Below are 115,343 nucleotides of genomic sequence, written 5' to 3'. Positions count from 1 at the left end.
ACCTGGCCAAGCCTGAACCAGCGCCTGTTGCCCTGGGTGCTGCCGCTTAGCCTGTTTGCGCTGTGGTGGCTGGCCGCCCGCAACCAATGGATGAGCGAGCAGATCCTGCCCGCGCCGTCGCTGGTGTGGAACAGCGCTGTCGAGTTGTCGCAAGGCGAGTTGTGGAGCCACTTGTGGATCAGCCTGCAACGCTTGTTCTGGGGCTTGCTTGCGGGGATTTCGGCCGGTGCTTTGCTCGGTGCCGCACTGGGGTTCAGTCAACGCCTGGAACGTCTGGTCTTCCCGACTTTCGCCGGGTTGGCGCAAGTGCCGACGCTGGCGTGGATTCCGTTGTTCATGGTGTTTTTCGGCATCGGCGAAGTGTTGAAACTGGTGGTGCTGATCAAAGCCGTCGTGGTGCCGGTGACCCTGCACACGCTGGTCGGCGTGCGTGACGCTCAACCGAAATTACGCGAGGCTGCCGCTGTTTTGCGTCTGCCGCCGCATCTGCTGATTCGTCGCCTGGTGCTGCCCGCCGCTCTTCCCGCGTTCATGGCCGGCGTGCGTCTAGCGTTGGCTGCTGGCTGGACTTCGTTGCTGGCGGTCGAGCTGCTGGCCTCCAGTGAAGGCATCGGTTACCTGATGGTCTGGGCGCGGCAGTTGTTCATGCTCGACATCGTTTTCGTGTGCATCGTGGTGATCGGTTTGATCGGTGTGGCGATGGATCGCGGCATCGGCCTGCTGGACAAAAAACTGGTGCACTGGCCGCATCCGGCCACCGCCGAAATTCGTCGTGGTCCGCGCTATGCAGGCTGGCAGCGTCTGCAACCATGGCTGCTGCCGCTGGGCTTGTTGGCATTGTGGCAATTGGCGAATGACCAGCAGTGGGTCGACGCCAATATTCTGGTCAGCCCGGTAGCCGTTTTGAGCACCGCGTGGGATGGCGTGCTCGACGGCACGTTGATCAGCGGTATGGCCCTCAGCCTCGGCCGTACACTCGGTGGCCTGTTGCTCGGCGGTGGACTCGGATTTGCCTTGGGCCTGCTGCTGGGTTTATCGAACATCAGCGAACGCCTACTCGGCCCGACCCTCGCCGCCATTCGCCAAATTGCCATTTTCGCCTGGGTGCCGCTGCTCACCGCGTGGTTCGGTCTCGGCGAATTGGCGAAGTGGGTATTCGTCGCCCTCGCCGCGTTCTTTCCGCTGTTTATCGCTACGCAACGCAGCGTCGCCAACCTCTCGCCACAACTCAACGAAGCCGCACAAGTGCTGCGCCTGAGCCTCGGCCAGCGCTTGCGCAGGTTGGTGCTGCCGGGCGCCGCGCCGGGGATTTTCGCCGGCCTGCGCCTGAGCCTGATCTATGCCTGGCTCGGCACCATCGGCGCCGAATATTTCATGCCGTCCAACGGCGGCATCGGCAGCCAGATGATCGGCGCACAACAACTGCTGCGCATGGACCTGATCATGGCCGGCATGCTTTTCGTCGGCCTTACCGGCGCCCTGCTCAACCTCATTGGCCAACGCCTGGAAATTCGCGCGACCCGCTGGAGACACGCATGAACGCACCGATTGTCAGCTTCAACCATGTAGGCAAATCCTTCGACGTCGACGGTTTCGAACTGGAGGCGATTCGCGAATTCAACCTCGACATTGCCGAGGGCGAATTCGTCGCCATTGTCGGTTCCAGCGGCTGCGGTAAATCGACGTTGCTGCGCTTATTGGTCGGCCTCGACACGCAGTTTCGCGGGCAGATTACCGTGGACGGCAAAGCCGTCAGCGGCATTGGTGGCGAGCGCGGGATTGTCTTTCAGGAACACCGTTTATTCCCGTGGCTGACCGTCGCCGACAACATCGGTCTGGGACTGGTCAACGAGCCACTGAGCGCTACGCAAAAGCATCAGCGGATCAACGATTTTATCGATCTGGTCGGCCTGCGCGACTTCACTCGCGCCTATCCGCACCAACTCTCCGGCGGCATGGCGCAGCGGGTGGCGATAGCTCGCGGTCTGGTCGCCAGCCCGCGCATTCTGCTACTCGACGAACCCTTCGGCGCGCTTGATGCGCTGACCCGCCAGCAAATGCAGGACGAGCTGCTGGCGATCCGCGACCGCGCAAAAATCACCACGATCCTCGTCACCCACGACGTCGAAGAAGCGATCTTCCTCGCCGACCGCGTGGTGGTGATGGAGCCACGTCCAGGGCGGATCAAACAAGTGGTCGACATCGCCCTGCCGCACCCGCGCCAGCGCAGCAGTTTCGACTTCCATCAGTTGCGTGAAGAACTGCTCCACGAGCTGACCAGTGACGACCATTACCAACCGAGCGTACCGGTGCAGATCCGTGATTTGCCGCTGACATTCATTGCCTGCTGAACAGGAGTTTTGCGATGCCGCAACGTCCCAATTTTCTGGTGATTCTGGCCGATGATCTCGGCTTCTCCGACATCGGTGCGTTCGGCGGCGAAATCGCCACGCCGCACCTTGATGCCCTGGCCAACAATGGCCTGCGCCTCACCGATTTTCATACCGCACCGACCTGCTCGCCGACCCGTTCGATGTTGCTGACCGGTACCGACCACCACATCGCCGGCATCGGCACCATGGCAGAAACGCTGACGCCGGAACTGATCGGTAAACCCGGTTACGAGGGTTACCTCAACGACCGTGTCGTCGCCCTGCCCGAGCTACTGCGCGAGGCCGGTTATCAAACGTTGATGAGCGGTAAATGGCACCTCGGCTTGAAGGCTGAACTAGCACCTCACGCGCGGGGTTTCGAGCGCTCGTTTTCGCTGCTGCCCGGCGCGGCCAACCACTACGGTTTCGAGCCGACCTACGACGAGCAAACCCCCGGCCTGCTGAAGTCCACCCCGGCGTTGTACATCGAAGACGATACATTTCTCGACGAATTGCCCAAGGATTTCTATTCCTCCGATGCCTTTGGCGACAAGTTGCTGCAGTACCTCAAGGAGCGTGACCAGACCCGGCCGTTCTTCGCTTACCTGCCATTCTCCGCACCGCACTGGCCGTTGCAGGCGCCCGCCGAGATCGTCGAGAAATACCGTGGTCGCTATGACGCCGGCCCTGAAGTGCTGCGCCTGGAACGCCTGGAAAAACTCAAAGCCCTCGGCCTGATCGAGCCAGACGTTGAACCGCATCCTTTGATTCAGTTGACCCAGCAGTGGGACGCGTTGAGCGAGGAACAAAAACAGATTTCCGCCCGGGCGATGGAGGTCTACGCGGCGATGGTCGAGCGCATGGACTGGAACATCGGCCGAGTGGTCGATTATCTGCGCCAGCAAGGGCAGCTCGACAATACGTTCATCCTGTTCATGTCCGACAACGGTGCCGAAGGCGCGCTGCTCGAAGCGTTCCCAAAATTCGGCCCGGAACTGGTGACGTACCTCAGCCAGCACTACGACAACAGCCTCGACAACATTGGCCGGGCTAACTCTTACGTCTGGTACGGGCCGAACTGGGCGCAAGTGGCGACCGCGCCGTCGCGGCTGTTCAAGGCGTTTACCACTGAGGGCGGGATCCGCGTGCCGGCGTTGCTGCACTACCCACAATTGGCGATCAAAGGTCAGATCAGCCATGGTTTCGGCACGGTGATGGACATCACGCCGACGATTCTTGATCTGGCCGGAGTACGCCATCCGGGCAAGGTCTGGCACGGCAAACCGGTGGCGCCGCTGCGCGGGAAGTCGTGGTTGGGGTTCTTGTCCGGCGAGACGGCGCAGGTGCATGACGAGCACACGGTGACGGGTTGGGAATTGTTCGGGCGTCGGGCGATTCGGCAGGGGTCGTGGAAAGCGGTGTGGATTCCCGGGCCTGTCGGGCCGGCGGCGTGGCAGCTGTATGATTTGAGCAGTGATCCGGGGGAAATTCATGATCTGGCGGTGAGTCGGCCGGAGAAGCTCAGCGCGTTGATTGGGCATTGGCAGCAGTATGTTGAGGAGACGGGGGTGATTTTGAGCGAATCGCCGTTTCAGCCGGATTGAGGGCAAGATCAAAAGCCCCTCACCCCAGCCCTCTCCCAGAGGGAGAGGGGGAAAGGGAGCAGATCTTCATGCTCTTCAAACCTGAGTTCGACTCGCAGTTTCAGGTCGATGTATCAAGCGCAAACAACTCGGTCAGTCCCCTCTCCCTCTGGGAGAGGGCTAGGGTGAGGGCCGCTTGTCAGGCCTCCACCGCCTCACCAGACACCGCAACTTCATCCCGACGAACAAACCGGTTAGCCCGCCCAAACGTCCCGAAATCATTAAACCGCACCCCCATCTCACGCATCACCTTATGCGCCACCGGCACGGTCATCTGGCGAATATAAAACGGCTCCTTCACCACAAAATGATGAATCCCGTGACTGCTTCCAAAGTTGAAGCAAAACGCCTGCAACGGCCACAACCACCAAGGGTTGAGCACCTGACACTGCTGCAACACATTGCCCAGTTCAACATCGCCGTAGTAATGCATGTTCGAACTGATGAAGTGCAGGCAAAACGTACGCAAAACATTCGGGCCGATGATCACCACAGCGGCGATATCGATCACCTGCATCACCGACAACGTCGTCGCTGACCATTCGATCGGTGCGCCCAGCAGGTACGCAATGCCATTGGCCGCATGGAAACCGAGAAACACATACCACGCACCCCAATGCACCAGCGCCAGCGGCGCGTACACCTTCAACGTACGCTTGATGATGCTGAACTTGTGCGCCCAGGTCTTGGCTCGCAGCATGCGGATGAATGCCGACATCACGTTGTCGCCAACCATCAGCAACCGCGCAAAGCCCCAAGGCTCGCCGTTGGTGATCGCGCGTTCTTCCATATCGGTTTCAGTGCCGGAGACCTTGTGGTGATTGAGGTGCAGATGCCGACGAATCCACGGGTTGATCGTGCTCGGCCGCGCCAGCCACACCAGGCCCATCATCAAATTGTGCGGTACGCGTTGCTTGCGGAAATACATGCTGTGGATCAGGTCGTGTTCCAGCTCATGGGTCAGCGAAGCGAAAAACGCATTGAGCAACAGGCACGCCCACCACGCCATATGGCCGGTGATGTACAGCGTCGCCGAGCCGATCATGCCGATCAGGGCAAAGGCCAGAATCCCCGCGCCCAGCGCATCCTGATGCTTGAGAATCGGGTAGCGATCACGCAATTCGACGCCTTTGGCCAGTACCACTTCGCGAATATGCGCTGATCGCTGGGCCGCATTGTGTCGCTGGGGACTTGCAGAAGTACCGTCCATGCTTCCATCCTCGGGTTTATGATGTTCGCATCGTGCCTCGCCAGTGCTTCAATTGCGGTAGCCGAGAACGCCAACCTGTTGACCGGAAGCGCCAATCAGCATGAAGGAACCGACCTCCCTCGCCAGCTGGACCCGTGCCTTGCGCAAGCAACTTGATGCGCTGGGGCTGGACAGCATTGCCCTGTGTCAACAGGCCGGGCTCGATCCGAATTTGATGGACGACCCCAACGCCCGTTATCCACTGTCCGGCACCACGCGCCTGTGGGAAATCGCCGTGCAGGTCAGCGGCGATCCGGCGATTGGTCTGCGCGTGTCACGCTTCGTCAGCCCGACTACGTTCCATGCCCTCGGTTATGCACTGGTTGCCAGTGGCAGCCTGCGTGAAGTGTTCGAGCGTATCGTGCGCTACCACCCGGTGGTCAGCGATGCGCTGGAACTAGAGCTGAGCCGCAACGACGACCGTTATCAATTTCGTCTGAAAATTCCGTCAGGCAATCCGGCGCCAGCCTTCGAAGCCATCGATGCGTTTACCGCGATCTACGTGCGCACCTGCCGTAATCGTCTTGGTCGCGATTACGCGCCGCTGGCGGTTTACCTGCGCCGGCCGGAGCCGAACGATGCGCAGCAATGGCACAAAGTCTTCCGCGCCCCGGTGCATTTCGGCTGTACCGAGGATCGTCTGGAGTTCGCCCTCACCGACTTCGACAGCCACCTCGACGACGCCAACCCGGAACTCGCCGAACACAACGAAGCGGTGCTCAAACGCACGATGGCCCAGCTCCAGCCGCTGACCTGGGAGCGCAAGGTGCGCGACGCCATCGAGGAACAATTGCCGGAAGGCGAACCGAGTGCCGAGCGGATTGCCCAGGCGCTGCACCTGAGTTTGCGCAGCCTGCAACGGCATCTGGCGGATGAGGGTTGTCGTTTTGATACGTTGCTCAACGAGAGCCGCGAGAATCTGGCGTTGCTGCATCTGCGCGATCCGCAGTGCTCGTTGAGTGAGGTGAGTTATTTGCTGGGGTTCGCTGATACCAGCAGTTTCAGCCGCGCGTTCAAGCGCTGGACGGGGATGACGCCGGGGCAGTTTCGCGATGGGTTGCGCTGATCGTCAGCCTTTAGCCAGACTGCGTTCCATACCGGATGACCATTGCTCGATCATGGCAGATCCCATCTCGGCGAACGCTGGATGACTTGCGCTGTACTCCGCCATTTCGCCCATTGCCACCTGCATACCGTTAGCCACTTGCTGCAGTAATTCATTGCAACGCGCCTCGGTCAGATTGCAGGCAGTTCGACCAAAGCGTACCAGCATTTTGTGCTTTGGCCAGGCCTTCGACCCCCCCAACAGCAACGCCATACTGTCGTTCTTTATGTAGACCGATGTGGTGATGATGTCGTATGCGGGTGCGAGTCTGATTGTCGATTCCTCGCCACAGTCTTCGTACAGCACACCGAAGTTTTTAAGATGAGCGTCGCCGTTTTTCAGACCTGCGGACAAAGCCACAATTTTGAAAAATGCTTCGAGCGCATGATTGAGCAACGCGGGTGAAACAAATGCCTTGATCTGCCGAGCCGCACCTTCGTAAGAACCGTCGTATTTGGCTTTCGACGGCCAGCCGTTGAGCACGCAGAAGTCCTCGAAACCCAAGTAGCCCGTGCCACTCAAGTCAAATCGCTCGATAACCAGAAACTTGCCCTGCTCGCTCAACTCAAACTGCGGCACCTCAAGCCCGCTGTGTTGCGCGGCGCGCATGCAGAAGTATTCGTTGGTCGCCAACTGCGGATACTCATTGGCACGAAACGCCTTGACCAGATGGGTCGATCCCCGATGAGTCAGGCGATCAATCGCGGCAGCGCTGTCACGTACCAGCACTTTTGGCTGCACCCCAGACACTCCGGAATACTGGCCGTAGGTTTTCAATAGATCCTCGAACAGGCCCTGCGCACCATCGTGCACGAGCAAATCGGCCAATGACGTTTCGGGTGGTCGATCCACTGTCGATGCTTCGGTAATTGACAACCGACCCAGCTGAAAGGGGCCCACAATGGCCAGCAGTGCGAAGTCATCGAAACCACGAACCGCCTTGCTGAAACGACGAACCAGCTCATCACGAAGCGCACCTTCCGGCAAATTCATTTCGAAAACCGGATGTATGCCACTTTCCCAAACATAACTTTCCAGCCGGGACGGCATTGTCAGTGATACGGCGTTTTCGGCACTGGCTTGTTCGCGGTAATTGAAGACGCTGTCGACTCGATCTTGCCCGCGCGCCAACGTTCCCACCGCTTGCCCGCCGACACAGACATTTAATCGATCTGACGACTCAGTCATGGAAGTTAACCTTTTGCAGCGTATCAAGTGTCGGTCGACGAGACTGACGTGGAACCGCCGTCAGCTCATAGCCAAACCCGTTGAGGATCGCTTCGACTTTGCGCAGGCCGATTTCCGAAATAGTGTTGTTTTCGATCCCCGAAATCGTCGCGCGGCTCATTCCGTATTGCTGAGCCAGTGCCTGCTGAGTCATTTTGTTCGCCTTGCGAAGGGCCTTGATCAATTCACCAAGCTGTTCCATGTTATTTCCTGCATCAAATACGGTGCAAATTTAGATATTTACTTAATTTGCATCGCATTTGATGCAGTCAGTGAGCAAGATTAGCCTAATTCCGAGTGAGCAAGAAGTAATCACCTGTTCACCTCAAAACCCAGCTCAAAAATGGTGCCATCAGCATCACTGCTCACCCGCACCTGCCCGCCATGCAGCTGCATGATCGACTGCACAATCGCCAACCCCAACCCACCGGAATCCCCCGGCTCTGCCCGTGAAGGGTCAACGCGATAGAAGCGGTCGAAGAGTTTACTCAGATGCTCCTGCGCAATCGCCGAGCCTTGGTTGTGCACCTGCAACCAGCACCACCCTGGCTCGTCGCGGCGGAGCAGACTGATTACGGATCCGGGGTCAGCATGACGCACGGCATTGGCCAACAGATTGCCAAGCGCCCGTTGCAGCAGTTGCTGATCAGCGAGCAATTCGCCATGCAGTTGATTGTCCAGCCGCAGATCGCGGTCATCCGCCAACGCTTCAAAATAATCACACAGCTCAACACCAACGCTGTGCAAATCCAGCGCTTGCAGATGGAGCGCTCGCTCGGCCTGCTCGGCACGGGCAAGGAACATCAGGTTTTCCGCCATGCGCTTAAGCCGTTCGAATTCTTCCATGTTCGACGCCAGCACTTCCTGATACTCCTCGGTGCTGCGCGGATGATTCAGCGCCTGACCGTTGCTCGCCAACAAGGTGTGCAACGGCGTGCGAATCTCATGGGCGAGGTCGGCGGAGAACTGCGAGAGACGCTGCACGCTGTCGTCCAGCCGCGCGAGCATGCCGTTGAGCGCCTGCACCGGTTCAAGCAGTTCTGCCGGCGTGCCATGGGCGGGAAGGCGTTGATCGAGGCTGCGCAGATCGATGCCGCGTACCGCTTCGCTCAACCGCCGTAACGGTCGCAAGCCCCGGCGCAGCAACAGCAAGCCCAAGGCAAAGGCGAGCAACGCGCCGAGCCCGACCGCCAGATACAAGCGCATACGGTAACTGGCGAGCATCTGCTCGCGCTCACTCAATACCTTGCCGGCGATGATCGTCAGCGGTTCGCCGTTCGGTCCTTGGGCTTCACCGGATAACAGCGCCAGCTCGGCACCGTCTGGTGCTTGCCAGGTCAGCACGTCGCGTCGCTGTGGCGTTTGCTCGGGGGGGATCGCGTTCAGCGGTGGTAACTCGCGTTGACGCGGGTTAATGGCAATCACACTGGAGCCATCGGCGCGGCGCACCAGTAACAGGCTGTCGAGGTTACCGAGCATGTTCTGATACAGCCGTGGCCGCGCCTGCAAGGCATCAAGGCTGTCGCTGTCGGCGAGCAACGCCCGCACCTGCTCCAGTCGACCGAGCAACGCGAGGTCGTCGCGGTAGGCGATTTCCGAGGCCAGCGAGCGGTAGAGAAATACGCCGATAGCGCTCAGCACCAAGGCGCAGACCAATGCGAACGCCAGCGCCAGACGCCAGGCGATCGACCTAGAGCGCATCGTCGGGCGCTTCCAGTTGATAGCCGACTCCGCGCACGGTGTGGATCAGTTTCGGCATATACGGATCATCAACTTTGGAGCGCAAACGCCGCACGGCGACTTCGACCATGTTGGTGTCGCTGTCGAAATTCAGGTTCCACACCTGCGAGGCGATCAGCGTGCGCGACAGCACTTCGCCCTGACGGCTGGCGAGCAGTTGCAGCAGAGCGAATTCCTTGTTGGTCAGGGCAATGCGCTGGCCACCGCGACTGACGCGGCGGCGCAGCACATCGATTTCCAGATCGGCGATGGTGTACGACTCGGCTTCGCGCATCGGCCCGCGCCGCAGCAACGTGCGTACCCGCGCGAGCAGTTCGGCGAAGGCGAAGGGTTTTAGCAGGTAATCGTCGGCGCCCAGTTCGAGACCGCGCACGCGGTCTTCGATGGCGTCCTTGGCGGTGAGAAACAGCACCGGCGTGGCGCCGCGCTGGCGGATCAATTGCAGCAATTGCCAGCCATTGAGGCCGGGGAGCATCACGTCGAGGATGATCAGGTCATATTCCTGCTGCTCGATAAAGTAGCGCCCATCGAGGCCATTGAGCGCCACGTCCACGGCAAACCCGGACTCGCCCAGGCCTTTGGCGAGGAAATTCGCGGTTTTGGCTTCATCTTCTACGACCAGCAAACGCATGGCACACCTCGATTGTTCAGACACACAGGCTAGGCGCCTTCGGCGGCGTTGCCCATTACAAACTTGTAATCAGACTGACGAGGTTCTGACGAAGACTGGCGATTAAGGTGGCGACCTCAGCTTTTGGAACCTGCCCATGACCGTCAAATACTTCGTTGCAAGCCTGATGATCGGCCTCAGTGGCGTCGCTGCCGCCAGTCCTGAGCTACCGCGTCACGCCGACCTCGACCTGAAAACCGCACGGCTGCTCGCCGACACCGCCATGGCCAACTGCACCGGCACGGTGTCGGTGCTCAACCGGGGCGGCAACTTGTTAGTGACCCTGCGCGGCGACGGTGTCGGCCCACACAACACCGCCGCCAGCCAACGCAAGGCATACACCGCGCTGTCGACCAAGACCGCCACCCGCTTGTTCGCCGAACGCGCCCGCAGCAACCCGGAAACCGTCAACCTCAACACCCTCGACGAGTTGCTGTTACTCGGCGGCGGGATCCCGCTGTTCCTCGGCACTGAACTGGTGGGCGCGATGGGCGTGGCCGGTTCCGGCGGCGGTGAGCAAGACGAAGACTGTGCAATCAAGGCTGCCGAGAAAACCGGTCTGGCCACTACCCGTTCCCAATAAGGAGATGCATCGATGAATACTTTGCGCATGACTTTCGCCGCGCTCGGCCTGAGTGCTTTCTCAAGCTTGGTGCTGGCCGCTGGCAACCCGCTGAGCGTGCACGTGCTCAATCTGGAAAACGGCCTGCCGTCGCCGGGCATCAACGTGACGCTGGAGAAACACGTCGGCCAGAACTGGCAGCCACTGGCTCAGGGCACAACCAATGAACAAGGGCGAATTGCCGAGCTGTTCCCGGCCAAGCAGCCTTTCGAAGCGGGTGAATACCGCGTGGTGTTCAAGACTGGCGAGTATTTCAAGAAGGTCAAACACGACACGTTCTTCCCGGAGATTCCGGTGATCTTCGAGGTCAAGCAGACCGATCAGCACTACCACATCCCGCTGCTACTCAGCCCGTACGGCTTCTCGACCTATCGCGGTTCGTAAAACCAGCACAGATCAAAAATGTGGGAGCGAGCCTGCTCGCGAAGGCGTCGGGTCAGTCGACATCACCGTTGAATGACCCACCGCTTTCGCGAGCAAGCTCGCTCCCACAGGGGATTTCAGGTGCCCATTAGATCGTGGCGAGGGCGCGCAATCGCGCGGCGTCGAGGATTTCGATCTCGCCATACCCGAGCCCGATAATCCCCTGCCCCTGCAAATCCTTGAGGATCTGGTTGGTGGTCTGCCGCGACAGCGACAGCATCGATGCCAACTGCTCCTGCGGCAGTTGCAGCACACGGCGTGGCGCATCGAGTTCGCCGTAGCCTTCGGCAATCATCAGCAAGCGATGGGCCAAGCGCGCCGGGGCTGGCAGCAGGCTCAACTGTTCAAGATTGATGAAAGTCAGTCGCAGTTTATGGCTCATCAGCAGCGCTAGATGCCGCCAGTACACGGGGTTCTCATCGAGCAGTTTCAACAACGTAGCTTGCGGGATATTCAGCAGCGTACACGGCCCGACTGCGTAGGCGTCATGGGTCCGCGGCTGACCATCGAACAGGCAGATTTCGCCGAACCAGTGCGGTGCCTCCACCAGGCTCAATAACGCCTCCTTCCCTTGCTCGCTTACCGCGCCGATACGCACGGCGCCATCGAGCACCGCGTACAAACCGCACGGCGCATCACCGCGCTGGAACAAACGCTGCCCCGCCGTCAGCCGCCGCTCCCGAGCCGCCGCCAGCAAGCTATCCTGAAAGGACGCCGGCAGATGACTGAACCACTGGCCGGTCATCAATCGCGAACGAATTTGCATAAACACTCCTGGACTGTCGCCTGCCTGACAGAGCGAACCCCGATCCCGAGGGATGATGCGATCAACCCTACCGGAGGAACAACAATGAAAAGCCTCGTCGACCATCTCAGTCAATACGCCGCCTACCACCGTGATCCGCGCAATATCGCCAGCCACTTTATCGGCATTCCGCTGATCGTGGTGGCCGTGGCGGTTTTGTTGTCGCGCCCGGAATGGTTACTGGGTGGCTTGTGGATATCTCCAGCCGTTATCGCGGCGCTGGCTTCGGCGTGGTTTTACTTGCGCCTTGAAGTGAAGCTCGGGGTGTTGATGACGGTGCTGATGGGCCTGTCAGTCTGGGCCGGGCATGTGTTGGCGCAGCAGAGCACCATGGTCTGGCTAAGCAGTGGTCTGGCGATGTTTGTGTTGGGCTGGGTGATCCAGTTTGTCGGGCATCACTATGAAGGGCGCAAACCGGCGTTTGTCGATGATGTATCGGGGCTGATCGTCGGGCCGCTGTTTGTGGTGGCCGAGTTGGCGTTCATGCTCGGGATGCGGCATGAATTGAAAGAGCAGATCGAGGCGCGGGCCGGGGTGGTGCGGGTCAATCCGAATCGTGCGGCAATCTAGACTTCAAGTCGCTCGTTCCCACGCTCTGCGTGGGAACGCCGCCATGGACGCTCCGCGTCCACTGTGACGCAGAGCGTCACGGGATGCATTCCCACGCAGAGCGTGGGAACGATCAGTCTTAGAGGCTGGCGACTTTCTGCCAGACCTTGGGTTTGAAGAACAGCGTTTCGCCCTTGGCCAGACCGATCAGGCTGTCGTGATCCTTGACCACTTCGGCCTCGATCAAATCCGTCTGCCCTTCCACCTTCAGCGTCACCCGCGTGGTCGCGCCCAATGGCCGGATATCACGCACCTCAGCCGCATGGTGATCCTCCAGCTCATGCCTGGACAACGACACTTCATGCGGGCGGAACAGCACGTGATTGTCGTCGCTCAACAGCAAGCGGTTCGAATCGCCGAGGAAGTGGTAAACGAAATCGCTGGCCGGGTTTTCGTAGACGTCGCCCGGTGAGCCGATCTGTTCGATCACGCCCTTGTTCATCACCACGATACGGTCGGCGACTTCCATGGCTTCTTCCTGGTCGTGGGTCACGAACACCGACGTCAGGTTGATATCTTCGTGCAGACGCGCCAACCAGCGGCGCAACTCTTTCCGTACCTTGGCATCAAGGGCGCCGAACGGCTCATCGAGCAGCAGCACTTTCGGCTCGACCGCCAAGGCACGGGCCAAAGCGATACGCTGACGCTGGCCGCCAGACAATTGCTCCGGATAACGATCCGACAGCCAATCCAGCTGCACCATGTTCAGCAACTCATGCACCTTGACCGCGATCTGGCTTTCGCTCGGGCGCTGGTTTTTCGGCTTCATGCGCAGGCCGAACGCGACGTTGTCGAACACGGTCATGTGCCGGAACAAGGCGTAGTGCTGGAACACGAAACCGACGTTGCGATCACGCACGTCGTGGCCGGAAACGTCTTCACCGTGGAAAACGATATTGCCCTGATCCGGGGTTTCCAGGCCGGCGATAATCCGCAGCAGCGTGGTCTTGCCGCAGCCCGATGGGCCGAGCAGCGCGACCAGTTCACCGCTGTGGATGTCCAGGCTGATGTTGTCCAGCGCCTTGAACGCGTTGAAATTCTTGCTGACGTTACGCACTTCGATCGACATGAATTATTCCTCCGCGGCGCTGGCGCGCAGGCGGTTGATACGGTTTTCGCTCCACTGCTTGGCCAGCAGGATGAAGAGCGCCAGGATCAGCAACAGGCTCGCCACAGCGAACGCGGCCACGTGGTTGTATTCGTTGTAGAGGATCTCGACGTGCAGCGGCAAGGTGTTGGTCACCCCGCGAATGTGCCCCGACACCACCGACACCGCACCGAATTCACCCATGGCCCGCGCGGTACACAGCACCACGCCATAGATCAGGCCCCACTTGATGTTCGGCACGGTGACATGCCAGAACATCTGCCAGCCATTGGCACCGAGCAGGCGCGCGGCCTCCTCTTCCTGAGTGCCTTGCTCCTGCATCAGCGGAATCAGTTCGCGGGCCACAAACGGCACGGTGACAAAAATCGTCGCCAGCACGATGCCCGGCAAAGCGAAGACGATCTGGATGTCGTGATCCTGCAGCCATGGCCCAAACAGGCCCTGCGCGCCGAACATCAGCACGTAGACCAGACCGGCGATCACCGGCGACACCGAGAACGGCAGGTCGATCAGCGTCACCAGCATGCTCTTGCCGCGGAACGAGTACTTGCTCACGCACCACGCGGCGCTGACGCCGAACACCAGGTTCAGCGGCACCGAAATCAGCACGGCGAACACGGTGAGTTTCAGCGCAGAAAGCGCATCCGGCTCAAAGATCGCGGTGAAAAATGCGCCGAGGCCATTCTTCAAACCCTGCGATACGACGATGAACAACGGCAGCAACAGAAACAGGAAGAAGACCAGCCAGCCAAGGCCGATCAGGACTCTGCGCGAAGTGGCACTGCCACGGCGTGCAGCGTTGGCCGAAGAGGCGGCCGCAATAGACGATTGGGACATTGTTCGCGCCTCCTTATGGGGTTTCGATGCGCCGCTGCAGCAAGTTGATCAGCAGCAGCAGGACGAAGGAAACCACCAGCATCAACACGCCGATAGCGGTGGCGCCGGTGTAATCGTATTGGTCGAGTTTGACCATGATCAGCAGCGGCAGGATCTCGGTTTTCATCGGCATGTTGCCGGCGATGAAAATCACCGAACCGTACTCGCCAACGCCACGCGCGAACGCCAAGGCAAAACCGGTCAGCCAGGCGGGCAGCAGCGCGGGAACGAGGATGTGGCGGAACACCTGCAACGGTTTCGCACCGAGGCACGCGGCGGCTTCTTCGACTTCACGGGGAATGTCGGCCAGCACCGGTTGCACCGTACGCACCACGAACGGTAGCGTGACAAAGGTCAGCGCCAAAGTGATACCGAGCGGGGTGTAAGCGATTTTGAAACCGAGGTCGGCAGCGAATTGCCCGACCAGACCGGCCGGCGCGTAAAGCGCGGTCAATGCGATACCGGCAACGGCGGTTGGCAGCGCGAAGGGCAGATCGATCATCGCGTCGATCACCTTGCGCCCCGGGAACGTATAGCGCACCAGCACCCAGGCCAGCAGCGTACCGATGATGCCGTTGATGATCGCCGCACACAGCGCGGTGCCGAAGCTCAGCTTCAACGCGGCCAGCACGCGCGGTGCGGAGATGATCGCCCAGAACTGATCCCAGGTGAGTTGCGCGGCGTGGACGAACATCGCCGCCAGCGGGATAAGCACAATCAGGCTGAGGTACACCAAGGTGTAGCCCAGCGTCAGCCCGAAGCCGGGTATGACGGGGGAAATACGACGCGACATAAAAGTCCTTGGTTAAAAAGCATTCCGCTGAACGCACCAATGTGGGAGCGAGCTTGCTCGCGAAGAGGGAGTATCAGCCAACTCTACGTCGTCTGACACTCCGCTTTCGCGAGCAAGCTCGCTCCCACATTTTCCGCGCCTCGCTTCAGGCTTGATGTGTGGCTGAAGTCAGATTACTGCGCCTGATAAATCTGGTCGAACACGCCACCGTCGTTGAAGAATTTCGGCTGCGCGGTTTTCCAGCCGCCGAAGTCCTTGTCGATGGTCACCAGTTCCAGTTTTGGGAACTGCTGGGCGTACTTCGCGGCCACGTCCTTGTCACGCGGACGGTAGAAGTTCTTCGCGGCGATTTCCTGGCCGGCCGGGCTGTACAGGTGCTTCAGGTAGGCTTCGGCGATCTGCTCGTTGCCTTTCTTCTCGGCGTTTTTGTCGACCACGGCTACCGGTGGTTCGGCGAGGATCGACAGCGAAGGCACGACGATGTCGAACTTGTCGGCGCCGCCATCTTCTTTCAGCGCCAGGAACGCTTCGTTTTCCCAAGCCAGCAACACGTCACCCTGACCATTGTTGACGAAGGTGATGGTCGAACCGCGCGCACCGGTGTCGAGGATCGGCACGTGCTTGAACAGGGTCTGCACATATTCTTTGGCTTTGGCTTCGTCACCGCCGTTGGCTTTCAGGCCGTAGGCCCACGCGGCGAGGAAGTTCCAGCGCGCACCGCCGGAGGTTTTCGGGTTCGGCGTGATCACCGAGACATCGTTCTTGACCAGATCGCCCCAGTCCTTGATGCCTTTCGGGTTGCCCTTGCGCACTAGGAAGACGATGGTCGAGGTATACGGCGTGCTCGCTTCCGGCAGACGCTTCTGCCAGTCGGCGGGCAGGGTCTTGCCGAGTTTGGCGATTTCGTCGATGTCACCGGCCAGGGCCAGAGTCACCACGTCAGCGCGCAGACCGTCGATCACCGCACGACCCTGCTTGCCCGAACCGCCATGGGATTGCTGGATTTTCACCGTGTCGCCGGCGTGATCTTTCTGCCAGAACTTGATGAATTCAGCGTTGTAGTCCTGATACAGCTCGCGCGTCGGGTCATACGACACGTTGAGCAGCTCGTAATCCTTGGCAACCGCAGAACCGGCAAACACAGCACTGGCCAGCGCGGCCAAAGCGTAACGGCGAATCGACGACATGGTGAAAGCTCCTGGAATTCTTGGTGGTGGCTTTTTCTTATGTATTGCGGAAATCATGTTGCCGGTTCAAAGATCGCAGCCTTCGGCAGCTCCTGCCCAAAACTCCCCGCAGAAGCTGGCGCAGGCTGCGATCTTTTAACCCGGTTGTTTGCCCGGTTGCTGCAAACGGAATTTCTCTTTGCGTTCGATCTGTACGACTTGCGCGTTGTGCACAGTGATCTCCACCGCGCCGAAACGCAGATCGCGCAGGGCGCTCTGGATTTCACGCAAGATGGTGCTTTCGTCCTGACCGTCAACGCTGCGAAGGGATGCGCTCATGGTGCTGCTCCTTTGAATGGGATATGCCTGGCAGTGGGCGGCACTGCGTTCGGCGTGGGAGCAATATAAGAGAGGCGCGGATATTCTTAAAAAGACTATTTAAGAATGTTTATATAACCAGAAAACTCATCCCTCTCACGCTCTGCGTGGGAATGCAGCCGGCGGCGCTCTGCGGCGCGATTTTGCAGCGGACAGGAAGCGTCCCGGGGCAACATCCCCACGCGAAATGTGCGAACAGGTTCAGCCGATCACTGGTGCTCTCGCCCAATCTATCTCCTGCGCCGGACTCGGTCGCCCAAACCAATACCCCTGCCCCAGATCGCATTCCTGCTCGAGCAAAAACGCCGCCTGTTCTACCTGTTCGATCCCCTCGGCGTGCACCTGCATGCCCATGCTCCGCGCCAGCGCGATGATCACCCGGACGATCGCCGCGTCGTCCTCATCCCACGGCAAACCTGCCACAAATCCTTGGTCGATCTTCAGTTTCTGCACCGGCAAACGCTTGAGCCTCAGCAGCGACGAATAGCCAGTACCGAAATCATCAATGGCCAGGCGAATCCCCAGCTCACGCAAACGGTGCATCTGCTCCAGCGCCACTTCCGGATCATCCATCACCGCGCTCTCGGTGACTTCCAGCTCCAGGTAGGCCGGATCCAGCCCAGTATCGCGCAGCACCTGCGCCACCTGTTGATACAGCTCACGACGCGCAAACAATCGCGAAGAAACATTCACCGCAACAAACGACAACACCATGCCGGCCCGCTGCCACTCACACATCTGCCGACACGCCTGCTGCATCACCCAGGCGTCGATCTCGGCGATCAATCCGGTGCGTTCAGCGATCGGAATGAACTCCGCCGGCGACACCAGACCGCGCTGCGGATGCTGCCAGCGCACCAAGGCTTCAACACCGATCAGGCGACTGGTCTTCAAGTCATGCACCGGTTGGTAGAAAACCCGCAGTTCCTGTTGCTCCAGTGCGCGGCGCAGTTCGAAAGCGATTTCCACCCGTTGCTGGGCGTGGGCGGTGAGTTCTTCGGTGTACAAGGCGTAACCGTTGCGGCCGCTGCTCTTGGCCTTGAACAACGCCGCGTCGGCATTGCGCAACAGTTGCTCGGCGCTCAATGCATCACTGGGGAAGAGGCTGATGCCGATGCTGGCGTTGATGAACAGTTCATGGCCATCGATGCAGAACGGCTGCTTGAGCGCATCGAGAATGCGTTGCGCCAGCGCCGCAGCCTGCACCAGTTGTGGGCAACTCTCCGCCAGCACTGCGAACTCGTCGCCACCGAGCCGCGCCAAGGTAATGCCCGGGCCGAACAGCGCCTGCAAACGGGCCGCCACTGCCTTGAGCAAGCGATCGCCGATGTTATGGCCGAGGCTATCGTTGATCATTTTGAAGTGATCGAGATCGAGCATCAGCAGTGCACAGCCGCGCTTATGGTTTTGCGCCGAGGCCAGCGCCTGTTCGGCGCGGTCGCTGAACAGCAGGCGATTGGGCAGATCGGTCAGTGGATCGTGGTGCGCGAGGTGTTTGAGCTCATGTTCGGAATTCTTGATCGCGCTGATGTCGGAGAACACCGCGACGTAATGGCTGAGCCGGCCCTGATCATCGTGAATGACCCGGATGGTTTGCCATTGTGGATAAATCTCGCCGCTTTTCCGGCGGTTCCAGATCTCGCCGCTCCATTCGCCGTGTGATTCCAGGGTGGCAAACATCGCCTGATAAAACCCCGGCGGATGATGCCCGGACTTGAACAGGCTTGGCTGCTGCCCGAGGACTTCTTCGCGCTGATAACCGGTGATCTCGATGAACGCGCGATTGACGTGCACGATCAGCCCTTGGTGGTTGGTGACCAGCACGCCTTCGCGGGTGCAATCGAATACGGCCGCCGCTTGACGCAGGCGTTCGCGATCGGCGTGGCGCCCGCGCAAACGCGCACCAATCCCGAGGAACTCACACAAGCGCGCTCGCGCCAGAAAGATCAGCCCGGCGCTGAGCGCGGCAAAGACGTAACCGTTGATCAGTTGCCATCGGGCCAGATCGACGGAGTTATCGAAGAAATTGTTTAATAAATGATCAGTACCTTGCAGCCAGACAGCGGCAAGCACGAGATAGAGCAGCGCTGCACGCAAAGCGTCGCGGTAAGTGGCAGGCATTCGACTGTCCATGTCCCTACAAAAAGGTTGGAATTATAGGTCAAGAAACATCCAGCGACTCTTATCTGAAAGGGCGACTGGTTTTATCTGTGTGCTTGGTGATAATGCAACGGCTGTTTTTATCTTTATCGAGGGCCCTATAGCCTATGTGGTACGAAGGTTTTCTTGGCTTGTCGGCCTGGTCTCTGGTCGCAGTCACCCTGCTGATGACCCACGTGACGATTGTTGCCGTCACGGTCTATCTGCACCGCTACTCGGCCCATCGCTCCCTGGAGCTGAATGCCGGCCTGAAGCACTTTTTCCGTTTCTGGCTGTGGCTGACCACGGCGCAGAACACCCGCGAGTGGACGGCCATCCACCGTAAACACCACGCCAAGTGCGAAACCGAAGACGACCCGCACAGCCCGGTCATCAAAGGTCTTTCCACGGTACTGCGTACCGGCGCCGAGCTGTACCGCGCCGAAGCGCAGAACCCGGAAACCCTGCGCATCTACGGCAAGAACTGCCCCGAAGACTGGATCGAACGCAACGTCTACAGCCGCTATCCGCTGCTGGGCGTGGCGATCATGGGCGTCATCGACCTGCTGCTGTTCGGCACCATCGGCATCACCATCTGGGCGATCCAGATGATGTGGATCCCGGTTTGGGCTGCCGGCGTCATCAACGGCCTGGGCCATGCGGTTGGCTATCGCAACTTCGAATGCCGCGATGCGGCGACCAATCTGGTGCCATGGGGCATCCTGATCGGCGGCGAAGAACTGCATAACAACCATCACACCTACCCTAACTCGGCCAAGCTCTCGGTGAAAAAGTGGGAGTTCGACCTCGGCTGGGCGTGGATCAAAGTCTTCAGCTTCCTGCGTCTGGCCAAGGTTCAGCGTGTGGCGCCGATCGCCCACCGCGTCGAAGGCAAGGGCAATCTGGACATGGACACCGCCATGGCCATCCTCAACAACCGCTTCCAGATCATGGCCCAGTACCGCAAATTGGTGATCGGACCACTGGTCAAGCAAGAGCTTGCCAAGGTCGATCATTCGGTGCGCCACCAGTTCCACCGCGCCAAACGTCTGCTCTCGCGGGAAACCAGCCTGCTGGAAGACCGTCATCACCTGCGCATCCAGACCATGCTCGAGCACAGTCAGGCGTTGAAGGTAATTTACGAAAAACGCCTGGCCCTGCAGCAGATCTGGGTCAAGACCAGCGCAAATGGCCACGACATGCTCGCGGCCATCAAAGAGTGGATTCACGAAGCAGAAGCCAGCGGCATCCAGTCCCTGCGCGAATTTGCGGATCAGTTGAAAACCTACTCGCTGCGTCCTGCAGCAGTCTGAGACCGTTGATCGGTGCACCCGGCTCCCGGGTGCACCCTTCGGAACTTCGCCAAAAAACGCCTATCTCAAAGACACTTCGCCATCCCGGCGGGCTGTACTGTGGCCGTTGTCGAATTGCGGCACGTCCTTTGAGATCTGTGCCGATGGTCAACAACAATCAAAAAGACTCATCCTTCCCGCAGTGGCCCGAGGCCGCGCAAACCCTCATGGCGTTGATGCACGCCCAAGGCGAAGTCGCCCGTCTGAGCGAACGCGAACAGTTGTTCAGTTCATTGTTGGTCAGCGTCAACGCGGTGCTCTGGGCCTTCAACTGGGAAACCCGGCAGGTGCTGTACGTCAGCCCCGCTTACGAACGGATTTTCGGCCGCTCCGCCGGCCTGCTGCTCGCCGACTACCACCAGTGGCGCGACAGCATCTACCCCGACGACCTCGACTACGCCGAACGCAGCCTCGCTGAAGTGCTGCACAAAGGCGCGGTGGAGGATCGCGAGTACCGCATCATCGCCGCCGATGGCCAGGTGCGCTGGCTCAGCGACAAATGCTTCATCAATCGTCAGGACGAACCGGGACAACCGGTGATCATCGTCGGTATCGCCGAAGACATTACTGACAAGAAGCAGATGGAAACCGAGCTGCATCGTTTGGCGACCACCGACGTGCTGACGCAAAGCAGCAATCGCCGGCATTTTTTCGAATGTGCCAACCGCGAGTTCGAAGAAGCGCGTGTACAGGGTGCGCCAATGGCCTTTCTGCTGCTGGATATCGATGACTTCAAAGTGATCAACGACACCTACGGCCATCCGGAGGGCGACAACGTCCTGCAACGGATTGCCGAATGCGGACGCGGGTCGTTGCGCCGGGGGGATCTGTTCGGGCGGATTGGCGGGGAAGAGTTCGCCGCAGTATTTCCCGGCTGCGCACCGGACATGGCCATGCAGGTGGCTGAACGGCTGCAACAGGAGATTCAGCGTTTGAGTTTCAGCCATGACGGGCAGACGTTCGGCATCACCGTCAGCCAGGGGCTGACCAGCCTTACCGAGGCAGACGAAAGCCTCGACAGCCTGTTCGCCCGTGCGGATGCGGCAATGTATGAGGCCAAGCGACAGGGCAAGAACCGCATCATTTCTGCCTGAGCCCATACCTCAACCCAACACATAACTACTGTGGGAGCGAGCTTGCTCGCGAAGGCGGCTTGTCAGTCAACATAGCGCTGTATGACACACCGCTTTCGCGAGCAAGCTCGCTCCCACAGAGTCAGTGGTGATGCAGATTATTTGCGCATCCGCATCAATTCCGGCAAGCCGATCTTGAGCAACCGCGCCGTGCGGCTCTTCGCCAACTCTTCGATGCCTTCATGCTCGGTCAGATGCGCCATCTGCGCCGCCATGTTCATCACCAGCGCCTCACGGGAATACACCCCGCCGCCGAGTTGGTAGACCGACGCGATCAGCTCTCGCAGCTCCAGCGGCAACCGCCAGCGGGTGCGCAAGGCCGAACCATAAGCCGCACCAAACTCGGCCAGCGCCTCGCCGACTTCCTCCAGCTCATCCAGCTCACCACCGGCCTGCTGCCACTCCTGCAAACAACGCAACAACGCCAGATCCCCCAGACGATGGAGCATGCCCGCGCAATAACAGCGCTCCTGATCGAGATCGAGCAAACGCGCCAAGGTGCGCGCGTATTCAGCGGTGTGCAGCGACAGGCCCCAGTAACGCTCGGCGTAGTCCGCCAGACACGGATCACTGAGTTTGGCGCTGCGCTTGAGCGCCAACCCCAGAATCAGGTTCATGCTCTGCCCGGTGCCCAACCGATGCAGCGCCTGAGCCAATGTCTGCACTGGCGCGCCATGGTGCTGCGCCGCACTGTTGGCCGCCGCGATCAGCACCGCCGTGATCTGCGGGTCGGTTTTGATCTCATCTTCCAACAGTTTCAGATCGAGGCCATTGGGATTGAGGCTGCGCTTCACCGCCACTTGCACATCAGTCATCAGCGGCGCGCCATCGGCCTGCTCTCGGCGGCGCTCAAGGAATACCGACAGAGTCATGCCCGGCGCCAGCGCCGGCACTTCGCAAAACACTTCTTCCCCGGCATTGAGCAGCAACCCTTGCAACCGCTCGGTCAGGCTTTCCATGTTCAACGGTTTGGTCAGATACGCCGTCGGCGCGAGTGGAATCGCTTCGCGCACACTGGCGCTGTCGTTGCGGCTGCTCATCAGAATGAACGGCAGCGGCGGATTGCGTTTGCGCTGGCGCACGCTGCGCAGCACATTCAGACCATCGACACCCGGCAGCTCCCAATCAACGATAGCGAGGTCATACGGCACCTCACTGAGCATCGACATGGCTTGCTGGCCATCGGCACACAGATCCAGACGCGCATCGCAACGCACGTTCAGCAGCACTTGTTTGAGCAGGTCGCGGGACCACGGGTCAGCCTCGGCAATCAGCACTCGCGGTACGGCGGGTAATTCAACGGCAGTCATGCGCGCTCTCCCTTGCAATGCCTGAACCTTAGCCAATGCTGGCCATTCGATACAGCGCTAATGCGTCGATGTGTTTCAAGGGGCGTAAAAAAACCCGCCGAAGCGGGTTTTTTGTCGATCAGGTCACACTGGGTGATCAGAGCTCGGAGAAGCACTCTTCGATGATCGCCAGACCTTTATCCAGTTGCTCGTCCGGCGAGGTCAGCGGTACCAGTACACGCAGAACGTTGCCGTAGGTGCCGCAGGACAGCAGGATCAGCCCCTTGTCGCGCGCCTTGGCCACAACCGACGCTACAGCAGCAGCGTTCGGCTTGTGGCTGTCGCCGTTTTCGAACAGCTCGACCGCGATCATCGCGCCCAGGGCACGGACTTCGCCGATCACCGGGTACTTGGCCTGGATAGCTTTCAGGCCAGTGACCAGACGCTCGCCAACAGCCTTGCAGCGATCCAGCAGTTGCTCTTCTTCAAATACTTCCATCACTGCCAGTGCAGCGGCGCAAGCGATCGGGCTACCGGCGTAGGTGCCACCGAGGCCCCCTGGAGCGATGGCGTCCATGTATTCGGCCTTGCCGCATACACCGGCCAGCGGGAAGCCGCCAGCGATGGATTTGGCGAACGTGGTCAAGTCGGCAGCAACGCCCATCTGTTCCATGGCGAAGAACGTACCGGTACGGCCAGCGCCAGTCTGTACTTCGTCAGCGATCAGCAGGATGCCGTGCTGGTCGCACAGCGCGCGCAGGCGCTTCATGAATTCCTTCGGCGCAACGTAGAAACCACCTTCGCCCTGAACCGGCTCGATGATGATCGCGGCGATGTCTTTCGGCTCGGCGTCGTTCTTGAAAATGCGTTCGATGGAAGCGATCGAGTCGTCGATGCTCACGCCGTGCAGTTCGTTCGGGTACAGCGCACGGAAGATACCGCCTGGCATCAGGCCCATGCCGGCCGAGTAAGGCACGACTTTACCGGTCAGGCCCAGAGTCATCATGGTGCGACCGTGGTAAGCGCCGGTGAAGGCGATCACGCCAGCACGGCCAGTGGCGGCACGGGCGATTTTCACGGCGTTTTCCACAGCTTCGGAACCGGTGGTGACCAGCAGGGTTTTCTTGGCGAAATCACCTGGTACCTTGGCGTTGATCTTTTCGCACAGCTCAACGTACGGCTCGTAAGCCAGAACCTGGAAGCAGGTGTGAGTCAGCTTGTTCAGCTGTTCGGTCACGGCAGCGATGATTTTCGGGTGCACGTGGCCGGTGTTCAGAACAGCGATGCCGCCGGCGAAGTCGATGAACTCACGACCTTCAACGTCAGTAACGGTAGCGTTTTTTGCCGACTCAGCGAAGATCGGGTGAATCTGGCCAACACCACGTGGAACAGCTGCGGTACGACGGGCCATCAGTTCAGCGTTAGTCTTGCTCATTACAGTCCTCATTCGCCGCTCATCGGGCGGCGTGGTTCAAGGATTAAGCGGGAGAAATCGACAGTGGCAGCATGCGATGATCGACTGCCACGGCGTTCCTGGCCGCAGAGAAAATTCCGGTTTGAAACGACGCAAAGGGACAGCGCTCTCGTGCCCTTTGCGTTTACAGCAATCTCTTGCAGGGCTTAGATGCCCAGGCAGAGGTATTTGATTTCCAGGTAATCTTCGATGCCGTACTTGGAGCCTTCACGACCCAGGCCCGAGGCCTTGATGCCGCCGAACGGCGCGACTTCGTTGGAGATCAGCCCGGTGTTGACGCCGACCATGCCGTATTCCAGCGCTTCAGCGACACGGAACACACGACCGAGGTCACGAGCGTAGAAGTACGAAGCCAGACCGAACTCGGTGTCGTTGGACATCGCGATCACTTCGGCTTCGTCTTTGAAGCGGAACAGCGGCGCCAGTGGACCGAAGGTTTCTTCCTTGGCCACAGCGGCGTTTTTCGGCACGTTGGTCAGGATGGTCGGCTCAAAGAAGTTGCCTTCCATCGCCTTGCCGCCAGCCAGCACGGTTGCGCCTTTGGCTACAGCGTCAGCAATGTGCTCTTGCACCTTGGCTACGGCTTTTTCGTCGATCAGCGGGCCAGTGGTGGTGCCGTCTTCCAGACCGTTGCCGATCTTCAGTTTGGCCACCGCCACTTTCAGCTTCTCGGCAAACGCGTCGTAGACCGAATCCTGAATGTACAGACGGTTGGCGCAGACGCAGGTCTGGCCGTTGTTGCGGTACTTGGAAATGATCGCGCCTTCGACGGCCTTATCCAGATCCGCGTCGTCGAACACGATGAACGGCGCGTTGCCGCCCAGTTCCAGCGAGACTTTCTTGATGTCCTTGGCGCATTCCGACATCAGTTGACGACCAATTTCGGTCGAACCGGTGAAGGACAGCTTGCGCACGATCGGGTTGCTGGTCAGCTCGCTACCGATGTCGCCGGCGCTGCCGGACACCACGCTGAACACGCCAGCAGGAATGCCCGCGCGCTGAGCCAGTTCGGCCAGTGCGAATGCAGAGAATGGAGTTTGCGAAGCAGGCTTGAGCACCATGGTGCAACCGGCGGCCAGTGCCGGGCCGGCTTTGCGGGTGATCATCGCGGCCGGGAAGTTCCACGGGGTGATGGCTGCGGTCACGCCGATTGGCTGCTTGATCACGATCAGACGCTTGTCTGGCTGGTGACCCGGAATCACGTCACCGTAGATGCGCTTGGCTTCTTCGGCGAACCACTCGATGAACGAAGCGGCATAAACAATTTCGCCCTTGGCTTCGGCCAGCGGCTTGCCCTGCTCGAGGGTCATCAGGCGCGCGAGGTCGTCCTGGTTCTCGATCATCAGTTCGAACCAGCGACGCAGCTTGCCGGCACGCTCTTTGGCGGTCAGTGCACGCCAGGCCGGCAGCGCTTTGTCAGCAGCTTCGATGGCACGGCGGGTTTCGGCAGCGCCCATTTTTGGCACGGTACCGAGGATTTCGCCGGTGGCCGGGTTATTGACCTTGATCGTCTGACCGTTATCCGCATCGACCCAAGCGCCATCAATGAAGGCTTGCTGGCGGAACAACAGGGTGTCTTTAAGCTGCATGTCGGCTTTCCTTAACAGCACCGCGGCCTGCGCGGAGCAAATTATGATTGTAGAAAGGCGCCTCGCAAGGCTGCCGTCAGGGAAATCAGTGACCGGGTGTGGTGCATCAACAGTGGACGTTTCCAACCACCGGCGCTTCAACGCCCGGTCAACGAGCGTTTGAAATCTCAAACGGATCGTAGGATCAAAGGGGTTAAAGGACAATAGGTCGTTCGAAAAAAAGAACAAAAACGCCGTGTTTGTGGAATTTTTCAGATCAACGAGCAAAAAAGCCTCAGTTGCAGGAAAACCTTAGATCAACCCCGGCAAAGCGCCAAGCGAGGGTTTTGCAGGACGTTACAGCTTTAAGGAATGCAGCGTTCTCAGCCGACACGCGCACTGACAATCCGCGCCGAAACCCAGCATGGACGCCCCGAGCCGACCTAGGTATGATGTCGCCCGCTGCACCAGTAGCTCAGCTGGATAGAGTACTGCCCTCCGAAGGCAGGGGTCGTGGGTTCGAATCCCGCCTGGTGCACCATTGATTTAAACGAGAAAGCCCCGGACTGTGATGGTCCGGGGCTTTTTTGTGGGCGTTGCAAAGACGCCTGAACGAAGTCACTCCGTCGTCCAGTCAAACTCGTCGTAGTCATCGTCGTCTTCTTCCTCAACCTCCTCAAAAACGTCGTCTTCATCAACGACATCCTCTTCCGACTGGTTAAGCAGAAATTCCTTACGCGCCTCGGTAATCGCGCGCCGCATCTCTTCGCCCTTCTCCGGGCAGTTGAGCAGTTGGGCGATGCGGTCAATTTTTGCTGCCACGTTGTCCTCCAGCGCATTGGCAATAGCCCGATATTGCGCGTTTTTGCGGGGCAATGCCAAATGGCTGAGGGTTCAGGCGGTCATTTTTTCTGCAACTGTTCCAGTCGGGCGTCGAGATCGGCGTTCGGGTAGCGTTTGTGCAGGTTGTTGAACAGGCTGTCAGCTGCTTGCGACTGTCCGGATTGGCGCAGGCGCAGGACTTCGCGCAGTTGCGCGTCGAGGCCATTGGCCGGGGCGGTGGCGCGTTTGCTGAACTTGGCTTCATCGGCGCTGATGGCCTGATTTTGCATCGGCGCGGCCATTTCCATCATCGGCACAGGTGCAGGCATGGCGCCGGCCGGGGCGGACAATCGGTGCAGTTGCGCCGAGTCCGTGTCGGTCATGGGTACGGCAAGTTCGGGGGCTGGCGCGTAGTCGTACTGGCGCAGCGGCTCGGGGGTGCGCTGCACCAGCGACAACATCAATGCCACGCCGACGAGGCTGGCGAACGCGACTTGCCAGCGGGGTTTGCGGCAGGCGTCGAGCCAGCGTTGCCACAGGGTCGGTTTCGGCGCAGGGGTTTGACGCTGCGCAGCGTTGAGGATGAACGCATCGAGATGCGCTGGCGGCTCAGCGTTGTGCTGTTCGCGTACATGCTTGATCAGCGGATCTTCGGGTGTCTGGCGGGCGTCAGTCATGTCAGTACCTCCTCGGCCAGCAGCCGACGCAGTTTTTGCTGGGCGTAGCGCAAGCGGCTTTTGACCGTTTCCAGCGGTGTTTCGGTGAGGCTGGCGATTTGTGCCAGGTCGAGGTCACCGTGGGCGCGCAGCAGGAACACTTCGCGCTGGTCGGCGGGCAGGGTTTGCAGGGCGCTTTCCAGGCGCTGGCTGTCGCGGCTGAGGCTGAGCAGTTGCTCAGGATCGTTCGCCTCGTCACTGACGGCATGCGCCTGCTCGTCATAGCTGTCGTGCAACGGTTGGTGGGCGCCATGCTTGCGCCAGTGGTCGATCAAGCGATTGCGGGCGATCTGGAACAGCCATGTACGAAATGTCGCCCGGCCTTGTGGCTGACTGGCACTGCGGATCAGGCTCAGCCAGGTTTCCTGAAACACCTCGTCAGCCAGTTCCGCTTTGCCGCTCAAGCCGAGCAGAAACCGGTACAACCCCTGCCGATGGCGCGCGTACAAGATCTCGAACGCCGCGCTGTCGCCCTCGCGATAAAGCGCCAGCAGCGATTCGTCGCTGCTGGCGTTTGAGCTGTCTGCCGAGGCAAACAGCTGACTGATGAAGCCTTTCAGACGACTCACTTATTCAATCCGTTGTTCGGTGGCCAACGCGTTCGATGCGGTTGAGCTGCGCAAGCTCTCCGCCAGTTCGACCAGTTGCACGAACTCATTGCGCAGACCGAAGCGATCATCGCCGCGCGCGCCACGGGCCAATGCTTCGGTGTCTTTCAGGCTGAAGTCGCCGGTATAGCGAGCGTCCTTGAGCTGTTGGGAAAACGCGGCGACCGCAGCGGCAAAACGCAGATCTTCACTGGCGGTTGCAACTTGGTTGGCAATCGGCCGCTCGATCAGCAGACTTTTCCCACCTTCAGGCTGTTGATAACGCACACGCAGCATCGCCAATTCTCCGCTCTTCCCGGAAACCACCGGCGCCGATTGACCATAACGCAGCGGCTCCAGCCAGCCCTTTTCACCCGCCGGGACAATTTCGTACAGTGCGGTCACCGTGTGTCCTGCGCCGATTTCGCCGGCATCGACTTTGTCATTGCTGAAATCCTCACGCTTCAACGCGCGGTTCTCGTAGCCGAGCAGGCGATATTCGCTGACCTGTGCCGGGTTGAATTCCACCTGCAATTTGACGTTTTTTGCCACCACGGCGAGGGTCGAACCCAACTGATCCACCAACACTTTGCGCGCCTCCCGCAGGTTGTCGATGTAGGCGTAGTTACCGTCACCGGCATCAGCCAGTTGCTCCATCAGGTGTTCATTGTAGTTATCCACACCGAAACCCAGGGTCGTCAGGGAAATTCCGCTTTGGCGTTTATCCACAGCCATTTGCTTGAGGCTGTCGAAGTCGCTGACGCCGACATTGAAGTCACCATCGGTGGCCAGGAGAATGCGGTTGATGCCTTTGGGAATGAAGGCCTGCTGCGCCATTTGATAGGCCAGTTCGATACCGGAGGCTCCTGCGGTCGAGCCACCCGCGGTCAATTGCTCGATGGCTGTACGAATTTTCGCTTTCTCGCGTCCGGAAGTCGGCTCCAGCACCACTCTCGATTCACCGGCATACACCACCAGCGACACACGATCCTGATCGCGTAACTGATCAACCAGCAATTTCAGCGTGCTCTTGACCATCGGCAGGCCTTCGCGGCGATCCATCGAGCCGGACACGTCGACCAGAAACACCAGATTGGCCGGGGCCAGCTCCGTCACAGCGCGGTCGGACGCCTTGATGCCGATGCGCAGCAAGCGAGTGTGCCGGTTCCACGGTGAAGCAGCCAATTCCGTAGTCACTCCAAACGGTGAACCATCGTTGGGCAGCGCGTAGTCATAGGGGAAGTAATTGACCATTTCCTCCAGCCGCACCGCGCCTTCGGGTGGCAGACGTCCCTGATTGAGCAAACGGCGGACGTTGGCATAAGCGCCGGTGTCGACGTCAGCGCTGAAGGTTGAAACCGGGGTTTCGGCGACGCTGTGGATCGGGTTATCAGCTAACGCCTGATACTGCTCGCGCTGCTCATCGCGATAGTCCTGTGGATAACTTTCACTCAGCGGCATCGGCGCACTGCCGGCATTCGGCATCTTGTACAGCGCGCGTTTGGCCATTGAGCTGTCAGCCATCACGGCTTCCTGTTGAATCATCTGCACGGGCTGAGCGGGTGCCGGCACGGCGGCGACTTCCGGATTGGAGGACAGGCCGCAACCGGCCACCGCCAGCAACACACTGATAGTGACGGGCCGCAAAAAATACACAGGAAGAGACATGGGGGCTGACCTCGGGATGAAATTGATCATTCATCCACTGAGACGGGCAGCCCTTTCAGTTCGGGTTAAACGCCGCTAAAAATATTTTCAGCGGTGATAACGTCGCACCGCACTGCTGTTACGCAGGACATGGCCTTTGATTTTTTCCATCAGCTCGGCGCGGGTCAAACCGGCCGGCAAGGCATCCGGGGCCAGATCCAGTGCGTAGATCTGAATGATGTAGTGGTGCGCGCTGTCGCCCACTGGCGGGCACGGCCCCATGTAATGGGTGTTGCCCTTGCTGTTGGTGCCGCCGACACCTTCGAACGCGGATTTGGCGCCGACGCCCGCCGCGATCTGGTGCGTGGTGGCTTTGATGCCGTAATGAATCCAGTGATCGACGCCCAGGCCTTTCTGGCCGTCCGGGTCGTGCATGACGATCGCGTAACTCTGAGTGCCGGCAGGGCCGGCGTTCCAGCTCAGGGCCGGCGACTGGTTCTTGCCACCGCAACCGGGCGCATCGCTGGCGGCTGCCGAGGTGAACAGGCGGTTATCGGACACACCCGGGATGCTCAGGGTGAAACGCTCTTGGGCCTGCGCCGGAAACTGCACGCAAAGGGTGACGGCGAGGGCCGCCAGCCATGGGTTGAGAGAGGTCAATCGGGTCATTCCGGGAGCACCTTGTGCAGTGGGGCCGTCGTAGGCCTGCAAACTATAGCTGTACCGTTCGTGCCGTGGCAGTGGCAAATGGCTGAACCTCGCACTCCCGCGCAAACTCACAAGAGAAATGCCCGCGAGGAAGCCAATCATGTCCCTGCACAGTGTCGCCCGTATCGCTGATGTCCCTGAAGACCGTGGCCTGCAGGTTGAAATCGGCGACTGCAAGATTGTGCTCTTGCGCGCCGGTGGGCAAATACGCGCCTTTCAGGGCGAATGCCCACATGCCGGCGCGCCATTGGCTGACGGTGCGTTGTGTCACGGACGCCTGATCTGCCCGTGGCACAAGGCTGCGTTTCGCGCAGAGGATGGCGCTTTGTGCGAGCCACCGGCGCTCGACAGCCTAAAGCGCTATCCGCTGGAACTGCGTGGCGACGAGGTTTGGGTCGATGATCAGCCGTTGCCCGACGCGCATACGCCACCGGCCGATGATTCGCGCACGTTCGTGATCGTCGGCGCCGGAGCGGCAGGCACTGCATGTGCGGCGGCGTTGCGAGAAAAGGGTTTTGGTGGCCGGATCGTGATGATCGATCGCGAGGCGGATGCCGGTTACGACCGCACGGTGCTGAGCAAATTTGTCCTTGCCGGGGACATGCCGCCCGAGGAAACACCGCCGCTACGTGAAGATGACTTCTATAAAGAGCAGCGCATTGAACGCCAACCAGGCGAAATCAGCGCAATCGACGCGGCGGCCAAAACCCTTCATTTCCACGACGGCCAGACGCTGCGTTATGACGCAGCGGTGCTCGCCACCGGTGGCGAACCCAACCCGCTGGAACTGCCCGGTGCCGACCTGCCACAGGTATTCGTGCTGCGCTCAAAAGCCCAGGCAGAGCAAATAATGAATGCGGCCACACCGGAGCAACGCGCCGTGATCATCGGCGACAGCTTCATCGCCCTCGAATGCGCTTCGGCCCTGCGTCAGTATGGCCTCGACGTCACAGTGCTGGCTCGACACGCGATTCCTTTCGCCGCTCAATTCGGCGAAGCCGTGGGCAAAGCCATTCGCTCACTGCATGAAGCACAGGGCGTGAAATTCATCGACGATCATGAGGCGACAGAAATCATTGGCGACGGCAAAGTCGAAGCGGTGCTGCTGAACAATGGATTAAGGCTCTCAGCGGATCTGGTACTGGCCGGAGTCGGCGTTCACCCGGCGACCGAGGCTTTCGCGTCATTGCCGAGGGAAAAAGATCAGTCATTGCGCGTCGATGAAGGCATGCGCGTCAGCGAAGGCCTGTGGGCCATCGGCGACATCGTCACGTTCCCGTTGAACGGCCAGTTGCAGCGCATCGAGCACTGGCGCCTGGCTCAACAACATGCGCGAATCGCTGCCGCCAACATGCTGGGCGGCGAAGAGCATTATCTGGATGTGCCGTTTTTCTGGACCTGGCACTTCGGCAAGAATTACGACTACCTCGGCCATGCCGAACATTGGGATGAGGTGGAGTTTTTCGGCGAGCCTGAACAACCGCCATTCATTGGGCTGTTTGGCAGAAATGGTGTGCTGGTCGCCGCTGTGGCTTGCGAGAAGGAACGGGCAATGGCGCTATTGGCCGAACGGATGAAGCAGCCACTAGCAATGGAAGAAGCCTGGGCACTGATCCGCGATTAGTACTGATCTTCTGCACTTGATCGTTCCCACGCTCTGCGTGGGAATGCAGCCCGTGACGCTCCGCGTCACTGGACGCAGAGCGTCCCCAGAGGCATTCCCACGCGGAGCATGGGAACGATCAACCGCTTAGCGCGTCAGGGGTTCGCGATTGTCGTCATCTTCAGCATGCAGAAAAATCACCCGTGGATGCTCCAGTGGTGCCAGCGGCGGTGGCAATTCCTCCTGCTGCACCGGCCAGAAATGCGTCACCACATGGCTGATGTCACCTTCCTGATCGTTGTGAATGGTCATCACCCCGGGCGTGCGCAACTTCTGAAAACGGTCATCGCAGAGCTTGAAGCTCTTGCTCAACCCTTCATCGTCGATCACCGGCGACGGTAGCCGGCGCTGGGCGAAGCTGCGGCTTTTGCGCTGTTGATAACGCGCCCAGGAAATCAGAATCACCGCGTTGACCAATGCCACCCACAAATAAATCTGCAACGTGCCTAGCGCGTCGAACGCCGAGTTGTCGATGCGCGGCCCAGCGGTATGAGTTTCAATCAACGGCCAGAGTCCGCGTATCAGCAAGAACAGCAGCCCCACCCACGCCACCACGGTAAGAATCACATCGACCACGACCAGGAACGGCCGCTGGCGGGTCCGGATGATTTTCATTTGATGACCTCCTCTTCGTCGTCGCCGATCGGTTTGATACCCCGGTCAGGACTGACCCAACGCGCACGTTTCTGATGTTGGCCGAACAAGACTTTCGGGAAGCTGACCAGTGTGGTCAGCAAACTGACAAACCAGAATGCAATCGGGTACCAGACCACCCAAAACATGGTCTTGCCCAACCCCGGCTCGTAGCGCCGGTCGATGATGATGCTGACCGCGAACTGCACCAGACAAACAAACGCCAGCAGCAACCCGGTAAACGCCGGCGGCATCAGGTGATCCACCGCGATGGCCTCAGGCATGACCACAAACTTGCCGACGCCCCAGAAAATCACCGACAGCAGGAACGTGAACGCCCAACCGGTCGACAGGCAGTATTCGAACAGCAGCGGCCACAGGTAACGATGGCGGTACTGCCAGATGCCACGAATGTTCTTGAACAGCACTTCGGCGCCGCCCTGGGCCCAGCGCAGACGCTGCTTCCACAAGCCGCCGAGGGTTTCCGGCATGAGAATCCAGCACAACGCGCGCGGCTCGTAGAAGATGCTCCAGTGATCGAGTTGCAGCTTCCAGCTGATGTCGATGTCTTCGGTGATCATGTCCGGGCTCCAGTAACCGACGCGGTTCAGCGCGGTACGACGGAACGCGACGATCACCCCGGAGACGGTAAAGATCCGCCCGAACACCCGTTGCGTGCGTTTGATCAGGCCGATGATCGAGGAGAACTCACCGACCTGAACCCGCCCGACCAGCGTCGAACGCGTGCGAATCCGTGGGTTGCCGGTCACCGCGCCAAGACGCGCGTTATCCAGCATCGGTGCGACCAGATAGGCCGCCGTGTTCGGTGCCAACAGCGCATCACCGTCGATGCACACCAGATATTCACTGCGCGCCGCGATCGCGCCCATGCGCAGAGCGACGGCTTTGCCCTGGTTTTCCGCCAGATGCAGCACGCGCAGGCGTGGATCTTCTTTGGCCAGCGCATCGAGCACTTCGGCGGTGTTGTCCTTGGAGCCGTCGTTGATCGCAATGACTTCGATGTTCGGATAATGCTGGGCCAGCGCCGCATGGATGGTGTCGGCGGCGTTGTCGCCTTCGTTGTAGCAAGGGATCAGGATCGAGATCAGCGGCTCGCCTTCCAGTGGCGGCGGCAGGGTATCGTCCTGCCACGGCCAGTGGCGCTCCCAGTGCAGCCAGAAATACAGGCCACCGGCAATCCACAACCCGGACATGAACAGCGGGTAGAAGAACACGAAGTCCATCAGGAACTGCCCGGTGACCAGGAAGATCAGGCCCAGCGGCACGCCGAGGACGAGCGCCAGAACAAGCAGGGCTAACAGTCTATCCAGCATGTTATGGATTCCATTTGTTGGAGAGCGCAGGCCTTACGGTTTTCAGGTCCGGCAGGTTGTCGAGGAAGTTGTCCGGGTAGTAACCGAAACTGGTCGCGCCCTGACGCTTGAGACGGCCCATCCAGTCCGCCAGATGCGCACCGTCGATGTTGGCCTGATCTTTTTTCGTCCAGTCGCGTGCCTGCAATTCGAACACCGTGCGATCCAGCGCTCCGGGGCGTTTCTTGACCGTGGCCACCAGCGCTTCCAGCCATGGGCCGGACTCGGCCTGGGTCTGTTTTTCCATCAACGGCATGGCCATCGGCGCGGTCCAGTCGTAGGTCGCGAGGAAATCGTCAAGGTTCTGTGCGTACCATTCTTCGCTGTGTGGATTGAGCATCGGCTCGGCGAAGATGTTGCGCGCGGTCTGCACCTGCGGGCCACGGATGGCGCGGACTTTGGCGATCAGCTCGTTGGTGAAATCGATCAAGTATTTGCTCTTGAAGCGCGTCCAGCGCTGCATGGCGGCCGGATCATCGCGCAGCGCGGCAATCGAACCCGGCAAACCCTGGGCGACGTAAGCTTTCAAGGCATCAGGGCTGGCGTCTTCGAAGTCCGAGAGCAGCGCATCATCATGATAGAGAATGCCGTCGACCGAGGTCAGGCGCGCCACGTCCTCGTAGATTTCACCAATGATCCGCCGCACCTCGGGATCGAAGGGCGACAGGCGCTGGTACTGATTCGGGTCTACCGCAGTAGTGCCGGTTTTCGGGTCCCAGCGGGTAACGCGAGGCAGTTTCGAATCGAGGCCGAAACTCAGCACCGGCATCCATGCATACACCTTTACATGAGCACGGGTGCGCAGTTGCCAGGCAACCCGGTCGAAGATGTCAGCGCGCACCGGCAAGTGGCGGTTGGGGAAGTACAGCGAGTGCACCAGACCATCGCCCTTGGGATCGGCGAAGGCTTGCAGGAACACCGTGTTGGCGCCCATGTCAGCCATGCGCTGCACCAGTTTGCCAAGGTTGATGTCCTGTTGCGCCGGATCCGGGTCGTAGACGTTGTCCAGATCGACATGCACCACGCGCATGGGCAGATCCGACTGCACGCCGACGATGCTGTTGGCGAAATGCTCGCCGTCAGGGTCTGAGGCAACGAGGAAACGCGGGCTGCTCATCAGGTTGTCGAGGGTGTCGAGACCGTCGTCCAGGGTCAGGGCCATTTCATAGCCCTGCTCGCCGACCACGGTCAGCGAAGTGCCGTCCGCCGTGCCGTACGGCCAGACCCAGACACGCGGTTTCTTGCCGGTGACCTTGCGGATTTTTTCCGAGATGTTGTTCACGTCGGTGCGAATCCGCGCCTGGAAATCGGCCTCGGATTCATAGCGTTTGGTCACCGGGTCGTAGCGCCGGGTCGCGGCAGCAGGCTGCATGTTGCCCTGCGGGTTGGCCAGGATGCCTTTGTGATTGGCATCGGTATGCGCGGCGATTTCCACCAGACCGGATTGCGAAATCTCGCGCACTTGATCCCAAGTCAGGAAGTCGGAACGCGCACGCGGCGCGCCGGCGAAATCCACCGGTTGATTCAGCGGCGTGTCGATCCAGCTGCCGACCGGCGCCAGCAGCGCATGCCAGTTATAGGCACGCAGCACCGGCAGCACGCGGGTGTAGAAGCTCGAATAACCGTCGTCGAAACTCAGCAGAATCGCTTTCGCCGGCAGCTCTGGGCCGCCCTTGCGCGCCGCCATGATCTGGTCGACGGTGACCGGTTTGTAACCGTTCTCGCGCAACCAGGCGAGCTGTTCGATCATGCGCTCGGTGCGCACCGCCACCACGGCCTGATCGGGGTCTCGGTCTTCAATGTCGTGATAGGCAATGCCGAGCACGTGATTTTTCGGCCACGGTTTTTCACTGGCCGCCAGTGGTCGCTCGGACGGCGGCGCGAAGGCCGGAGCTTGCTGGGCGCAGGCGCTGACCAGCAGCACTCCCAGCAGAAGGATGAAACGCGAAATCAAAGGCATCTTCAAACTCTTCTAGAAGCGGAAAGTGAGGTCGACGAGCAGACGCAGATCGGTCTCCCGATCACCGTCGTAAGGCCGGTTGATCACACTGAACAAACCGCCCACCTCGAACACGTCGTTCCAGGCATAACGCTGGCCGTAACCGAGCAGGGCCATGCCGCCGGTGCCGTGATCACGCTGGCTGTACGTCCCCGCGCCCGCCTGAAACTGCTGGCTCCAGGAAGTTTCGTAGCGGTGGTAGAGCACGTGATTGACGTTGACCAGCGGCATCACGCTGAAGTCGGATTTGGGGTTGAAGTACGGCACGTCATCGGACTTGGAGTTGTGGCTGGTGCCCACTTCCAGACCGGCATCGACCTGCACGTTCGGCGCGCTGTAAACACCCTCGCGGCCGGTGAGCAAGGCTTCGACGCGGTTGTTGCCGTCGCTGAAATGCGACGGGCTCACCGACAGCCGCCACTCGCGGCTTTCGTTGGCGCGCCAGCGGATGAAACCGCTGCCGCCATTGGCCTTGATGTCGCTGTTGAGCGCGCGCAATGGCGTCTCGGCCGACAGATATTCGAGGCTGCCGCCGTACTGCCAGTGGTCGTTGATGTCGCGGGCGATCGCCAGACGCGCGCCCTGCTTGTCACCAAAACCGTAATCGTGATTGGACACTTCTGCTTCGAGGGTCATGTCACGAGTGCGGCGTTCCAGGCCAACACGCTGAAAGCGGTGGTGCCCGGTACCTTCGGCGAAGTCGCCGGTGGCATACCCGGCCCCGGCGAACACGCGCCAGTCTTCATCGATGGGCGGGCTGTACAGGGTGGTCTGGATACCAAAATCGCGACTGCCGCTGACGGCGCCGGCATCGCCACTGCCGCCGCCATTGGCTTTGCCGCCGTAGGCTTCGACACGCAGCTCGGACATGTCATGCACTTCGCGTTCGCGGGCCAGACGCTGCACCTGGCGGTTATCCGGATAGCGGGCGACGACGTCGTCGGTCAGCGCATCCATTTGCCGCCATTCCTGCAATTCCATGGCCGTGTGCGCCTGGCCAATTTCCAGGCCCATGTCGCGCGGGACCATGCTCTCGGTTTCCTTGAGCTGGTTTTCCGCGCGGCGCGGCCATTGCCGGGCCAGATACAGATCGGCCTGAGCCAAACGCAGACCGATGTTGCCCGGTGCCTGATCGACCAGCGCCTGCAATCGCTCCTCACCATGGGGCAAGTCGGAACCATAGGTGCCGGCCTGTGCCGCCAGTTGCTGGGCGTCCATCCATTCATCGTTGGGGTTGCCGATTGGCAAGCCCTTGAGTTCGATACGCGGGCGCTGCGCCTTGGCGGCGTCTTCAGCGACTTTGCGCGCCTCATCGGCGCGGTCGCTTTCCAGCAATGCGTAATACAGCGCAGTGCTGTCTTCGAGGCGATCACCGGCATCGGCGTCCGGCGCCGACAGCACCTGGCGATACAGGTCCGTGGCGATTTCCGGTTCACGCTGATCCAGATACGACGCGGCCACCCAGCGCAGAGCGTAAGTCGGAATCTTCACACCTTCGGCTTGCAGCTTCTGGTACTCAGTAATGACGTCGGCCGTGCGCGCTCGGGCCTTGAGCGCGCCCATGCGGTCGATGCGCCAGCGGATCACGTCATCGTGAGCGCTGGCGTCCGGCGTCCAGGTGGCGAGGAGTTTGTCGTAGTCGGCCAAGGCGCGATCGGCGATGACGTAGCGTTCTTTTTCGCTGCGGGTGGCGAGTTCGGCGAGGCGCACGCGTTCGGCGGCCAGATCGCCTTCGAGGCGACGCAGGGTCACCGGGTCGAGCAGGCCCGGACGCTGATTGGCCAGACGCAGCGCCGGTTCCGGCAGACGCGCCTTTTGCAGGGCAACCACGTATTCGCGGGCGACTTCCGGTTTAGTGCCGGCGCGCTTGAAGGCTTGATCGTATTCGAACAGGGCATCGTAGGGTTTGTTGTCGCGGGTCAGGGCGTAGCCCAAGGCGAGACGGCGCGACGGATCATCAGGTTTGGCCGCCACCAGCGCTTTGGCGCGGGTCACCGCTTCGTCGGGTTTGCCGGCATCCGCCTGAGTCAGGGCCAGGCCCAATTGCAGGTCGGCGTTATCCGGCTCCAGCGCCAAGGCCTTGTTGTAGACCTGAGTCGCCTGATCCCAGCGCTTGAGATTGCGATAGGCACGCGCAGTGGCGGTCAGCGCCTGCACCGGCAGGACGCGGTCACGGCCTTGGGTTTCATAGACCTGCACCACTTCGGCGTCGAGCCCGGCCCAACTGGCGATTTGCAGGTGATCGCTGATCTGCCCGGTAGTCGACTGGCCGGGTGGCACCTGACGCAAAACCGTCAGCGCCGGCGTGGTTTGCCCGGCGCGGGCGTCGCGCACCATCTGATCGTAGGGTGTGTCGGCAAACGCCAGCGCCGGCCAGAGCAACTGGCTGCACAGCGCGACTCGGAACAAAGGGCGTAAACCACGATGTAATACAGGAACATCAATACGCGGCATTCGTCAGCATCCTTACATGGCCAGCCGGGTCGCAATGCCCTCCTTGCCCTTTCGTAACGGTGGCCGCCCATGCACATGCAACGGCCAAGCTTAGTCAGGCAGTCTTGCACGCAAGCGTAGACCAATCTTCGGAACACAATAATTGTTCAGAATCGTGCTGGCGCCTCAGCCAGCACCGCGAAAACCCGAACGCCAGACAGCAAAACGCCCGGCGTCTGTGCGATACAGAGGCCGGGCGTTGCTATTAAGAACGCAGAATTACTGCACTTGCGTGACGCCTGCGAACTTGCTCATCAGGAAGCCGACGAACTGCTCGACGGTCATCTTCTGGCCGTTGAATTCCACCTGATTGGCGGCGTAATGCAGCTTGGTCACGACGTTGGTGCCGTCGACAACCGCCAGCTGAGAACCGACCGCCATGCCAGCGAACATGTCGGCCGCTTCCTTGGACTGATCGACGATGGCTTTGGCATCGGTCTGACCGTCGAGCTGCGCCTGCACGCTGAGCAGATCGACCAGCATCGGCTTGGACACCTGGATATTCAGGTCAAGCAGCGCGATCAGCTGTTTGCCCAGCTGATCCGGCGGCAGATCCATCGATTGCGGCTTGGTCAGGTCGATCACCAGATTGGCCTTGCTCTCACCGTTGGCGGTATTGAACGAGAGGTTTTCCAGCGCAAACTGTGGGCCGGCGGCCAGCAGTTTTTGCAGATCGGCTTTGACTTGTGCGCTTTCAGCTTCGGTCAGGTTCAGCTCCGGCGCCGGCAAGCCTTGGGCTGCGGCCTCGGCGGCGGCTTTTTCGTAAGGCTGCAATTTGGTCTGGTAGATCTGCATCAGCGACATGGTCGACGGGATGTCGAGGTTTTTCAGGCTCATGGCCATGTTCGCCGAGCCGATTTTCTTGTCGTTGAGGCTGACTTCGCCAACCTTGTAATCCGCACGGCCCGACGCATTGCTGCCGTTTTCTTCGGTGAGGTTCTTCATTTCGAAGCTCTTCACACCGAGCACCGATTGCTTGGTGCCGAAGGTGGTTTTGCTGTTGGTCAGCACCAGGGTGTTTTCCCCGGTGTAGTACCCGTAGCTGCTCTTGGCGAGGTTGCTGGCCAGGGTCAGACCGTTGAGTTCGACCTGTACCGGCGCCTGGTCTTCAGCCACCGTAACCAGTTTCAGGTTGTCCATGTAGCCGTCTGCCTTGACCTTCTGCGCCTGGGCACTGGCAGAGATGTTCATGGTCAGGCCGGAGAATTTCAGGCTCGACTGCTCATCCAGCGCGGTTTCGAACGGCAGCAGGTCGAGGGTGCTGGTGGTGGATTCGTCGTAGCCGATGCTGGTCACGCCTTTGAGCGGCGCGGCGCCCTTGGTCGCGGCGAACCACTTCTCGGTGGCCGGATTCTTTTCCAGCTCATAGTTGCTGGTGGCCATGACCGGCAGCCATTTCAGCGAGACCAGACGCGAGAACGGCAGCGGGCCATGTTCGATGTGATCAACGAACAGCAATTCCACTGGTTTGTCGCCGAACATCTCGCCTTCACCCTTGAGTCGGTAGTGCGCGGTGCTGGTGAAGGTGTGGCGGTCGAGCGACACCAGTTCCAGCGACGCGCTGCCGTTGGAGCCGGCCATGGCGGTCTGCAGCTCTTTGTTGGCATTGCTGACGGCGTTGTTCAGCACGCCTTCGATCTTGGTCCCGGTGTACCAGGCCCCGCCTGCGCTGATCGCGCCGATGGCAACAACAATTCCGAGAAGCACGCCTGCTGATTTATTCATGAATGACCTGATCGATTTCCGTGGCTGTGAGTGTGGTCGTCTTCCCTGAACCCGTGACCGGGTCGCGGCTCGACTGCGCTGAATTCAGCGGTGGAGATTAGCACCGGGCGCGCAAGGTGGCCCAATGTTTAAAGGTGAAAGAGTGTCTACGGGGAGAGTGGACAGTCGACAGGCGGGAAGAGTTTCGGTGTTTTTCAGTCCGCCTTCGCGAGCAAGCTCGCTCCCACAAGGACACCGCTGTACCTGTGGGAGCGAGCCTGCTCGCGAAGGGGCCAGATGATTCAGTAGAGATTCAGGAGTACTGAACCTCGATCTCATCCAGTTGATGATCAAAGCTTTTCAGCCGCGCGGTCCAGGTGTACACCAGCACTTCAAAGTCGCGATCGATCACCGCCCCGCCCGGCCCGTCGGCGCGCGGATCGCAAAAATCCAGTTGATAGCGCTCACGGGCCATGGCCGTGGCGACATCGGACAATTCCCGCGCGTTGTTGAGCCAGTGCCAGCCCTCGCCATCAATCTGCTTGTCGAGTTCCAGACACTGTTTTTTCAGCGCTTCGAGGCTTTTTTCCAGCGGCGTGCCGGTGAGTTCGCCCATGACTTCGGCGAAGGTCCGTCCCGGTTGCCAGTAACTGCCCCAGAAATAGCGGTCGAACACGGTTTCGACCCGACGCAGGGCAACTTTGGTGTCCCAGATCAGAACGAGGGTCTTGCCCTGTTCAAGCTGGCGTTTCTTGACCCGCTGCACCTGAACCGAGGCCCAAGCCACGACCACAATTGCCATGACCGCGATCAGCGCGACGGCGCTGTCGAGGAAAACCATGGCCTTGTCGATCTGGTGGGCCAGCATGATGCCGTAGAAATAAGTGGCCGAGAGCAGCACCAGCGCTGCGAGGGCGCACCAGAAGCCGAGAGCGTAAGGGTTTTTCATTATTGGTTTCCCCTAGACCAGCACTAGCAATGTGCGCTGGAAGGGTGCTTTGCACGGGGCGCCCTTCCAACACTTCAAAGCATAGCAACGGCCTCAGGGTTTGCCGGGGCTTGGAGCGTGCGTTCGTCCGCTTTCCCAGCCGCCGCCCAAGGCGAGGAACAAATCGATCTGGCTCATGGCAACCTGGGTGTTGGCGGCGGCCAGTTGCGCGGTGACATCGGTGTAGGTGCGGGTCGCTTGCAGATCGGCGAGGAACGACTCGCGACCTGCCTGGAAGAAGCGGTGGGTCTGGTCGGCGGCCAGTTTCGCCGACTGCTCGGCGTCGGCCAGCGCATCGCGGCGTTGCAGCAGCGCGCTGTATTGGGCCAGGCCGGTCTGGGTTTCGCGAATGGCGTTGAGCACCACGCCGTCGAAATGCGCCAGCGCGCCTTGGGTGGTCGCTTCGGCTTCACGAATGCGCGCACGGGCGCCGTTGGTCGGCACTTTCCAGCTCAGCGACGGGCCGAAGCCCCAGCGGTTGGTCGACGGATCACCGAGGTCATCGAGAATCCCGACGGTGCCGATGGTCGCGCCGATGCTGATGTCCGGGTACAGCTCGCCGGTGGCGACGCCGATGCCGGCCGTCGCAGCAGCCAGACGCCGTTCGGCCTGTCGGATATCCGGGCGACGTTTGAGCAGTGCGGCGCCGTCACCGACCGGCAACAGTTGAGCGATTTTCGGCAATTCGGCGCAAGTCGCGGTGCCGGCCGGCAATTGATCGACCGGTTTCGCCAGCAGCATCGACAGACGGAACAACCCGGCCTGACGAGCCGCTTCATAGCGCGGCATATCGGCGCGCAGGGATTTGAATTGGGTTTGCGAACGGGTGACCTGGGTTTCATCGCCACGGCCAGCGTCGCGCAGACGCTGGATCAGCGTGGTGCCTTGGGACTGCAGGTCGAGGGAATGCTGGGCGATTTCGCGCTCTTCGTTGGCCGCGCAGACTTGGGTGTAGGCGCGAACCACGTCGGCCACCAAAGTGATGCGCGCAGTATCGGCGGCGGCTTGTGTCGCGTCGGCATTGGCTTTCGCGCCTTCGATGCCACGTTGCAATGTGCCCCACAGGTCGAACTGATACGAAGCGCTGATGCCGATGTCACCGATGTTGGCCACCGGGACTTTTTCCGGCAGCAAGAACGCCTGACCGGACTCCTGCAAACGCTGGGCGCCCATTTTCACGCCGCCGCTCCAGCCACCAGCGGCCTCGGCCTCATCGACCTGAGCACGGGCACGCTGCAAATTGGCAGCCGCAACGCGCAGATCGGTGTTGGAAGCCATGGCCTGCTGAACCAGTTGATCGAGGCGCGGATCTTTATACAGCCGCCACCAGTCCGCCGGCACTGGCGCGGATACGACGGGTTTGCCGGCCACAGCGAGTTCGCCCTGAAAATCCTTGCGTTGCACTGCCGCGTCTTCCGGCACGTGATAGTCCGGGCCGACCATCTGACACGCCGACAACATCACGCCCAACCCGGCGATCATCAGGGCCCTGCTCATTGCGCGGGCTCCTGCTTTTTATGGTCGACTTTTGCGTCATCGATAATGGATACCGTGGCGGTACGCCCGGCGATCATGCGGAAATCTTCCGGCACGTCATCAAAGGCAATCCGCACCGGAATTCGCTGTGCCAGCCGCACCCAGCTGAACGCCGGGTTGACGTTCGGCAACAGATTACTGCCGCTGGTGCGGTCACGGTCTTCGATACCGGCGACGATGCTTTCGACATGCCCGCGCAGTTTCGCACGGTCGCCGATCACACGAATGTCCACCGACTGGCCGACATGAATGCCGTCGAGTTTGGTCTCTTCGAAATAGCCGTCGATGTGGAACGAATTGCTGTCGACCACCGACAACACCGGCCGCCCGGCGGTGACGAATTCCTGCGGACGCGGCGCACGGTCGTTGACGTAGCCGTCGACCGGGCTGCGAATCACCGAACGGTCGAGGTTGAGCTGGGCGCTGTCCACGGTGACCATGGCTTCGGCCAGTGCTGATTGCGCACGGGCGACCTTCGATTGGCTTTCTTCCAACTGCTCGGCTGGAACCAGATTGCCGAGGCCACGGTTACGTTTGGCTTCGCGCTGGGCTTGAGCCAAGGTTTCTTCGCGGTCAGCGACAGCCGCTTTGGCCTGACGCAGGGCCAGTTTGAAGCGATCCTGGTCGATGCTAAACAGCACTTGGCCGCGCTTGATCAACTGGTTGTCTTTCACTTCAACCTGCTGGATCAACCCGGACACGTCCGGGGCGATCTGGATGATGTCGGCGCGAATGTGGCCGTCGCGGGTCCATGGCGCAAACATGTAATACATCACCATGCGCCAGACGAGGACAACGGCAAAAGTCACGATCAGCAGGGTCAGTACCACGCGACCGATGGTCAAAAACGGTTTTTTCATGTCATCAGGTATCGACTGAGTGAGTCCACGCCGTACAGCAGTACCGCGTAGAGGGCCACGTTGAACAATGCCCGGTGCCAGACCAGACGGTAAAAGTGCACGCGCGTGAGCACGGCATGCACCAGCAAAAACAGCACATAAGTGATGCCCATCAACACCAGCAGGGTCGGCAGGAAAATGCCGCTGATGTCCAGATCACCGATCATAGGGGCGCTCCATCGGGCAGCGGTTCTTCGGGCTCAGCGCTGGAAACGAATTCGACGCCGGGCAGCAACGCCAGACGCAAACCGCTCAAGGCGTGCAACAGGTTTAGCCGGGTTTCATCATCGCCGTGGCCATTGAGTGCGCGACGGGTGCGATCCAGGGTCATCAGCAACGGCGCGGGTGCAGGCAAGCGTTCGCCGGCCTTGAGGCAGGCGCGGAAATACTCGCCGACTTCACTGACCACTTGCTGCAGCAACGCGTTCGGCGCGCCGGTCACCCGTGGCGTGTAGGCGAGCAAATCGAGCAAGTTCAGGCCGACGCGCACTTCGCGCATGGCGATGCCGGTGTCCTGACCGGTGAGCGCCAGACGCGGCAAGTGCTGCATCAGCCGATCAAGCAGCTGCACACCCAGTTTCCGATGCTCGGCGAGGTTGGCCGGCTCGGTCATGTGCACGATGTCTTTCCAGCTGAAACGGGTCAGGCGTTTCGCTGCCAATTCCGCACCGAACGGGCGCGCCACCAGCGTCCAGATAAACGCGAACAGCAGACCAATCGGCCCCGCCAGGTTGGAGTTCACGAAGGCGAAAAAGTCCGCGTCGTAAGCGCCCTGAATGCTGATGAACGACGAAGTGTTGACCAGCGTCAGCAGCATGCCGAGGTAGAAACGCGGTTGCACGGTCAGGGTGCCAACGCAGATAAACGGAATGGAAAACGCCAGCACCAGCATCGGGAAATCGTGCAGGTTGGGCAGAATCAAAAACAGATACAGGCTGGCGAATAACACGGACATGCCGGTCCAGAAAAAGAACCGGTAGATCTGCGGCGCCGGGTCGTCCATCGAGGCGAAGAAACTGCACGCCACCGCCGCCAGAATCACCGCGCTGCCGCCGTCCGGCCAGCCGAGCAGAATCCACAGCACCGAGGCGGTGATGATTGCCAGAATCGTCGACGCTACCGAATAGAGCATCAGCCCGCGATCAATGAACGGTGTCAGGCGACCGAGGCGCCAGTGGCGATACACCGCGCGCCAGCTGTCCTGACGTTCGCAGAGAATCGCGTCCTGCAGGCTGCGGCAGTCCTGCCATAGATCGATGAATTCACCGAGGCGATAGATCGAGTTGGAGAACAGCAGTTGCCGGCGATCTTCCAGCGCTTCAGCGCTCGGTTGCAGGGCTTCGAGCTGGTCTTTCAGCGCTTGCCAGCGATCGAGATCGGCGTCTTGGTTACCTAGCCATTCGCGAGTTGCCGCCAGCAACGGTTCGAATTTTTCCACCAGTTCCGGTGTGCGTCGTTCGAGGGCGTAGAGCGAATCTTCCAGCGCATCAATCACCGGTAATAAATGAATCATCCGCCCGCGCAGTTCTTTGGTGTTACGCACCGTTTGCGGTCGCGAGCCTTCGTGGGGCAACTGACCGATCATCAATTCGAGGCTGTTGAAGTTGGCGACCATGGCCATGCGCAGCGCGGTGACTTCTTCAGGTTGCACGTCGCGACTGAGGAATTTCAGGCTGTAGGTCGTCGCGTCAGCGAACCACTTGCTCACCGCGTCGTTGAACACCGGCGCCAGACGACGCGGCCAGAACATCGCACCGACCACCGCAGCCACGGCGATGCCGAGGAAAATCTCTTCCGTGCGCGCTTCCGCCACGTCCCACACAGCCAGCGGGTTATCCACCACCGGCAAGGCAATTAAAGGCAAGGTGTAACCGGCGAGCATCAGTGCGTAGCTGTTGGCCGTGCGCAAATGCAGGGACATGAACAGCAAAATCCCCGTCCACAGCGCGATGACCACCACCAGCACATACGGGCTCTGTACGAACATCGGCACGAAAAAGACTGCCGCCGCCGCACCGAGAAAAGTACCGATGGCGCGGTACAAGGCCTTGGAACTGGTCGGGCCGAGAAAAGGGCTGGAGACGATATACACCGTGGCCATCGCCCAATACGGACGCGGCATTTGCATAAGCAAGGCGATGTACAGCGCGATCATCGACGCTGCAAACGTACGGATCCCGTAGAACCAGTCACGGGCGGGCGGAATGCCGGAGAAAAAACCGTTCAAGAATTGATCACCACAGGCGGATGGGCCGCCTCAAAAGCTCTGAGTACCCGAAGCGTAGCTTCCAGATCGCTTTGATCGATGCCTTCGAGCACCTCATGACGCAAGCGCACCAGTTCGATCTCGACCGCTTGCACCAGTTCACGTCCGGTGTCGGTCAGACTCAGGCACTTGGCGCGGCGATCCTGGGCATCTTCGGTACGGCAGACGTAACCCGAATGACACAACTGATCGAGCAGACGCACCAGCGACGGACTCTCCATCCCGGCCGCCTGCGCCACCTGCACCTGGCGCACGCCCTCGCCCAAACGGCCGATCATCAACAGCGGCACGGCGCAGGCTTCGGAGATTCCATAGTTGACCAGCGTGGTCTGGCAGATCTTCCGCCAATGCCTGGCGGCCACCACCATGGCGCTGCTGATGTTCATCTGGAGAGCGTCGAGTTCGTTCGGCACGGGAAAATGCACACTGTTAGTTTGCTAACTATCAATATCGCATTGGAGGGGAATTTCAGTCAAGTTTTGAAACAAATTGCCTGCTGGGGCGAAGAGAGCCGCCGCTGAGAGTTAAATCAGCGCTTTTTTGCATTCTCATAAACGCTACTGCGCTCACGTTTACCGACCGCTACGACTGAAACGACGACCCTCTCGTCAATTACCTGATAAACCAGACGATAGCCTGAAGCTTTCAATTTGATTTTGTAGCAATCAGGCATTCCATGAAGTGCGTCTGCGGAGACTCTGGGCAGCCTCAATCTCTCACCCAGCTTCTTTTTGAATTGTTCTCGTAGTGTATGACCCAACTTGTTCCACTCTTTGTGAGCGGATGGCAAAAATTCGAGCTTATAGGTCATCCAGGCTTACCGAAATTGGCGTTTCATGGCTGCGGGCGCGAACGATTTCGGCAAGCTCCAGATCATCAAGTCGCTCCATCATTGCTTCGTACACATCCGCTGGCACCATATAGCCCATGACGCGATTGTGGTTAAGAACGGCCACGGCACCGCCATGTGCACCGCTCAGCACTGCGGAAGGGTTTTTCTTTAATTCTGAGACACTGACAGCCATATCGGCCAAAACGCTTTGCATAATAAAAGACCTCAATTGAGGTCGTGATTTTGGTCTATTTTTTGATCATCAACAACCCTTGTGCCAAGTTGAATGATCTGAGGTCAGCTCTTCAGCCCAACCTGCCCTTTCGCAACAACACATCCAACCGATCCACCACCTCGGCCCAATCGGCGTCATCCAGAATCTCGTCGCGCAAGAACTGCGACTGGCTCTTCGTCCAGAAAAACGCATCGGCCAGATGCAGTTCGGGTTTGAGCGGGGAATGGGTGGCGATGAATTTGTCGATGTTGACCGGATCGTCGGGAAGGCCGAGTTGTTTGAACAGGGATGGGAGGCTATGGATTGGTTGCTCCATTGCTGAGTTCCTTCAAAAATGGGTTGTTTGGAAGATTATTCGCGAGCAGGCTCGCTCCCACAGGGGAATGCGATCAACCTGTGGGAGCGAGCCTGCTCGCGAAGGCGCCAGTGCCAGCGCCACAAAGCTTAATCACTCAACTCTCGCACTTCGGCATGCGGCACCATTTTCAGAAACTCCGCCATGCTCATGTGCAGCAGGTAATTGTGGTTGCCCGCCTCCAGATAAATATCCTTCTGCCGCGTCAGCAGCGGGTCGATGACCATGTCCAGCCCGTAGGAGTCACCCAGCGGCGGCACCGCACCACGTTCGCAGTCGTCGAAAATGTGCGCCAGATTGCTTTCGCGAGTCAGTTGCCATTCGCCGCTGGTGCGTACCTTGCTCAGGTCCAGGTGACGACTGGCCGGCAGCACAGCCATCAGGTAATGCCCATGGTGGTCGTCGAGAATGAGTGATTTGGCCACCCGCTCGGCGGGCACCCCGGCGACCCGTGCGGTTTCCAGGCTGCTGGACGAATGTCGATGGGCGACGATGTCGTATTCGCAGTGCGCGCGGTTCAGGCTGCTCTGCACCTTTCTTGCCATACGCATGATGCACCTCGGTGTTGCGCTGAACGGTGGTTGCCGTGTCTTTGAGTCTAGTTCGACGGCGTGGTGACGCCGGTAATTCCGCCCACTGGACACATCCGCGCATTGATCAAATTCAGCCAGTGCAACCCTCAACTAGACTGAAAGAACCAGCCCATGACGCTCGCGGAGGGTCACGTGAACAGCCGATGGTGTGCGCTTGCCTTGCTCCTGCTGATCAGCGGCTCAGCCCTCGCCGCTGACACCCCGTTGCCGCCGATGAGTCCGGCCGGTTTGTGGCTGATTACCTTGGGCATCGTCTTTCTGATCGCCGAAGCGGCGCTGCCCAATTACGGCGTGATCGGGCTGGGCGGCATCATCATGTTCGTCATCGGTGCGCTGATTCTGAGCAACGCCGAGTTGCCGGTGCCGATGATGATCGGCCTCGGTCTGATCAGCGCCCTGCTGTTGATCGCGCTGCTGATTCGCGCCCTGAAAACCCGCCCGCGCCACGCCGTCAGTGGCGACGCCGGCCTGCTCGGCAGTGTCACCGCGATCACCAGCGTGCAACCGGGCGATGCCCGCAACGGCTGGGTGCAACTGCAAGGTGAACGCTGGCAAGTGTTCAGCGCCACCCCGCTGCAAACCGGGCAATCGGTGCGCGTGGTGGGGCGCAAGGGATTGTTGCTGCAAGTGGCCGCGACTGACGCGGCGCCACTCGGAGAGTGATCATGGGTCTGCAAATCGGTTTTGTCGCACTGCTGTTATTGGTCATCGCCTTGGCCGGCTCGACGTTCCGCATCCTCCGTGAATACGAGCGCGGCGTGGTGTTTCAGCTTGGGCGCTTCTGGCAAGTCAAAGGCCCCGGTCTGATCCTGCTGATTCCGGTGGTGCAGCAAATGGTCCGTGTCGACCTGCGCACGGTCGTGCTCGATGTGCCGCCGCAGGACGTGATCACCCGCGACAACGTGTCGGTGAAGGTCAACGCCGTGCTGTACTTCCGCGTGCTCGACCCGCAGAAGGCGATTATTCAAGTTGAAGATTATCTGTCAGCCACCAGCCAATTGGCGCAAACCACCCTGCGCGCCGTGCTCGGCAAGCACGAACTGGATGAACTGCTGGCCGAACGCGAGCAGTTGAATATCGACATTCAACAGGTGCTCGATGCGCAGACTGACGCGTGGGGGATCAAGGTTGCCAACGTCGAGATCAAGCATGTCGACCTCAATGAATCGATGGTGCGGGCCATCGCCAAACAGGCTGAAGCTGAAAGGGAACGGCGAGCCAAGGTGATCCACGCCGAGGGCGAGTTACAAGCGTCGGAGAAACTCATGCAGGCGGCGGAGATGCTTGGCCGCCAGCCCGGGGCGATGCAGTTGCGTTATATGCAGACCTTGAGTTCGATTGCCGGCGACAAGAGTTCGACGATTGTCTTCCCGTTGCCGATCGAGTTGCTCAAGGGCATGGCGGATTTATCCGGCAAGTCATGAAACCAAGCCAGCGGCACTCAGGCGAAGTTTTTCCAGCGCTTCATAAGGCGCGCGGGTGCAAGTGTGCACGCGCATTTGCAACAGTGCCGAGGCCTCGCGGCGTTTGTCTTGACCATCGGCAACGAAGATTTGTGAAGGCTGTTTCGCGTGCTGTGCGGTCGCTGCAGATACTCGCTGGCGCTGTGTTTCGCTCAAGCGGAAAAACCGCGCCAGGCGACCGGCCATTGCCTCGGGCAACTCGCTGTAATTCACCAACAAACCCGCCGAATCCCGGCAATGCACCCACCCCGCTTCAAGCAACCGCCCCAAACGCCGGGCAATGAAATCTTCGCGTCCCTCAAATGGCAAACCATCCTCCAACACGCAATTGCCGAGCATCCCCGGCACCATGTGCATGCCCGGGCGGCGCAGGTGTGAAACGGCAATTTCCAAAGGGTCACGATAGAGAAACAACCACGGCGTTTCGGGAAAGCATTCCTGTAGCAGCGACCACTCCCCAATGTTCCAGGCGTCGAGCTTGACCACCAGCCGTTGCTCGATGCCGCGACGGCGCTGCCCGTACGCAGAGAGCAATCCGCGAATCGCCGCACGCCGTTCGTTCTCGGGTAAATCACTGCGTAATAGCGCATCCAATGGCGGCGGTTCGGACACCACGATGTGATCGTCGAGCCGCGCGAGCATCTGGCTGAGCAATGTCGAACCACAGCGCGAGGCGTGCAGAATGAATGCACCCGGCGCGAGCCCAGGGCTTTGCGCCTGCCAATCGCTGAGTGTCGACAGCGGTGTCTGCCGTCGAAAGGCCTGATTGAACGGCAGCCGTAACGCTTGATCCACCGCTTCGCGGAAAAACGGCTGATGCAACGGCGTGTCACCGAACCAGCACCAATCCACCTGCCACTGGCCATCGACCGGCCAGACACGAATCGGCAACCAGCCGTCGAAGCTCAAGCGCTCCATTGTTCGTTCCACTGTCGCCGTCCGTTGCGCATCGCTGCGCGCAATTCCTCGCGAGAAAATGCCAAACCCTGTTCAGCGGCAAGTGCCAGCGTCCGGCTGATGAATGCTTCTGAGTCGTGCAGCGAACGCAGGGCTAGAGATAGCGCAGCATCTTCGGCGACCCGTGTCTGAAAGCGTTGCAACGCGGTTTCAGCCAAACCCGGCGCCGGTGTGCTCGGCAAGCCTTCCGCGATCATCTGCTCAAGCCAGGCACCGGGCCGGCAGTCGACGACCAGATGAACCCGCGCCGAGGTATCACGGTTATCCACACGGTGCGGGCGCGCCAGATCGAGAAACCAGCATTCGCCTGCCTGCATGGGCATGCGTTGGCCGTCGAGCCAGAAATCGACATGCGCTGGACTGAGCAACGGAATATGCAGGCGTAAATCGGCCTGAGGGCCCTCGAGATCGTAATCGCGATGCTCATGGATCTGCCCGCCCGGCCCCAGGCGCAGCAGCCGGGCACTGACGATATCCAGCGACAGATTGCGCAGCCCCTGCCGCCAGCGCTCATCCCGTAGCCAGGACGCGCGTTGCAGCGGTGCGCCGCGACCGGGCGACAACTCGGTCAATGCATCGGCCGCTGAAATCAGCGCGACGCCGCTCCAGTCGCCGGAGAAATATTCAGCGTTGAAGTGACTTCGCCAGGCGTCGTCGGCAATCGCCTCCAGCGCTTGCAACAGCAGCGGCAAATCCACCGTCACCGGCAGGCGCGCAAACGCCGGCCGGCTCATGGTTGAGCCCTGGCCTCACTGGGCCGGAGCATGCGCCACCACCGGCGCCGAAATATCCCCCGCCGCCCATGCCGATTCACGGTTGGCCAGCGCGGTGGCAATCGATTGCACTTCGGTCGACTGCACTTGATCCGGCAGCGGATCGAGGCCGGCACTGGCGAAGATCTGGCCATAGGCATTGCGCAGATCGGCGTACGACAGATCGCGGCGCAGATCCGCTTGCAGGTTGTTCAGCTCGCCCTGAATCAGGTCCAGCTCACCAATTCCGGCCGCCTGATGACGGTTGCGCAACTGACCGACGATCTGCCCGTCGATGTCCGACAGTTGCTGGTTAGTCTTGAACTGCCGCAGCGCCTCCTGGTAGTTGGCGTTAGCCACGTAGAGCTGCGCCAGCACCGCGATCGACATCGCCTGACGCCGCGCCGTGGCGACTTCTTCGCCAGCCTTGGCAACGTTGATCGCCGCCGGTGCGGAGATCACGTTGAACAGGTTCCAGGTGACTTTGACGCCGTAGTCGGCCCAGCCCTGTTCGACGAGGAACGAGTTGCTGTCGTAATGCCCGCCAGCGGAGAACTCAAGACCGGGCAGCAAACGCAGCATGGCCTTGCGGGTTTCGGCGGCGCTGATCCGCGTCTGGTAATCCTGCTCGCGCAGTTCCGGGCGGCTGGTCAGGGCTTCTTGTTCGAGTTTGGCCAGATCGACCTTGAGCTCGGGAATCTGATAACCGTCATCGGTGGCCAGCGTCAGGTTGGTGCCCAGCGGCAAGTTGATCAGCGTCGCCAGTTCGGTTTTCGCCAGCGACAAGGCGCGGCGCTGCTCCTCCAGCTGCCGGGTCGCTTCGATCAGCGAGCGTTGGTAACCAAGCGACTGCACCGGATCGCCAATGCGTTGATCGCTCAAGGTCTGGCTGTTGTCGCGGGCGGTCTGCACCCGCGCCATCAGACTGTCGATCTGCTTGAGCAAACGTTCAGCGGCCATCGCTCGCCAATAGGCCGAACGCACATCCTGAACGATGGTATTGATCACCTTGCGGCGACGTTCCTGAACAATCAGACGCTGGTCGCCCTGCTGCTTGGCGCTGATGTAGCTGACGCCGAAGTCGAGGACGTTCCAGACCATGGTCAGGTCGGCGACTTCACGGTCACGATCCTGCGAGGTCGACGGTTCCAGAGACTGGGTGCCGGTGCGTACGCTCTGGCTGCTGGAGGCGTTGACGTTGTTACGCCCGACGTAACCGGCGTCCAGCGCCATGCGCGGCAGCATGTCGAAACTGGCGAGGTCGAGCTGCCGCTTGGCCAGCGCTTCCTCCATGATTTTCAAGCGGCCTTCGAGGTTGTACTTCACGGCGCGGGCCATGGCCTGGTGCAGGGTCAACGGGCCGCGCAGCGGCTCTTGATCCTTGTACATGCTTTGCAGGTCGGTCTTGGCGCGCTGTTCGCTGACGCTGCGTTCAATCGGTTCACTGGTCACCGCACATCCACTGATCGCCAGCGCCAGCAGGCTGGCGCCGAACAACTTCTGACTTTTCTTCATCCCTGGATCGCCCCTAGGTCCCGCACAGTGTTGAGTTATGGTTTTTTCAGGCCGATATTTCGCTGATACCGACCTGTTGCAACGCCGCCGCCAGGTGGTCGACCCGGTGTTGCTCGCTGTCTTTGAGTTGTTGCAGTTGCTGGCCCAGCGTCGGTGCGCCAAACACGCCGCGCAGGCCTTGAGAAATGTCGCCGGTCTTAAGTGAGTGACTGCCAAATGCGTTCAGCGAATCGCGCTCGGCGCTGCTGTTCTGGTGGAACAGGCTCGACAGCGTGCTGCTACCGAAGACGCCACCATCGCCGCCGCCAAAACCGAGGAAGCCATGACCGGAGCCATCACCCGCGTTGTCGCTGCTGCCGAACACCTGAGCAATAAAACTCGGGCTCAAGGCGCCGTGATTCATGAAAATATCGCCCAGCGGGCGAATGCCGTTGCCGATCACCCGTTGCTCGAACAGCGGCGCGAAGGTCAGCGGTGAGCCGAGATCGCCGGTCGGTGGCGAGAAAATGATCGGTTGCAGCGGCACGTTCGCTGGCAGTGGCGGCACCACCGGATCGCTGCTGCGGATCAGCGGATCCGGGATCACCACGCTAGTGGTCGGCAACGTTGGCGGCGTCACCAGCGGCAGCGTGTTGATCGCGTAATTGTTGGAGCTGCTGACCCCGGCCCCGCTGTTGCCGGACGCATCTCTGACCCCTGCGCTGTTGACGCTGATGGCATTGCTGGCGCTGTTGACGTTGGCGTTCGGCGTCAGGGTTGCGGTCCAGGTCTTGCCACCGTCGCTGCTGCTCAGATTGGACAGCGTGCCGTTGCCGACATTGATGTCCGACAGATCAAAGCCGCTGACCGCCTCATTGAAAGTAATGGTCACCGCCGACGTCTGACCGAGGCCGATGTTGGGGTTGGCGATCACCACCGTCGCACTCGGCCGCTCGCTGTCGAGCGCGTAATTGTTCGACACCGCGACGCTGCTGCCGACGTTGCCAGCCACGTCGGTAACGTTGCTGGTGTCGAGCGCAATGAAGTTGCTCGGGTCATTGACGTTGGCGGCCGGCGTGAACGTCGCGGTCCAGGTCTTGCCGCCATCGCTGCTGCTCAGATTGCTCAGGTCGCCATTGGTCACGCTCAGGTCGGACAGGTCGAAATTGCTCACCGCCTCGCTGAAGGTAAAGGTCACCGTGGTGGTCTGGCCGATGCCCAGATGCGAATTGGCGACCACGATGTTCACCGTCGGCCGGGTCGCATCGAGCAGGTAATTGTTGGAAATCGCGATGCTCGCGCCAAGGTTGCCGGCCAGGTCCTGCACCCCGGCAGTGTCGACGATGATCAGGTTGGTCGTGTCGTTGACGTTGGCCGTCGGCGTCAGCGTAGCGGTCCAGGTAATGCCGCCATCACTGCTGGTCAGGTTCGCCAGCGTGCCGTTGGCGACACTGATGTCCGACAGGTCGAAACCGCTCACCGCTTCGCTGAAGGTGAAGACCACTGTGGAGGTCGCACCGATACCCAGATGATCGCTGAGCACACGAATGGTCGCGGTCGGCAGTTGGGTGTCGATGGTTATGTTGCTGGAGGTCGTCGTGCCTACGCCACTGTCGCCATAGAGGTTCTGGATGCCGGCTTTGTCCAGCGTGATGACGTTGGCAGTAGAGGTGATGTCCGCTGTCGGGGTAAACGTAACGGTCCAGGTGACGCCGCCATCAAGCGAGGTCAGATGGTTAAGCGTGCCATTTGTCCCCCCCAAATCATCGAGGGTGAAACCCTGCACTGGCTGACTGAAGGTGATCGTCACTTGCGTGCTTTCACCGGCCTTGAGCGCTGTATCGGCAACCGCGATGGTGGCGGTCGGAACCTCGGTGAACACCCCGAAGTTGGCCGAACTGGCGACGCTGGTTCCGACGTTGCCGGCCAGATCCGTCACATTGGCAGTGTTCAGCGTGACGGCGTTAATGATGTTCATGATGTTGGGTGTTGGCGTAAACGTTGCCGTCCAGGTGATCCCGCCATCGCTGGACGTGACCTCACTGAGCGTACCGTTGGTGACGTTAAGATCTGCGCGGGTGAAATCGGTCACCGCTTCACTGAAGGTAATAGTCACCAGCGACGTTTCGCCGGGATGCAACTCAACGTCGCTCATAACGATGGTGGCGGTGGGTGGCTGCGTGTCGATCACATAATTATTCGAATCGGCGGTGCCGCTGCCGGTATTGCCCGCCGCGTCCTGAACGCCGCTGTTATCCAGTTGAATAATATTGCTGGTGTCGGTGATCCCCGCCGTCGGCGTGAACGTCGCCGTAAAGGTGATGTTGTCCGAAGAGCTCAGCGCGCTGAGTGTGCCATTGTTCACGGTCAAATCGGCGAGGCTGAAGCCACTGACCGCTTCGCTGAAAGTGATGGTGACGGTGGTGCTCTGCCCGCCTTTGAGTGCCGTGTCGGCTACGACGATCGTCGCCGTCGGCAACGCCGTGTCGATCGCGAAATTGTTCGAGTCGGTGACGCCGACACCGCTGTTACCGGAGGCGTTGGTCACACCGCTGTTGTCGAGGCTGATCAGGTTGCTGGTGTCGGTGACGTTGGCCGTCGGCGTGAATGTTGCTGTCCAGGTAATGCCGCCGTCGCTGGAGGCAACGTTGCTCAGGGTGCCGTTGGCGATGGTCAGATCAGCGTTGCTGAAACCGCTGACCGCCTCGCTGAAGGTAATGGTCACCGCCGAGGTTTCGCCGGCCTTGAGCGCGGTGTCTGCAACAACGATGGTCGCGGTCGCCACTTCGGTCTGCACCGCGTAATTGGCCGAATTGGTGATGCCGATGCCCGCATTGCCGGCCAGATCGCCGATGCCAGCGTTATTCAGCACGATCAGGTTAGTCGCATCGCTGACGCCGATGGTCGGGGTGAACGTGGCCGTCCAGGTGATGCCGCCATCGCTCGACGAAACGTTGCTCAGCGTGCCGTTGGCGACGCTCAGGTCGGCGTTGTCGAAACCGTTGACCGCTTCGCTGAAGGTAATGGTGACGAGCCCGGTTTCGCCGGGACGCAGATCGGTATCACTGATGACAATGGTCGCGGTCGGGCGCTGGCTATCGATCACGTAGTTGCCCGAATCGGTGGTGCCGCTGCCGGCGTTGCCCGCCACGTCAGTGATGCCAGTGTTGTCCAGGGTGATGAGGTTGCTGGTGTCGGTGATGCCCGCCGACGGCGTAAACGTCGCCGTGTAGGTGATGTTGTCCGACGTGCTCAAACCGGACAGTGTGCCGTTGGCCACGGTCAGATCAGCCAGAGTCAAACCGCTCACCGCCTCGCTGAAGGTGATGGTCACGGTGGTGGTCTGGCCGACGCCCAATGCTGAATCGGCAAGTGCGATGGTTGCGGTGGGGCGTTGGTTATCGATGGCGTAGTTGTTCGAATTGGTGGTGCCATTGCCAGCGTTGCCGGAAGCGTTCTGTACACCGCTGTTGTCGAGGGTGATCAGGTTGCTCGCGTCCGTGATGTTGCTGGTCGGGGTGAAGGTCGCCGTCCAGGTGATACCGCCATCGCTGCTGCTCACCGCCGTCAGCGTACCGTTTGCAATCGTCAGGTCGGCGTTGTTGAAACCGGTCACGGCTTCGCTGAAGGTGATGGTCACCAGCGATGTTTCGCCGATGGTCAGGCTGTTGTCCGCGACGACGATGGTGGCGGTCGGCGCCACGGTGTTGATGATGAAGTTGCCGGAGTTGGTCGTGCCCGTGCCGGCATTGCCGGCCAGGTCAGCGATCCCGGTGTTGGCCAGGGTGATGATGTTGCTGCTGTCATTGACCCCGACGGTCGGTGTGAACGTCGCCGTCCAGGTGACGCCGCCGTCCGCGCTGCTGACCGCCGTGAGCGTGCCGTTGGGCACGGCCAGATCGGCGTTGGTGAAACCGCTGACCGCTTCGCTGAAGGTAATGGTCACCAGCGAGGTTTCGCCGGCGCTCAAGGCAGGATCGGCCATGACGATGGTCGCGGTCGGCCGCTGGGTGTCGATGCTGTAGTTGTTCGAGTCGGTGGTGCCACTGCCAGCGTTGCCCGCCAGGTCGGCCACGCCGGTGTTGTCCAGCGTCACCAGATTGGTGGAATCAGTGATGTTCGCGCTCGGCGTAAACGTCGCCGTCCAGGTAATCCCGCCGTCCGCACTGCTGACCGCCGTCAGGGTGCCATTGGCGATGGTCAGGTCGGCGTTGGTGAAACCGCTCACCGCTTCGCTGAAAGTGATGGTCACCAGCGAGGTATCGCCGATTTTCAAGGTGCTTTGCGCGAACACCACGGTCGCGGTCGGCCGCACGGTGTCGACCGCGTAATTGTTGGAGTCGGTGGTGCCGCTGCCAGTGTTGCCCGACAGATCGGCGACCCCGCTGTTATTCAGGATGATCAGGTTGGTGGCGTCGCTGATGCTGTTCGGTGTGAAAGTCGCCGTCCAGGTGATGCCGCCATCGGCGCTGCTGACTGGGCTCAACGTACCGTTGGCAATGCTCAGGTCGGCGTTGGTGAAGCCGCTGACGGCCTCGCTGAAGGTAATCGTCACCAGCGAGGTTTCGCCGATTTTCAGCGCGGTATCGGCGACCAAAATGGTGGCCGTCGGCCGTAGCGTATCGATCGCATAGTTGTTGGAATCGGTGGTGCCGGTACCGGTGTTGCCGGCCAGATCCGCGACCCCGGTGTTGTTCAGGGTGATCAGATTGGTCGCGTCATTGATGCTGCTGTTCGGCGTAAACGTTGCCGTCCAGGTAATGCCGCCATCAGCGCTGGAGACATTGGTCAGCGTACCGTTGGCAATCGTCAGGTCGGCGTTGGTGAAACCGCTCACGGCTTCGCTGAAGGTGATGGTCACCAGCGAGGTTTCACCGACTGACAGAATGTTGTCCGCCACCACAATGGTGGCCGTCGGACGCACGGTGTCGATCGCGTAGTTGGACGAATCGGTGGTGCCGCTGCCGGCGTTGCCGGCCAGATCCGCGACACCGCTGTTGTTCAGGGTAATCAGGTTGGTGGCATCGGTGATGCTGCTGGTCGGCGTGAAGGTCGCCGTCCAGGTGATGCCGCCGTCGGCACTGGAGACATTGGTCAGCGTACCGTTGGCAATCGTCAGGTCGGCGTTGGTGAAACCGGACACCGCTTCGCTGAAGGTAATGGTCACCAGTGAGGTATCGCCGATTTTCAGCGCGGTGTCGCCCATCACGATCGTCGCAGTCGGACGTTGAGTATCGATTGCGTAGTTGTTCGAGTTGGTGGTGCCGACACCTGCCACGCTGTCGGACACGGCCGTCACCCCGGTGTTGTCGAGGGTGATGAGGTTGGTGGTGTCGGTGATGTTGTTGGTCGGCGTGAAGGTCGCCGTCCAGGTAATTCCGCCGTCGGCGCTGGAAACACTGGTCAGCGTGCCGTTGGCAATGGTCAGGTCGGCGTTGGTGAAACCGCTGACCGCACGACTGAAGGTGATGGTCACCAGCGAGGTTTCGCCGATTCTCAGCGCGGTATCGGCGACCACGACGGTGGCGGTGGGTGGTTCCACGTAAGCGGTGTTGAGCGTACCGCCGTTGTTGTAGATCCCCACCAGTGCGCTCGGCGTCGTGCCGGTCGAACCACCGTTGGAAAGACCACCGGCACCGCTGGCGGCGCCGTTGCCGCTGATCGCGGCGAAGTTGCTCGCGGTGATCAGCACCACACCGCCGTTGTTCCAGATCGCCCCGACGCCGCGACCGCCGGCACCGCCATCGGCACCATTGCTGCCGACACCACCGCCGCCACCGCCGCCACCACCGGCAGCAATGTTGTTGCTGATGACCGACGTGCCGATGACTTTCAGGGTGCCGCTCGAAGCGTTGTAGATACCGCCGGCGGCGTTGCCGCCGACGCCACCGACTTTGTCCCAGCCGGAACCGCCACCGCCGCCGCCAATGGAAAGGCTGCCATTGGTCGCCGAGCCACCATTGCCGCCATGACTGTAACCGGCACCGGCGCTGCCGCCATTGCCGCCCACGCCACCGGTGCTGGTGCCACCGCGCCCGCCCATGTCGGTCGGGCTGTAACCGCCGCCGTAACCGCCGGCATTGGCACTGCCTGAGCCCCCGGCATAAGTGCCGGTACCCGGGCCGGAGGTACCGCCATGGCCACCGGTCTGGCCGCCGATACCCGCACCACCGCCACCGCCACCGCCGACATAACCGCCGGTCACACCCCCGCCACCACCCCCGCCGGAAGCGGCGTTCGCGGTAACGGTCACGTTGTTCAGGGTAAGTATGCCGGCGTTGAAAATGCCGCCGCCCATGGCGCCCGCCGCCGCCGAGCCGCCGTTACCTCCGTTGCCGGCGACCAGGCCTTTGGTGATTACCAGGCCGTCGAGGGTCACGGTGCTGCCGGAGGTGACTTCCACCACGCGGGTTTTGTATTGGCCATCGAGGGTCACGTCGGCCACGCCGTCGTTGTTCAGGTCGCCATCGACGGTGATGTTCTTGTTGATCAGCAGCTCGGAAGTAAGCTGCACGGTCATGCCGGAACTGAACGTGACGATATCGCCATTCTGCGCCGAGGCCAGCGCCGCGCGCAACGAGCCGACGCCCGAGTTGAGGTTGTTGGTCGCGGTCCAGGTGGCGAGGCCCCACTGGTACTCGCTCATGGCTTTGCTCGACAGCACGTTGGCACCTTCGATGGTGCCGGTGGCGATCTCCAGATCCCAGTCGCCGCCAACACCGGTGCGGTTGTTCGAAGCGGCCACATCACGCCCGGTCAGTTGCGCCAGCGAGTCGACAAAACTCAAGCCACGATCACCTTCGGCGGTGTAGCAGCCGTAAATCAGGATGTCGCCGCCAGCGTTCATGTCCTTGCCGATTTCCGCCAGAACCGCACTGCGCTGGGCGACGTTGTCCGCCGAGAGATAACTGTTGCCCAGCCACAAATCGCCGGCATTGCCATGGGCAATGATCTGCACCGAGCTGACGCCGTGATGTTGATCGAGGAAGTCGGCGATCTGCTGCAAGCCGTCCTTGCTGGCGTCGAGTTTCACCACTTGCGTGCCGGGAGCAATGCCTTGCAACAGGCTGTCGGCATCCTTCACCCGCGAGTCGACGAACACCACACTCTGGCCGGGCACCGCGACCGGGCTGGCTGCAGGCGTGGCATCGGCCTGGCCGTGGGTGTCCTTGCTCGCCACGGGATGGTCAGCCGCCGGCGCCTTGGCCGCCTCGGCTGCGGTGGGTGCATGGCTGTCGGCTTGCGCAGCGGTATCGGCCACGGTGGCCGCCACCGCACCGTCGAACAGCATGCGCGGCTCCAGCGACATGATCATCGGCGCGGCCAGCGAACGCTGACCTGCGGTTGCCCGAGACTTGACCTTTGCACCGCCAAAAATGCTCCACCACATGTTGCTCACCCGAACTCGAACGAAGGTACGTAAGGCATCAATGAAAACACCGCGATCAACTGATCGCGGCGTCGGACTTCATACGAATGACATTGGCGGCGCTGGCTGAGCCATCGAGCCAAAAGGACAAATCAGCGTACTGCTTGAACAGGTCGGGCGGCAGGATGGTGCGCCGTGACTGCAAGGCAACCTTGGGTTTGACCTTGTGCAGGCCGGCCAGGCCTAGGCCCTGGTCGAACTCCGGCGCGTCATAGGCCAGATGCTCGAAATCGTGCTCGAACCAAGGCTCGCCAATGAACTCGTAGACCAGCCGCAGCACGCGCTCCGGCGCCTGGGTCAGCAGGTCGTAATCGATGATCAGCAATGAGTCGGCGTGCTCGCCGTAATAGGCTTCCTTGAGCGCTGCCCAGGCAAAACCCACCAGGCGATTGCGCTGCGCCAGGGTTTCGCAACGGCTGTACACCGTGTTGCGCTCGACGGCATCGCCAAACAATTTGGTGTTTTCAAAGGGATTGGCGCGGTACAGCCGTTCGAGACTGTCCATCACCCAGGCGACATTGCGCACGCAGGCGATGACTTTGGCCTGGGGAAACAGATCGTTGAGCGCCGGCAGACGCGAGCTCCACTGCCGGTTGGTGTCGAACACCACCGGTTTGTCGGCCTTGTCGGCATAGAAGGAGTCAAACAGACCGCGCAGCAGGCGACGGCGCATGTCGGTGTCGATCACAGCGCCGTATTCACTGCCGGCGCTGCATTGCTCCAGGACACTGGCGAACAGCGATCCGACCGGGCTGGTCATGCCGGCATGAAAGCGCGGGTTCTGCAAAAGAATGGCAGAAAGCAGGGTGGAGCCTGAGCGCGGCAAGCCGGAGATAAAGTGGAACTGCTGCAATCCCTTCACCCTGATCAAAAAAAGTCCATTTGTCCGACAGAGCGTAGTCCAACAACCACCCTGCGACTAGTAGTGTTTTGATATCAATCAAGAGCAAAAAGAACTAACCAGTTAATTTTTAATCGCGAATTTGAAGGTGAACCGTTTTAGTCTCCACAACCGCTAGTCGGCTATGGGTTTCGGGTGAGCAAGCGCGCTTGCACACCGCCCGCATGAACCTGCGCGCTGATCTGCCAAGTGGCGGGCAACGGTGCAAACTCTGCCGGGTCATCCTGGGTGCCGACCAGCCAAATGCGGGCATTGCCGGAAACCTCTGCAAGGCTGTCGAGGTAGACATCGTCGCTGACCAGCGTCCCGAAACCATATTGATTCGGCCGCGTCGAGCGGCCATCCGCAGCGGGTGGCGTGTACAGCCGCACCTGTGCGCCGGTGCGATCGTAGTAGACGTAACTCAAGTACCAGAGCATGTCGCTGGTGATGATGCGATCACCGGGCTGGAAATGCTGATTGACGTAATTCACCACGCGATCGAACTGATCACTGCTGTCGACCGTGGCGTTGTTATTCAGGCCAACCATTTCCACCCCGAGCAACGACACCAGCACCGCCAACGCGAGAACTCGCACGCGGCTGTACAAGCGGTCGATGGCCAGCCCCGCCAACAGCGGCAAACCGAGGGCATAAGCGGTCAGATAGCGCTCGATGAACACCGGCGTGATGAACGACACCGCAAACACCAGCAACAGCGGTAAGCCGGTGTACAACGTCAACAGGACACTGCCGCGCGACACGCTGCGATCTCGCAGCACCGCCACCGCCGTCAGCAGCAACAACGCCAGCGGCAACGCGCCGAACACCACTAACGGCAGGTGTTCGCCGTCATCCTGGATCAACCAGGACCAGACCATCGACGGCAACGACGTCAGCGTCACCGGGTCTTCCCAGCCGACATCGCCACCGACCTTGAGTTGTTCCATGTGCTGGGTGAGATCGAGCAGGTTCGGCAGCCACGGCAGGTACAACGCAGCAATGGCCAGATTCGCCAGCCACCAGCCCGGGTGCTGGATATGCCGCAAGCGATAGCCACGCTGAAACCGGATCAGCGCCAGATAAACCCAGTGACACAGCGCCGCCAGCACGGCGAAGTAATGGGTGTAGAGCGCCGCCGTCATCAGCAGCGCATAAACCACCAGATAGCGATGACGCTGCGGCCGGCGGATCCAGTAGGCCAGTGCCAGCGTCGCGGCGATCAACAGCAGGCCGAGCAGCGAATACATGCGCACTTCCTGGCTGTAGCGCACCGCCGTCGGCAACAGTGCCAGCAGCAGACCGGCGAGGATCGCCGCGCGGCGCGTGGCCAGGCGATCCACCAGCCAGACGCCCATCCCGACCGCCGCGAGGCCTGCCAGAGCGCTGAGGCAGCGGATGGCAAAAATGCCATCGCCAAACAACTCGATCCAGCCATGCAACAGCATGAAGTACAGCGGCGGGTGCACATCGAACGCCGCGTGGTGCCAGATATCGGCCAACGAATAGCGCGCCAGCAACAGGCTGGAACCTTCATCGCCCCAGATCGCCGCGGCGGTCAGATCGTAAAAGCGTACGGCAGCGGCCAACAACAGAATCGGCAGCAGCCAGTGTTCTCTGGCCCAGCGGATCAGGCGCAAGCGGGCAAACCACGGACCCGGCGTCGCGTGCGGATCCTGTGTGTCGCCCACTGGTGTCACTCTGTTGACCGCCATTGCTGCCTCTTGCCGTGCCACGACACCACGCCTGTATGAGCCCGAGCCTGCCAGTCACTCTAGGTCAGGCGCAGGAGCACCGTCGATGCCGATTTGCGACTTCACGACATCCGGCAACCTTGCCAATCCGCGTCTACGCTCTGGCGTGGCGTGACCTGGCCACGGAGTGCCAAGGCAATAGCAACCGCCTGAACCCACTAGCGGCCCGCCGACAACCAATCAGAAGGATGAGGACTTTATGGACGTTTACATGGGCACTGTTCTGACGTTTGCTTTCAACTATGCGCCCAGCGGCTGGGCCTTGTGCAACGGTCAGATCATCGGAATCAACCAGAACCAGGCGCTGTTTGCATTGCTCGGTACGGTTTACGGAGGCAACGGCACTGTCACTTTCGGGCTCCCCAACCTGCAAAGCCGCATGCCGATCTGCCAGGGCAACGGCGGCGGCCTGACGCCGAGAGTCATGGGAGAAATCTCCGGCGCCGAACAAGTCACTGCCACCCTCAACAACCTGCCGAACCACACCCACACCCTCGCCGGCCTTACCGCCACCACTACCGTGCAACTGGCCAACCCGGCCAGCAATCCGGCGGGCGCGCCGACGGCGACCAACGCTTACATCGGTGCGTCGGGCACCGGGCCGGGTCTGGCAAATATCTTTTCCGATGCTCAGGGCGCTTCGCCCGTTCCGCTCAAGGGCGCGGCCACCACCATCAGCGGCACGATCTCGCCAACCGGCAACGGCTTGCCGCTGCCGATCATGAACCCGTATCTGGTGCTCAACTTCAGCATCGCGCTGAACGGCATCTTCCCATCGCGTAACTGACTGACCGCCGGGGGAGCCACCTCCCCCGGTTTCCAACCTTGGCGGAGCGAGAACATGCTGCAAACGGTTCAAAGCCAACATTTCCAGGCATTGCTGGGGCGGATCGGCACCCTGCATTTGCCCGATGGCACTGAGTTACAAATCCACATCGACGAACTCGCGGAGAAACCTCTGGCGCAAATGCGTTACAGCGAGCGCATGCCGTTCAGCGTCGAATTGAGCAGTCTGGAAGCGACTGAATTTGTCGACGGGTCATGTGCCCTGGAGTTGCCTGAACTGGGGCGAGTGGACGGCATCTTCGTGTCGCGGGTACCGCCGATGGGGCGGCCGCCGGAGCTGGCTTACTTCCACATCACCTTTAACTGACGGCCCCCTTCCAGCACACGACCTTGTACAACCTGTTGATTTTTTGTAACTGCATTTTGGGAAGCGTCTGACATCAATTCCATGATGACCTTGTTAGCGTGGCACTGAACCCGGCTCCAGAACGTTTTGCTGCGATTCGACCATGGACGGTCTATCGCCAGCGTTGCATCGACGTCGAGGAGCCTGTGCCCCGTCACAGGACAAGGAACAATGGATGTTCGACGCTAGCGCTCGTTTCAGTCTCACGCTCCACAACTTTAAACACGACCTGCAGGTCGCCTCGTTCAGCGGCAGCGAATCGATCAGCCAGCCCTACGCCATCGATGTTGAACTGGTCAGCGAAAGGGCCGACCTGCGCCTCGAAAGCCTTCTGCACCAGCCGGCCTATCTGGCTTTCGATACCGCAGGCCACGGCATGCATGGGGTCATCGACTGTATTGCTCGCGGCGATGCCGGCAAACGTCTGACCCATTACAGCCTGACGTTGGTGCCGCGTCTGGCGCAGCTGGCTCATCGCTTCAATCAACGCATTTTTCAGCAACTGACGGTGCCGCAGATCATCGCGCGCATCCTCCAGGAGCATGGCATTCAGGCCGACGTCTACCAGTTTCACCTCGGCGCCAAATATCCCAAGCGAGAATACTGCGTGCAGACCGCCGAGTCGGATCTGCATTTCGTCCAGCGTCTGTGCCAGGAGGAAGGTATCCATTATCACTTCCGCCACAGCCGCGAAAATCACCTGTTGGTGTTTGGCGACGACCAGACGGTGTTCCCCATCCTCGAGCGGCCCACCCCGTACAAACAGGAGCGCGGCCTGCAAGCCGAGGGCCCAGTGATCAAGCGTTTCAAGGTGCGACTGAAAACCCGCACCAGCCGCACCGCGCGCCGCGACAACGACTTTCGCAAGACCCGCATTGTGCTGGAATCCACGCACAAACCCGCCAGCGCACACCCGCAACCGGACCTCGAAGACTACCGTTACCCGGGGCGTTTCAGCGACGCCGAGCGCGGCAAACTGCTGACCCATCGAGCGCTGGAGCAACACCGCGCCGACTACCTGCAAGCCAAGGGTCGCAGCGATCAGGCGAATCTGGTGTGCGGGCATTTCCTGACGCTGTCCGAACACAGCTGCGTGGAATGGAATGACCTCTGGCTACTGACCAAAGTCACTCACGAAGGGCGCCAGCCACAAGTGCTGGAAGAAACCCTTGGCAGTGAATCAATCAGCAGTACGGATGACTTCGTGCAGGGCTATCGAAACCGTTTTGTTGCCACGCCATGGGCAGTGATTTACCGGCCGCCACTGCACTTTAAAAAACCGCGGATGATGGGCTGCCAGACCGCCGTGGTCACCGGCCCCGCCAGCGAAGAAATCCATTGCGATGCCTTCGGCCGGGTCAAGGTGCAGTTTTATTGGGACCGAGAAGGTGGCCACGACGACAACAGCAGTTGCTGGTTGCGGTTGGCGTCGAACTGGGCCGGCAACGCACACGGCAGCGTCATCCTGCCGCGCGTCGGCATGGAAGTGCTGGTGGATTTTCTCGAAGGCGATCCCGATCAGCCGGTGATCATCGGTTGCCTCGCCAACAGCGCCAACCCGGTGCCGTACGCACTGCCCGAGCACAAGACCCGCAGCGTGTTCCGCTCGCGCAGTTCGCCCGACAGCGGCGGCTTCAACGAGCTGCATGTCGAAGATCGCAGCGGCCGTGAACTGATTTATCTGCGCGCCCAGCGAGATATGCAGCAGCGGGTGGAACGCGACAGCCATCTGCACGTCGGCAACCACCGCCACGAAACCATCAAGGGCAACAGCGTCAGCGTGTTCGAGGCTGAAGAGCAGCGCACCGTCGCTGGCGACCGCAAGACCCGGCTCAATGCCAATGACTATTTGCACATTGCCGGCAACCGTCAGCAGCGCGTCGATCAGGTCATCGCGGTCGACGCCGGCCAGAGCATCCATATCAAGGCCGGTGTCCACGTGATTATTGAAGCCGCTGCCGGCATCAGCCTGAGTTCAGGCGGCCAGCACCTGGTGATCGGCCACGGTGGCATTTTCAGCAGCAGCGCGATCCAGATCGGCGGCGCGCCCGTGCCAGCGCCCGCCCTCGCCTCGGCCATGCCCAGCGGCAACGACGAGCTGTTGCCCCCCGAGCAACTGCCATTGGTGTTGGCGATCAGCCAACGCCGTCTGCTGGCGCAAAGCAAACGCTTGGATGCCGAATTCTGCCCGCTCTGCGAGGCATGCCGCGCGGGACTTTGCCCGACACAAGGAGCCGCCGCATGAGCCCTTCAACCGTGCAGCAGTGGCTGGCCGGGCAACGACGTCTTGGCCACGCGGTGTGTCTGGTGCTCGACTCAGAGGATGAGCGTGAGTTGCGCCAAGCGCTGATCACGCGCTTGAGGTATGACCAATACCTGAGCGTTTATGGAGAAACCGCGGTGGCCGATCTGGCCGATGCCGGGCCCTTCATCTTCACTGTCGAACCGCCGGATGAGCGCCTCCTCGATGCTTTGCTCACGCGACCGCAAAGTCATTGGGGCTGGCTCGCCAGCATCGCCCCCGGTGGGCTGTCGACGCTGGTCAAACATTGGCGCGAGCGCTTGCTTGTCGGCGTTCGTCCGCATCAGGCGCTGTACCGTTTTCACGATAACCGCGTGCTCGCCCGCGCACTGGCGCACTTGCCCACCGAGGCCGTGCCGGGCTATCTCGGCCCGGCCATCAGCGTGTGTTACTGGCAAGGCGCGCACTGGCACAGCCTCGACAACCCGACGCCGGGTACGCACCCGCTACCGCAACAGCCAATGTGGCTGCAACTGCCAGTGTCCGCCGAGCACAGCCGAGACATTCGCCTGGCCAACGCCCATCGCTACCTGTTGGCGGAACACCTCGCGGCCTACGTACAACTCGCCGCCAGGCAGGCGCCGGACGCTTGGCTACGCGAGCAAGTGATGCAGGCCGAAATCTGGGGTTGGAAGCAACCGGCGCAACTGCAGTTCTTGCTGGCCCAGAGCCTGCAAGCCACCGACTACAGCCTCGCGGCCCATTGGCAGACGAAGGCTGAGGAAACCCCGGATGAGCATTTTGAGCGGGTATTTCGACTGTCGGCGTTCTGGCAGGGCGAGGAGCCGCTATGAGTTGGCTATTGCGCGGCATGTTGTTGCTTGGGGGCTTGGGAATGGCGGCGGGTTGCGCCAATCATCCGCCCAACACCTTCACCTTCACCGCCGATCTGCCGCCGGACTTCGCCTACGTCGCAGTGGTGTATTACGGCCCGGAAAAGGGCGAAACCTGCACCGTCGACCGCCGCGAAAACATCGCGCCGGTGTTCAACAGCCAATGGCGCACCGAATACAAGCCAGATGCGGAAATCACCATTCGCCGAACCCGTAAGGGGTGCCCGTTGGTGATCAAGCGGATTGCGCTGCAAATCAATGCGACTTATGGAAAAACCCGAGGTGATTTCAGTCGCGACGAAGCCATGGTCTTCGTTCGCAATGACCTGAGCGAGCTGGATGAGCCGTTCCGGAACACCTTCAACGCGGACGGCGAACACACCTTTTACGGTCAGTGCCAGTGGTGGTTTCGCACCATGGGCAAGCCCCGCATTCTCCGAAAACTCCTTGATTGCAAAGCATCTGACCCGCAGGAAACACGAGGGCTGGGCAAAGCTTTCGGCGCTTATACCCTCGATCAACTGCCGGGCAAAACCGTGCGCATGAGAATCAGATTAGATAAGGAAGAAGAACCATCCATAGGCGACACCTGGGTCAAGGTGCCGAACGGCTGGAAGCGCTGTATGGGCGACAACTTTGAAGATCAATATGCCTTTTGTTACGGAAATCATAAGGACTTCAGCACATTCAAAATGGTCGATGGGCGTACTTGCACCATTTATCCCGGATGCACGGAATAAGGAATTCTCGACATGACGTCATCGAAAAAAGAACCAAGCAAACCTTCCCGAACACTGCGCATGTTGGCATCAGGTTGCGGTCTCGCACTCCTCGCCAGTTGCGCCAAGCACCCGCCAAACACCTTCACCTTCACCGCCGATCTGCCGCCGGACTTCGCCTACGTCGCAGTGGTGTATTACGGCCCGGAAAAAGGCGAAACCTGCACCGTCGACCGCCGCGAAAACATCGCGCCGGTGTTCAACAGCCAATGGCGCACCGAATACAAGCCTAATGCGGAAATCACCATTCGCCGAACCCGCAAGGGGTGCCCGTTGGTGATCAAGCGAATTGCGCTGCAAATCAAGTCGGCATACGGCAAGGACTGGAGCGACATCAGTGGCGACGAAGCCATGGTCTTCGTTCGCAATGACCTGAGCGAGCTGGATGAGCCGTTCCGGAACACCTTCAACGCGGACGGCGAACACACCTTTTACGGTCAGTGCCAGTGGTGGTTTCGCACTATGGGGCCAAACCGACGCATCGTGAAACTCCTCGACTGCAAAGAATCCGACCCGCAGGAAACAAGAAGGACGGGTAAAGCCTTCGGCGCCTACACGCTCGATCAACTGCCGGGAAAAACCGTGCGCATGAGAATCAGATTGGATAAGGAAGAGCGGCCCGCTTGGGGAGACACATGGGTCAAGGTGCCGAATGGCTGGAAGCGTTGTCTGGGCGAAAACTTTGAAGACCAGGACGCATTCTGCAGGGGTAATCACACCGATTTCAGCACATTCAAAATGGTCGATGGGCGTATATGCACCATTTATCCAGATTGTACGGAATAAGGAGCCTCGACATGACGTCACTGGAAAAAGAACTGCAATCACCGCTGGGTAGTCGCTCTTTGTCCTGCCCGGCGGGAGGTTACGAGACCAGCTTTCAGTTAGTTGACGAGTTCGGCTCGGGTGAGCCCTACGCAGGATTGACCTATGAAGCTACTGATTCGGAAGGAATGAAATACAAAGGCCACTTGGATGCAACCGGTACCGGTAAAGTGGAGAACCACTTTGCTGGGCCGGTCTCATTATTGTTTGATCAGAAATACGAGGGGCCGGAGAAGGTGTATACCCGGGCAATGGAAAGACCTCACTACCCACTGAAAATCACCGAACTCCAGGTCCGCGCCGAACAAACTCGATACATCAATCCAAATGCCAGCCGCACCCGCGAAAAGCCGAATCTGGACCGTGCCGCAAACTTCTTTCAGGTCGAGGTCCGCCATCTGGTCAGGCACGCCGCGCATCTGCCGCCAGAAGTCTATCGCTCTTTCCCCGTCGATTCCGGATGCGCTGCGGTCATGGGCGAGCACGGCAAAACTGGCGTAGCCATTACGCCCAACCAGCACACCGTACTCGAGGTACGGCCACTGCGCGCCTTGCGCCCAATGCTGTCGAGCGCCCCGGAGTTCTGCGCGCTCAACCTGTATCAACTGGCGCTGATGGCCACGTTGAGCTACTGCCCGTTTGGGCAGAAACCCGAGGTGCCATCCGCCGAGACCCTGAGCGTCGCATTCCCATTGCAGCCAAGCGTCGGCAGCTGGTTTGGCGATGCGCTGGCCAAGTTCGATGAACTGTGGAAAGTCGACTCAGCGCAAACCAAAGCCTATTACCCATTGTACGAGGATGTGCCCTATTCGAAACGCCTGGAGATCGTGCCATTCGATCCAGTGCTCTATGCGGTCAACAGACCCAACCAACAGGGCGAACTGGAACACCCCGCCAGCGTCCACTTTCTCGACGATATCGGCCAAGGAGACAGCACCGACACTCAGGCTTTCATCACCCACAACGACGAACTGATCCTCATCTCCGTGCGCGGCACTTTCGAAATTGTTGCCGATGGGTTACGCGATGCTGACGCGCTGCAAGTACCGTTTGAGGAGGGAGAAGGAAAAGTGCACCGAGGGTTTTATCAGGCAGCCAAGAAAGCTGCAGCTTTCTCGGTGAGTTATCTCGACAGGTTTTATACCGGCCAAACACTCCTGATTTGCGGCCACAGCCTCGGTGGTGCCGTCGCGCTACTGCTCTCTGAAATGCTGCGTCGAAGAGCGGACTTCAACTACACCATCCACCTCTACACTTACGGCGCCCCCCGTGCCGGCGACTCCCGCTTCACCACCGGCGCAGCCGATCTGGTGCACCACCGCATGGTCAACCACAACGACCCGGTGCCCAGCGTGCCCGGCAGCTGGATGAACACCAAGGCCGGCGTGTTCGGTGCCGGAGCCGCGCTGACTTTCGTCAACGTGCCGGTCGGCCTGTCGACGTTCGTGGCAGGCATCACCAACTGGACGGGAGAAGCCTACGCCCACCATGGTTCCTTGCGCCATGCGATGCCGGTGGAGTTCGGCCGGCAGCAGACGTCTTCGATCCTGTGGCAGCCCGGTTGCGATGTCATCACCCAGCACGCCGCCTGCAATGTCGCCCTGCAGATGCAACACGGCTTGCCGGATCGCCCTAATATGCTCTCGCAGATTTTCCATGCCGGTAATCACTTGATGGTCGGCGGCTACGTGCCCGCGTGCTGGGCGGCGTTAAGGCGTTGGCAGGAGGCTTATGAAGCGAAACGCACGCTGGTCACTGATCGCGAATTCGCCTGGGTCAATTCAGCCCTGACCCGCATCACCGAGCAGTTGCGCAGCAAGCAACGCGACCTTTCGGCACGGCCAGACGCCTATGTACGCACGCGCCAACCGGTGATTGCTGCGATCAACCACGAGATCGATAACATCCAGACCACCCGACAGCGTCTGGAGTCGTTCCGCTACCAGCGCGTCAGCGCAATGGATGTCTACGGCTCACTGGCCGAGGAAGCCGATCAGCTCGCCGAAAGCCTGCCGCGCTGGCGAGCGCACCCGGAGAATCTGCTTGCCGAGCAACTCGCCATGGCCCCGGATCACGCCACCGATGATCCGCTGCTGAAGTCCATCTACGGGCATACCATCGGCGCCCCGCACACGCTGGATCTGGATTCGATCATTTAGCCCTGTGGATACCAGACCAGTCGCTCCGCCGCCGGATTGCTTTCTTCAACCGCAAACCCGAGCGCGAGGTAATGCCGTCGCGCATGGGGATTGCTGGTCCAGACCACCGTTGCCACCGGACAACGAATCTGCTGCGCGGCTTTCTGCACGCCTTGCAGCACGGCGCGGCCATAACCCTGGCCGCGCGCCTGCGGAATGAACGCCAGGTACAACACGCGAATCTCGTTGGCGCCGAAATCGGTGCTCAACGCGCCGATGACGCTGCCGAGTTTTTCCACCACGTAGTGCATGGCGTTGGGGTAGTTGTCGCCCATGCCCTGTTCCTGCACCTGGAACTGCTGCGCGACCAGTTGCTGCACCTGTTCCGGCTCGCCGTCGATCCATTGCAGATCCGGCCGCGCCGTCTGATACAGACTTTGCAAAAACGGCCCATCGGTCGTCCGCGCAGGCCGCACCACCAATCCTTCTGCCGCCACCGCTGCGTTGTCCGCCATCGTGCTCTCCGTTAGAAACCGCTTTCCCTGACTCCCAGCGCCGCCATTCGTCGCCAGACTACGCCGAGCAGCGACTCGCCGCTGCCCTGCAACACCACCACGCCGCGCAACGGTTGCACCGGTGTCGGCGCCGTATCGAGCACGCTGAGCCGCGCGCCGTATTGCGCCTGCACCGGTTCCGCACGCTGTTGTTGATCGCGGCGCACGGCAATCGGCCCGTGATGATCGGAGGTCAGCGCCTCCTGATCGACGTAGGCCACGCCGTTGGTGTCGATTTCATTCAGCTGCACGGCCAGCGCCGGGTGCATCGGGTCATCGGCGATGAAGCGGCCGCTGGCGCCGGGTTTGACTCGCCACAACTCGGCCTCGGCGAGATAACCGCGCAGGCGTGCGCCGTCCTCGACCACTCGGGCCAGCGCATCGCGGGTCGACAACCAGCGCCCGACCGTCATGTTCGGCAGCAGGTCACGCACGCTGCCGGCCTGCGGTGCGCGCAACAACAGGCGCTCGCGTTGCGCCGTCAGCCCACGGTACTCGGCGACCGCCTCTGCCAGCCGCTGCTCGACAATGCCGGCATCGGCAGCGGTTTCGCTGCGACTGGCCTGGCGGCGCATCAGCAACTGCTGGATCTGGATTTCCCGACGCACGATCGCCAGTCGCGATTCGAGATCCGGCGATTCCAGTTCAATCAGCACATCGCCCTGAGCGACTTTCTGCCCGTCCGCCACGTTCACTGCTTTGACCCGCGCCGCCGTCGGCGCGTGCAGGGCACTGGCGCGCCCGGCCTCAAGCATCGTCGGCAATTCCACCGAGCTGCGCCACGGCACGATCAGCACCAGCAACAACCCGAGCAGCGCCAGCGCACTGAGCAACACGCGCGGGCCGTGCGCCTGTTCGCGGCGACTCCACCACTGGCGCCACTCACGCATGATCGGCAGAAAAATGAACCACACCAGTTCCACCAGCATCAGGAAGATCCCCAATACCTTGAAGAACAGGTGATAGACCGCCAGCGCGATCCCGAAAAACAACGCCGCACGCCACAACCATGAGCCATACCCCCAGATCAGCAAACGCCGTTGCATCTTCGGCGACCACGGCTCCGGCGCCGGGGCGCCATAACCGAACAAAAATTCACGCAGGCGCCAGCGACACAGCGCAAATGCGCGACCCTGCAAATTGTCGACTTCCCAGAAATCACTGATCAGAAAATAACCATCAAAACGCATGAACGGATTGAGGTTGACCACCAGCGTGGTGATCCACGTGGCGCTGGCGAGCATGAACGCCGCCGTGCGTCCCGGCCCATCTGGCAGCAACGACCATGCGAGTAGCGCAAGACACGCCAACAGCAATTCCGCGAGCACACCGCCGGCACCGATCAGCAATCGCGCGCGGCGATCATTGACTCGCCAGGCATCGCTGACATCGGTATAGAACATCGGTAGCAAAACCATGAACGCCACGCCCATGCTCTGCACTCGACACCCGGCGCGCTTGGCCATGAACGCATGGCCGAATTCGTGACAGAGCTTGGCAAAGAACAACGCCACGCCAAACGCCAATGCGCCGCCGAGGCTGAACAGGTGCGGAAACGTCCCGACAAAACGCTGCCAGTCGCGCGAGACCAGAAACACGCCCAGCGCCAAGGTCGCCGGCAAACCGTAGCGCAGCAGGCGCGGGCCGAAGCGCTCCAGCCACGGCCACGCGCGATTGAGAAATGCGTCCGGGCGCCACAGCGGTATGCGGAAGAACAGATATTGATGCAGGAGGATTTGCCACAGGCTTTGCTTTTGCGCCAAGGCCTTGAGGCGGTAGCTGGCGCGCTGTTGATCGTCGAGCGCAGAGATCAAATCGTGGCCGCGAAGAAATTCCAGCAACTGCTCAAGCTCCGTGCCGTCCAGCGGCAAGCCCGGCTCACGATTGGCTGCGCGCAAGACTTGCTCGGCGTCACCCAGGGACCAGTGGCGCAACAGACGCATCGCCGCCGCGCCGAGCTTGAAGTAACGGCCGCGCACCGGATCGGCGAGGGTCCAGCGCGGCGAACCGTCCAAGGCCGGCGCCGCGGGCGACAATTGCAGGTCGGCACGCAGGCTCGGCAGGTTCATTTAGAGGCCCACGCTCTGGCGCAAACCGGCCAGTGGCCGACGCAGCAGGTACAACGCCAGTGGCGCGCGATCACCGAAGATTTTCGCTGTGCCGCGCAGGCCGATACGCGGCGGCGCCTCGGTAAAATTGGCGTCGAGCCGATAGGCCAGTTGCCCGCCCGCCGTCGGCTGCGCCTCGTACGCCGAGCGTTCCAGTGTGGCGAGATGGCGCTTCAGCGGATCGCTGTCGAGAAACAACGCCACTTCGGCGCCGGGCTCCAACGAGATCGCATCGCCCACCGCCAGTTCGATGCGCAGTTCAGCCTGGCCTGGATCGGCGATGTCCATCAGGCGCTCGCCGGTCTGCACCGGTTTGCCGGTCAAACGCTCGGCGTCGGCGAACACCGCAATGCCGTCGCGCTCGGCGCGCACTTCGCTGCGCTTGAGCAACTCGCGGGCGTAGTCGCGCTCGGCGCGTTTCTGCTCGGCACGGGCGGCAAGCAAGTCGACTTTTGCACTCGACTCGGCATCGGCAAACGAGCGCTGGGAATTGGACTTCAGCTCAGCTTCGGCCACCCCCAGCGCACGTTCGGCGACATCGGCCTGCGCCTTGAGTGTGGTGCTTTCGAAACGCACCAGCACATCGCCGGTTTTCACCGTTTGATTGGGTTTGACCAGAAACTCGGCGATCACCCCGTCCAGCGGCGCCGCCACCACGCGGCCGCCCAGTGGCACCACCTCAGCCGGAGCCAGCACCGATTGGCGCACCGGGATCAACAGCCCGAGCAACAGCACCGCGAGCAACGCCACCTGACGTTTACGGGTCCAGCGCAGCCGCCACGGTTTGCGGGGTTGCAGCGCCAGCCAGGCGTGGCTGTAGGTATCGCCCAATTGCGACAACAAGACTTGTTCGGAAGGGTTCCACGGCACATCGCGGGCCAGCCATAAACCGCCAAATACCTGCGCGTCGCGATCAACCAGCGGTAACCAGAACACCTGCGCAGCGGACAGACTGCGCCAGTCGGCCTGGATCGATTCGCTGAGTAGTTCCGGCGCGATCACCCGCGCCTGTTTCAGCACATCCTGCTTGAACAACTGCGCCACGGCCTGCTCGACGAACGCCACGAACGGCGCATTGGGCTCGACCGCACTGATGCCGGTCACGGCTTGTACCTTGCCGGCGATCAACAACGCGGCATGGCGAAAGCCAAACAACGACTGGCCGTCATTGACCAGACTGTAGGCCAGTTGCGCGGCATCACTGGCGGCGCGGGTCTGGCGTTCAAGGTCGAGAAACCGCGCGAACACCTGCTCGGCACCGCCGCTCACCGGGGCGTTCACTTAAGCACCGGGAAACGCGCGGTGCCGCTCATGCCGGCCAGCAAACCTTTGGCTTCAGGAAGTGTGGCGACCAGCAACAGGGTCTGACTGCCCTCATCGATGCGCGCGCCGAGGCGTTTGACCGTGGCGTCGATCGGCTGGCCGGTTTCATCAGGAACGAAGCTGAAGGTCTGGCCGGGCTTGAGTCTGGCCATCCAGCGCGATGGCACCAGCAAATGAATTTCCAGGGTGCGGTTATCGACGACATCGAGCAGCGGCGCGCCGGCCGGCACGCTTTCATAGCGCTGCACTTTGCGCTCGACCACTTGTCCATCGAACGGCGCGACCACGCTGCAGCGCTTGACCTGCACTTGGTACACCTGGGATTGCGCCTGGGTTTCGCTGACCTTGGCCTCGGCCCGCGCCACTTCGAAACGCCCGACGGAATTGAGTGCAGCCAACTGCTTGTTGTGCGCCAGCTCTTCACCGGCACCGCGACTGGCCGCCTGCGCAGCATTGAGCTGGGCCTGATAGGCCGAGCAATCGAACTTCGCCAGCGTATCGCCCTTCTTGAACGACTCGCCCTCACTGAACGGCAACTCGACAATCCGCCCGGAAAGCTCACTGGCCAGCGTCGCCTGATCGCGCGCGCGCAACACCCCCCGCGCCTCACTGCTCGCGGCGGTCGCCCCGGATGCCGGGTTATCCAGCAGCGGATCGTCTGGCCCGGGCGTTTGCGCCTGAACCGCACACGTTACTAAGGTCAATCCGACAACCCAACCACGAAAACGCTGCATAACCGCTACTCCCTGACGGATGTGCGGAGTCTACGACAGCGGGGGTTAGCGTCAAGCGAAAGGCCATCACTCCATGGAAATGTAATGTTTCAAAAGAGAAAGCCGCTCAATGACCGTTTAAGAGATGTAGGCAAATTCCGGCGTCCTACACGAGTTGGGGATACTACCGATTGCTCACTGCGAAAACGGCGATAGACAGGCTACCTATGGAAGTAAACGCGGGCCGAATGTACCTCTTTCTGCAACAACTTCTAATATTGGCGCCCTTAAATGGCTTGACCCTAGTCGGCATTGGTAGCCAAAACTGGCAAGCCGGTGCTGGAAATAAACCAGTGGAGTGAGCCCGCAATTATTTGGTGATTGACCTGCATGACGCACTCAATCTAGGATTGCCTTACTCAACCCCGTACGTAGCGATTCAGTTCGCTGGCAGTTGGGGATGAAAAAACCGGCTTAGGCCGGTTTTTTCGTTTCTGAGGATTTTTTGTGCGCACCGCATTTTTTGTTGATGGCTACAACCTGTTTTACGGCTTGCTCGCTGGCACACCCTATAAATGGCTGAACTTGCACAGCCTGCTGACGCATATTGCCCTCATCGAAAACCCTCAGAGCTCAATAGTCTCGATTGACTACTTCACTTCTCCAATCAAACCCCAGTTGGCAACTCGCGGCCGCGTTTCCAAGGAAGCACAAGATGCGTACATAAGGGCATTGCGAGCGAGCAAAGTCACCGTGCATTTCGGACGGCATCAATTAGAGCCAGCCAAAGCACCAAGGTTTATAGATAGGAACACCCATGCGTCACGTCAGGACAAAGTCGATATCTGGAAACTGGAAGAAAAAGAAACCGATGTGCATATAGCAATCAGCATGTATCGCACTGCAAGCCGGCAAACAATGTCCGAAGGTGCGGGGCGCATTGATCAAATCATTCTGGTTTCCAGTGATACCGACATGACACCTGCTCTGAAGGCGCTCCGAACAGATTTTCCTGCCCTGATCATTGGGGTGATCCTTCCTCATCGGACCGGATCTATCCGCCCTCCCCCAGGCTCATTGAAAGACAACTCAAACTGGTTGAGACGCGTTATTTCGACTGAAGAGCTGAGACTTCATCAGTTTCCAAACCGAGTAGCTACTCACAAAAAACCAGCGATCAAACCGGATTATTGGTAGCCATTTGGCCCACCGGATACACCGACTCCCATCCCCCACCCAACGCCTTGTACAACCCGACCATCGCCAACGAAACGCCGGTCGAACTCTCCACCCACTGTTCCTGCGTGGCCAGCAGCGCGCTTTGCACGGTGAGGACGTTGACGAAATCGACCACGCCTTCGACATATTGCTGTTGCGCGGTGCGCAGGGCGATCTGGTTCTGGCGAACGGCTTCGGCGAGGCTGTCGCGGCGGCGCTGACTGGCGTTGTAGGCGGTCAGTTGATCGTCGATTTCGTGCCAGGCACGCAGTACGGTTTGCTGGTAGGCGACGGCGGCTTCCTGCTGTTGCGCTTCACGCAGTTGCAGCATGCCGCGAAGGCGTCCACCGTCGAACAGCGGCAAGCTGAATTGCGGGCCGATTCCGAAGGCGCGAGAACCCCAGGAACCAAAATCGCTGAGTTGCATGGCTTGCGAGCCGAGGTTGCCGGACAGGGTAATGCGCGGATAGAAATCGCCTTTGGCCACGCCGATATTGGCAGTAGCGGCGTGCAGGCGCGCTTCAGCCTGACGGATGTCCGGACGACGCACGGCCAGTTGCGACGGCAGGCCGATGGCGACTTGCAGCGGCGACTGCGGTACGGCGGCGTCTGTGGCTAACTCTTTCGCGAGGGCCTGTGGCGGCTCGCCCATCAGCAGGCTGATTGCGTTGATCAGTTGCGACTGACGTTGTTCCAGCGCGGGCAGGCGCGATTCGATGGCCGCGACTTGCGCGGCGGCTTCAGCGACGTCGAGGTCAGTCGCCACGCCATCGGCCAGTCGTAGTTGCGAGAGTTTCAGGCTGTGCCGGGCGACATCGAGGTTCTGCTCGGTGACCGCGCGGGTGTTCTGCACGCCGCGCAGTTGAATGTAGTTTTGCGCCGTGTCGGCAAGCACCGCCAGCAACACCCCGCGACGGTCGTTTTCGGCGACTTCGAGGTTGGCATCGGCAGCTTCGGTTTCACGGCGCACGCGGCCCCAGAAATCCAGTTCCCATGAGGCGGAGAATCCGGCGTCCCACAGGTTGAAGGCGGAATCGCCGTTGTGTCCGGACGGGTCGCTCAGGCCTTTGCCGCTGTTGCGTTCGCGCGCATAGCTGCCGGTGGCCGCAGTGTTTGGATAGCGGTCGGCGGTGATGACCTGGCGAGCGGCGCGGCTTTGTTGCAGACGGCTGCTGGCCAGTTGCAGATCGAGGTTGCTCTGCACTGCACGCTGAGTCAGCGCCGAGAGTTGCGCGTCGTGAAAGACTTCCCACCAGCGTTCGTTCAGGGGTTCGCTGACGGCCTGACTCGGGGCGGACTTAGCGGGTTTGGCCCAGTCGGTGATTTGCGTGGCTTCAGGCTTTTGGAAGTCGGGGCCGACAGTGCAGGCGGTGAGACTCACTGCGAGCAAGGCACTCAAGGTGATTTGCTGCCATTGGCCTCTTCGCGAGCAGGCTCGCTCCCACAGGGGATTTGTGGTGGTGCCGAGGTCCAATGTGGGAGCGAGCTTGCTCGCGAAGGCGCCAGTCGATTCAACACGGCTCATCGCTGAGTCACCTCACGCACCGACGTCGCCGAACTGCGCGTATCGATACTCGCCTCCACCGACATCCCCACGCGCAACCGTTCGGCCAGCGGCTGACCCGGATCGAGCATGATTTTCACCGGAATCCGCTGCACCACCTTGGTGAAGTTGCCGGTGGCGTTGTCCGGTTTCACCGCCGCAAAAGTCACACCGGTCGCCGGGGCAATACTTTCGACGCGACCACTCAACGCCTCGCCGCCGAGGCTGTCGACACGGACCTGCACTTCCTGACCCGGCTGCACGTCAGTCAGTTGCGTCTCCTGAAAATTCGCCACTACATAAGCCTGCTTCAGCGGCACCACCGCCAGCAGCTTGCTACCCGGCGTCACATAGGCACCGACGCGCACGGCCCGTTCGCCGATCATGCCGTCCTGCGGCGCAGTGATGCGCGTGTAGGAGAGTTCGAAACTGGCGATTTCCAGTGCCGCTTGTGCGTGTTTCAGGCTGCCTTCGGCGGCGTCACGTTGAGCGGTGAGGATATCGACTTGCTTGCGCTCTGCCGCCAGTTTCGCGGTAGCGGTGTCGAGATGCGCCGTGGCCTGATCGATGCGCGTGCGCGCCTGTTGCGCGTTTTGCACGGTTCCGGCGCCTACGCCCGCCAAGTGGTTGTAGCGATTCAATTCCTGCTGAGCAAAGGCCATTTCAGCCTTGGCCGACACCACCGAGGCTTGCGCCTGGGCGATCACCGAGGTCTGGCGTTCCAGCGTCGCTTTGGCGTTCTGCAATTGCGCACGCGCCACCAGCGTTTGCGCATCCGCCGCTTCCGCCGAGGCACGCAAGTCGCGATCATCGATCAGCGCCAGCAATTGCCCAGCCTTCACCTGCTGGTTGTCTTCCACCAGCACCTCCTTGATGAAACCGGCCACACGCGGTACCACCAAGGTGTAGTCGGCGGAGACGAAAGCGTCGTTGGTATTTTGCTGGGTCCGTTTGCCAAACACGCCGGGCAGCGCCAGATAAACCAGCACGCCGACCGCCAGTGCGGCGGCGATGGCTACCGCGAGTTTTTGCTTTGCTTGAGTCGTCATAAAAACCTTCATTGTTCAGTGCAGCAATCAGGTCGGCGCGCGGGGCGGAAAGATCCGCGTCGGCAGCCAGAAAATCAGCAGGATCAGCGCCACGGCGACGCCAGCCATGCACACATAAAGATCGGATGCGGTCAGCACCACGGCCTGTTCGTGCAGGCGATGGGCGAGGCCCGGATCGCTGCGGTCGGCCAGCGGCGAATTGCCGAGGCTGTCGACCAACATGGTCGAGTGGAAATGCAGACGCGCGGTGGTCAGCGCTTCGATCACGCCGGTAGCGACCACGGCTGCCAAGCCTTTCACCGTGTTGAACCACGCGGAGGCGAACGGCCCGTCCTGCGGTTGGATGCTGCCAGTGGACAACATCAACAGCGGCAACACCGACATCGGTTGACCGAAGATCTGCAGCCATTGCAGGACGTAGAAATTGTCGCGAATCCATTCCGAAGTCAGCAGCGATCCGCCCAGGCAGGACAGCGTCAGCATGCTCAAACCGATGCCAAGCACCCAGCGGCAATCGACCCAGCGCAGGTTGCACAACGCTGCCACCAACGGCAGCGCAATCAGTTGCGGCAATGCGGCGATCAGCATGATCGGGGCAGTCTGCGCCGGCCGATAACCCTGCACCTGCGCCAGATAACTCGACGGAATCAACACCACCGCCTGCAGAACGACCAGCACACCGGCCAACGTCATCAAGGCGAACGACAGGTTGCGAATACCGAGCATCTGCAATTTGAAAAACGGAATCGGCTGCGACCACTCGTTGATCAGAAACGCCACCAGCAGCAGCGAACCGGCGCCGAGCAATCCACAGATCAGGCTCGACTCGAACCAGTCCAGTCGATTGCCCTGCAACAAGCCGATCACCAGCATGCAGATCGCCGGAAAGCCCAGCAGCAGGCCTTTCCAGTTGAACGACTTGAGGCGCTCCAGACGCAGTGGATCCTGCGGCAAGCCATACGCCACAGCGGCCATGGCGATCAGGCATGGCACGATGATCTGCCAGAACGTCCATTGCCAGCCGACGTACTCGGTCCACAATCCGGCCAGTGGCGTACCGAGGCCCGGGCCGAACGTCGCCGTCAGCGCATAACCGGCCAGGCCGTAAAGTTTGATGTTGGCCGGCAAAAAGCGCAGCGCGACGGTCATTAGCATCGGCGGTAACGCGCCGCCGGCCAGACCTTGCAGGATGCGCATCAACAGCAGGCTTTCGTAGTTCGGCGCGAACGGGCAGAGCACGCCGAGCAAGGTGAACAGACCGATTGCGCAGAGGGTGAAGCGGCGCAGCGAGAAGGTCACCGAACACCACGGCGCAAAAGCCATGGCCGCGACCGAGGTGGCGGTGTAGCTGGCGACCAGCCAGGTGCCTTCGTCGTAACCGATGTTCAACCCGCCACGGATGTCGGCCAGGGCCACTTTGGTGACCATCTCGTTAAGGCCCGACACCAGCACCGCCAGCAATACGCCGACCAGGCCGATGATGATCCGCGCCCCGAACACCGGTGGCGTGATCGCCTTTGCCGGGCTGGCCGCAGCGATGGGCGCTGCCGCCGTCAGGGATGTCATGAATACACACTCCGAAGGGAAAAATACCGGAGCATCTTAGTCGGGCTTGGCAATGACGAAAATTGACTTATTGGCAGGTTATAAGTGCGTCAGACGCAATCATTAAAGCAAAAGATCGCAGCCTTCGGCAGCTCCTACAGGGATATGCATTTCAATGTAGGAGCTGCCGAAGGCTGCGATCTTTTGATCTTCAGGGCTGTGCCGCCAACCACGTTTCGTCGCAGCAGGTCTTTAGGGTTTCACGCAGCCAGCGATGCGCCGGATCCTTGTCGAAGCGCGGGTGCCAGGCCTGGGTCAGCATCAGGGTTGGCAATGGAATCGGCAGGTCGAACGAGCGCAGCTTCAAGCCGAGCCGACGCACGCTGAGCAGCGCTTCCTTGGGCACCGGCAAGATCAGGTCGGAATCCGGCAGCGCGAACATCGCCGCATGGAAACTCGGCGCGATCACCGCCACGCGCCGCTCCAGGCCCAGCGCATTCAGCGCGGTATCAATCGGGCCACGGGCAATGCCACGACGCGACATGCTGATATGGGAGAACCCGGCGTAGCGTTCGGCAGTGATTTCGCCATTCAGCAACGGATGGTCCTCACGCACCAAGCCAACGAAATGCGTGGAAAACAGGTTCTGCACTTTGACTTCAGGGGTGACGGGCCGGGTGTTGCTGACGCTCAGATCGATGCGGCCCTCGCGCAGAGCCTCATCGTCGCCATCGCCTTCCGGGACGAAGCGCAGCTCGCAGTGCGGCGCCAGTTGATCGAGGGTGTCGAACAGCTTGCCGCCGTAGACGCCGATGAAGAAGTCGTTGGCGCGGATGCTGAAGCGCCGCCGCAGCGTGCCCAGCTCCACGCTGTCGGCAGAGCGGAACAGCAGCGCGGCTTGCTCGACCACATCGCGGACTTGCTCGCGCAACTCAAGCGCCTTGGGGGTCGGCACCAGGCCACGACCGGCCCGCACGAGGATCGGATCGCCGATGGCTTCGCGGATTCGCGTCAGCGTGCGGCTCATGGCGGCCGGGCTGAGGTTCATCCGCCGCGCAGCGCCGACCACACTGCCCTCGTCGAGCAACGCGTCGAGGGCGACCAAAAGGTTCATGTCCGGGAGTTGCATGCTGAGCACTCGTGGCCGATCAGGATTGATCTTGGTGCAATGCTAGCAGATCAAAAGATCGCAGCCTTCGGCAGCTCCTACAGGGGATCGCATTCCATGTAGGAGCTGCCGAAGGCTGCGATCTCTTCAGGTCAGCGCTGCATACCCCACCGCTTAACAGTCACCCGCTCCAGCGTATCGAACACCAGATTCTCCACCAGCAAGCCAATCAGAATCACCACCGCCAACCCCGCAAACACCTTGTCGGTATACAGCTCATTACGATTCTGAAAGATGTACCAACCCAGCCCACCCTTGCCACTGGTCGCGCCAAACACCAGTTCCGCCGCGATCAACGTGCGCCAGGCAAACGCCCAGCCAATCTTCAGCCCGGCCAGAATCGACGGCAGCGCCGCCGGGATCAGAATGAACAGTACCAACCGCAGACCCTTCAAACCGTAATTGCGCCCGGCCATGCGCAGCGTTTCAGAAACGCCGAGAAACCCCGCGTAAGTGTTCAGCGCCAGCGCCCACAACACCGAATGCACCAGCACAAAAATCAGGCTGTTCTGCCCCAGGCCAAACCACAGCAACGCCAGCGGCAACAGGGCAATCGCCGGCAGCGGGTTGAACATCGAGGTCATCGTGCTCAGCAGATCACGACCCAACTGCGTCGACACCGCCAACGTGGTCAGGGCAAACGCCAAGACAATGCCGATCAGATACCCCTTGATCAGCACCACCAGCGATATCCATACCTTGGCCAGCAGTTCACCGCTGAGCAAGCCATCGAACAGCGCATGGCTGGTCTGCAGGAAACTCGGCAGCATCAGGTCGTTATTCTGAATCCGCGCGACCACTTCCCACACGACTGCGAGCACAATCAGGATCAGGCCTTTACGCAGCCAGCCCTGTTGCCACAGTCGCGTGCCTAGGGATAACTCTCGCTCGACCGGCACTTCGGTCAACGGCTCCAGCACAACTTCGAATTCTTCACGCACGGATGATAAATGGCTCATCGGGTAGTCCTCCTGGCCGCTCAATAGGCGATGCGAATGTCGTTGAAGTCGTGGTCCCGCTCGGTTTCCGGCGACTGGCCTTCGTCGAACAGCAGACGATGAATGCGCCGCGCCGACTCCTGAAACGCCACGCCGCCGAGGCTGTGCAGATCGTATTGATGGCTGTGTACTTCGGCGCGCACCCGGCCCGGATGCGGCGACAGCAGCAAAATGCGATTGCCGACCACTAGCGCCTCTTCAATCGAGTGGGTGACGAACAGCAAGGTGAAGCGCACTTCTTCCCAAAGCAGTAGCAATTCTTCCTGCATCTTGCGTCGGGTCAGTGCATCGAGTGCTGCGAACGGTTCGTCCATCAGCAGGATTTTTGGCTGCATCGCCAACGCCCGGGCAATCGCCACCCGTGCCTTCATGCCGCCGGACAAGGTGTGCGGATAGGCATCGGCAAACGCTGCGAGGCCGACCTTTTCCAGATAGTGCAGTGCGCGTTCTTCGGCCTCTTTTTTCTTCAGGGTGCGTGATGCAAGCAGCGGAAACATCACGTTCTGTTTGACGGTTTTCCACGGTGGCAGTTGGTCGAATTCCTGAAACACCACGATCCGATCCGGCCCCGGCGCGTCGACGCGCTGGCCTTGCAGACGGATCTCGCCTTCGCACGGTTGAATGAAGCCGGCCACCGCTTTGAGCAAGGTGGATTTGCCGCAACCGGACGGGCCGAGCAGCACGTAACGATCGGCCGGATCGATTTCAAAACTGACCTGGTGGGTGGCGCGCACCACGCGTTGCGGCGTGCGGTATTCGAGGCTGACGTGATCGACGGCCAGCAGCGCTTCGCTGCGGGCGACCGGGTTGCTGGCCGCGTGGCCTGGCAAGGGAGCGTTCATTTTTTGATCAATCTCCGCTGAATCAGAAAGGCGCGTCGCCCTGGATGGTCGTGCGATACAGCTTGCGGCGCAGGTGCGCGGGACAGCCGGCGGCGAGATGGATCAGCGAACGGTTGTCCCAGAACACCAGGTCGTGGGGCTGCCACTGATGGCGGTAGATGTTTTGCGGCAAGACGCTGTGGGCATAAAGCTCGGTCAGCAGTTGCTGGCTCTCGTCGTCGGGCAAACCGACGATGCGCGTGGTGAAACCTTCGCTGACGAACAACGCTTTGCGGCCGTTTTCCGGGTGCGTGCGCACCACCGGGTGCACCACTTCCGCCACTTGAGCGAGTTGCTCCGGGGTCAGGGTCGGGCGCCAGTTGCCTTCGAATTTGGTTTCGCTGTAGCGCGCGGTGTAGGAATGCGCGGCCGAACGACCTTCAACAGCTTTGCGCAGGGCCTCGGGCAAGCTGTCCCAGGCTTTGTGCATATCGGCGAACAGGGTGTCGCCACCCTCGGACGGCAACTCCTGCGCGTGGAGCATCGAACCGAGGCTCGGCAGCTCTTTATAAGAGAGGTCGGAGTGCCAGAACTTGCCGGCATCACCGAGGCCGATGTTCTGGCCGTTTACGATGACGTTGGAAACGATGAGGATTTCCGGGTGGTCGGCCAGCAGAAACTGCTTGAGCACATGGATCTGCAACACACCGAAGCGGCGGCTGAAGTCGATCTGCTGTTGCGGGGTGATTTGCTGGTCGCGGAACACCACGACGTGGTGATCCAGATGCGCGCGGTGGATGCGCACGAAGTCCTGATCATTGATCGGCCGGCTGAGGTCGAGGCCAATGATCTCGGCGCCGACGGCACCACTGAAAGGACGGATTTCAAAGGATTGCGGCGCGGCGGTCGCGGCGCTTGGGGAAGCAGTAGCTGCGGACATCTTTCCATCTCCCACGCACGGCACGCTCACGGGCGCGCTCGTCGATCAGACACTCACGCTGGATTGCGTGTTGGTTCAGGTCGTGCGGCGCGCCGATTGGTCGGCAGGTACGCAGGGGGATGACTTTATAGCTATAAGAATCGGAAATTAAATACCGTTAATGAATAACGATATGGCGAATGGTGAGGAATGGACTGGATGGTGAGTGACGGTTTTTGTCACTTACTGACAGGGGATGTGGTGTTCCCGCTGACGCCTTCGCGAGCAGGCTCGCTCCCACAGTTGATCTTCAGTGGACACAAATTCTGCGTTCAAAAGAAATCCAAATGTGGGAGCGAGCCTGCTCGCGAAGAGGCCGGCAGCAGCGCTGAAGATCTAGCGCTCGTGCAACGCCTCAGCCCGCGCGCGAATGATCGGCTTGAGCAGGTAGCTCAACACCGACTTCTTGCCGGTAATGATGTCCACCGACGCAACCATCCCCGGAATGATCAGCAACGGCTTTTCATCGGTGCCCAAGTGGCTGCGCTCAGTGCGCACCTTAATCACGTAATACGTGGTTTTCTTGTCTTCGTCGGTGATGGTGTCCGCGCCAATCTGCTCCAGTTGCGCCTTCAGCCCGCCGTAAATGGTGTAGTCGTACGCGGTGAATTTGACGATCGCTTCCTGCCCCGGATGCAGGAAGGCAATGTCCTGCGGACGGATCTTCGCTTCGACCAGCAAGGTGTCGTCCAGCGGTACGATTTCGACCATGTCGCTGCCCGGCTGAATCACGCCGCCGATGGTGTTGACCAGCAACTTGTTGACAATACCGCGCACCGGCGATGTCACCAGCGTACGGCTGACGCGGTCTTCCAGCGCCTTGCCGGTAGCACTGGCCTTGTTCAGGTCGGTGCGTGCCTCGTTAAGCTGAGTCAGCGCTTCGCTGCGGAATTTGCCGCGTGTCTCGTCGATCTTGCGCTGCACTTCCTTGATCGCCGATTCGGCGCGCGGGATGGCCAGCGTGGTGGCGTCGAGCTGACCGCGTGTTTCCACCTCGGCACGCTTCAGACGCAAGACTTCTACCGGGGACACTGCGCCCTGCGCCACCAGCGGCTCGGACATGTTGATTTCCTGGCGCTGCAAGCCGAGCTGCTGACGATACTGCGCTTGCTTGGAGGCGAATTCGCGCAGCTCCTGCTGACGCTGAATCAACTGTTCCTGCAGCCCGCCAATCTCGTCGTGCAATTGCTGACGGCGGCTGATGTACAGCGATTCTTCACTTTTCACCTGACCGGGCACGGCTTTGAGCACGTCCTCGGGGAAATTCAGCGGACGGTCATCGACCTCAGCGCTCAGACGCTCAACGCGCAACAGCATCGACAGGCGATCGGCCTCGGTTTCGCCGACGTTGGAGGCAAATCGCGTATCGTCGAGGCGAATCAGCGGTGCGCCGGCTTCGACGATCTGTCCTTCCTTGACGAACAGTTCGGAGACAATCCCGCCCTCAAGGTTCTGGATTTTCTGGATCTTCGACGACGGAATCGCTTTGCCGTCGCCCTTGGTCACTTCGTCGATCACGGCGAAATTGGCCCAGAGCATGAGGAACACGAAGAAGCCGATGATCGCCCAGATGGTCAGGCGCACGACGCGCGGGGCGTCCTCGATCAGCGCTTTGTTGACCTCCGGCAGCGGCTGGCCCTGCAGCGATGCCGAGCCTTTGAAGTAGCGACGGATCGAATCCTTGAAACCCGACTTAAGCAACACTGATCTGCCCCTTCTTCAACGCTTCCATCACGGCGGCTTTCGGGCCATCGGCAAGAATTTGTCCACGGTCGATCACCAGCAGACGATCCACCAGCGACAACAGTGAAGCCCGATGCGTCACCAGCACCACGGTCTTGTTTTCAATCACGGCGGCGAGGCGTTGCTTGAGACGTTCTTCACCGGTGTTGTCCATGGCGCTGGTGGGTTCGTCCATCAACAGGATCGGCGGATTGAGCAACAGCGCTCGGGCCAGCGCGACGTTTTGTCGTTGGCCACCGGAGAGGTTTTGCCCACGCTCGCCGACTTGCAGCTCATAGCCTTGCGGGTGCAGACGGGCGAATTCGTGGACGCCGGCCAGTTCGGCGGCTTGCAGGACGAGTTCGTCTTCTACATAACGTGCGCCGGAAACCAGGTTGTCACGCAGGGTGCCGGCCAGCAGCTGGATGTCTTGCGGTACGTAGCCGATGTTGTAGCGCAGCTCACTGACGTCGATCTGGCGGATATCCACACCGTCGACCAGCAACGCGCCGTCATCCGGCTGATAGAGGCCGACCAGCAGTTTGGCGAGGGAGCTTTTGCCCGAGCCGCTGCGGCCGATGATGCCGATTTTCTCGCCGGGACGGATCACCAGATTGATGTTCTTCAGCGCCGGGTTCTGTTGCTCCGGGTAGGTGAAGTTGAGCTGGCGGCATTCGATCGCACCCTGCAACACCTTGCGGCTCAGCGGGCGTTCTTCGAAATTGCGCTCTTGCGGCAACTCCATCATCTGATCGACCGAAGTCATGGTCACCCGCGCCTGTTGATAGCGCGTGAGCAGACCGGACAGCGAGGCCAGTGGGCTCAGTGCACGACCACTGAGCATGTAGCAGGCGATCAGACCGCCCATGCTCAGGTTGCCGGCGATGATCTGGTACACGCCGAAGACGATCATGATCACCCCGGCCAGTTGCTGGATCAGCAGGGTGATGTTCATTGCCAGGCCGGAGAGCATTTTCACCCGCAGCTCGAGGCGACTGAGGGTGCCGATGGTCTGTTCCCACTGGTACTGACGTTCGCTTTCGGCGTTGTTGACCTTGACCGCATCGAGGCCGGCGAGGGTTTCGATCAGGCTCGACTGGCGCTCGGCGCCGAGGGCCATGGTGCGTTCCATGGTGGCCACCAGCGGCTTTTGCAGGGCGTAGCCGATCAGCAATGCAATCGGGAACGCCAACACCGGAATCCACACCAGATGCCCGCCGAGAATAGCGATGACAATAAAGATCAGGATGGTGAACGGCAGGTCGATCAGGCTGGTCAGGGTCAGCGAGGCGAGGAAGTCGCGCAGGCTCTGAAACTCGTGGATGTTCTGCGCAAAACTGCCGACCCGCGCAGGACGGTACTTCATGGCCATGCCGACGATGCGTTCAAACAGCGTCGCGGAGATGATCAGGTCGGTTTTTTTCCCGGCCAGATCCAGGCACAAGCTGCGCAGGCTTTTGAGGACCAGGTCGAAGATGTACGCGCCGGTGATGCCCAGCGCGAGCACCCACAGGGTCGCTTCAGCCTGGTTCGGCACCACGCGGTCGTAGACGTTCATCACGAACAGCGGTGCAGCCATGGCGATGATGTTGATCAGGAAACTCGCGGCGATCGCATCGGCATACAGCCAGCGCGAACGTTTGAGGGTGTCGCGGAACCACGAACGCGCACGCGGAATCAGCGTGCCGTGGTTGACGTCGAATTTGTGTTGCGGCTGAGCGAAGAAGACTTTGCCGGTGTAGTCGTCGGCGAGCAGTTCGCGGCTGACGATGGACTCGCCACCATCGCTTTCGCTGAGCAGCACCCGCGCTTCGTTGTCACCCTGCCAGCCGAGCAGAACGGCGCTGCGGCCATCCTTGAGCAGCAACAAGGCTGGCATGGCGATCGCCGGAATTTCTTCCAGCTTGCGTTGCAGCACTCGTCCTTGCAGGCCGGCGCGAGCCGCCGCGCGGGGCAGCAACTCGACACTCAGGCGTTGTTTGGGCAGCGGCAGGCCGGTGGTCAGCATCGCCGCGCTGGCGGGTTTCTGGTGCAGCATGCAAAGGGCGAGCAGACCGTCCAGTAACGGATCGTCGTGCAACGCGCGTGGATCATGACTGAGTTGAACTCGACTGACTTCTGATTCCACGCTCGACACTCTTTGACAGTTGAAAAGGGATAACTCAATTCATCCCAGGCAGCTGGACCTTGGGCTTGACGTCGTTCTGCACAACGGATGCCAACGGTGCGACCACTCCCTGGCTTCTGAGCAACTCGCCCATGGTCGCCTTGATTCGGTACTGAGTAAATAACTGAATGTTTTTGATTTCCGCCAGACGCCGCGAAGCGGTGAACAACTCGTTTTCGCTGTCGAGCAAATCGAGCAAGGTACGTTCGCCGAGGCTGAACTGACGCTGGTAAGCGGTGCGCACCGAGGTGCTGTGGTCGACGTACTGCTGAGCGATCGGCACTTGCGCGTTAGCGTTGTTCAGGGCGTTCCAGGCCAGGCCCAGCTCTTCGTTCAACTGACGCAGGGCGTTGTTGCGAATATCCAAAGCCTGGTTCGACAGGTACGACTTGGATTCCAGATCAGCCTTGTTGCTGCCACCGGAGTACAGGTTGAAGCGCATCCGCAGCATCGCCTGCCATTCGTTGTTGTGGCCGTTCTGGCCATCAAGATCGTTGTCGGCGGTGCGGCCCAGTTCGGCGTCGAAACGTGGGTAGAAGGTCGATTTGGCGGTTTCGTATTGCTTCTCGGCGGCGGCGATGTCGGACTCGGCCGAGCGCAGGATCGGGCTGTTTTCCAGCATCTGCGTACGGGCTTCGTTGAGGTTGGCCGGCATCATCGCCATGAACGGCGCTGGGCGCTCGAGCTGATCGGGCATCTGGCCGACGGCGCTGAGGAAGTTGGTTTCCGAGTCGGCGAGGTTGGTCTGCTCGGTGATCAGGTTGTTGCGGGCCTGGGCCATCCGCGCTTCGGCCTGATCGAGGTCGGCACCGCTGCCGACGCCACGCTGGGTGCGCAACTGGATCTGGTCGTAGATGCGCTGGTGGCTCTTGAGGTTGTCTTCAGCCAGACGCACGAACTCACGACGGGTCAGCACATCCAGGTAGACCTGGGCGACGGTCAGCGCGGTGCGCTCGGAAGTGCCGAGCAGCGAGTAGGCGCGGGAGTTGACGGTGGCTTGTTGACGCCCGACTTCGCTGGACGTCGCAAAACCGTCAAAGACCATCTGCGAGAGACGTAAACTTGACTCGCTGCGGTTCAGGGTTTCGTAGTGGTTACCGGAATTGGCGCGGGTGGTGACGCTGTCGGTGCCTTCACGGCCATAACCGCCGAGCAGATCGACCTTCGGCAGGTATCCACCTTTTGCCGCTCTTAACTGATAATCCGCGGCCAAACGACTGTTGACCCCTGCCTGGATTTCCGGATGGACATCCAATGCCTGCTGCATGGCTTCTGGTAAGGATTGTGCTTGTACGAAAGAGGCGGCGAGAGCGAAGGGTACGGCGAAAAGCAGGGGCGAACGCATGGTAGGAATTTCCCAGAACTTCTTGTCTTGAATCACAGCAAAACGTGGTGCTGCGTCGGATGATGGCAACCGGAATGACCGTATGTCGGAAAGTTCAAAACAGGAACTGGATCACACGCTGAAGCACAGGTCGCCGCGGAAATATCAATGTGACATTAGTGGGGCGATTGTTTAGGATGGCACCCAGAAGGTCAATAGTTTGGCATAAAGTTAATAGCGAAAGAATCTAGCCAAATTATTGACGATTAGACGCGTCAAACTTGTTTCGCAAATTTTTAAAGTACGTCCAGACTGAATCGGCGCCCATGCCGTCAGGTCCATGGAAGTCAACTGAACGTGACACCCCGGAGAGTCTTCAATGAGCAGTGTTGTTGCCATCGTCAAAAGCATTGTCGGTCAGGTATTCGTGGTGTCCCCAGAGGGCGTGCGTCGCGTACTCGTTGAAGGCGATCGCCTGTTTGTCGGCGACCAGATCGACACTGGCCTCTCCGGCGCCGTGTCGCTTGAATTGGCCGATGGCCGCACCCTTGATCTGGGCCGCGAAACCCAGTGGAGCGCCAACGCGCCCGACTCCAGCACTGACCTGGCCGAGGCCACCGCGCAGGCAGCGCCCTCGGTAGCAGAACTGCAGCAAGCCATCGCCGCTGGTGTCGACCCGACCACCGCCCTCGATGCCACCGCTGCTGGCCCGAGCGCCGCCGGTACTGGCGGTGCTGCCGGTGGTGGTCACAGCTTCGTAATGCTTGACGCTACCGCTGGCCGCGTCGACCCGACCATTGGCTTCCCGACCGCAGGCATCAACGCTGCCGGTCAAGCCGCGCAAAACATCACCGGCGGCCAGACCACCGACACCACCACTAATGCCCTGCGTGAATCGACCCTGAGCCTCAGCGCCACGCCGAGCATCACCGAAGCTGGCGGCGTGCTGGTGTACACCGCGACTCTGACCCAAGCGCCGCTGACCGACCTGACCATCACCCTGTCCAATGGCGCAGTGATCGTGATTCCGGCGGGGTCCACCACTGGCACCGTCAACGTGCCTCTGGCGCCGAACGACACGGTTTACAACGACCCGACCCAGATCGACGTGACTGTCACCGGCACCACCGGCGGCAACGGCATCACCGTGACCCCGCCGACCGTTCCAGCCACGACCCAGGTCACCGACACCATCGACACCACCACCGTCACCCTGACGGCCGGGCCGAGTGTCACCGAAGGCGGGCAGATCACTTACACCGCGACGCTGACCAACCCGGCGCAGACGCCGGTCACCGTCACCCTGTCGAACGGCTCGACCATCACCATCGGCGCCGGCCAGACCACCGGCACCGTCAACGTGCCGACCCCGGCCAATGACGTCTATAACAATGGCAGCACCGTCACCACCACTATCACCGGTGCGACTGGCGGCAACTTCGAAAACCTGGTGCCGAATCCGACGCCAGCGGTCACCACCATCACCGATTCGGTCGACACCACCACGGTCACCCTGACCTCCGGCTCGACCGTCACCGAAGGCGGCCAGATCACTTACACCGCGACCCTGACCAACCCGGCACAAACCCCGGTGACCATCACCCTGTCGAACGGCTCGACCATTACCATCGAAGCCGGCCAGACCACGGGTGTCGTCAATGTGCCGACCCCGGCCAATGACGTCTACAACAACGGCAGCACCGTTAGCACCACGATTACCGGCACCACCGGTGGCAACTTCGAAAGTCTGGTGCCGAATCCGACGCCAGCAGTGACCACCATCACTGATTCGGTCGACACCACCACCGTCACCCTGACGGCGGGGCCGAGCGTCACCGAAGGCGGCCAGATCACTTACACCGCGACCCTGACCAACCCGGCGCAAACTCCGGTGACCGTCACCCTGTCGAACGGTTCGACCATCACTATCGGCGCCGGCCAGACCACTGGCACCGTCAACGTGCCGACCCCGGCCAACGACGTCTATAACAACGGCAGCACCATCACCACCACTATCACCGGTGCGACTGGCGGCAACTTCGAAAACCTGGTGCCGAATCCGACGCCAGCAGTGACCACCATCACCGACTCGATCGACACCACCAACCTGACCCTGACTGCCACCGGCACAGTGGTCGAGGGTGGCCAGATCACCTATACCGCGACTCTGACCAACCCGGCACAAACCCCGGTGACCGTCACCCTGTCGAACGGTTCGACCATCACCATTGAAGCCGGTCAGACCACCGGCACCGTCAACGTGCCGACCGCGGCCAATGACGTCTACAACAATGGCAGCACCGTCAGCACCACCATTACCGGTGCTAGCGGCGGCAATTTCGAAAATCTGGTGCCAAACACCACGCCAGCCACCACCACGGTGACTGATTCGATCGACACCACCGCTGTGAGCCTCACTGCTACCGGCACCGTCGTCGAAGGCGGCCAGATCACCTACACCGCGACGCTGACCAACGCCGCGCAAACCCCGGTGACGATCACCCTGTCGAACGGCTCGACCATCACCATTGAAGCCGGCAAGACCACCGGCTCGGTCAACGTGCCGACCGCGGCCAACGACGTCTACAACAATGGCAGCACCGTCAGCACCACCATTACCGGTGCTAGCGGCGGCAATTTCGAAAACCTGGTGCCGAACACGACTCCAGCGACCACCACCATTACCGACTCGATCGACGACACCAACCTGTCGCTGACAGCCACCGGCAGCGTGGCTGAAGGCGGTTCGATCGTTTACACCGCGACCCTGACCAATCCTGCCGGCACCCCGGTGACCGTGACCCTGAGCAACGGCTCGGTGATCACCATCGAAGCCGGTAAAACCACTGGCACCGTCACTGTTCCAGCGCCGGCCGATGACGTTTACAAAGACGCCGGTAAAGTCGAAGTCACTATCAAGGATGCAACGGGCGGCAACTTCGAGAATCTGGTGCCGAGCACCGTTCCAGCCGTGACCGAAGTGACTGACACCATCGACACCTCGACCGTGAAGCTGACAGCCGACATCTCGGTCGCTGAAGGCGGCACCGTCACTTACACCGCGACCGTTGGCGCGCCAGTCACCGGTTCGCCGGTTGTCGTGACTTTGGCTAACGGCCAAAACATCACCATCGCCGTCGGCCAAACCACTGGCACCGTCACCACCACCGCGCCGAACGACGCGCTGGTCGGCAACGCGCCGCTGAGCAACTCGATCACCAATGTCAGCGGTGGCAACTACGAAAATCTGGTCGCCGACAAAACCCCGGTTTCTACCAACGTCACAGACGTCGCCGACACCACCAACCTGTCGCTCAGCGCCACCGGTTCTGTGGCTGAGGGCGGTTCGATTGTTTACACCGCCACCCTGACCAACGCAGCAGGTTCGCCCGTCACTGTGACCCTGAGCAACGGCTCGGTGATCACCATTGAAGCGGGTAAAACTACAGGCACCGTGACTGTTCCGGCGCCTGCCGATGATGTCTATAAAGACGCCGGCAAAGTCGAAGTGACCATCAACAACGCCAGCGGCGGTAACTTCGAAAACCTGGTGCCGAGCACTGTTCCAGCCGTCACCGAAGTGACCGACACCATCGACACGTCGACCGTCAAACTGACTGCTGACACCACCGTGGCTGAAGGCGGTACCGTCACCTACACCGCGACCGTTGGCGCGCCGGTCACCGGTTCGCCAGTAGTGGTGACTTTGGCCAATGGCCAAACCATCACCATCGCGGTCGGCCAGACCACCGGCACCGTAACCGCCACTGCACCGAACGATGCGTTAACCGGCCATGCGCCGCTGACCACTTCGATCACTGAGGTTTCCGGCGGTAACTACGAAAATCTGGTGGCTGACAAAACCCCAGTCAGCACCACCGTCACCGACACTACCGACACCACCAATCTGTCCCTCAGCGCCACTGGCACTGTGGCTGAAGGCGGTTCGATCGTTTACACCGCGACCCTGACCAACGCTGCCGGCTCGCCCGTCACCGTTACCTTGTCGAACGGCGCCGTGATCACCATCGAAGCCGGCAAAACCACCGGTACTGTGACCGTCGCTGCACCCGCCGATGACGTCTACAAAGACGCCGGCAAAGTCGAAGTGACCATCAAGGACGCCACCGGCGGCAACTTCGAGAACCTCGTTCCGAGCACCACGCCTGCGGTAACTGATGTCACTGACACCATCGACACCTCGACGGTGAAACTGACCGCGACCGAAACCGCTGCTGAAGGCGGCACCGTCACTTACACCGCGACTGTCGGTGCGCCAGTGACCGGTTCGCCTGTCGTCGTAACCCTGGCCAACGGTCAAAGCATCACCATCGAAGTCGGCAAAACCACCGGCACCGTGTCGACCACCGCTCCGAACGATGTGCTGGCCGGTCACGCTCCGCTGACCAACTCGATCACCAACGTCAGCGGCGGCAATTACGAAAATCTGGTTGCCGACAAAACTCCGGTCAGCACCACCGTGACCGACACTGTCGACACCACCACCGTTTCGCTGACCGCCACCGGCAACGTCAACGAAGGCGGTTCGATCGTTTACACCGCGACCCTGACCAACCCGGCCGGCACCCCGGTGACCGTGACCCTGAGCAACGGTTCGACCATCACCATCGACGCCGGCAAAACCACCGGCACCGTCACCGTCCCAGCACCGGCCGATGACGTCTACAAAGACGCCGGTAAAGTCGAAGTGACCATCAAGGGCACCGACGGCGGCAATTTCGAAAATCTGGTGGCCAATCCGACGCCAGCGGTGACCAACGTCGCCGACACCATCAACACCACGCACCTGACCCTCAGCGCTGAAAGCTATGTGCTCGAAGGCACGTCGATCACCTACACCGCGACCCTGACCAACGCCGCGCAAACCCCGGTGACCGTCAACCTGAGCAACGGCCAGACCATCACCATCGAGGCCGGTAAAACCAGCGGTTCGGTGACCATCGCCGCGCCGAGCGATGACGTTTACAAAGACGTCAGCAAGCTCACCGTGACCATGACCGATGCCACTGGCGGCAACTTCGAGAAACTCGACGTCAGCAAGACCCCGGTCAGCACCACCGTCAATGACACCATCGACAAAACCACGCTGACCCTGAGCGCCAGCGACACCGTCAGCGAAGGTGGCCAGATCACCTACACCGCGACCCTGAGCAATCCGGCCGGCACCGCCATGACCGTGACTCTGGCCAACGGCGCGGTGATCAACATCGCCGCCGGCGCCACCAGCGGTTCGGTGAACTTCGCTGCACCTGCGAACACGCCGTACATCGACGGCGGCAAGGTACAGACCGCGATTGCCAGCCACAGCGGCGGTAATTTCGAGCAGGTCGATGCCAACCGCTCGGCGGTGGTGACCACCGTCACCGACAGCGTCGACACCACCAATATCAGCCTGAGCGCCACCGCTTCGGTCGCCGAGGGCGGCTCGATCATTTACACCGCAAGCCTGACCAACCCGGCAGGCACGGCGATGACCGTGACCCTGAGCAATGGCGCAGTGATCAACATCGCCAAGGGCGCGACCACCGGCACCGCGACCGTCGCCGCACCGACCGATGACGTGTACAAGGACGCTGGCAAGGTCGATGCGAGCATCACCAAGACCACCGGCGGCAACTTCGAAAACCTGGTGGTCGACAAGACCCCAGCGGTCACCGACGTGACCGACACCATCGACAACAGCACCGTGTCGCTGACCGCCACCGCCAGCACCGTTGAAGGCGGCGTGGTGGTTTACACCGCCTCCGTGACCGCGCCAGTGACCGGCGCGCCGGTTGTCGTGACCCTGTCCAACGGCCAGACCATCACCATCCCGGTCGGTGCCAGCAGCGGCAGCGTCAACTTCACCGCACCGAACGATGCCCTGGCCGGCGGCAACACGCTGAGCGTGAAAATCGACGGCGCCAGCGGCGGCAATTACGAAAACCTCGTGGCCGATAAAACCCCGGCCGTGACCTCGGTGACCGACACCGTCGACACCACCAATCTGTCGTTGAGTGCGACCGGCACCGTGGCTGAAGGCGGTTCGATTGTTTACACCGCGACGCTGACCAACCCGGCCGGCACGCCGGTGACCGTGACGCTTTCGAACGGTGCGGTCATCACCATCGAAGCGGGCAAGACCACCGGCACCGTCACCGTTGCGGCGCCTGCCGATGACGTCTACAAAGACGCCGGCAAAGTTGAAGTCACGATCAAAGATGCGACTGGCGGCAACTTCGAGAGCCTGGTGCCAAGCACCACGCCAGCCGTGACCGACGTCACTGACACCATCGACACGTCGACCGTCAAACTGACCGCCGACACCAGCGTGGCTGAAGGTGGCACCGTTACTTACACCGCGACTGTCGGCGCGCCGGTGACCGGTTCGCCAGTCGTGGTAACCCTGGCCAACGGCCAGAGCATCACTATCGAAGTGGGCAAGACCACCGGCACCGTGACCACCATCGCGCCGAATGACGCGTTGAACGGTCAGGCCTCGCTGGGTAATTCGATCACCGGCGTTTCCGGCGGCAACTACGAGGACCTCGTTGCCGACAAAACCCCGGTTTCGACCACCGTCACCGACACCGTCGACACCACCAACCTGTCGCTCAGCGCCACCAATTCGGTCGCCGAGGGCGGTTCGATCATCTACACCGCGACCCTGACCAACGCCGCGGGTTCGCCTGTTACCGTGACCCTGTCGAACGGTTCGGTGATCACCATCGAAGCCGGCAAAACCACCGGCACCGTGACCGTCCCTGCGCCTGCCGATGACGTTTACAAAGACGCCGGCAAAGTCGAAGTGACCATCAAGGATGCCACTGGCGGCAACTTCGAGAACCTGGTGCCGAGCACCGTGCCGGCCGTCACTGAAGTCACTGACACCATCGACACCAGCACCGTCAAACTCACCGCGACCGAGTCGGCGGCTGAAGGCGGCACCGTCACCTACACCGCCACTGTTGGTGCGCCAGTCACTGGCTCGCCGGTTGTCGTGACCCTGGCCAACGGTCAGAACATCACCATCGAAGTGGGTAAAACCACCGGCACCGTGACCACCACCGCGCCGAACGATGCGTTGAACGGCCACACGCCGCTGACCAACGCCATCACTGAGGTGAGCGGCGGTAACTACGAGAATCTGGTCGCCGACAAGACCCCGGTTTCGACCACTGTCACCGACACCGTCGACACCACCGATCTGACGCTGACCGCAACCGGCACAGTAGCGGAAGGCGGCTCGATCGTTTACACCGCGACCCTGACCAACCCGGCCGGTACGCCGGTAACCGTGACCCTGTCGAATGGCTCGGTGATCACCATCGAAGCCGGCAAAACCACCGGCACCGTGACCGTCCCTGCGCCTGCCGATGACGTTTACAAAGACGCCGGCAAAGTCGAAGTGACTATCAAGGATGCCACTGGCGGCAACTTCGAGAACCTCGTTCCGAGCACTACACCAGCCATCACCGACGTCACTGACACCATCGACACCTCGACCGTCAAACTGACTGCCACCGAGTCGGCGTCTGAAGGCGGCACCGTCACTTACACCGCCACCGTCGGCGCGCCAGTCACCGGCTCGCCTGTCGTGGTGACCCTGGCCAACGGTCAGAACATCACCATCGAAATCGGCAAAACCACCGGCACCGTGACCACCATCGCGCCGAACGACGCATTGACCGGCCACGCCCCGCTGACCAACTCGATCACTGGCGTTTCCGGCGGCAACTACGAAAACCTCGTCGCCGACAAAACCCCGGTCAGCACCACCGTGACCGACACCACCGACACCACCAATCTGTCGCTGACCGCGACCGGTACTGTGGACGAAGGCGGCCAGATCACCTACACCGCGACCCTGACCAATGCCGCTGGCTCGCCAGTGACCGTGACCCTGAGCAACGGTTCGGTAATCACCATCAAGGCTGGCGAAACCACTGGCACCGTCACCGTCGACGCGCCGAAAGACGACGTCTACAAAGACGCCGGCACCGTTGAAGCGACCATCAAGGGCGCAACCGGTGGCGACTTCGAAAACCTGGTCACCAGCACTGCCCCGGCGGTTACCACCGTCAACGACACCATCGACACCTCAACCGTGTCGCTGACTGCCACGGCGAACGTCGCCGAAGGCGAAACCGTGGTCTACACCGCGACCGTAACTGCGCCAGTCACTGGTTCACCGGTTGTTGTGACCCTGTCCAACGGTCAGACCATCACCATCGCCGTCGGCGAAACCACCGGTTCGGTGAACTTCGTTGCGCCGAACAGCCCGTTGGCCGGCGGCAGCTCGCTGAGCGTAACCATCGACGGCGCAACCGGCGGCAACTACGAAAAACTCGCGGTCGACGGCAAGTCCGCCGACACCGCAGTGTCGGACACTACCGACACCACCAACCTGAACCTGACCGCAACCGATTCGGTGGCTGAAGGCGGCTTGATCGTTTACACCGCGACGCTGACCAACCCGGCCGGCACCCCGGTGACCGTGACCCTGAGCAACGGTTCGGTGATCACCATCGAAGCCGGTAAAACCACGGGCACCGTCACTGTTCCAGCGCCGGCCGATGACGTTTACAAAGACGCCGGTAAAGTCGAAGTCACTATCAAGGATGCAACGGGCGGCAACTTCGAGAATCTGATGCCGAGCACCGTGCCGGCCGTGACCAACGTCACCGACACCATCGACACCACCGCCGTCAAACTCACCGCGACCGAATCAGCGGCTGAAGGTGGCACCGTCACCTACACCGCGACCGTCGGCGCGCCAGTCACCGGTTCGCCTGTCGTCGTGACCCTGGCTAACGGTCAGACCATCACCATTGGCGTTGGCCAGACCACCGGCACCGCGTCCACCACCGCGCCAAACGATGCACTGACCGGCCACGCGCCGATCACCAATGCGATCACCGAGGTGAGCGGTGGCAATTACGAGAATCTGGTGGCCGACAAGACCCCGGTTTCGACCAGCGTCACCGACACCGTCGACACTACTAACCTGACGCTGAGTGCCACGGGCTCCGTGGCCGAGGGCGGCTCGATTGTTTACACCGCGACGCTGACCAACGCGGCTGGCTCGCCAGTGACCGTGACCCTGTCGAATGGCGCGGTAATCACCATCGAGGCCGGCAAAACCACTGGCACCGTGTCTGTTCCAGCGCCAGCCGATGACGTCTACAAAGACGCCGGCAAGGTTGAAGCGACAATCTCCACCGCCACCGGTGGCAACTTCGAAAACCTGGTGCCGAGCACTGTGCCGGCCGTGACCGAAGTCACCGACACCATCGATACCTCGACCGTGAAACTGACGGCTGATACCTCGGTGGCAGAAGGCGGCACCGTCACTTACACCGCCACTGTCGGCGCTCCAGTGACCGGCTCGCCGGTCATCGTGACGTTGGCCAACGGTCAGAACATCACCATCGAAGTCGGCAAAACCACTGGCACCGTGACCTTCACTGCACCGAACGACGCGTTGACCGGCCACGCACCGATCACCAACTCGATCACCGGTGTTACCGGCGGCAATTACGAGAATCTGGCGGCTGACAAGTCTCCGGTTTCGACTAACGTCACCGATACCGTCGACACCACCAACCTGTCGCTGAGCGCGACCGGCTCTGTGGCCGAGGGCGGCTCGATCATCTACACCGCGACCTTGACCAACGCTGCTGGCTCGCCAGTCACAGTGACCCTGTCCAACGGCGCGGTAATCACCATCGAAGCCGGTAAAACCACTGGCACCGTGACCGTTCCAGCTCCGGCCGATGACGTCTACAAAGACGCCGGCAAGGTTGAAGCGACAATCTCCACCGCCACCGGTGGCAACTTCGAAAACCTGGTGCCGAGCACTGTGCCGGCCGTGACCGAAGTCACCGACACCATCGATACCTCGACCGTGAAACTGACGGCTGATACCTCGGTGGCAGAAGGCGGCACCGTCACTTACACCGCCACTGTCGGCGCTCCAGTGATCGGCTCGCCTGTCGTGGTGACCCTGGCCAACGGTCAGAACATCACCATCGAAGTCGGCAAAACCACCGGCACCGTGACCTTTACCGCACCGAACGATGCGCTGACCGGTCACGCGCCGCTGACCAACTCGATCACTGGCGGAACCGGAGGCAACTACGAAAATCTTGTTGCCGACAAAACACCGGTCTCCACCAGCGTCACTGATACCGTCGACACTACCAACCTGTCGCTCAGCGCGACCGGCTCCGTGGCCGAGGGCGGTTCGATTGTTTACACCGCCACACTGACCAACGCTGCTGGCTCGCCAGTGACCGTCACGCTGTCCAACGGCGCCGTGATCACCATCGAGGCGGGTAAAACCACTGGCACCGTGACCGTCGCTGCGCCAGCGGATGATGTTTACAAAGATGCAGGCAAAGTCGAAGCAACCATTTCGACCGCCACCGGTGGCAACTTCGAAAACCTGGTACCGAGCACCGTACCGGCCGTGACTAACGTCACTGACACCATCGACACCACCACCGTCAAACTGACCGCCACCGAGTCGGCGGCTGAAGGCGGCAACGTCATCTACACCGCGACCGTCGGCGCACCAGTGACTGGTTCGCCTGTCGTCGTAACCCTGGCCAACGGTCAGACGATCACCATCGGCGTCGGCCAGACCAACGGTACCGCGACCACCACCGCGCCAAACGACGCATTGACCGGTCACGCGCCTCTGACCAACGCGATCACCAACGTCAGCGGCGGCAACTACGAGAACCTCGTGGCCGACAAGACGCCGGTCAGCACCAACGTGACTGACACCGTCGACACCACCAACCTGTCGCTGAGCGCTACCGGTTCGGTCGCTGAAGGCGGATCGATCATCTACACCGCGACATTGACCAACGCGGCTGGCTCGCCAGTGACCGTTACCTTGTCCAACGGCGCCGTGATCAACATCGAGGCCGGCAAAACCACCGGCACCGTGACCGTTCCAGCACCGGCTGACGACGTCTACAAAGACGCCGGCACTGTGCAGGCCACGATCAGCAACGCCACCGGTGGCAACTTCGAAAACCTGGTGCCGAGCACTGTTCCCGCCGTCACCAGCGTTACCGACACCATCGACACCACCACCGTCAAACTGACCGCCACCGAGTCGGCGGCTGAAGGCGGCAACGTCATCTACACCGCGACCGTCGGCGCACCAGTGACTGGTTCGCCTGTCGTGGTAACCCTGTCGAACGGCCAGACCATCACCATTGGCGTCGGCCAGACCACCGGCACCGCGACCACCACCGCACCGAACGATGCGTTGACCGGTCATGCACCGCTGACCAACTCGATCACCAACGTGACGGGCGGCAACTACGAGAACCTCGTGGCTGACAAAACGCCGGTCAGCACTAACGTGACCGACACCGTCGACACCACCAACTTGTCGCTGAGCGCTACGAACTCGGTCGCCGAGGGTGGCTCGATCGTTTACACCGCCACGCTGACCAACGCCGCTGGCTCGCCAGTGACCGTCACCCTGTCGAACGGCGCCGTGATCAACATCGAGGCCGGCAAAACCACCGGCACCGTGACCGTTCCAGCGCCGGCCGACGACGTCTACAAAGACGCCGGCACTGTGCAGGCCACGATCAGCAACGCCACCGGTGGCAACTTCGAAAACCTGGTGCCGAGCACTGTTCCCGCCGTCACCAGCGTTACCGACACCATCGACACCACCACCGTCAAACTGACCGCCACCGAGTCGGCGGCTGAAGGCGGCAACGTCATCTACACCGCGACCGTCGGCGCACCAGTGACTGGTTCGCCTGTCGTGGTAACCCTGTCGAACGGCCAGACCATCACCATTGGCGTCGGCCAGACCACCGGCACCGCGACCACCACCGCACCGAACGATGCGTTGACCGGTCATGCACCGCTGACCAACTCGATCACCAACGTGACGGGCGGCAACTACGAGAACCTCGTGGCTGACAAAACGCCGGTCAGCACTAACGTGACCGACACCGTCGACACCACCAACTTGTCGCTGAGCGCTACGAACTCGGTCGCCGAGGGTGGCTCGATCGTTTACACCGCCACGCTGACCAACGCCGCTGGCTCGCCAGTGACCGTCACCCTGTCGAACGGCGCCGTGATCAACATCGAGGCCGGCAAAACCACCGGCACCGTGACCGTTCCAGCGCCGGCCGACGACGTCTACAAAGACGCCGGCACTGTGCAGGCCACGATCAGCAACGCCACCGGTGGCAACTTCGAAAACCTCGTGCCGAGCACGACGCCGGCAATCACCACCGTTACCGATACCATCGACACCACCACCGTAAAACTGACGGCAACGGCTACTGCGGCAGAGGGCGGCAATGTTGTGTACACCGCGACCGTCGGTGCGCCAGTAACCGGTTCACCAGTCGTGGTAACCCTGTCGAACGGCCAGACCATCACCATCGGCGTCGGTCAGACCACGGGCACCGCGACCACCACGGCGCCAAACGACGTGTTGACCGGTCATGCACCGCTGACCAACTCGATCACCAACGTCAGCGGCGGTAACTACGAAAACCTAGTGGCTGACAAAACCCCGGTCAGCACTACGGTGACCGACACTGTCGACACCACCAATCTGGCGCTCAGTGCGACCAATTCGGTCGCTGAAGGCGGCTCAATCGTTTACACCGCGACATTGACCAACGCCGCTGGCTCGCCAGTGACCGTCACCCTGTCGAACGGCGCCGTGATCAACATCGAGGCCGGCAAAACCACCGGCACCGTGACCGTTCCAGCCCCGACCGACGACGTCTACAAAGACGCCGGCACCGTGCAGGCCACGATCAGCAACGCCACCGGTGGCAACTTCGAAAACCTGGTGCCAAGCACGACACCGGCCGTGACCAGCGTCACCGACACCATCGACACCACCACCGTGAAGCTGACGGCAACGACCACAGCGGCAGAGGGCGGAAACGTCGTCTACACCGCGACCGTCGGTGCTCCGGTGACCGGTTCACCTGTCGTTGTAACGCTGGCCAACGGTCAGACCATTACTATCGGCGTCGGCCAGACCACGGGCACCGCCACCACCACCGCACCGAACGATGCGTTGACCGGTCATGCGCCGCTGACCAACTCGATCACCAACGTGACCGGCGGTAACTACGAGAATCTGGTGGCCGACAAGACCCCGGTTTCGACTACCGTCACCGACACCGTCGACACCACCAACCTGTCGTTGTCCGCGACCGGCACCGTGGCCGAAGGTGGTCAGATCACTTACACCGCAACCCTGACCAACGCCGCTGGCTCACCAGTCACGGTGACCCTGAGCAACGGCTCGGTCATCACCATCGACGCTGGCAAAACCAGCGGCACCGTGACCGTTCCAGCCCCGGCCGACGACGTCTACAAAGACGCCGGCAACGTCCAGGCAACGATCAAAACCGCGACTGGTGGCAGCTTCGAAAACCTCGTCACCAGCACAACGCCAGCCGTGACCAGCGTCACCGACACCATCGATACCACCACGGTGAAACTGACCGCGACCGGCACAGCGGCCGAAGGCGGCAACGTCGTCTACACCGCGACCGTCGGTGCGCCAGTGACCGGCTCGCCAGTGGTAGTAACCCTGGCCAACGGTCAGACCATCACCATCGGTGTTGGCCAGACCACAGGGACTGCGACCACCACCGCACCGAACGATGCGTTGACCGGTCATGCGCCGCTGACCAACTCGATCACCAACGTCAGCGGCGGTAACTACGAGAATCTGGTGGCCGACAAGACCCCGGTTTCGACTACCGTCACCGACACCGTCGACACCACCAACCTGTCGTTGTCCGCGACCGGCACCGTGGCCGAAGGTGGTCAGATCACTTACACCGCAACCCTGACCAACGCCGCTGGCTCACCAGTCACGGTGACCCTGAGCAACGGCTCGGTCATCACCATCGACGCTGGCAAAACCAGCGGCACCGTGACCGTTCCAGCCCCGGCCGACGACGTCTACAAAGACGCCGGCAACGTCCAGGCAACGATCAAAACCGCGACTGGTGGCAGCTTCGAAAACCTCGTCACCAGCACAACGCCAGCCGTGACCAGCGTCACCGACACCATCGATACCACCACGGTGAAACTGACCGCGACCGGCACAGCGGCCGAAGGCGGCAACGTCGTCTACACCGCGACCGTCGGTGCGCCAGTGACCGGCTCGCCAGTGGTCGTAACCCTGGCCAACGGTCAGACCATCACCATCGGCGTCGGCCAGACCAGCGGCACCGCGACTGCCACCGCACCGAACGATGCGTTGACCGGCCATGCACCGCTGACCAACTCGATCACCAACGTCAGCGGCGGCAACTACGAAAACCTCGTGGCCGACAAAACCCCGGTCAGCACCACCGTGACCGACACCGTCGACACCACCAACCTGACGCTGTCCGCGACCGGCACGGTGGCCGAAGGTGGCCAGATCACTTACACCGCAACCCTGACCAACGCCGCTGGCTCACCAGTCACGGTGACCCTGAGCAATGGCTCGGTGATCACCATCGACGCGGGTAAAACCACTGGCACCGTGACCGTTCCAGCACCGGCCGACGACGTCTACAAAGACGCCGGCACCGTGCAGGCAAGCATCACTGGCACCAGCGGCGGCGGCTTCGAAAATCTGGTGACCAGCAATACACCAGCCGTTACGAGCGTCACCGATACGATCGACACCACCACCGTCAGCATCACTGGCAGCAGCTCGGTGACCGAAGGCCAGACCGCCAGCTACACGGTCAGCCTGAATCACCCGGCGCAAACCGAAGTGACCCTGAAAATCGTCTACAGCGGCACCGCCGCCGACGGTTCGGACTTCACCGGCGTGTACACCGTGAAGATCCCGGCAGGTGCGAGCAGCGCGCAGTTCAACGTCGCCACCATCGATGACAAGATCACCGAAGGCACCGAGAACTTCGTGGTCAAGATCGATTCGGCCACTGGCGGCAACTTCGAGAGCCTCGCGGTCAGCGCCACCAACGGAAGCGTCAGCACCTCGATCATCGACAACGATGCGCCGCCGGTCATCGACCTCGATGCCAACAACTCCAGCGGCGCCACCGGTGCCGATTACAAGGTGACCTTCACCGAAAACACTCCGGGCGCGGGCGTGTCGATTGCCGACACCGATATCAAGATCACCGACCCGGACAGCACCATGCTGACTGGCGCCACCGTGGTACTGACCAACCGTCAGGACGGCGATGCGCTGAACCTGGGCAACAGCGTCAACGGCATCACGATCAATGCCAACAGCACCAACGGCACCGTGACCCTGACCTTGTCGGGCAACGCGACGCTGGCCGACTACATGCAGGCCATCAAAAACATCAGCTTCACCAACAGCAGTGAAGACCCGAGCACCGTGCCGCGCATCATCACTGTGACCGTGACTGATGGCGGCAACTACTCCAACACCGCGACCACCACGGTCAACGTGGTGGCGATCAACGATGCTCCGGTTGCTGCACCGGTCAACGTCACCGGCACTGAAGACACACCACTGATCCTCGGTTGGTCGACCTTCGGTGTAACTGACGTCGACAGTCCGGCCAGCAGCCTCGGGGTGAAAATCACCCAGCTGCCGGGCGAAGGCAAACTGCAGTACCTGGACGGCTCGACCTGGAAGGACGTCGCCAACAACCAGACCTTCAGCAAGGCTGACATCGACGCGGGCAAGCTGCGCTTCCTGCCGGATGCCAACGAGTCGGGCGTCAACGGTTACGGCGGCACCGGCCTGGGCAACAATCAGGCGGACTACGCGCAGATCAAGTTCCAGCCAACCGACGGCCAACTGCTGGGCAACACCGGCACCGTGAAAATCGACATCACGCCGGTGGCGGATGCGCCGACCGTGAGCGTGGCCGACAACAGCGTGAAGTCCACCGGCCTGATCAAGGAAGTCTGGACTGGCCTGTCGGGCCTGGGCACCAACGGCAACGGCGCGGATTCGACCACGTTGAAAAACGTCATCGACGGCGCCGGTACGCCGAACTCCAGCACTAACGTGAACAACGTGCAGTCCGACGGCAGCGTGACCGCCGGTACGGCGTCGAAGACTTCCGGCCTGATCTATCTGGAAGCCGGCAAGACCTATACCTTCAGCGGTATCGGCGATGACAGCCTGTTGGTGACCATCGGTGGCAAGAACGTGGCCTCGACCACGTGGGGCGCGGGCGGCAACCTCAACGGTTCGTTCACCCCGACCACCAGCGGCTATTACACCCTGGACATCTACCACCACAACCAGAGTGGCCCGGGCAGCTATGACGTCAACCTGTCGGTCAACGGCAGCACGCCGATCGACCTGAGCAGCACCGGCGTACCGATCTACACCGGCGTACAGGATCTGGTGAACTCGGGCGTGACTGTCTCCGATCTGCACGGCACTAACGGCGAAGGCTATTACGACGGCTACAAACTCAACACCGGCGCCGAAGGCACCACGGTGAAACTGTCGGCAATCACCACCGCGCTGACTGACACCGACGGTTCGGAAACCCTGAGCGTGAAGATCAGCGGCGCGCCAGTCGGCTCGGTGCTCAGCGATGGTGCGGGTCATACCTTCACCGTCACCGCCAGCAGCGGCGACGCCAACGTCACCGGCTGGAACCTCGGCAGCCTCACCGTAACGCCACCGCCGTACTACAACGGCCAGTTCAACCTGACCGTGACCTCGACCTCCACCGAGATGGTCGGCGGCTCCGCCAGCAGCACTGCGACCATTCCGGTCACCGTGGTGCCGGCGGTCTACAACGCGATTGTCGCCACCTCGGCCGACGACACCGTCACCGGCACCGATGGCAATGACATCATCGTCGCCGACATCGGCGGCCTGACCGTGGTGCCGGGCACCAACTACAACATCGCGTTCATGGTCGACAGCTCCGGCAGTATGAGCAGCTCATCAATCAACTCGGCCAAGGACTCGCTGACGTCGGTGTTCAACACCCTGAAGCAGAGCCTGGGCGGCAGCAACTCGGGCACGGTGAACATCTTCCTCGTCGACTTCGATACTCAGGTCAACAAGTCGGTGTCGGTGAATCTCAACGATCCGAACGCGCTGACGCAGCTCAAAGCGGTGCTGGACTCGATGAGTTCCGGCGGCGGCACCAACTACGAGGACGTGTTCAAAACCACGGCCAACTGGTTCCAGAGTGCCGACGCGGTGGCCAACACCGGGGCGAAGAACCTCACGTACTTCATCACCGACGGCCAGCCGACCTACTACCAGAGCGGCGAGCAGACCAACCCGACGCTGTACGGCAGCGTGAAGTTCGACAGCGTGGTGACGACCAGCAATTACAAGCTGGGCGACACCTTCAGCACCTATATCGACAACACGCATTACCTGAGCATCAACGCCAGCGGAATTGCCCAGTTGCAGACCTACACGGCCCGATATGGCTGGAGCACCACCAATCTGGGCACCGTTCACGCGCAGGGCGACGGCACTTACGAGTTGTCGAGTCTGGCCGGTAGCGGCAGCAGCACCACCTCGACCACCACCGACAACTCGACCAGCAGCTTCGCGCTGTTGAGCGGTCTGTCGAACGTCGAGGCCATCGGCCTGAACAGCGGCGTAAGCCTCAACGATCTGAAGCCGTACGATTCGGATAAAACGCCGCAAACCAACATCGATCCGAAGGATCTGGCCAACTCGATCATCGGCCACACCGAAGCGACGCTGCCGGGCAACGACACCGTCAGCGGTGGCGACGGCAACGACATCCTGTTCGGCGATCTGGTCAGCTTCAACGGTATTGCCGGTGAGGGTTATCAGGCGATGCAGGCGTTCGTTGCCAAGGAAACCGGGGTTGACGTCAGCAAAGTCACCACCAGTAACGTGCACCAGTACATCACCGAGCACTATCAGGCGTTCGATGTGTCCGGCGCGCATGACGGTAACGACACGCTGTTGGGTGGCGCGGGCAATGACATCCTCTTCGGCTCGGGCGGCAACGACTGGCTCGATGGCGGCAAAGGCAATGACATCCTGCTCGGTGGCACCGGTAACGACACGCTGATCGGCGGTCAGGGCAACGACATCCTCATCGGTGGTTCCGGCGCCGACACCTTCGTCTGGAAGGCGGGCGACACCGGCAACGACGTGATCAAGGACTTCAAGGCCGCCGACGGTGACCGTATCGATCTGCGCGATTTGCTGCAGGGCGAGACCGGTAGCACCATCGACAACTTCCTGAAGATCACCACGGTCGACGGCACGTCGTCGCTGCAAGTCAGCTCGGCGGGCAAGTTCAACTCGGGCGACGCCGCTGCGGCCACCCCGGATGTGACGATCAAACTGGAAGGCAACAACTGGTCGAGCGCCAACATTCATAACCTGATTGCCGGCAGCGATCCGACCATCAAGGTCGACCACAACAACAGCTGATCCGTGAACAAAAACGGCCGCCCTTCTGGGGCGGCCGTCACGTTTGCGCTGACCGGACCGGTGACGATTGCGTCGCCGCCCCGCATACTCGCGCGCAGTTGGCTATGCTGCTGACAGCATGACGCTGGTTCATTTCTGAGGGATGCTCAATGTTTTACGTGCAACGCGATGCGCAAGGTCTGTTGATTCGCGTGGAAGCCGCGGCCTACGCCGAGGCCACGGAAACGCTGCCGGCCGATAGCCATGAAATCCAGGCCTGGTTCGCCAACGAAGTGGTGGAAACCAGCCTGAAACAGCTCAAGCAGAGCGACTTCGAAATGATTCGGGTCCTCGACGACCTGATTCAGGTGCTGACCCAGAAAGGTGTGATCCGCGTCACCGACCTGCCACCGGCGGCCCAGGCCAAACTGATGGACCGGACCCAGGCGCGTGAGGCGTTGGGTGGGTTGAGTCAGTTGATCGATGAAGATGAGGGCGGGTTGATCTGATCCGCCCAGAATCAAAAGCCTGCCCTCACCCCAGCCCTCTCCCTCCGGGAGAGGGGGCCGACCGAGGTGTCTGGCGTTATACATCGACCTGAGAAATCGAGTCGATTACGGATTCAAAACATATCGCTCACCTCGGCGTACTTCCCGAACATCCCCCAATCAGCCCCCCCTCCCTCCGGGAGAGGGGCCGACCGAGGTGTCTGGCGTTATACATCGACCTGAGAAACCGGGTCGATTATGGATTTAAAACAAATCGCTCACGTCGGCTTACTTCCCGAACATCCCCCAATCAGCCCCCCTCCCTCCGGGAGAGGGGCCGACCGAGGTGTCTGGCGTTATACATCGACCTGAGAAACCGGGTCGATTATGGATTTAAAACAAATCGCTCACGTCGGCTTACTTCCCGAACATCCCCCAATCAGCCCCCCCTCCCTCCGGGAGAGGGGCCGACCGAGGTGGCTGGCGTTATACATCGACCTGAGAAATCGAGTCGATTACGGATTCAAAACATATCGCTCACCTCGGCGTACTTCCCGAACATCCCCCAATCAGTCCCCCCTCCCTCCGGGAGAGGGGCCGACCGAGGTGGCTGGCGTTATACATCGACCTGAGAAATCGAGTCGATTACGGATTCAAAACATATCGCTCACCTCGGCGTACTTCCCGAACATCCCCCAATCAGTCCCCCCTCCCTCCGGGAGAGGGGCCGACCGAAGTGTCTGGCGCTATAAAATCGGGTCGATTATGGATTCAGCGCAAATCGCTCACGTCGGCGTATTACCTCAATATCCCACGGTCAGTCCCCTCTCCCTCTGGGAGAGGGCTAGGGTGAGGGTTGCTTTTGCAATGACTCACCGCCAAGGCCGAGGCTCACCCAACAACTGCCCCTGAACCCCATACAACCCCATCTCGCGAATCACCGACAATTCGCCTTCCGTCTCGACGCGCTCGGCAATCAGCGGCAAATCAATGCTGTGCGCTGCACGCTGGATCGCTTCAATGAACAAGCGCTTGTCACTCTCCTGATCGATCGCACGAATGTAGCTGCCATCGATCTTCAGATACGCCAGCCCCAGCCGCGCCAAGTTACCGATCATGCTGAAGCGCCCACCAAAGCGTTGCAGGCTCAGCGAGAAACCGAGTTCCCGCAGACGCCGGGTCAACTGCTCCAGCACCGCTTGTTCGGGCAATTGCTCCTCACCAATCTCCAGGGTCAGCCGCGCGCCCAGGTTGGAATGTGCGCGCAGAATCTCGAAGACTCTGTTCAACGCCTGCGGGTCGGCGAGGGTCGCCGAGGACAGGTTCAGCGCCAGCGATTCCTCATGCGCTTTCATCTGCTCCAGCACGCGCTCGAGCATCAGGCGATCCAGTCGAGCGGTCCAGCCAAAACGCTCCAGCCACGGCAGGAAGCGCCCGGCCGGGATGGTCTGGCCCTGATCATCGAGCAGGCGTGAGAGCACTTTGTAGTGCAGCACCAGTTGCGTGTCTGCGGCGGCCACCACCGGTTGGAAATACAGCTCGAAACGCTGCTGACTCAAGGCCTGATCGAGCAAGCGGTGCCAGGCGTGGTGATCGTCGCCGACATCAGCCGCCAGGCTCTGATCGATGCAGGCCCAGTTCTGCTCACCCTGGCCTTCGGCTTGCGCCAGCGCCTGATCGCCGAGGGTCAGCACCTGTTGCGGCGAATCGCCGTGGGTGAATGGCGCCAGACCGATCGACGCCACTGCAGCGACGTCGGTCGCGCCGGTGGCGTGCAGACTGCTCAGGGCACTGTCGAGGTTTTGCGCCAGTTGCAACGCTTCTTCCCGCACAAGCCCCGGCGCCAGCACGGCGAATTCACCGCCACGAATACGGGTGACGAGGTTCTGGGTTTCCGGGTATTTGGCGCATTCGCGGGACAACTGTTCGCCGACTGCTTTCAACAATTCATCGGTGCGCTGACCGCCCAAGCGCTGGTTGAGCCCGGCCAGATCCTTGACCCGCAACAGCAGCAGATAGCCGGAACTGGCCTGCTCCGGGTTGCTCACCCGGTTGTTCAGCTGCATTTCGAAATAACGGCGGTTGGCCAACCCCGTCAGGTTGTCCTGATAAGACTCGGCACGTAGTTTTTCACTGCGCTCGGCCTGCTCCTGGAACAGCGCCTTGAGCTTTTCGACCATCTGGTTCATCGCTTGCACCACACGTCGCAGCTCAGGTGTGCGCGGCAGATCCGGCAGGCTGAGGAATTCGCGACGGGCGATGGCGTGGGATTGCTTGACCATGTAATCCAGTGGCTTCAACTGCCGGCGCAGCAGCAACGCCCCGAGCACCGCACTCACTGCGCCGCAGATCAGCAGCCAGCCAAGGCTGCCCAGCGTGCTCTGCCACAGTTTGGCCACGGCGAACATCGGGTGGCTGACCACCTCGACCCGCGCCGCCTGCTCCCAGCCACGGCTGACCAGCGCGTCGCCACCGGCAGGTTCCAGACCAATCAGTTTGACGAACCAGTCGGGCACGTTAGTGACGGCTGGAATACCGCTGCGCTCGACGATCGTCTGATCGGTTTTCAAATCCACCACGCGGATGCTCGCGTAATAACCGCTGTCGAAAATCGAGCTGACCAGCAACTCGACCATCGCCGGGTCGTCGATATTCGGCGTCAGCGACAAGGCCAGCGCCGTCGCGGCGTCCTGGGCGTGGGAGCGCAACTGATTGACGTACTGGGTGCGCGAGCTTTCCAGACTGACCATGAAGCTGCCGGTGAAGGCGACCACCAGGAACAGACAGATAGCGATCAACAGCTGTTTGAACAAAGACATCTGAGCGCGTGCTCCTAGTTAGTCGTCTCGACCGGGAAACCTTCGGCCTGCATTTTCTTCAACACATCCTGCCAGCGCGACAGGCGTTTGGTGTCACCGACCTTTTTGTTGCCCTTGGCGCCCGGCAGGTACAGCCCTTCCGCATTGAAAGAGTAGACCGGCAGCAAATCGGTTCGCTGCGATGCCGGCTGGATCGGATCGATCAGGCTGTCGAGCACCAGCGGCATGGCATCGGGGGTGGCATAGTAAGTCAGGACCATGTGCGCGCGGTTCTGGCGCAACGCTTTGACATAGGTGATGCGCAGCTTGTCACTGGAAACCCCGAGGTGGCGCAGGCTGAAATACTTGGCGATCGCATAGTCTTCGCAGTCGCCGGCGCCTTTCCATAATGCTTCGATCGGTGTTTCCCAATAGTCGACCTCGTGCCACAGATCGATGTCCTCGACATAGCGCACCTGTTTGTTGAAAAACAGGTTCACCACTTTGAGCTTTTCCATTTCGCTGACTTGCTTCTGCGTGGCCAGCAGATTCTGCCAGGCATCGATACGCTGTTGCCCGGCACCCAACGGTCCGTAAAGTGCCGTGGCTTTGCGGCTGATCGTGGAAAAATCCCAATCGGCATGCAGGCCGCCCAGCATCATGCCGGCCAGCAACAGTGCGCAGCCGAGCCAGCGCAGTGTCCGGGGGATCGCGAAACGTACCGCCACAGCAGGTTTCCGGGGGGCAGGAAGGAAAGCGTTTGATGGTGAAGCTTAGACGGCGAAAAAACAATGGCACCATGAGATCATCGCCGGCACGCTAGACTTCAGTTGCCAGCGCATTGTTTTACAAGGTTTGACAACCTGTAGAGCAATCACTAGTGTCATTTGGATCCAAATCAGGCCGACATACAGGGTGCGTAGTCGTGACACAGAAGCCCAAACCGCTGCACAGCATTAAAGTCGATGGACCGATTCCTGCGCATCTGGCCCGGTCGGTGATCGAAGAAACTTTGCGCTCGGCAATCCTCGATGGTCGTCTGCCCTGCGGCACGGCGCTGCGCCAGCAGGATCTGGCCGACCTGTTCGGCGTCAGTCGCATGCCGGTGCGCGAGGCCTTGCGCCAGCTTGAAGCGCAGGAACTGCTCAGCGTTACCGCGCACAAAGGCGCGGTGGTTGCGCCATTGATTCAAGGCGATGCCACCGAGACTTACGAATTGCGCATCCTGCTCGAATCCGAAGCCATGCGGCAGTCGATTCCGCTGCTGACCGCTGCCGATCACGCCCACGCCGCCGGTTACATTGAAGAGCTGGAGGCGCAACACGACTACACGGAAATCGGCCGGCTCAACCGTTTGTTCCACATGGCCCTGTACTGCAAGGCGCCCAATAAACGCTTGCTGCGCCTGGTCGAAGACGGGCTCAACGAAGAAGAGCGTTTCCTGCGCTTCAACCTCGAGGCCATGGGCCTGGGCAAATTGTCTCAGGACGATCACCGCGCGATGCTGCAAGCCGTCCGCGAGCGTGATATTGAACTGTCGATCAACCTCCTCGAGCAGCATCTCAATCGTGGCGTCGAGGTCATCACCCGCTATCTCGACACCCCTGCTGCGCAAAGCCGCAAAGCCGCGCGCTGAACACGCTGTATCACCCGCGAATCACCCACTTACAAATCCCCTTCGCGATCTGCCAGCCCTCTGGTGGCGGATCCGCGTGCCCGCTCTAACCTCCCTGCGCCGTTCAGTCCGAAATTTGCAACTTGTCGGTGACGAATCGGTAATAGCCGTGGCGGTCATTTACCCGCACTCTTGAACGGCCAACCCCATTAAGAACGGGCGACGCGCCGTCCTGACGGCGCAGTCCCCGCACCAGGAACCTACGGAAGGAGCCTTGCCACGGGAAAAAGGAAGTCATGGCGCGGGGTCACGGCCAACTTCCGCCCCTTTTAATCATTCAACTCTTATTACTGGAAAGTTGCTTCGAGTGAGGCATTCACTCTTGTCGATCAATTTTGGCCGCTATTCGCCGAAAGGAGCAACTACGCCCAAATAAAACCTCACCCAAAAGTTTTATCGGAACTACTCAACTTCGAAAAACAGCAAACTTAAAATAATTAAAAATATGCTTGTTAAATACTTTGTCGGTGTATTAGCTTTTCCTCGCCAAGTGTGAAATTCAACGTCACCTGGGCAGCAGCCCAATGCCTGCGGTACAGCAGCAGCGCTTTATGGGCAGACATGAGGCCATGTCATCGCTATATACGATCCGTACTTACCTGACAGAAAGGCAGGCTGTCGCTCGCCGCAAGAAAACAAGAAAGTCGTCGTTTCATTGTTTGCATAGTTGCCAGAACAGTTCCATTGAACATCAACGATAAAGGACATCATGATGCCGACCAAGAACCAACTCGCCCTGAAGAAAGCCGAACTTAGTATTCACCCGATCTTTTCCGAGATCACTTCGTTATCGGTATTGCAACGCTTCATGGAAACCCACGTATTTGCCGTGTGGGATTTCATGTCGCTGACCAAACGCCTGCAGCAGGAGCTGACCTGCACGCGGTTGCCGTGGTTGCCGCCGCGCGATCCTCACGCCGCCCGGTTGATCAACGAGATCGTTCTCGGCGAGGAATCGGATGATCGCCTGACCGAAGGTCATTACAGCCATTTCGAGTTGTACCTGGATGCCATGCGCGAAATCGGCGCGAGTACCACGGCCGTGGAGCGCTTTGTCGCCCTGCAACAGGAAGGCGTGAGCTATGACGTCGCGCTGCAAAGCGTCGAGGTTGATCCGGCCGCCGCGCAGTTTGTCCGCGACACCTTGCGCACCGCCCTGCATGCGCCGGGACACAGTGTGGCGGCGGCATTTCTGCACGGTCGCGAGAGCGTGATCCCGACCATGTTCCAGCGCATTCTTGACGACTGGGGCATCGGCATCGAACAGGCGCCGACCTTCCGCTATTACCTGGAGCGGCACATCGAGGTCGACTCCGAAGACCACGGCCCGGCGGCAGAGCACCTGCTCGAGCGCCTGGTCGACGGCGATCCGCAGCGCGAGGCCGAGGTCTACGCCAGCGCCATCGCCGCCGTGGAAAGCCGTATCGCCTTGTGGGACGGCCTGCGCCTGAGCATGCGTGAATCGTTGGCGGAGGTGGCCCAATGAATGCCGCCGACTATCAATCCTTTGCCGATGCCTGGGAAAACCGCGCCACCATTCGCACTCGCCCGCGTCGCGTGCTGGAAGACGATGAACGCTTGATCTACCCGCTCAGCCGCCAACCGCTGGTGCTCAGCGAAACCTTCCTGCGCGAGTGCCCGCAGCAGCGTGATTTTGCCTTGGTGCAAACGCTGTACAAATTCATCAATGACGTAGTGATTTTCGAGACGGAAATCGTCGACAAGACCGCGCGCAGCATCGCCAAGAATCGCTTCGCCGTGGCCTTCCCGTTTGCCTGTCGTTATGACGCGATGACCGTGGTGGTCGACGAGGATTACCACGCGCTCGTGGCGATGGATTTCATGCAACAAACGGTGGCGATGACCGGCATCGAGCCGATTCGGTTGCCCGATGAAATCGAGTTGAGCCGGGCGATTCCGGCGGCTGTAGCGCTGGCACCGGAGCATCTGCGCAGCGCGGTCGAATTGATTTGCGTGGCGATCGCTGAAAACACCGTGACCGGTGATGTCGCCGCGTTCGCCCGCGACGACTCGGTCAAGCCGTCGATCAAAGGCCTGATGGCCGATCACTTGCTCGACGAGGGCCGCCATTCGAGTTTCTGGGCGCGAATGGTGCGCATCTATTGGCACACCGCCAACGCCGCGGATCGCGAAACCATCGCGCA

General features: G+C 60.8%; 82 protein-coding genes and 1 tRNA gene (2 of these 83 running past the window's edge). 26 read left to right on the top strand and 57 right to left on the bottom strand.

The genetic code is table 11. The annotated features are described in order from the left end of the window. The 3 genes in view from ACZZ0G_RS12855 to ACZZ0G_RS12845 are tightly spaced (at most 14 nt apart) and all read left to right on the top strand, a layout consistent with a single transcriptional unit that may run on beyond the window. Window positions 1-1,539 carry the 3' portion of an ABC transporter permease gene (locus ACZZ0G_RS12855; RefSeq protein ID WP_463556375.1) on the top strand. 60 nt of this gene lie to the left of the window's left edge, so 1,539 of the gene's 1,599 nt are visible here — the last part of the coding sequence; its start codon lies beyond the left edge, outside the window; its stop codon occupies window positions 1,537-1,539. Beyond that, on the top strand, window positions 1,536-2,351 hold the full coding sequence (locus ACZZ0G_RS12850) for an ABC transporter ATP-binding protein (RefSeq protein WP_463556374.1): 816 nt from the start codon (window positions 1,536-1,538) through the stop codon (window positions 2,349-2,351). Before ACZZ0G_RS12855 ends, ACZZ0G_RS12850 begins: the two co-directional genes overlap by 4 nt. Window positions 2,352-2,365: 14 nt before the next feature. Beyond that, window positions 2,366-3,976 carry an arylsulfatase gene (locus tag ACZZ0G_RS12845; protein ID WP_463556373.1) on the top strand — a complete coding sequence of 537 codons (1,611 nt, stop codon included), beginning with the start codon at window positions 2,366-2,368 and terminating at the stop codon, window positions 3,974-3,976. Window positions 3,977-4,154: 178 nt separating this feature from the next. Here the strand turns inward: ACZZ0G_RS12845 and ACZZ0G_RS12840 are convergent, their stop codons facing one another. Next, window positions 4,155-5,225, bottom strand: a complete 1,071-nt coding sequence (locus ACZZ0G_RS12840) for a fatty acid desaturase (protein WP_463556372.1) — start codon at window positions 5,223-5,225, stop codon at window positions 4,155-4,157. Between the two features lie 100 nt (window positions 5,226-5,325). On the opposite strand from ACZZ0G_RS12840, the gene ACZZ0G_RS12835 reads away from it, so the two are divergent. Next, window positions 5,326-6,330, top strand: a complete 1,005-nt coding sequence (locus ACZZ0G_RS12835; RefSeq protein ID WP_122594077.1) for an AraC family transcriptional regulator — start codon at window positions 5,326-5,328, stop codon at window positions 6,328-6,330. 3 nt (window positions 6,331-6,333) lie between these two features. Here the strand turns inward: ACZZ0G_RS12835 and ACZZ0G_RS12830 are convergent, their stop codons facing one another. The 4 genes from ACZZ0G_RS12830 to ACZZ0G_RS12815 all read right to left on the bottom strand — a co-directional run bounded on the left by ACZZ0G_RS12830 (window position 6,334) and on the right by ACZZ0G_RS12815 (window position 9,967). Further along, window positions 6,334-7,557 (bottom strand): type II toxin-antitoxin system HipA family toxin, encoded by a 1,224-nt coding sequence (locus ACZZ0G_RS12830; protein WP_463556371.1) that lies wholly within the window; start codon window positions 7,555-7,557, stop codon window positions 6,334-6,336. Further along, a complete protein-coding gene (locus ACZZ0G_RS12825) occupies window positions 7,550-7,798 on the bottom strand; it encodes a helix-turn-helix domain-containing protein (protein WP_007917667.1) in 249 nt (82 codons plus the stop codon). Before ACZZ0G_RS12825 ends, ACZZ0G_RS12830 begins: the two co-directional genes overlap by 8 nt. Before the next feature lie 110 nt (window positions 7,799-7,908). Then, the gene (locus ACZZ0G_RS12820) at window positions 7,909-9,297 is read right to left on the bottom strand and encodes a heavy metal sensor histidine kinase (RefSeq protein ID WP_463556370.1); all 1,389 of its coding nucleotides are present in this window, start codon (window positions 9,295-9,297) and stop codon (window positions 7,909-7,911) included. After that, a complete protein-coding gene (locus tag ACZZ0G_RS12815) occupies window positions 9,287-9,967 on the bottom strand; it encodes a heavy metal response regulator transcription factor (protein ID WP_038367211.1) in 681 nt (226 codons plus the stop codon). Before ACZZ0G_RS12815 ends, ACZZ0G_RS12820 begins: the two co-directional genes overlap by 11 nt. Window positions 9,968-10,103: 136 nt before the next feature. Here ACZZ0G_RS12815 and ACZZ0G_RS12810 point away from each other — a divergent pair, with 136 nt between their 5' ends. Then, entirely contained in the window at window positions 10,104-10,589 is a 486-nt protein-coding gene (locus tag ACZZ0G_RS12810) for a GlcG/HbpS family heme-binding protein (RefSeq protein ID WP_463556369.1), read from the top strand. 12 nt (window positions 10,590-10,601) lie between these two features. Further along, on the top strand, window positions 10,602-11,012 hold the full coding sequence (gene uraH, locus ACZZ0G_RS12805) for a hydroxyisourate hydrolase (protein WP_463556368.1): 411 nt from the start codon (window positions 10,602-10,604) through the stop codon (window positions 11,010-11,012). A gap of 127 nt (window positions 11,013-11,139) precedes the next feature. Here the strand turns inward: uraH and ACZZ0G_RS12800 are convergent, their stop codons facing one another. Then, window positions 11,140-11,817 (bottom strand): Crp/Fnr family transcriptional regulator, encoded by a 678-nt coding sequence (locus tag ACZZ0G_RS12800; protein ID WP_463556367.1) that lies wholly within the window; start codon window positions 11,815-11,817, stop codon window positions 11,140-11,142. Between the two features lie 84 nt (window positions 11,818-11,901). On the opposite strand from ACZZ0G_RS12800, the gene ACZZ0G_RS12795 reads away from it, so the two are divergent. Beyond that, window positions 11,902-12,426 carry an Mpo1 family 2-hydroxy fatty acid dioxygenase gene (locus ACZZ0G_RS12795; RefSeq protein WP_463556366.1) on the top strand — a complete coding sequence of 175 codons (525 nt, stop codon included), beginning with the start codon at window positions 11,902-11,904 and terminating at the stop codon, window positions 12,424-12,426. Between the two features lie 118 nt (window positions 12,427-12,544). Here ACZZ0G_RS12795 and ACZZ0G_RS12790 read toward each other — a convergent pair whose 3' ends face one another. From ACZZ0G_RS12790 to dibA, 6 genes are all read right to left on the bottom strand, one after another. Next, a complete protein-coding gene (locus ACZZ0G_RS12790; protein WP_122594084.1) occupies window positions 12,545-13,534 on the bottom strand; it encodes a sulfate/molybdate ABC transporter ATP-binding protein in 990 nt (329 codons plus the stop codon). 3 nt (window positions 13,535-13,537) lie between these two features. After that, on the bottom strand, window positions 13,538-14,410 hold the full coding sequence (gene cysW / locus ACZZ0G_RS12785; RefSeq protein WP_034151824.1) for a sulfate ABC transporter permease subunit CysW: 873 nt from the start codon (window positions 14,408-14,410) through the stop codon (window positions 13,538-13,540). A 13-nt stretch (window positions 14,411-14,423) separates the two neighbouring features. Next, window positions 14,424-15,242: a sulfate ABC transporter permease subunit CysT gene (gene cysT / locus ACZZ0G_RS12780; protein WP_008080019.1), complete on the bottom strand. Its 819-nt coding sequence runs from the start codon at window positions 15,240-15,242 to the stop codon at window positions 14,424-14,426. A 173-nt stretch (window positions 15,243-15,415) separates the two neighbouring features. Further along, complete coding sequence (locus ACZZ0G_RS12775) at window positions 15,416-16,429, bottom strand: sulfate ABC transporter substrate-binding protein (protein WP_034151823.1); 1,014 nt, start codon at window positions 16,427-16,429, stop codon at window positions 15,416-15,418. A 135-nt stretch (window positions 16,430-16,564) separates the two neighbouring features. Beyond that, the gene (gene oscA / locus ACZZ0G_RS12770) at window positions 16,565-16,747 is read right to left on the bottom strand and encodes a sulfur starvation response protein OscA (RefSeq protein ID WP_007917682.1); all 183 of its coding nucleotides are present in this window, start codon (window positions 16,745-16,747) and stop codon (window positions 16,565-16,567) included. A 240-nt stretch (window positions 16,748-16,987) separates the two neighbouring features. After that, window positions 16,988-18,907: a phosphodiesterase DibA gene (dibA, locus tag ACZZ0G_RS12765; protein WP_463556365.1), complete on the bottom strand. Its 1,920-nt coding sequence runs from the start codon at window positions 18,905-18,907 to the stop codon at window positions 16,988-16,990. A 146-nt stretch (window positions 18,908-19,053) separates the two neighbouring features. Between dibA and desA the strand changes: the two genes are divergently transcribed. Both desA and ACZZ0G_RS12755 read left to right on the top strand, forming a co-directional pair. Next, window positions 19,054-20,238: a delta-9 fatty acid desaturase DesA gene (gene desA, locus ACZZ0G_RS12760; RefSeq protein ID WP_116029347.1), complete on the top strand. Its 1,185-nt coding sequence runs from the start codon at window positions 19,054-19,056 to the stop codon at window positions 20,236-20,238. 143 nt (window positions 20,239-20,381) lie between these two features. Further along, a complete protein-coding gene (locus ACZZ0G_RS12755; protein WP_463556364.1) occupies window positions 20,382-21,371 on the top strand; it encodes a GGDEF domain-containing protein in 990 nt (329 codons plus the stop codon). Window positions 21,372-21,508: 137 nt separating this feature from the next. On the opposite strand, the gene ACZZ0G_RS12750 is transcribed toward ACZZ0G_RS12755, so the two are convergent. The 3 genes from ACZZ0G_RS12750 to gabD form a co-directional block, all read right to left on the bottom strand. Then, entirely contained in the window at window positions 21,509-22,720 is a 1,212-nt protein-coding gene (locus tag ACZZ0G_RS12750) for an HDOD domain-containing protein (protein WP_463556363.1), read from the bottom strand. A gap of 136 nt (window positions 22,721-22,856) precedes the next feature. After that, a complete protein-coding gene (gabT, locus tag ACZZ0G_RS12745) occupies window positions 22,857-24,134 on the bottom strand; it encodes a 4-aminobutyrate--2-oxoglutarate transaminase (RefSeq protein ID WP_007917687.1) in 1,278 nt (425 codons plus the stop codon). Window positions 24,135-24,319: 185 nt separating this feature from the next. Further along, window positions 24,320-25,762, bottom strand: a complete 1,443-nt coding sequence (gene gabD / locus ACZZ0G_RS12740; RefSeq protein WP_007917688.1) for an NADP-dependent succinate-semialdehyde dehydrogenase — start codon at window positions 25,760-25,762, stop codon at window positions 24,320-24,322. A gap of 443 nt (window positions 25,763-26,205) precedes the next feature. On the opposite strand from gabD, the gene ACZZ0G_RS12735 reads away from it, so the two are divergent. Continuing rightward, a tRNA-Arg gene (locus tag ACZZ0G_RS12735) sits at window positions 26,206-26,282 on the top strand. Window positions 26,283-26,359: 77 nt separating this feature from the next. On the opposite strand, the gene ACZZ0G_RS12730 is transcribed toward ACZZ0G_RS12735, so the two are convergent. From ACZZ0G_RS12730 to ACZZ0G_RS12710, 5 genes are all read right to left on the bottom strand, one after another. Continuing rightward, window positions 26,360-26,623, bottom strand: coding sequence for a hypothetical protein (locus tag ACZZ0G_RS12730; protein WP_463556362.1), 264 nt, complete (start codon window positions 26,621-26,623; stop codon window positions 26,360-26,362). A 20-nt stretch (window positions 26,624-26,643) separates the two neighbouring features. After that, a complete protein-coding gene (locus tag ACZZ0G_RS12725) occupies window positions 26,644-27,240 on the bottom strand; it encodes a hypothetical protein (protein WP_463556361.1) in 597 nt (198 codons plus the stop codon). Next, window positions 27,237-27,818 (bottom strand): RNA polymerase sigma factor, encoded by a 582-nt coding sequence (locus ACZZ0G_RS12720; RefSeq protein ID WP_463558852.1) that lies wholly within the window; start codon window positions 27,816-27,818, stop codon window positions 27,237-27,239. Before ACZZ0G_RS12720 ends, ACZZ0G_RS12725 begins: the two co-directional genes overlap by 4 nt. A gap of 30 nt (window positions 27,819-27,848) precedes the next feature. Then, on the bottom strand, window positions 27,849-29,534 hold the full coding sequence (locus tag ACZZ0G_RS12715) for a vWA domain-containing protein (protein WP_463556360.1): 1,686 nt from the start codon (window positions 29,532-29,534) through the stop codon (window positions 27,849-27,851). An 87-nt stretch (window positions 29,535-29,621) separates the two neighbouring features. Beyond that, window positions 29,622-30,182 carry a YbhB/YbcL family Raf kinase inhibitor-like protein gene (locus ACZZ0G_RS12710; RefSeq protein ID WP_102899649.1) on the bottom strand — a complete coding sequence of 187 codons (561 nt, stop codon included), beginning with the start codon at window positions 30,180-30,182 and terminating at the stop codon, window positions 29,622-29,624. Between the two features lie 139 nt (window positions 30,183-30,321). On the opposite strand from ACZZ0G_RS12710, the gene ACZZ0G_RS12705 reads away from it, so the two are divergent. Continuing rightward, window positions 30,322-31,845 (top strand): FAD-dependent oxidoreductase, encoded by a 1,524-nt coding sequence (locus tag ACZZ0G_RS12705; RefSeq protein WP_463556359.1) that lies wholly within the window; start codon window positions 30,322-30,324, stop codon window positions 31,843-31,845. A gap of 126 nt (window positions 31,846-31,971) precedes the next feature. Here ACZZ0G_RS12705 and pgaD read toward each other — a convergent pair whose 3' ends face one another. The 15 genes from pgaD to ACZZ0G_RS12630 form a co-directional block, all read right to left on the bottom strand. Continuing rightward, window positions 31,972-32,499, bottom strand: a complete 528-nt coding sequence (pgaD, locus tag ACZZ0G_RS12700; protein ID WP_463556358.1) for a poly-beta-1,6-N-acetyl-D-glucosamine biosynthesis protein PgaD — start codon at window positions 32,497-32,499, stop codon at window positions 31,972-31,974. Beyond that, complete coding sequence (gene pgaC / locus ACZZ0G_RS12695; protein ID WP_016987619.1) at window positions 32,496-33,851, bottom strand: poly-beta-1,6-N-acetyl-D-glucosamine synthase; 1,356 nt, start codon at window positions 33,849-33,851, stop codon at window positions 32,496-32,498. The genes pgaD and pgaC overlap by 4 nt, the downstream gene beginning before the upstream one ends. A 1-nt stretch (window position 33,852) precedes the next feature. Further along, window positions 33,853-35,850, bottom strand: a complete 1,998-nt coding sequence (gene pgaB, locus ACZZ0G_RS12690) for a poly-beta-1,6-N-acetyl-D-glucosamine N-deacetylase PgaB (RefSeq protein ID WP_463556357.1) — start codon at window positions 35,848-35,850, stop codon at window positions 33,853-33,855. Between the two features lie 12 nt (window positions 35,851-35,862). Beyond that, entirely contained in the window at window positions 35,863-38,343 is a 2,481-nt protein-coding gene (gene pgaA, locus ACZZ0G_RS12685) for a poly-beta-1,6 N-acetyl-D-glucosamine export porin PgaA (protein ID WP_463556356.1), read from the bottom strand. 258 nt (window positions 38,344-38,601) lie between these two features. Next, complete coding sequence (locus tag ACZZ0G_RS12680) at window positions 38,602-40,107, bottom strand: YdgA family protein (RefSeq protein ID WP_463556355.1); 1,506 nt, start codon at window positions 40,105-40,107, stop codon at window positions 38,602-38,604. A 292-nt stretch (window positions 40,108-40,399) separates the two neighbouring features. Continuing rightward, window positions 40,400-41,035 carry an NADH:ubiquinone oxidoreductase subunit N gene (locus ACZZ0G_RS12675; protein WP_463398121.1) on the bottom strand — a complete coding sequence of 212 codons (636 nt, stop codon included), beginning with the start codon at window positions 41,033-41,035 and terminating at the stop codon, window positions 40,400-40,402. 93 nt (window positions 41,036-41,128) lie between these two features. Next, window positions 41,129-42,571 carry an efflux transporter outer membrane subunit gene (locus ACZZ0G_RS12670; RefSeq protein ID WP_463556354.1) on the bottom strand — a complete coding sequence of 481 codons (1,443 nt, stop codon included), beginning with the start codon at window positions 42,569-42,571 and terminating at the stop codon, window positions 41,129-41,131. Further along, window positions 42,568-43,470, bottom strand: coding sequence for an efflux RND transporter periplasmic adaptor subunit (locus ACZZ0G_RS12665; protein ID WP_463556353.1), 903 nt, complete (start codon window positions 43,468-43,470; stop codon window positions 42,568-42,570). The genes ACZZ0G_RS12670 and ACZZ0G_RS12665 overlap by 4 nt, the downstream gene beginning before the upstream one ends. Next, window positions 43,467-43,676, bottom strand: a complete 210-nt coding sequence (locus ACZZ0G_RS12660) for a DUF1656 domain-containing protein (protein ID WP_007917703.1) — start codon at window positions 43,674-43,676, stop codon at window positions 43,467-43,469. The genes ACZZ0G_RS12665 and ACZZ0G_RS12660 overlap by 4 nt, the downstream gene beginning before the upstream one ends. Next, window positions 43,673-45,736 (bottom strand): FUSC family protein, encoded by a 2,064-nt coding sequence (locus tag ACZZ0G_RS12655; RefSeq protein ID WP_463556352.1) that lies wholly within the window; start codon window positions 45,734-45,736, stop codon window positions 43,673-43,675. The genes ACZZ0G_RS12660 and ACZZ0G_RS12655 overlap by 4 nt, the downstream gene beginning before the upstream one ends. Then, window positions 45,733-46,161 carry a MarR family winged helix-turn-helix transcriptional regulator gene (locus ACZZ0G_RS12650; RefSeq protein ID WP_236430533.1) on the bottom strand — a complete coding sequence of 143 codons (429 nt, stop codon included), beginning with the start codon at window positions 46,159-46,161 and terminating at the stop codon, window positions 45,733-45,735. Before ACZZ0G_RS12650 ends, ACZZ0G_RS12655 begins: the two co-directional genes overlap by 4 nt. Window positions 46,162-46,304: 143 nt before the next feature. After that, window positions 46,305-46,586, bottom strand: coding sequence for a type II toxin-antitoxin system RelE family toxin (locus tag ACZZ0G_RS12645; RefSeq protein ID WP_463556351.1), 282 nt, complete (start codon window positions 46,584-46,586; stop codon window positions 46,305-46,307). Then, a complete protein-coding gene (locus ACZZ0G_RS12640; protein ID WP_095122322.1) occupies window positions 46,576-46,821 on the bottom strand; it encodes a type II toxin-antitoxin system Phd/YefM family antitoxin in 246 nt (81 codons plus the stop codon). The genes ACZZ0G_RS12645 and ACZZ0G_RS12640 overlap by 11 nt, the downstream gene beginning before the upstream one ends. Before the next feature lie 91 nt (window positions 46,822-46,912). Then, a complete protein-coding gene (locus ACZZ0G_RS12635; protein ID WP_463556350.1) occupies window positions 46,913-47,158 on the bottom strand; it encodes a DUF2789 domain-containing protein in 246 nt (81 codons plus the stop codon). A 128-nt stretch (window positions 47,159-47,286) separates the two neighbouring features. Beyond that, window positions 47,287-47,748, bottom strand: a complete 462-nt coding sequence (locus ACZZ0G_RS12630; RefSeq protein WP_463556349.1) for an aminoacyl-tRNA deacylase — start codon at window positions 47,746-47,748, stop codon at window positions 47,287-47,289. Between the two features lie 174 nt (window positions 47,749-47,922). Here ACZZ0G_RS12630 and ACZZ0G_RS12625 point away from each other — a divergent pair, with 174 nt between their 5' ends. Both ACZZ0G_RS12625 and ACZZ0G_RS12620 read left to right on the top strand, forming a co-directional pair. Continuing rightward, on the top strand, window positions 47,923-48,453 hold the full coding sequence (locus tag ACZZ0G_RS12625; protein ID WP_463556348.1) for an NfeD family protein: 531 nt from the start codon (window positions 47,923-47,925) through the stop codon (window positions 48,451-48,453). A 2-nt stretch (window positions 48,454-48,455) separates the two neighbouring features. Next, window positions 48,456-49,214, top strand: a complete 759-nt coding sequence (locus tag ACZZ0G_RS12620) for a slipin family protein (RefSeq protein WP_007917711.1) — start codon at window positions 48,456-48,458, stop codon at window positions 49,212-49,214. On the opposite strand, the gene ACZZ0G_RS12615 is transcribed toward ACZZ0G_RS12620, so the two are convergent. The 6 genes from ACZZ0G_RS12615 to ACZZ0G_RS12590 all read right to left on the bottom strand — a co-directional run bounded on the left by ACZZ0G_RS12615 (window position 49,209) and on the right by ACZZ0G_RS12590 (window position 62,480). Beyond that, the gene (locus tag ACZZ0G_RS12615) at window positions 49,209-50,171 is read right to left on the bottom strand and encodes a sulfotransferase family protein (protein ID WP_463556347.1); all 963 of its coding nucleotides are present in this window, start codon (window positions 50,169-50,171) and stop codon (window positions 49,209-49,211) included. The genes ACZZ0G_RS12620 and ACZZ0G_RS12615 overlap by 6 nt on opposite strands. Next, window positions 50,159-50,944: an aspartyl/asparaginyl beta-hydroxylase domain-containing protein gene (locus ACZZ0G_RS12610; protein WP_463556346.1), complete on the bottom strand. Its 786-nt coding sequence runs from the start codon at window positions 50,942-50,944 to the stop codon at window positions 50,159-50,161. The genes ACZZ0G_RS12615 and ACZZ0G_RS12610 overlap by 13 nt, the downstream gene beginning before the upstream one ends. A 15-nt stretch (window positions 50,945-50,959) precedes the next feature. Beyond that, on the bottom strand, window positions 50,960-52,477 hold the full coding sequence (locus ACZZ0G_RS12605) for a TolC family protein (RefSeq protein ID WP_463556345.1): 1,518 nt from the start codon (window positions 52,475-52,477) through the stop codon (window positions 50,960-50,962). Between the two features lie 46 nt (window positions 52,478-52,523). Next, on the bottom strand, window positions 52,524-59,846 hold the full coding sequence (locus ACZZ0G_RS12600) for an Ig-like domain-containing protein (protein ID WP_463556344.1): 7,323 nt from the start codon (window positions 59,844-59,846) through the stop codon (window positions 52,524-52,526). Window positions 59,847-59,901: 55 nt separating this feature from the next. Then, window positions 59,902-60,747, bottom strand: a complete 846-nt coding sequence (locus tag ACZZ0G_RS12595; protein ID WP_463558851.1) for a sulfotransferase family protein — start codon at window positions 60,745-60,747, stop codon at window positions 59,902-59,904. A 161-nt stretch (window positions 60,748-60,908) separates the two neighbouring features. Next, window positions 60,909-62,480, bottom strand: coding sequence for a glycosyltransferase family 39 protein (locus tag ACZZ0G_RS12590; RefSeq protein ID WP_463556343.1), 1,572 nt, complete (start codon window positions 62,478-62,480; stop codon window positions 60,909-60,911). A 238-nt stretch (window positions 62,481-62,718) separates the two neighbouring features. On the opposite strand from ACZZ0G_RS12590, the gene ACZZ0G_RS12585 reads away from it, so the two are divergent. From ACZZ0G_RS12585 to ACZZ0G_RS12555, 7 genes are all read left to right on the top strand, one after another. Continuing rightward, window positions 62,719-63,306 (top strand): phage tail protein, encoded by a 588-nt coding sequence (locus ACZZ0G_RS12585; protein ID WP_463556342.1) that lies wholly within the window; start codon window positions 62,719-62,721, stop codon window positions 63,304-63,306. A gap of 54 nt (window positions 63,307-63,360) precedes the next feature. Further along, complete coding sequence (locus ACZZ0G_RS12580; protein WP_463556341.1) at window positions 63,361-63,672, top strand: DUF6916 family protein; 312 nt, start codon at window positions 63,361-63,363, stop codon at window positions 63,670-63,672. 214 nt (window positions 63,673-63,886) lie between these two features. Continuing rightward, window positions 63,887-65,956 (top strand): type VI secretion system Vgr family protein, encoded by a 2,070-nt coding sequence (locus tag ACZZ0G_RS12575; RefSeq protein WP_463556340.1) that lies wholly within the window; start codon window positions 63,887-63,889, stop codon window positions 65,954-65,956. Next, window positions 65,953-66,807: a DUF4123 domain-containing protein gene (locus ACZZ0G_RS12570; RefSeq protein WP_463556339.1), complete on the top strand. Its 855-nt coding sequence runs from the start codon at window positions 65,953-65,955 to the stop codon at window positions 66,805-66,807. Before ACZZ0G_RS12575 ends, ACZZ0G_RS12570 begins: the two co-directional genes overlap by 4 nt. Window positions 66,808-66,824: 17 nt before the next feature. Beyond that, window positions 66,825-67,586, top strand: a complete 762-nt coding sequence (locus tag ACZZ0G_RS12565) for a hypothetical protein (protein WP_463558850.1) — start codon at window positions 66,825-66,827, stop codon at window positions 67,584-67,586. Between the two features lie 12 nt (window positions 67,587-67,598). Next, a complete protein-coding gene (locus tag ACZZ0G_RS12560) occupies window positions 67,599-68,411 on the top strand; it encodes a hypothetical protein (RefSeq protein ID WP_463556338.1) in 813 nt (270 codons plus the stop codon). 11 nt (window positions 68,412-68,422) lie between these two features. Next, window positions 68,423-70,609, top strand: coding sequence for a lipase family protein (locus ACZZ0G_RS12555; RefSeq protein ID WP_463556337.1), 2,187 nt, complete (start codon window positions 68,423-68,425; stop codon window positions 70,607-70,609). Here the strand turns inward: ACZZ0G_RS12555 and ACZZ0G_RS12550 are convergent. The 4 genes from ACZZ0G_RS12550 to ACZZ0G_RS12535 are packed head-to-tail and all read right to left on the bottom strand — an operon-like array spanning window position 70,606 to window position 75,307. Then, window positions 70,606-71,103 carry a GNAT family N-acetyltransferase gene (locus tag ACZZ0G_RS12550; protein ID WP_463556336.1) on the bottom strand — a complete coding sequence of 166 codons (498 nt, stop codon included), beginning with the start codon at window positions 71,101-71,103 and terminating at the stop codon, window positions 70,606-70,608. The genes ACZZ0G_RS12555 and ACZZ0G_RS12550 overlap by 4 nt on opposite strands. A gap of 11 nt (window positions 71,104-71,114) precedes the next feature. Beyond that, on the bottom strand, window positions 71,115-73,211 hold the full coding sequence (locus ACZZ0G_RS12545) for an efflux RND transporter periplasmic adaptor subunit (RefSeq protein WP_463556335.1): 2,097 nt from the start codon (window positions 73,209-73,211) through the stop codon (window positions 71,115-71,117). Continuing rightward, entirely contained in the window at window positions 73,212-74,531 is a 1,320-nt protein-coding gene (locus ACZZ0G_RS12540; RefSeq protein WP_463556334.1) for an efflux RND transporter periplasmic adaptor subunit, read from the bottom strand. Continuing rightward, entirely contained in the window at window positions 74,528-75,307 is a 780-nt protein-coding gene (locus ACZZ0G_RS12535) for an efflux RND transporter periplasmic adaptor subunit (protein ID WP_463556333.1), read from the bottom strand. Before ACZZ0G_RS12535 ends, ACZZ0G_RS12540 begins: the two co-directional genes overlap by 4 nt. A gap of 486 nt (window positions 75,308-75,793) precedes the next feature. Here ACZZ0G_RS12535 and ACZZ0G_RS12530 point away from each other — a divergent pair, with 486 nt between their 5' ends. Then, the gene (locus ACZZ0G_RS12530; RefSeq protein WP_463556332.1) at window positions 75,794-76,483 is read left to right on the top strand and encodes an NYN domain-containing protein; all 690 of its coding nucleotides are present in this window, start codon (window positions 75,794-75,796) and stop codon (window positions 76,481-76,483) included. Here the strand turns inward: ACZZ0G_RS12530 and ACZZ0G_RS12525 are convergent. From ACZZ0G_RS12525 to ACZZ0G_RS12480, 10 genes are all read right to left on the bottom strand, one after another. Next, a complete protein-coding gene (locus tag ACZZ0G_RS12525) occupies window positions 76,464-78,029 on the bottom strand; it encodes an efflux transporter outer membrane subunit (protein ID WP_463556331.1) in 1,566 nt (521 codons plus the stop codon). The genes ACZZ0G_RS12530 and ACZZ0G_RS12525 overlap by 20 nt on opposite strands. Further along, window positions 78,026-79,096: an HlyD family secretion protein gene (locus ACZZ0G_RS12520; protein ID WP_463556330.1), complete on the bottom strand. Its 1,071-nt coding sequence runs from the start codon at window positions 79,094-79,096 to the stop codon at window positions 78,026-78,028. The genes ACZZ0G_RS12525 and ACZZ0G_RS12520 overlap by 4 nt, the downstream gene beginning before the upstream one ends. 27 nt (window positions 79,097-79,123) lie before the next feature. Then, on the bottom strand, window positions 79,124-80,662 hold the full coding sequence (locus ACZZ0G_RS12515; RefSeq protein ID WP_463556329.1) for an MFS transporter: 1,539 nt from the start codon (window positions 80,660-80,662) through the stop codon (window positions 79,124-79,126). 190 nt (window positions 80,663-80,852) lie between these two features. Continuing rightward, a complete protein-coding gene (locus tag ACZZ0G_RS12510) occupies window positions 80,853-81,770 on the bottom strand; it encodes a LysR family transcriptional regulator (RefSeq protein WP_463556328.1) in 918 nt (305 codons plus the stop codon). A 131-nt stretch (window positions 81,771-81,901) separates the two neighbouring features. Further along, window positions 81,902-82,768 (bottom strand): ABC transporter permease, encoded by an 867-nt coding sequence (locus tag ACZZ0G_RS12505; RefSeq protein WP_463556327.1) that lies wholly within the window; start codon window positions 82,766-82,768, stop codon window positions 81,902-81,904. A gap of 20 nt (window positions 82,769-82,788) precedes the next feature. Continuing rightward, window positions 82,789-83,649 carry an ABC transporter ATP-binding protein gene (locus ACZZ0G_RS12500; RefSeq protein WP_158834421.1) on the bottom strand — a complete coding sequence of 287 codons (861 nt, stop codon included), beginning with the start codon at window positions 83,647-83,649 and terminating at the stop codon, window positions 82,789-82,791. Between the two features lie 22 nt (window positions 83,650-83,671). After that, window positions 83,672-84,568 carry a TauD/TfdA dioxygenase family protein gene (locus tag ACZZ0G_RS12495; RefSeq protein WP_463556326.1) on the bottom strand — a complete coding sequence of 299 codons (897 nt, stop codon included), beginning with the start codon at window positions 84,566-84,568 and terminating at the stop codon, window positions 83,672-83,674. 375 nt (window positions 84,569-84,943) lie between these two features. Continuing rightward, window positions 84,944-86,311, bottom strand: a complete 1,368-nt coding sequence (locus ACZZ0G_RS12490; RefSeq protein WP_463556325.1) for an HlyD family type I secretion periplasmic adaptor subunit — start codon at window positions 86,309-86,311, stop codon at window positions 84,944-84,946. Next, the gene (locus ACZZ0G_RS12485) at window positions 86,301-88,457 is read right to left on the bottom strand and encodes a type I secretion system permease/ATPase (protein WP_463556324.1); all 2,157 of its coding nucleotides are present in this window, start codon (window positions 88,455-88,457) and stop codon (window positions 86,301-86,303) included. The genes ACZZ0G_RS12490 and ACZZ0G_RS12485 overlap by 11 nt, the downstream gene beginning before the upstream one ends. A 34-nt stretch (window positions 88,458-88,491) precedes the next feature. Next, complete coding sequence (locus ACZZ0G_RS12480; protein ID WP_463556323.1) at window positions 88,492-89,841, bottom strand: TolC family outer membrane protein; 1,350 nt, start codon at window positions 89,839-89,841, stop codon at window positions 88,492-88,494. A gap of 358 nt (window positions 89,842-90,199) precedes the next feature. On the opposite strand from ACZZ0G_RS12480, the gene ACZZ0G_RS12475 reads away from it, so the two are divergent. Together ACZZ0G_RS12475 and ACZZ0G_RS12470 are read left to right on the top strand one after the other, a co-directional pair. Next, window positions 90,200-108,238 (top strand): LapA family giant adhesin, encoded by an 18,039-nt coding sequence (locus ACZZ0G_RS12475; protein ID WP_463556322.1) that lies wholly within the window; start codon window positions 90,200-90,202, stop codon window positions 108,236-108,238. Between the two features lie 149 nt (window positions 108,239-108,387). Beyond that, the gene (locus ACZZ0G_RS12470; protein WP_007918987.1) at window positions 108,388-108,726 is read left to right on the top strand and encodes a hypothetical protein; all 339 of its coding nucleotides are present in this window, start codon (window positions 108,388-108,390) and stop codon (window positions 108,724-108,726) included. Window positions 108,727-109,577: 851 nt separating this feature from the next. On the opposite strand, the gene lapD is transcribed toward ACZZ0G_RS12470, so the two are convergent. Next, on the bottom strand, window positions 109,578-111,524 hold the full coding sequence (gene lapD / locus ACZZ0G_RS12465) for a cyclic di-GMP receptor LapD (protein WP_463556321.1): 1,947 nt from the start codon (window positions 111,522-111,524) through the stop codon (window positions 109,578-109,580). 14 nt (window positions 111,525-111,538) lie between these two features. Next, window positions 111,539-112,231, bottom strand: coding sequence for a cysteine protease LapG (gene lapG, locus ACZZ0G_RS12460; protein ID WP_016987655.1), 693 nt, complete (start codon window positions 112,229-112,231; stop codon window positions 111,539-111,541). 197 nt (window positions 112,232-112,428) lie between these two features. On the opposite strand from lapG, the gene ACZZ0G_RS12455 reads away from it, so the two are divergent. The 3 genes from ACZZ0G_RS12455 to ACZZ0G_RS12445 form a co-directional block, all read left to right on the top strand. Continuing rightward, on the top strand, window positions 112,429-113,139 hold the full coding sequence (locus ACZZ0G_RS12455; RefSeq protein ID WP_463556320.1) for a GntR family transcriptional regulator: 711 nt from the start codon (window positions 112,429-112,431) through the stop codon (window positions 113,137-113,139). A gap of 748 nt (window positions 113,140-113,887) precedes the next feature. Continuing rightward, window positions 113,888-114,664: a DUF3050 domain-containing protein gene (locus ACZZ0G_RS12450; RefSeq protein WP_463556319.1), complete on the top strand. Its 777-nt coding sequence runs from the start codon at window positions 113,888-113,890 to the stop codon at window positions 114,662-114,664. Beyond that, window positions 114,661-115,343, top strand: partial view of a diiron oxygenase gene (locus ACZZ0G_RS12445; protein ID WP_463556318.1) — the 5' portion only. 247 nt of this gene lie beyond the right edge of the window; only the first 683 of its 930 coding nucleotides appear in the window; its start codon is at window positions 114,661-114,663; its stop codon lies off the right edge, out of view. The genes ACZZ0G_RS12450 and ACZZ0G_RS12445 overlap by 4 nt, the downstream gene beginning before the upstream one ends.

Source organism: Pseudomonas sp. AC169, assembly GCF_979258515.1.
Note: the sequence above shows the minus strand (reverse complement) of the source record. Positions and strands in the feature narration are given on the sequence as shown.

Bases quoted from the DNA above. Each gene is read 5' to 3' on its own strand.
- ACZZ0G_RS12850 (WP_463556374.1), top strand. From the start codon at position 1,536: ATGAACGCACCGATTGTCAGCTTCAACCATGTAGGCAAATCCTTCGAC.
- ACZZ0G_RS12845 (WP_463556373.1), top strand. From the start codon at position 2,366: ATGCCGCAACGTCCCAATTTTCTGGTGATTCTGGCCGATGATCTCGGC.
- ACZZ0G_RS12840 (WP_463556372.1), bottom strand. From the start codon at position 5,225: ATGGACGGTACTTCTGCAAGTCCCCAGCGACACAATGCGGCCCAGCGA.
- ACZZ0G_RS12835 (WP_122594077.1), top strand. From the start codon at position 5,326: ATGAAGGAACCGACCTCCCTCGCCAGCTGGACCCGTGCCTTGCGCAAG.
- ACZZ0G_RS12830 (WP_463556371.1), bottom strand. From the start codon at position 7,557: ATGACTGAGTCGTCAGATCGATTAAATGTCTGTGTCGGCGGGCAAGCG.
- ACZZ0G_RS12825 (WP_007917667.1), bottom strand. From the start codon at position 7,798: ATGGAACAGCTTGGTGAATTGATCAAGGCCCTTCGCAAGGCGAACAAA.
- ACZZ0G_RS12820 (WP_463556370.1), bottom strand. From the start codon at position 9,297: ATGCGCTCTAGGTCGATCGCCTGGCGTCTGGCGCTGGCGTTCGCATTG.
- ACZZ0G_RS12815 (WP_038367211.1), bottom strand. From the start codon at position 9,967: ATGCGTTTGCTGGTCGTAGAAGATGAAGCCAAAACCGCGAATTTCCTC.
- ACZZ0G_RS12810 (WP_463556369.1), top strand. From the start codon at position 10,104: ATGACCGTCAAATACTTCGTTGCAAGCCTGATGATCGGCCTCAGTGGC.
- uraH (WP_463556368.1), top strand. From the start codon at position 10,602: ATGAATACTTTGCGCATGACTTTCGCCGCGCTCGGCCTGAGTGCTTTC.
- ACZZ0G_RS12800 (WP_463556367.1), bottom strand. From the start codon at position 11,817: ATGCAAATTCGTTCGCGATTGATGACCGGCCAGTGGTTCAGTCATCTG.
- ACZZ0G_RS12795 (WP_463556366.1), top strand. From the start codon at position 11,902: ATGAAAAGCCTCGTCGACCATCTCAGTCAATACGCCGCCTACCACCGT.
- ACZZ0G_RS12790 (WP_122594084.1), bottom strand. From the start codon at position 13,534: ATGTCGATCGAAGTGCGTAACGTCAGCAAGAATTTCAACGCGTTCAAG.
- cysW (WP_034151824.1), bottom strand. From the start codon at position 14,410: ATGTCCCAATCGTCTATTGCGGCCGCCTCTTCGGCCAACGCTGCACGC.
- cysT (WP_008080019.1), bottom strand. From the start codon at position 15,242: ATGTCGCGTCGTATTTCCCCCGTCATACCCGGCTTCGGGCTGACGCTG.
- ACZZ0G_RS12775 (WP_034151823.1), bottom strand. From the start codon at position 16,429: ATGTCGTCGATTCGCCGTTACGCTTTGGCCGCGCTGGCCAGTGCTGTG.
- oscA (WP_007917682.1), bottom strand. From the start codon at position 16,747: ATGAGCGCATCCCTTCGCAGCGTTGACGGTCAGGACGAAAGCACCATC.
- dibA (WP_463556365.1), bottom strand. From the start codon at position 18,907: ATGCCTGCCACTTACCGCGACGCTTTGCGTGCAGCGCTGCTCTATCTC.
- desA (WP_116029347.1), top strand. From the start codon at position 19,054: ATGTGGTACGAAGGTTTTCTTGGCTTGTCGGCCTGGTCTCTGGTCGCA.
- ACZZ0G_RS12755 (WP_463556364.1), top strand. From the start codon at position 20,382: ATGGTCAACAACAATCAAAAAGACTCATCCTTCCCGCAGTGGCCCGAG.
- ACZZ0G_RS12750 (WP_463556363.1), bottom strand. From the start codon at position 22,720: ATGACTGCCGTTGAATTACCCGCCGTACCGCGAGTGCTGATTGCCGAG.
- gabT (WP_007917687.1), bottom strand. From the start codon at position 24,134: ATGAGCAAGACTAACGCTGAACTGATGGCCCGTCGTACCGCAGCTGTT.
- gabD (WP_007917688.1), bottom strand. From the start codon at position 25,762: ATGCAGCTTAAAGACACCCTGTTGTTCCGCCAGCAAGCCTTCATTGAT.
- ACZZ0G_RS12725 (WP_463556361.1), bottom strand. From the start codon at position 27,240: ATGACTGACGCCCGCCAGACACCCGAAGATCCGCTGATCAAGCATGTA.
- ACZZ0G_RS12715 (WP_463556360.1), bottom strand. From the start codon at position 29,534: ATGTCTCTTCCTGTGTATTTTTTGCGGCCCGTCACTATCAGTGTGTTG.
- ACZZ0G_RS12710 (WP_102899649.1), bottom strand. From the start codon at position 30,182: ATGACCCGATTGACCTCTCTCAACCCATGGCTGGCGGCCCTCGCCGTC.
- ACZZ0G_RS12705 (WP_463556359.1), top strand. From the start codon at position 30,322: ATGTCCCTGCACAGTGTCGCCCGTATCGCTGATGTCCCTGAAGACCGT.
- pgaD (WP_463556358.1), bottom strand. From the start codon at position 32,499: ATGAAAATCATCCGGACCCGCCAGCGGCCGTTCCTGGTCGTGGTCGAT.
- pgaC (WP_016987619.1), bottom strand. From the start codon at position 33,851: ATGCTGGATAGACTGTTAGCCCTGCTTGTTCTGGCGCTCGTCCTCGGC.
- pgaB (WP_463556357.1), bottom strand. From the start codon at position 35,850: ATGCCTTTGATTTCGCGTTTCATCCTTCTGCTGGGAGTGCTGCTGGTC.
- pgaA (WP_463556356.1), bottom strand. From the start codon at position 38,343: ATGCCGCGTATTGATGTTCCTGTATTACATCGTGGTTTACGCCCTTTG.
- ACZZ0G_RS12680 (WP_463556355.1), bottom strand. From the start codon at position 40,107: ATGAATAAATCAGCAGGCGTGCTTCTCGGAATTGTTGTTGCCATCGGC.
- ACZZ0G_RS12675 (WP_463398121.1), bottom strand. From the start codon at position 41,035: ATGAAAAACCCTTACGCTCTCGGCTTCTGGTGCGCCCTCGCAGCGCTG.
- ACZZ0G_RS12670 (WP_463556354.1), bottom strand. From the start codon at position 42,571: ATGAGCAGGGCCCTGATGATCGCCGGGTTGGGCGTGATGTTGTCGGCG.
- ACZZ0G_RS12665 (WP_463556353.1), bottom strand. From the start codon at position 43,470: ATGAAAAAACCGTTTTTGACCATCGGTCGCGTGGTACTGACCCTGCTG.
- ACZZ0G_RS12660 (WP_007917703.1), bottom strand. From the start codon at position 43,676: ATGATCGGTGATCTGGACATCAGCGGCATTTTCCTGCCGACCCTGCTG.
- ACZZ0G_RS12650 (WP_236430533.1), bottom strand. From the start codon at position 46,161: ATGAACATCAGCAGCGCCATGGTGGTGGCCGCCAGGCATTGGCGGAAG.
- ACZZ0G_RS12645 (WP_463556351.1), bottom strand. From the start codon at position 46,586: ATGACCTATAAGCTCGAATTTTTGCCATCCGCTCACAAAGAGTGGAAC.
- ACZZ0G_RS12640 (WP_095122322.1), bottom strand. From the start codon at position 46,821: ATGCAAAGCGTTTTGGCCGATATGGCTGTCAGTGTCTCAGAATTAAAG.
- ACZZ0G_RS12635 (WP_463556350.1), bottom strand. From the start codon at position 47,158: ATGGAGCAACCAATCCATAGCCTCCCATCCCTGTTCAAACAACTCGGC.
- ACZZ0G_RS12630 (WP_463556349.1), bottom strand. From the start codon at position 47,748: ATGCGTATGGCAAGAAAGGTGCAGAGCAGCCTGAACCGCGCGCACTGC.
- ACZZ0G_RS12620 (WP_007917711.1), top strand. From the start codon at position 48,456: ATGGGTCTGCAAATCGGTTTTGTCGCACTGCTGTTATTGGTCATCGCC.
- ACZZ0G_RS12615 (WP_463556347.1), bottom strand. From the start codon at position 50,171: ATGGAGCGCTTGAGCTTCGACGGCTGGTTGCCGATTCGTGTCTGGCCG.
- ACZZ0G_RS12610 (WP_463556346.1), bottom strand. From the start codon at position 50,944: ATGAGCCGGCCGGCGTTTGCGCGCCTGCCGGTGACGGTGGATTTGCCG.
- ACZZ0G_RS12605 (WP_463556345.1), bottom strand. From the start codon at position 52,477: ATGAAGAAAAGTCAGAAGTTGTTCGGCGCCAGCCTGCTGGCGCTGGCG.
- ACZZ0G_RS12600 (WP_463556344.1), bottom strand. From the start codon at position 59,846: ATGTGGTGGAGCATTTTTGGCGGTGCAAAGGTCAAGTCTCGGGCAACC.
- ACZZ0G_RS12590 (WP_463556343.1), bottom strand. From the start codon at position 62,480: ATGGCGGTCAACAGAGTGACACCAGTGGGCGACACACAGGATCCGCAC.
- ACZZ0G_RS12585 (WP_463556342.1), top strand. From the start codon at position 62,719: ATGGACGTTTACATGGGCACTGTTCTGACGTTTGCTTTCAACTATGCG.
- ACZZ0G_RS12580 (WP_463556341.1), top strand. From the start codon at position 63,361: ATGCTGCAAACGGTTCAAAGCCAACATTTCCAGGCATTGCTGGGGCGG.
- ACZZ0G_RS12575 (WP_463556340.1), top strand. From the start codon at position 63,887: ATGTTCGACGCTAGCGCTCGTTTCAGTCTCACGCTCCACAACTTTAAA.
- ACZZ0G_RS12570 (WP_463556339.1), top strand. From the start codon at position 65,953: ATGAGCCCTTCAACCGTGCAGCAGTGGCTGGCCGGGCAACGACGTCTT.
- ACZZ0G_RS12565 (WP_463558850.1), top strand. From the start codon at position 66,825: ATGTTGTTGCTTGGGGGCTTGGGAATGGCGGCGGGTTGCGCCAATCAT.
- ACZZ0G_RS12560 (WP_463556338.1), top strand. From the start codon at position 67,599: ATGACGTCATCGAAAAAAGAACCAAGCAAACCTTCCCGAACACTGCGC.
- ACZZ0G_RS12555 (WP_463556337.1), top strand. From the start codon at position 68,423: ATGACGTCACTGGAAAAAGAACTGCAATCACCGCTGGGTAGTCGCTCT.
- ACZZ0G_RS12550 (WP_463556336.1), bottom strand. From the start codon at position 71,103: ATGGCGGACAACGCAGCGGTGGCGGCAGAAGGATTGGTGGTGCGGCCT.
- ACZZ0G_RS12545 (WP_463556335.1), bottom strand. From the start codon at position 73,211: ATGAACCTGCCGAGCCTGCGTGCCGACCTGCAATTGTCGCCCGCGGCG.
- ACZZ0G_RS12535 (WP_463556333.1), bottom strand. From the start codon at position 75,307: ATGCAGCGTTTTCGTGGTTGGGTTGTCGGATTGACCTTAGTAACGTGT.
- ACZZ0G_RS12525 (WP_463556331.1), bottom strand. From the start codon at position 78,029: ATGAGCCGTGTTGAATCGACTGGCGCCTTCGCGAGCAAGCTCGCTCCC.
- ACZZ0G_RS12520 (WP_463556330.1), bottom strand. From the start codon at position 79,096: ATGACGACTCAAGCAAAGCAAAAACTCGCGGTAGCCATCGCCGCCGCA.
- ACZZ0G_RS12515 (WP_463556329.1), bottom strand. From the start codon at position 80,662: ATGACATCCCTGACGGCGGCAGCGCCCATCGCTGCGGCCAGCCCGGCA.
- ACZZ0G_RS12510 (WP_463556328.1), bottom strand. From the start codon at position 81,770: ATGCAACTCCCGGACATGAACCTTTTGGTCGCCCTCGACGCGTTGCTC.
- ACZZ0G_RS12505 (WP_463556327.1), bottom strand. From the start codon at position 82,768: ATGAGCCATTTATCATCCGTGCGTGAAGAATTCGAAGTTGTGCTGGAG.
- ACZZ0G_RS12500 (WP_158834421.1), bottom strand. From the start codon at position 83,649: ATGAACGCTCCCTTGCCAGGCCACGCGGCCAGCAACCCGGTCGCCCGC.
- ACZZ0G_RS12495 (WP_463556326.1), bottom strand. From the start codon at position 84,568: ATGTCCGCAGCTACTGCTTCCCCAAGCGCCGCGACCGCCGCGCCGCAA.
- ACZZ0G_RS12480 (WP_463556323.1), bottom strand. From the start codon at position 89,841: ATGCGTTCGCCCCTGCTTTTCGCCGTACCCTTCGCTCTCGCCGCCTCT.
- ACZZ0G_RS12475 (WP_463556322.1), top strand. From the start codon at position 90,200: ATGAGCAGTGTTGTTGCCATCGTCAAAAGCATTGTCGGTCAGGTATTC.
- ACZZ0G_RS12470 (WP_007918987.1), top strand. From the start codon at position 108,388: ATGTTTTACGTGCAACGCGATGCGCAAGGTCTGTTGATTCGCGTGGAA.
- lapD (WP_463556321.1), bottom strand. From the start codon at position 111,524: ATGTCTTTGTTCAAACAGCTGTTGATCGCTATCTGTCTGTTCCTGGTG.
- ACZZ0G_RS12450 (WP_463556319.1), top strand. From the start codon at position 113,888: ATGATGCCGACCAAGAACCAACTCGCCCTGAAGAAAGCCGAACTTAGT.